General features: G+C 65.1%; 109 protein-coding genes and 1 riboswitch (2 of these 110 running past the window's edge). Of the genes, 48 read left to right on the forward strand and 61 right to left on the reverse strand.

Annotated features, from left to right (window positions below):
• On the forward strand, positions 1-1,090 hold the 3' portion of the coding sequence (locus CH291_RS04185) for a glycerol-3-phosphate dehydrogenase/oxidase (RefSeq protein WP_094686798.1). Its footprint begins 593 nt before the window's first position; the window shows 1,090 of its 1,683 coding nt (coding positions 594-1,683); its start codon lies beyond the left edge, outside the window; the stop codon is at positions 1,088-1,090.
• A gap of 149 nt (positions 1,091-1,239) precedes the next feature.
• Here the strand turns inward: CH291_RS04185 and CH291_RS04190 are convergent, their stop codons facing one another.
• The 3 genes from CH291_RS04190 to CH291_RS04200 all read right to left on the reverse strand — a co-directional run bounded on the left by CH291_RS04190 (position 1,240) and on the right by CH291_RS04200 (position 4,034).
• A complete protein-coding gene (locus CH291_RS04190; protein WP_094686867.1) occupies positions 1,240-1,941 on the reverse strand; it encodes a DUF2334 domain-containing protein in 702 nt (233 codons plus the stop codon).
• Positions 1,942-1,996: 55 nt separating this feature from the next.
• Positions 1,997-2,506, reverse strand: a complete 510-nt coding sequence (locus tag CH291_RS04195) for a glutathione peroxidase (protein WP_068283301.1) — start codon at positions 2,504-2,506, stop codon at positions 1,997-1,999.
• A 130-nt stretch (positions 2,507-2,636) separates the two neighbouring features.
• Positions 2,637-4,034 (reverse strand): cation:dicarboxylate symporter family transporter, encoded by a 1,398-nt coding sequence (locus CH291_RS04200; RefSeq protein ID WP_094686799.1) that lies wholly within the window; start codon positions 4,032-4,034, stop codon positions 2,637-2,639.
• Between the two features lie 174 nt (positions 4,035-4,208).
• On the opposite strand from CH291_RS04200, the gene CH291_RS04205 reads away from it, so the two are divergent.
• Together CH291_RS04205 and CH291_RS04210 are read left to right on the forward strand one after the other, a co-directional pair.
• Positions 4,209-5,762, forward strand: a complete 1,554-nt coding sequence (locus tag CH291_RS04205; protein WP_256980723.1) for a sensor histidine kinase — start codon at positions 4,209-4,211, stop codon at positions 5,760-5,762.
• Entirely contained in the window at positions 5,759-6,433 is a 675-nt protein-coding gene (locus tag CH291_RS04210) for a response regulator (RefSeq protein ID WP_068049855.1), read from the forward strand. The genes CH291_RS04205 and CH291_RS04210 overlap by 4 nt, the downstream gene beginning before the upstream one ends.
• A gap of 49 nt (positions 6,434-6,482) precedes the next feature.
• Here CH291_RS04210 and CH291_RS04215 read toward each other — a convergent pair whose 3' ends face one another.
• Together CH291_RS04215 and CH291_RS04220 are read right to left on the reverse strand one after the other, a co-directional pair.
• Complete coding sequence (locus CH291_RS04215; RefSeq protein ID WP_094686800.1) at positions 6,483-8,609, reverse strand: S9 family peptidase; 2,127 nt, start codon at positions 8,607-8,609, stop codon at positions 6,483-6,485.
• Positions 8,606-9,490: a phosphoribosylaminoimidazolesuccinocarboxamide synthase gene (locus CH291_RS04220; protein WP_094686801.1), complete on the reverse strand. Its 885-nt coding sequence runs from the start codon at positions 9,488-9,490 to the stop codon at positions 8,606-8,608. The genes CH291_RS04215 and CH291_RS04220 overlap by 4 nt, the downstream gene beginning before the upstream one ends.
• Positions 9,491-9,552: 62 nt before the next feature.
• Between CH291_RS04220 and CH291_RS04225 the strand changes: the two genes are divergently transcribed.
• Complete coding sequence (locus CH291_RS04225) at positions 9,553-10,965, forward strand: MDR family MFS transporter (protein WP_068049860.1); 1,413 nt, start codon at positions 9,553-9,555, stop codon at positions 10,963-10,965.
• Between the two features lie 3 nt (positions 10,966-10,968).
• Here CH291_RS04225 and CH291_RS04230 read toward each other — a convergent pair whose 3' ends face one another.
• Genes CH291_RS04230 through CH291_RS04240 form a run of 3 tightly spaced genes read right to left on the reverse strand, consistent with a single transcriptional unit; the run spans position 10,969 to position 14,637 of the window.
• Complete coding sequence (locus tag CH291_RS04230; RefSeq protein WP_094670983.1) at positions 10,969-12,024, reverse strand: ABC transporter ATP-binding protein; 1,056 nt, start codon at positions 12,022-12,024, stop codon at positions 10,969-10,971.
• Complete coding sequence (locus CH291_RS04235) at positions 12,021-13,589, reverse strand: ABC transporter permease (protein WP_256980725.1); 1,569 nt, start codon at positions 13,587-13,589, stop codon at positions 12,021-12,023. The genes CH291_RS04230 and CH291_RS04235 overlap by 4 nt, the downstream gene beginning before the upstream one ends.
• Before the next feature lie 4 nt (positions 13,590-13,593).
• On the reverse strand, positions 13,594-14,637 hold the full coding sequence (locus CH291_RS04240) for an iron ABC transporter substrate-binding protein (protein ID WP_094686803.1): 1,044 nt from the start codon (positions 14,635-14,637) through the stop codon (positions 13,594-13,596).
• Positions 14,638-14,754: 117 nt separating this feature from the next.
• Between CH291_RS04240 and CH291_RS04245 the strand changes: the two genes are divergently transcribed.
• Positions 14,755-15,954, forward strand: a complete 1,200-nt coding sequence (locus CH291_RS04245) for an FAD-dependent monooxygenase (protein WP_094686804.1) — start codon at positions 14,755-14,757, stop codon at positions 15,952-15,954.
• Here CH291_RS04245 and CH291_RS04250 read toward each other — a convergent pair.
• The 5 genes from CH291_RS04250 to CH291_RS04270 form a co-directional block, all read right to left on the reverse strand.
• On the reverse strand, positions 15,951-16,844 hold the full coding sequence (locus CH291_RS04250; protein ID WP_094686805.1) for a siderophore-interacting protein: 894 nt from the start codon (positions 16,842-16,844) through the stop codon (positions 15,951-15,953). The two genes, CH291_RS04245 and CH291_RS04250, sit on opposite strands and share 4 nt — an antisense overlap.
• A gap of 82 nt (positions 16,845-16,926) precedes the next feature.
• Positions 16,927-17,733, reverse strand: coding sequence for an ABC transporter ATP-binding protein (locus CH291_RS04255; RefSeq protein WP_094670977.1), 807 nt, complete (start codon positions 17,731-17,733; stop codon positions 16,927-16,929).
• Positions 17,730-18,797, reverse strand: coding sequence for a FecCD family ABC transporter permease (locus CH291_RS04260; RefSeq protein ID WP_094686806.1), 1,068 nt, complete (start codon positions 18,795-18,797; stop codon positions 17,730-17,732). The genes CH291_RS04255 and CH291_RS04260 overlap by 4 nt, the downstream gene beginning before the upstream one ends.
• Positions 18,794-19,858 carry a FecCD family ABC transporter permease gene (locus CH291_RS04265; protein WP_094686870.1) on the reverse strand — a complete coding sequence of 355 codons (1,065 nt, stop codon included), beginning with the start codon at positions 19,856-19,858 and terminating at the stop codon, positions 18,794-18,796. Before CH291_RS04265 ends, CH291_RS04260 begins: the two co-directional genes overlap by 4 nt.
• A 5-nt stretch (positions 19,859-19,863) precedes the next feature.
• On the reverse strand, positions 19,864-21,150 hold the full coding sequence (locus CH291_RS04270; protein ID WP_094686807.1) for a lysine N(6)-hydroxylase/L-ornithine N(5)-oxygenase family protein: 1,287 nt from the start codon (positions 21,148-21,150) through the stop codon (positions 19,864-19,866).
• Positions 21,151-21,497: 347 nt separating this feature from the next.
• Here CH291_RS04270 and CH291_RS04275 point away from each other — a divergent pair, with 347 nt between their 5' ends.
• Positions 21,498-22,604, forward strand: a complete 1,107-nt coding sequence (locus tag CH291_RS04275) for an ABC transporter substrate-binding protein (protein ID WP_143545875.1) — start codon at positions 21,498-21,500, stop codon at positions 22,602-22,604.
• A gap of 72 nt (positions 22,605-22,676) precedes the next feature.
• Here CH291_RS04275 and CH291_RS04280 read toward each other — a convergent pair whose 3' ends face one another.
• Complete coding sequence (locus CH291_RS04280) at positions 22,677-23,093, reverse strand: HIT family protein (RefSeq protein WP_094668663.1); 417 nt, start codon at positions 23,091-23,093, stop codon at positions 22,677-22,679.
• A gap of 68 nt (positions 23,094-23,161) precedes the next feature.
• On the opposite strand from CH291_RS04280, the gene CH291_RS04285 reads away from it, so the two are divergent.
• Complete coding sequence (locus tag CH291_RS04285) at positions 23,162-23,953, forward strand: HAD-IIA family hydrolase (RefSeq protein ID WP_094639272.1); 792 nt, start codon at positions 23,162-23,164, stop codon at positions 23,951-23,953.
• On the opposite strand, the gene purB is transcribed toward CH291_RS04285, so the two are convergent.
• Entirely contained in the window at positions 23,954-25,372 is a 1,419-nt protein-coding gene (gene purB / locus CH291_RS04290; RefSeq protein WP_094686809.1) for an adenylosuccinate lyase, read from the reverse strand.
• A gap of 159 nt (positions 25,373-25,531) precedes the next feature.
• Here purB and CH291_RS04295 point away from each other — a divergent pair, with 159 nt between their 5' ends.
• A complete protein-coding gene (locus CH291_RS04295; protein ID WP_094686810.1) occupies positions 25,532-26,182 on the forward strand; it encodes a DsbA family oxidoreductase in 651 nt (216 codons plus the stop codon).
• A 107-nt stretch (positions 26,183-26,289) separates the two neighbouring features.
• On the opposite strand, the gene CH291_RS04300 is transcribed toward CH291_RS04295, so the two are convergent.
• Positions 26,290-26,928, reverse strand: a complete 639-nt coding sequence (locus CH291_RS04300) for a TetR/AcrR family transcriptional regulator (RefSeq protein WP_045196709.1) — start codon at positions 26,926-26,928, stop codon at positions 26,290-26,292.
• Between the two features lie 67 nt (positions 26,929-26,995).
• On the opposite strand from CH291_RS04300, the gene CH291_RS04305 reads away from it, so the two are divergent.
• Positions 26,996-28,009 (forward strand): GntG family PLP-dependent aldolase, encoded by a 1,014-nt coding sequence (locus CH291_RS04305; protein WP_256980726.1) that lies wholly within the window; start codon positions 26,996-26,998, stop codon positions 28,007-28,009.
• A gap of 32 nt (positions 28,010-28,041) precedes the next feature.
• Here the strand turns inward: CH291_RS04305 and CH291_RS04310 are convergent, their stop codons facing one another.
• The 4 genes from CH291_RS04310 to CH291_RS04325 all read right to left on the reverse strand — a co-directional run bounded on the left by CH291_RS04310 (position 28,042) and on the right by CH291_RS04325 (position 33,977).
• A complete protein-coding gene (locus CH291_RS04310) occupies positions 28,042-29,190 on the reverse strand; it encodes a pyridoxal phosphate-dependent aminotransferase (protein WP_094686812.1) in 1,149 nt (382 codons plus the stop codon).
• A gap of 174 nt (positions 29,191-29,364) precedes the next feature.
• Positions 29,365-30,615, reverse strand: coding sequence for a phosphoribosylamine--glycine ligase (gene purD, locus CH291_RS04315; protein WP_094686813.1), 1,251 nt, complete (start codon positions 30,613-30,615; stop codon positions 29,365-29,367).
• Positions 30,616-30,693: 78 nt separating this feature from the next.
• Positions 30,694-32,724 (reverse strand): glycosyltransferase family 39 protein, encoded by a 2,031-nt coding sequence (locus CH291_RS04320; RefSeq protein WP_256980727.1) that lies wholly within the window; start codon positions 32,722-32,724, stop codon positions 30,694-30,696.
• On the reverse strand, positions 32,721-33,977 hold the full coding sequence (locus CH291_RS04325) for a bifunctional glycosyltransferase family 2/GtrA family protein (protein WP_094686814.1): 1,257 nt from the start codon (positions 33,975-33,977) through the stop codon (positions 32,721-32,723). Before CH291_RS04325 ends, CH291_RS04320 begins: the two co-directional genes overlap by 4 nt.
• A gap of 114 nt (positions 33,978-34,091) precedes the next feature.
• On the opposite strand from CH291_RS04325, the gene CH291_RS04330 reads away from it, so the two are divergent.
• Entirely contained in the window at positions 34,092-34,517 is a 426-nt protein-coding gene (locus tag CH291_RS04330) for an HIT family protein (RefSeq protein WP_094639267.1), read from the forward strand.
• Positions 34,518-34,527: 10 nt separating this feature from the next.
• Here CH291_RS04330 and CH291_RS04335 read toward each other — a convergent pair whose 3' ends face one another.
• Positions 34,528-35,052, reverse strand: coding sequence for a winged helix-turn-helix transcriptional regulator (locus CH291_RS04335; protein WP_094639266.1), 525 nt, complete (start codon positions 35,050-35,052; stop codon positions 34,528-34,530).
• Between the two features lie 74 nt (positions 35,053-35,126).
• On the opposite strand from CH291_RS04335, the gene CH291_RS04340 reads away from it, so the two are divergent.
• Positions 35,127-36,542 (forward strand): MFS transporter, encoded by a 1,416-nt coding sequence (locus tag CH291_RS04340; RefSeq protein ID WP_094686815.1) that lies wholly within the window; start codon positions 35,127-35,129, stop codon positions 36,540-36,542.
• Here CH291_RS04340 and CH291_RS04345 read toward each other — a convergent pair.
• Together CH291_RS04345 and CH291_RS04350 are read right to left on the reverse strand one after the other, a co-directional pair.
• Entirely contained in the window at positions 36,525-37,181 is a 657-nt protein-coding gene (locus tag CH291_RS04345) for a response regulator (RefSeq protein WP_068055835.1), read from the reverse strand. The genes CH291_RS04340 and CH291_RS04345 overlap by 18 nt on opposite strands.
• The gene (locus CH291_RS04350) at positions 37,178-38,842 is read right to left on the reverse strand and encodes a sensor histidine kinase (protein ID WP_068055832.1); all 1,665 of its coding nucleotides are present in this window, start codon (positions 38,840-38,842) and stop codon (positions 37,178-37,180) included. The genes CH291_RS04345 and CH291_RS04350 overlap by 4 nt, the downstream gene beginning before the upstream one ends.
• A 168-nt stretch (positions 38,843-39,010) precedes the next feature.
• Here CH291_RS04350 and CH291_RS04355 point away from each other — a divergent pair, with 168 nt between their 5' ends.
• Genes CH291_RS04355 through CH291_RS04365 form a run of 3 tightly spaced genes read left to right on the forward strand, consistent with a single transcriptional unit; the run spans position 39,011 to position 41,958 of the window.
• Entirely contained in the window at positions 39,011-40,396 is a 1,386-nt protein-coding gene (locus tag CH291_RS04355; RefSeq protein WP_068055829.1) for a CitMHS family transporter, read from the forward strand.
• Between the two features lie 33 nt (positions 40,397-40,429).
• Positions 40,430-40,840 (forward strand): universal stress protein, encoded by a 411-nt coding sequence (locus CH291_RS04360; protein WP_094686816.1) that lies wholly within the window; start codon positions 40,430-40,432, stop codon positions 40,838-40,840.
• Positions 40,841-40,854: 14 nt separating this feature from the next.
• On the forward strand, positions 40,855-41,958 hold the full coding sequence (locus CH291_RS04365) for an AbrB family transcriptional regulator (protein ID WP_179272156.1): 1,104 nt from the start codon (positions 40,855-40,857) through the stop codon (positions 41,956-41,958).
• Here the strand turns inward: CH291_RS04365 and CH291_RS04370 are convergent.
• Entirely contained in the window at positions 41,938-43,353 is a 1,416-nt protein-coding gene (locus CH291_RS04370) for a sensor histidine kinase (RefSeq protein WP_256980728.1), read from the reverse strand. The two genes, CH291_RS04365 and CH291_RS04370, sit on opposite strands and share 21 nt — an antisense overlap.
• Entirely contained in the window at positions 43,350-44,057 is a 708-nt protein-coding gene (locus CH291_RS04375) for a response regulator transcription factor (protein ID WP_068055814.1), read from the reverse strand. The genes CH291_RS04370 and CH291_RS04375 overlap by 4 nt, the downstream gene beginning before the upstream one ends.
• Positions 44,058-44,204: 147 nt before the next feature.
• Between CH291_RS04375 and CH291_RS04380 the strand changes: the two genes are divergently transcribed.
• The 8 genes from CH291_RS04380 to CH291_RS04415 all read left to right on the forward strand — a co-directional run bounded on the left by CH291_RS04380 (position 44,205) and on the right by CH291_RS04415 (position 52,518).
• Positions 44,205-45,209 carry a permease gene (locus CH291_RS04380; RefSeq protein WP_094686873.1) on the forward strand — a complete coding sequence of 335 codons (1,005 nt, stop codon included), beginning with the start codon at positions 44,205-44,207 and terminating at the stop codon, positions 45,207-45,209.
• Positions 45,206-45,943, forward strand: coding sequence for a TIGR03943 family putative permease subunit (locus CH291_RS04385; protein WP_094686817.1), 738 nt, complete (start codon positions 45,206-45,208; stop codon positions 45,941-45,943). Before CH291_RS04380 ends, CH291_RS04385 begins: the two co-directional genes overlap by 4 nt.
• 45 nt (positions 45,944-45,988) lie before the next feature.
• Positions 45,989-46,051, forward strand: a riboswitch (guanidine-III (ykkC-III) riboswitch).
• Between the two features lie 11 nt (positions 46,052-46,062).
• Positions 46,063-46,377, forward strand: coding sequence for a DMT family transporter (locus CH291_RS04390; protein ID WP_068055819.1), 315 nt, complete (start codon positions 46,063-46,065; stop codon positions 46,375-46,377).
• 32 nt (positions 46,378-46,409) lie between these two features.
• A complete protein-coding gene (locus CH291_RS04395) occupies positions 46,410-47,213 on the forward strand; it encodes a hypothetical protein (protein ID WP_037194493.1) in 804 nt (267 codons plus the stop codon).
• Between the two features lie 210 nt (positions 47,214-47,423).
• A complete protein-coding gene (gene chvE / locus CH291_RS04400) occupies positions 47,424-48,560 on the forward strand; it encodes a multiple monosaccharide ABC transporter substrate-binding protein (RefSeq protein ID WP_068055809.1) in 1,137 nt (378 codons plus the stop codon).
• A gap of 8 nt (positions 48,561-48,568) precedes the next feature.
• Positions 48,569-50,107, forward strand: a complete 1,539-nt coding sequence (gene mmsA / locus CH291_RS04405; RefSeq protein ID WP_094686874.1) for a multiple monosaccharide ABC transporter ATP-binding protein — start codon at positions 48,569-48,571, stop codon at positions 50,105-50,107.
• A complete protein-coding gene (gene mmsB, locus CH291_RS04410) occupies positions 50,104-51,435 on the forward strand; it encodes a multiple monosaccharide ABC transporter permease (protein WP_068055806.1) in 1,332 nt (443 codons plus the stop codon). The genes mmsA and mmsB overlap by 4 nt, the downstream gene beginning before the upstream one ends.
• 72 nt (positions 51,436-51,507) lie before the next feature.
• A complete protein-coding gene (locus CH291_RS04415; RefSeq protein ID WP_068055803.1) occupies positions 51,508-52,518 on the forward strand; it encodes a LacI family DNA-binding transcriptional regulator in 1,011 nt (336 codons plus the stop codon).
• A 14-nt stretch (positions 52,519-52,532) separates the two neighbouring features.
• On the opposite strand, the gene CH291_RS04420 is transcribed toward CH291_RS04415, so the two are convergent.
• On the reverse strand, positions 52,533-54,170 hold the full coding sequence (locus CH291_RS04420) for a PucR family transcriptional regulator (RefSeq protein ID WP_256980731.1): 1,638 nt from the start codon (positions 54,168-54,170) through the stop codon (positions 52,533-52,535).
• A gap of 99 nt (positions 54,171-54,269) precedes the next feature.
• Here CH291_RS04420 and pruA point away from each other — a divergent pair, with 99 nt between their 5' ends.
• The 3 genes from pruA to CH291_RS04435 all read left to right on the forward strand — a co-directional run bounded on the left by pruA (position 54,270) and on the right by CH291_RS04435 (position 57,245).
• Positions 54,270-55,919: an L-glutamate gamma-semialdehyde dehydrogenase gene (gene pruA / locus CH291_RS04425; RefSeq protein WP_094639261.1), complete on the forward strand. Its 1,650-nt coding sequence runs from the start codon at positions 54,270-54,272 to the stop codon at positions 55,917-55,919.
• A complete protein-coding gene (locus tag CH291_RS04430) occupies positions 55,916-56,860 on the forward strand; it encodes a proline dehydrogenase family protein (protein ID WP_094670385.1) in 945 nt (314 codons plus the stop codon). Before pruA ends, CH291_RS04430 begins: the two co-directional genes overlap by 4 nt.
• Before the next feature lie 196 nt (positions 56,861-57,056).
• Positions 57,057-57,245 (forward strand): hypothetical protein, encoded by a 189-nt coding sequence (locus CH291_RS04435; protein WP_094686875.1) that lies wholly within the window; start codon positions 57,057-57,059, stop codon positions 57,243-57,245.
• Positions 57,246-57,422: 177 nt separating this feature from the next.
• On the opposite strand, the gene CH291_RS04440 is transcribed toward CH291_RS04435, so the two are convergent.
• On the reverse strand, positions 57,423-57,761 hold the full coding sequence (locus CH291_RS04440) for an STAS domain-containing protein (RefSeq protein ID WP_231893846.1): 339 nt from the start codon (positions 57,759-57,761) through the stop codon (positions 57,423-57,425).
• Positions 57,762-58,040: 279 nt separating this feature from the next.
• The gene (locus CH291_RS04445; RefSeq protein ID WP_068055782.1) at positions 58,041-58,520 is read right to left on the reverse strand and encodes a MarR family winged helix-turn-helix transcriptional regulator; all 480 of its coding nucleotides are present in this window, start codon (positions 58,518-58,520) and stop codon (positions 58,041-58,043) included.
• Positions 58,521-58,727: 207 nt separating this feature from the next.
• On the opposite strand from CH291_RS04445, the gene CH291_RS04450 reads away from it, so the two are divergent.
• Entirely contained in the window at positions 58,728-60,728 is a 2,001-nt protein-coding gene (locus CH291_RS04450) for an MMPL family transporter (protein WP_179276443.1), read from the forward strand.
• Entirely contained in the window at positions 60,725-61,354 is a 630-nt protein-coding gene (locus tag CH291_RS04455; protein WP_094686818.1) for a lipocalin family protein, read from the forward strand. The genes CH291_RS04450 and CH291_RS04455 overlap by 4 nt, the downstream gene beginning before the upstream one ends.
• A 90-nt stretch (positions 61,355-61,444) precedes the next feature.
• Here CH291_RS04455 and CH291_RS04460 read toward each other — a convergent pair whose 3' ends face one another.
• Together CH291_RS04460 and CH291_RS04465 are read right to left on the reverse strand one after the other, a co-directional pair.
• Positions 61,445-62,029, reverse strand: a complete 585-nt coding sequence (locus CH291_RS04460; RefSeq protein ID WP_094686877.1) for an FKBP-type peptidyl-prolyl cis-trans isomerase — start codon at positions 62,027-62,029, stop codon at positions 61,445-61,447.
• Positions 62,030-62,088: 59 nt separating this feature from the next.
• Positions 62,089-62,943 (reverse strand): SDR family oxidoreductase, encoded by an 855-nt coding sequence (locus tag CH291_RS04465; protein WP_094686819.1) that lies wholly within the window; start codon positions 62,941-62,943, stop codon positions 62,089-62,091.
• Between the two features lie 113 nt (positions 62,944-63,056).
• On the opposite strand from CH291_RS04465, the gene CH291_RS04470 reads away from it, so the two are divergent.
• Positions 63,057-63,431 (forward strand): winged helix-turn-helix transcriptional regulator, encoded by a 375-nt coding sequence (locus CH291_RS04470; protein WP_068055773.1) that lies wholly within the window; start codon positions 63,057-63,059, stop codon positions 63,429-63,431.
• Between the two features lie 10 nt (positions 63,432-63,441).
• On the opposite strand, the gene CH291_RS04475 is transcribed toward CH291_RS04470, so the two are convergent.
• Entirely contained in the window at positions 63,442-63,792 is a 351-nt protein-coding gene (locus CH291_RS04475) for a VOC family protein (RefSeq protein ID WP_068055771.1), read from the reverse strand.
• Between the two features lie 208 nt (positions 63,793-64,000).
• Here CH291_RS04475 and CH291_RS04480 point away from each other — a divergent pair, with 208 nt between their 5' ends.
• On the forward strand, positions 64,001-64,480 hold the full coding sequence (locus CH291_RS04480) for a DUF6764 family protein (protein WP_068055767.1): 480 nt from the start codon (positions 64,001-64,003) through the stop codon (positions 64,478-64,480).
• A 325-nt stretch (positions 64,481-64,805) separates the two neighbouring features.
• Here the strand turns inward: CH291_RS04480 and CH291_RS04485 are convergent, their stop codons facing one another.
• From CH291_RS04485 to CH291_RS04495, 3 genes are all read right to left on the reverse strand, one after another.
• Positions 64,806-65,825: a hemolysin family protein gene (locus CH291_RS04485; RefSeq protein ID WP_068055764.1), complete on the reverse strand. Its 1,020-nt coding sequence runs from the start codon at positions 65,823-65,825 to the stop codon at positions 64,806-64,808.
• Positions 65,822-67,225, reverse strand: coding sequence for a hemolysin family protein (locus CH291_RS04490; protein WP_094686820.1), 1,404 nt, complete (start codon positions 67,223-67,225; stop codon positions 65,822-65,824). The genes CH291_RS04485 and CH291_RS04490 overlap by 4 nt, the downstream gene beginning before the upstream one ends.
• 137 nt (positions 67,226-67,362) lie before the next feature.
• Complete coding sequence (locus tag CH291_RS04495) at positions 67,363-67,755, reverse strand: universal stress protein (RefSeq protein WP_231893845.1); 393 nt, start codon at positions 67,753-67,755, stop codon at positions 67,363-67,365.
• Positions 67,756-67,877: 122 nt separating this feature from the next.
• Here CH291_RS04495 and CH291_RS04500 point away from each other — a divergent pair, with 122 nt between their 5' ends.
• Genes CH291_RS04500 through CH291_RS04510 form a run of 3 tightly spaced genes read left to right on the forward strand, consistent with a single transcriptional unit; the run spans position 67,878 to position 70,922 of the window.
• On the forward strand, positions 67,878-68,867 hold the full coding sequence (locus tag CH291_RS04500; protein ID WP_068055755.1) for a Bug family tripartite tricarboxylate transporter substrate binding protein: 990 nt from the start codon (positions 67,878-67,880) through the stop codon (positions 68,865-68,867).
• Complete coding sequence (locus CH291_RS04505; RefSeq protein WP_068055752.1) at positions 68,864-69,400, forward strand: tripartite tricarboxylate transporter TctB family protein; 537 nt, start codon at positions 68,864-68,866, stop codon at positions 69,398-69,400. The genes CH291_RS04500 and CH291_RS04505 overlap by 4 nt, the downstream gene beginning before the upstream one ends.
• A 16-nt stretch (positions 69,401-69,416) precedes the next feature.
• The gene (locus tag CH291_RS04510; protein WP_094686821.1) at positions 69,417-70,922 is read left to right on the forward strand and encodes a tripartite tricarboxylate transporter permease; all 1,506 of its coding nucleotides are present in this window, start codon (positions 69,417-69,419) and stop codon (positions 70,920-70,922) included.
• A gap of 104 nt (positions 70,923-71,026) precedes the next feature.
• On the opposite strand, the gene CH291_RS04515 is transcribed toward CH291_RS04510, so the two are convergent.
• The gene (locus tag CH291_RS04515) at positions 71,027-72,100 is read right to left on the reverse strand and encodes an alkene reductase (protein ID WP_094686822.1); all 1,074 of its coding nucleotides are present in this window, start codon (positions 72,098-72,100) and stop codon (positions 71,027-71,029) included.
• A gap of 198 nt (positions 72,101-72,298) precedes the next feature.
• A complete protein-coding gene (locus tag CH291_RS04520) occupies positions 72,299-74,479 on the reverse strand; it encodes a glutamine synthetase III family protein (protein ID WP_094686823.1) in 2,181 nt (726 codons plus the stop codon).
• A gap of 207 nt (positions 74,480-74,686) precedes the next feature.
• Here CH291_RS04520 and CH291_RS04525 point away from each other — a divergent pair, with 207 nt between their 5' ends.
• Both CH291_RS04525 and CH291_RS04530 read left to right on the forward strand, forming a co-directional pair.
• Positions 74,687-75,154: an SRPBCC domain-containing protein gene (locus tag CH291_RS04525; RefSeq protein WP_068055740.1), complete on the forward strand. Its 468-nt coding sequence runs from the start codon at positions 74,687-74,689 to the stop codon at positions 75,152-75,154.
• A gap of 24 nt (positions 75,155-75,178) precedes the next feature.
• On the forward strand, positions 75,179-75,619 hold the full coding sequence (locus tag CH291_RS04530; protein WP_094686824.1) for an SRPBCC family protein: 441 nt from the start codon (positions 75,179-75,181) through the stop codon (positions 75,617-75,619).
• Positions 75,620-75,623: 4 nt separating this feature from the next.
• On the opposite strand, the gene CH291_RS04535 is transcribed toward CH291_RS04530, so the two are convergent.
• Positions 75,624-76,445, reverse strand: a complete 822-nt coding sequence (locus CH291_RS04535; RefSeq protein ID WP_094686878.1) for a class I SAM-dependent methyltransferase — start codon at positions 76,443-76,445, stop codon at positions 75,624-75,626.
• Positions 76,446-76,648: 203 nt separating this feature from the next.
• On the opposite strand from CH291_RS04535, the gene CH291_RS04540 reads away from it, so the two are divergent.
• The gene (locus CH291_RS04540; RefSeq protein ID WP_094639250.1) at positions 76,649-78,001 is read left to right on the forward strand and encodes an MFS transporter; all 1,353 of its coding nucleotides are present in this window, start codon (positions 76,649-76,651) and stop codon (positions 77,999-78,001) included.
• Between the two features lie 73 nt (positions 78,002-78,074).
• Here CH291_RS04540 and CH291_RS04545 read toward each other — a convergent pair whose 3' ends face one another.
• The 4 genes from CH291_RS04545 to CH291_RS04560 all read right to left on the reverse strand — a co-directional run bounded on the left by CH291_RS04545 (position 78,075) and on the right by CH291_RS04560 (position 83,179).
• Positions 78,075-79,517 (reverse strand): fatty acid desaturase family protein, encoded by a 1,443-nt coding sequence (locus CH291_RS04545; RefSeq protein WP_094686825.1) that lies wholly within the window; start codon positions 79,515-79,517, stop codon positions 78,075-78,077.
• A 24-nt stretch (positions 79,518-79,541) separates the two neighbouring features.
• A complete protein-coding gene (locus CH291_RS04550; protein ID WP_176460324.1) occupies positions 79,542-80,639 on the reverse strand; it encodes a ferredoxin reductase in 1,098 nt (365 codons plus the stop codon).
• A gap of 99 nt (positions 80,640-80,738) precedes the next feature.
• Positions 80,739-82,235: an FAD-dependent oxidoreductase gene (locus tag CH291_RS04555; RefSeq protein ID WP_094686826.1), complete on the reverse strand. Its 1,497-nt coding sequence runs from the start codon at positions 82,233-82,235 to the stop codon at positions 80,739-80,741.
• Between the two features lie 38 nt (positions 82,236-82,273).
• Entirely contained in the window at positions 82,274-83,179 is a 906-nt protein-coding gene (locus tag CH291_RS04560; protein WP_082898813.1) for an AurF N-oxygenase family protein, read from the reverse strand.
• 152 nt (positions 83,180-83,331) lie between these two features.
• Between CH291_RS04560 and CH291_RS04565 the strand changes: the two genes are divergently transcribed.
• The 8 genes from CH291_RS04565 (at position 83,332) to CH291_RS04600 (ending at position 91,536) form a co-directional block, all read left to right on the forward strand.
• Positions 83,332-84,837, forward strand: a complete 1,506-nt coding sequence (locus tag CH291_RS04565; protein ID WP_094686827.1) for an adenylate/guanylate cyclase domain-containing protein — start codon at positions 83,332-83,334, stop codon at positions 84,835-84,837.
• Between the two features lie 134 nt (positions 84,838-84,971).
• A complete protein-coding gene (locus tag CH291_RS04570) occupies positions 84,972-85,637 on the forward strand; it encodes an HAD-IA family hydrolase (RefSeq protein ID WP_094686828.1) in 666 nt (221 codons plus the stop codon).
• A gap of 60 nt (positions 85,638-85,697) precedes the next feature.
• Positions 85,698-86,909 (forward strand): sedoheptulose 7-phosphate cyclase, encoded by a 1,212-nt coding sequence (locus CH291_RS04575; RefSeq protein ID WP_094639246.1) that lies wholly within the window; start codon positions 85,698-85,700, stop codon positions 86,907-86,909.
• Entirely contained in the window at positions 86,906-87,706 is an 801-nt protein-coding gene (locus tag CH291_RS04580; RefSeq protein WP_094670372.1) for an O-methyltransferase, read from the forward strand. The genes CH291_RS04575 and CH291_RS04580 overlap by 4 nt, the downstream gene beginning before the upstream one ends.
• On the forward strand, positions 87,703-88,989 hold the full coding sequence (locus CH291_RS04585) for an ATP-grasp enzyme (RefSeq protein WP_094686829.1): 1,287 nt from the start codon (positions 87,703-87,705) through the stop codon (positions 88,987-88,989). The genes CH291_RS04580 and CH291_RS04585 overlap by 4 nt, the downstream gene beginning before the upstream one ends.
• Positions 88,989-90,011 carry a D-alanine--D-alanine ligase gene (locus tag CH291_RS04590; RefSeq protein ID WP_094686830.1) on the forward strand — a complete coding sequence of 341 codons (1,023 nt, stop codon included), beginning with the start codon at positions 88,989-88,991 and terminating at the stop codon, positions 90,009-90,011. Before CH291_RS04585 ends, CH291_RS04590 begins: the two co-directional genes overlap by 1 nt.
• Positions 90,008-90,760, forward strand: coding sequence for a TauD/TfdA dioxygenase family protein (locus tag CH291_RS04595; RefSeq protein ID WP_094686831.1), 753 nt, complete (start codon positions 90,008-90,010; stop codon positions 90,758-90,760). The genes CH291_RS04590 and CH291_RS04595 overlap by 4 nt, the downstream gene beginning before the upstream one ends.
• Before the next feature lie 50 nt (positions 90,761-90,810).
• Entirely contained in the window at positions 90,811-91,536 is a 726-nt protein-coding gene (locus CH291_RS04600; RefSeq protein ID WP_068055698.1) for a YoaK family protein, read from the forward strand.
• A 15-nt stretch (positions 91,537-91,551) separates the two neighbouring features.
• Here the strand turns inward: CH291_RS04600 and CH291_RS27025 are convergent, their stop codons facing one another.
• On the reverse strand, positions 91,552-92,166 hold the full coding sequence (locus CH291_RS27025; RefSeq protein ID WP_068055695.1) for a TetR/AcrR family transcriptional regulator: 615 nt from the start codon (positions 92,164-92,166) through the stop codon (positions 91,552-91,554).
• A gap of 80 nt (positions 92,167-92,246) precedes the next feature.
• Between CH291_RS27025 and CH291_RS04610 the strand changes: the two genes are divergently transcribed.
• Positions 92,247-93,179 (forward strand): DAPG hydrolase family protein, encoded by a 933-nt coding sequence (locus tag CH291_RS04610; protein ID WP_255183077.1) that lies wholly within the window; start codon positions 92,247-92,249, stop codon positions 93,177-93,179.
• On the opposite strand, the gene CH291_RS04615 is transcribed toward CH291_RS04610, so the two are convergent.
• The 3 genes from CH291_RS04615 to CH291_RS04625 form a co-directional block, all read right to left on the reverse strand.
• Entirely contained in the window at positions 93,176-93,751 is a 576-nt protein-coding gene (locus CH291_RS04615) for a hypothetical protein (protein WP_094686832.1), read from the reverse strand. The genes CH291_RS04610 and CH291_RS04615 overlap by 4 nt on opposite strands.
• A 28-nt stretch (positions 93,752-93,779) precedes the next feature.
• Positions 93,780-94,715, reverse strand: a complete 936-nt coding sequence (locus CH291_RS04620) for a pirin family protein (protein ID WP_094686833.1) — start codon at positions 94,713-94,715, stop codon at positions 93,780-93,782.
• A gap of 81 nt (positions 94,716-94,796) precedes the next feature.
• The gene (locus tag CH291_RS04625; protein ID WP_094686834.1) at positions 94,797-95,138 is read right to left on the reverse strand and encodes a GNAT family N-acetyltransferase; all 342 of its coding nucleotides are present in this window, start codon (positions 95,136-95,138) and stop codon (positions 94,797-94,799) included.
• Positions 95,139-95,320: 182 nt separating this feature from the next.
• On the opposite strand from CH291_RS04625, the gene CH291_RS04630 reads away from it, so the two are divergent.
• Together CH291_RS04630 and CH291_RS04635 are read left to right on the forward strand one after the other, a co-directional pair.
• On the forward strand, positions 95,321-96,562 hold the full coding sequence (locus tag CH291_RS04630; RefSeq protein ID WP_094639239.1) for an ATP-grasp domain-containing protein: 1,242 nt from the start codon (positions 95,321-95,323) through the stop codon (positions 96,560-96,562).
• A gap of 41 nt (positions 96,563-96,603) precedes the next feature.
• The gene (locus CH291_RS04635; protein ID WP_094686879.1) at positions 96,604-98,610 is read left to right on the forward strand and encodes a hypothetical protein; all 2,007 of its coding nucleotides are present in this window, start codon (positions 96,604-96,606) and stop codon (positions 98,608-98,610) included.
• A 57-nt stretch (positions 98,611-98,667) separates the two neighbouring features.
• On the opposite strand, the gene CH291_RS04640 is transcribed toward CH291_RS04635, so the two are convergent.
• The 12 genes from CH291_RS04640 to CH291_RS04695 all read right to left on the reverse strand — a co-directional run bounded on the left by CH291_RS04640 (position 98,668) and on the right by CH291_RS04695 (position 109,844).
• Complete coding sequence (locus CH291_RS04640; RefSeq protein WP_068055681.1) at positions 98,668-98,883, reverse strand: DUF2945 domain-containing protein; 216 nt, start codon at positions 98,881-98,883, stop codon at positions 98,668-98,670.
• Positions 98,884-98,941: 58 nt separating this feature from the next.
• Positions 98,942-99,946: an alpha/beta hydrolase gene (locus tag CH291_RS04645; protein ID WP_256980732.1), complete on the reverse strand. Its 1,005-nt coding sequence runs from the start codon at positions 99,944-99,946 to the stop codon at positions 98,942-98,944.
• Between the two features lie 102 nt (positions 99,947-100,048).
• Complete coding sequence (locus tag CH291_RS04650) at positions 100,049-101,185, reverse strand: RNA polymerase sigma factor (RefSeq protein ID WP_094686835.1); 1,137 nt, start codon at positions 101,183-101,185, stop codon at positions 100,049-100,051.
• An 8-nt stretch (positions 101,186-101,193) separates the two neighbouring features.
• Complete coding sequence (locus tag CH291_RS04655; RefSeq protein ID WP_094686836.1) at positions 101,194-101,601, reverse strand: YciI family protein; 408 nt, start codon at positions 101,599-101,601, stop codon at positions 101,194-101,196.
• Between the two features lie 95 nt (positions 101,602-101,696).
• Positions 101,697-102,719 (reverse strand): class II fructose-bisphosphate aldolase, encoded by a 1,023-nt coding sequence (gene fbaA / locus CH291_RS04660; RefSeq protein WP_094686837.1) that lies wholly within the window; start codon positions 102,717-102,719, stop codon positions 101,697-101,699.
• A gap of 32 nt (positions 102,720-102,751) precedes the next feature.
• Positions 102,752-103,741: a LacI family DNA-binding transcriptional regulator gene (locus CH291_RS04665; protein ID WP_256980733.1), complete on the reverse strand. Its 990-nt coding sequence runs from the start codon at positions 103,739-103,741 to the stop codon at positions 102,752-102,754.
• Positions 103,742-103,795: 54 nt separating this feature from the next.
• Positions 103,796-104,446, reverse strand: a complete 651-nt coding sequence (locus CH291_RS04670) for a nucleoside/nucleotide kinase family protein (RefSeq protein WP_094686839.1) — start codon at positions 104,444-104,446, stop codon at positions 103,796-103,798.
• The gene (locus CH291_RS04675) at positions 104,443-105,375 is read right to left on the reverse strand and encodes a PfkB family carbohydrate kinase (RefSeq protein ID WP_094686840.1); all 933 of its coding nucleotides are present in this window, start codon (positions 105,373-105,375) and stop codon (positions 104,443-104,445) included. The genes CH291_RS04670 and CH291_RS04675 overlap by 4 nt, the downstream gene beginning before the upstream one ends.
• A complete protein-coding gene (locus CH291_RS04680; RefSeq protein WP_068055667.1) occupies positions 105,356-106,138 on the reverse strand; it encodes an ATP-binding cassette domain-containing protein in 783 nt (260 codons plus the stop codon). Before CH291_RS04680 ends, CH291_RS04675 begins: the two co-directional genes overlap by 20 nt.
• Positions 106,135-107,124, reverse strand: a complete 990-nt coding sequence (locus tag CH291_RS04685) for an ABC transporter permease (RefSeq protein ID WP_094670362.1) — start codon at positions 107,122-107,124, stop codon at positions 106,135-106,137. Before CH291_RS04685 ends, CH291_RS04680 begins: the two co-directional genes overlap by 4 nt.
• A gap of 42 nt (positions 107,125-107,166) precedes the next feature.
• Positions 107,167-108,165, reverse strand: coding sequence for a substrate-binding domain-containing protein (locus CH291_RS04690; protein WP_094639232.1), 999 nt, complete (start codon positions 108,163-108,165; stop codon positions 107,167-107,169).
• Positions 108,166-108,854: 689 nt separating this feature from the next.
• On the reverse strand, positions 108,855-109,844 hold the full coding sequence (locus CH291_RS04695) for a YihY/virulence factor BrkB family protein (RefSeq protein ID WP_373455106.1): 990 nt from the start codon (positions 109,842-109,844) through the stop codon (positions 108,855-108,857).
• 140 nt (positions 109,845-109,984) lie between these two features.
• On the opposite strand from CH291_RS04695, the gene CH291_RS04700 reads away from it, so the two are divergent.
• Together CH291_RS04700 and CH291_RS04705 are read left to right on the forward strand one after the other, a co-directional pair.
• Positions 109,985-110,155 carry a CsbD family protein gene (locus CH291_RS04700; protein ID WP_027495724.1) on the forward strand — a complete coding sequence of 57 codons (171 nt, stop codon included), beginning with the start codon at positions 109,985-109,987 and terminating at the stop codon, positions 110,153-110,155.
• 194 nt (positions 110,156-110,349) lie between these two features.
• Positions 110,350-111,069 carry a GAF and ANTAR domain-containing protein gene (locus tag CH291_RS04705; protein WP_068056101.1) on the forward strand — a complete coding sequence of 240 codons (720 nt, stop codon included), beginning with the start codon at positions 110,350-110,352 and terminating at the stop codon, positions 111,067-111,069.
• Positions 111,070-111,185: 116 nt separating this feature from the next.
• Here CH291_RS04705 and CH291_RS04710 read toward each other — a convergent pair whose 3' ends face one another.
• The 4 genes from CH291_RS04710 to phnC form a co-directional block, all read right to left on the reverse strand.
• Positions 111,186-111,983: a DNA-formamidopyrimidine glycosylase family protein gene (locus CH291_RS04710; protein WP_094686841.1), complete on the reverse strand. Its 798-nt coding sequence runs from the start codon at positions 111,981-111,983 to the stop codon at positions 111,186-111,188.
• A gap of 82 nt (positions 111,984-112,065) precedes the next feature.
• A complete protein-coding gene (locus CH291_RS04715) occupies positions 112,066-113,148 on the reverse strand; it encodes a zinc-binding dehydrogenase (RefSeq protein WP_094686842.1) in 1,083 nt (360 codons plus the stop codon).
• Entirely contained in the window at positions 113,124-114,716 is a 1,593-nt protein-coding gene (gene phnE, locus CH291_RS04720; protein ID WP_094670474.1) for a phosphonate ABC transporter, permease protein PhnE, read from the reverse strand. The genes CH291_RS04715 and phnE overlap by 25 nt, the downstream gene beginning before the upstream one ends.
• A protein-coding gene (phnC, locus tag CH291_RS04725) for a phosphonate ABC transporter ATP-binding protein (protein ID WP_179272164.1) crosses the window boundary here: on the reverse strand, positions 114,713-114,993 show its 3' portion. The gene runs 526 nt beyond the window's last position; the window shows 281 of its 807 coding nt (coding positions 527-807); its start codon lies off the right edge, out of view; the stop codon is at positions 114,713-114,715. The genes phnE and phnC overlap by 4 nt, the downstream gene beginning before the upstream one ends.

Genomic DNA, 114,993 nt, shown 5'->3' on the forward strand with positions numbered 1-114,993 from the left:
GGGATCCACGGTCACCGGCGTCGAGCTCCTCGACGTCACGACCGGACGATCGGCCGCGGTTCGGGCCACGGTCATCGTCAACGCAGCCGGTCCGTGGGTCGATGACATCCTGGTCGGCTCCGCACCCTCGATGCCGCGATTGATCGGCGGTACCAAGGGAACTCACGCCGTCGTCGGGCCGTTTCCCGGCGCTCCGACGTGCGCGGTGTACTACGAGGCCCGGTCGGACAACCGCGCCGTGCTCGTCATTCCGTGGCGCGGGCACTTCCTCATCGGAACCACCGACGACCGCTTCGACGGCGACCTTGACACCGTGGCGGCAACGCAGGACGAGATCGACTACATCCTGGCCGAGACCAACGAGCTGATCCCCGGTGCCGGATTGACGCGCGAGTCGGTGGTGATGACGTACGCGGGTGTTCGGCCCCTCCCCTTCCAAGCCGATGGGGACACTCGGGCCATCTCCCGCAGCCACGACATCGTCGATCACGACGAGCTGGAGGGGCTGATCTCGGTCGTCGGCGGCAAGCTGACGCCGCACCTATCGCTGGCCGAGGAGACGCTGACGATGGTCTACCGGAAGATGAAGCGCCCGAAGCCGACGTTCTGTGCTCGCACCACGCCACTGCCCGGTGCAGGCCCTGATCCTGCTCGCGGATTACGCTCGGCTGCAGACGATCTGGGTCTATCCGAACATCTCGTGGACCGATTGGTGGCCGTGTACGGCAGCCGCGTGGACGAACTGCTCGAGTTGACGCGCACCGAACCGGAACTGGCAGAGGTGGTCGGACACGGTCGCGGCGCGTTCCTGGCCGCCGAAGTGATGCTGGCAATCCGAGAGGAATACGCAGTCACCCTGGCCGACATCCTGCATCGGCGCATCATGATCGGCATCGAACCCGGCGCGCAGGACGGTGCCGCCGAGGCCGTGGGGCGAATCCTCGAACAGCACGCGGGATGGTCCACCGACCACGTCGCGCGGGATCTTCGAGAAAATCGGGAATACGTCAAACGCTTGACCTCCTGCACGCGCCACACCGTTGCGTCGGAACTCGAAGCCCAGGCGTCGTACTCGACGACCAGCAGCTGACCAACCCTCCCGTACCCCCCCTTCGGGATCAATGCGACTTTGTTGCAGTCCAAGCGACTGAAACCCACATTGATCCCGAAAAGGAGGCTCCAGAAGGATGCGTCGCAACGGAGTGACGCGGGGTGGGGTGGAGGGCAGCGAACGGCTTGCTAGGCCACGCGAGAGTTGCTGCGCGGCAGCCATTCGTACACGCCGGCCTCGGCTCCGTGGTGCAGGGAGAGGTCGATGGCGTCGAGGATTGCCTGTCGCGGTCCCGGGCGTCCGAGTTGCTTGGCACTGATGGCCAGGCGCACCACTCCGTCACGTCGCGCGGTGCGGCCTGCGCCGATTACCAGTGCCTTGAACCACCACGGTTCGGCTTTGAATCCTTCGCCGATTCCCCATACTCGGGCACGCACCACGCCGTCGCGGTCGAGATCGTGAATACCGTTCAGCGCGGCCAACATTCGGAAGCCCGCGTCGGGGAGGGCTTCGACGGCTCCGGGTGAGGCGATCCAGCGCGGAGCGGCGAAGATTCGGGTGCGCAGGCCCGTCTGTTCCATGACGCGGTCGGCGGCCATCAGACGCAGTCGTGCTTCGTGACGCGGCAGCGAGGAGAACTCGGATCGTCGACGCTTCGTCGCGGCCTGGTCGTAGCCGTGCAGAACGATCGCGTCGCCGCCGTCGCGTCGCGCCCGCAACCATTCCTGGGTGGGCACGTCGGCTGCGAGGCGGTACTTGTCCTTCAACCGAGGTGCGACGAGCAGCGACAGCGGAACGCCGCGACCGTCGAGGATCCGCGCGAACTCGGCGGCGTGCTCGTAGGTGTCGTTCTTGATTCCGCTCACCGACACGATCAGGCGTCCAGACATGACTCGAGCCTCGCACACCAGCGTGAACGAGGCTCGACGTCGATGCAGACAGAAGCTAAACGGCCATCGTGTCCTTCGGCAGGATCTTGTCGATCGCTGCGAGCACCTCGGGTGCGTCCGGCTCGGTGCGCGGACGGAAACGATCGGTCACGACGCCGTCGGGCGAGATCAGGAACTTCTCGAAGTTCCACTGGACGTCTCCGGCCTTGCCGTCGGCGTCTTCGGTCTTGGTCAGTTCGGCGTACAACGGGTGCTGGTTGTCACCGTTGACGTCGACCTTCTCGGTCATCGCGAACGTGATGCCGTACGTGGTGGAGCAAAAGGTCTCGATCTCTTCTGCGGTGCCCGGTTCCTGGCCACCGAACTGATTGCAGGGCACTCCGACGACCGACAGGCCTCGCGCCGAGTATTCGTTGGCGAGCTTCTCGAGCTTTTCGTACTGCGGGGTCAGTCCGCACTTGGAGGCGACATTGACCACGAGTACGGCTCTTCCGGCGTACTCGTCTAGCGAGGTGGGCGCACCACCCAGCGTGTTGATGCCGATGTTCTGAACTTCAGTCATCATCCGAACTTACCTGTGAGTACCGACAGAATGGAACCGACGTACGAAAAACAAGAACGACCCCGCTGGTGGCGGGGTCGTTCTTGGTTCTTCCGAACCGGGCGACGGGGGGATGCGCGGCGCCCGGCAGGTATTACGCCTTGGCGGCGTGCTTTTCGATGATGACCTGCTTGTCGGCAGGTCGGTCGTCCTCGGGGAGGTGGTCGTCGACCATGGTCTCCTCGTCGAACGGCAGTCCGCCGTCGAGGACGGTGTTGACTCGTTCCTTGTCCAGAGTCTTGGTCCAGGTACCGACCAAGAGGGTGGCGACGGCGTTACCCGAGAAGTTGGTCACGGCGCGGGCCTCGGACATGAAGCGGTCGATTCCGACGATGATCGGGACGCCGTCCAGCAGCTGAGGGGCGTGACTTTCCAGGCCGCCGGCCAGCGTGGCCAGACCGGCTCCGGAGACTCCGGCCGCGCCCTTCGAGGCGATGATCATGAACAGCAACAGCGAGAACTGCTCGGGGATCGAGAGCGGCAGGTTCATGGCGTCGGCGATGAAGATCGAGGCCATCGTCAGGTAGATCGCGGTGCCGTCGAGGTTGAACGAGTAACCGGTGGGGACGACGATGCCGACGGTGGTGCGCTCGACTCCGACGTGCTCCATCTTCGCGATCAGACGCGGCAGAGCCGACTCGGAGGACGACGTGGCGACGATCAGCAGGTACTCGCGGGCCAGGTACTTGACCAGCTTGAAGATCGAGAAGCCGGAGACGAACTTGAGGATCAGCCCGAGGAAGAAGAAGACGAAGATGAAGCAGGTGATGTAGAACGCCAGCATCAAGGTGCCGAGCTGGATGACCGCGTCGAAACCGGTCTTGCCGACGACACCGGCGATGGCGCCGAAAGCGCCGATCGGCGCGAGCCACAGGATCATGGTCAGGATGCGGAACACGAGCTTCTGCACCGAACCGATGCCCTTGAGGATGCCCTCGCCGCTCTTGCCCATGGCCTGCAGTGCGAACCCGACCAGGATGGCGACGAACAGCGTCTGCAGCACCGAACCGGCGGTGAGCGATGACAGCAACGACGTGGGGATGATGCCGGCGATGAAGTCCATGGTGCCGCCTGCCGCCTCGGCGTCGGCCGCGTACTCCGCACCTGCACCCGCCGTGGGGATGTTCAGGCCGTCACCGGGCTGGATCAGGTTGCCGACGACCATGCCGATGCCGAGGGCGATGGTCGACATGGTCAGGAAGTAGGCCAGGGCAAGGCCACCGACGCGGCCGACACTGGCTGCGGCGCGGACCGATCCGATACCGAGGACGATGGTGCAGAAGATGACCGGGCTGATCATCATCTTGATCAGGCTGACGAAGAGCGTACCGAGCACCGCGAGCTCGACGGCGAAGTCCTTTGCCGTCAATCCGACGATCACACCGGCGATCACCGCGATGATCACGGCAATGTAGAGCCAGTGAGTCTTGTCGCGCTTTTTCTTGGGCTCGGCTGGCGGATTGTCGAACCGCTCGGCATCGATGGTTGTCATGAGTCTTCCTTCTGGTTCAAATGAAGCGCGAGTCGAACTGCGGACTTCGTGACTACTGGGAGTGGAGTGAGGTGCATCACCCCTGCTGAGAGATGATGTTGCTCGACGCCGTGACAGGAGTCACCTATACGTTCATTTCGTTCACACCGACTGTTCTTGCGCGAAAGGAATCCGTTGTCCGCCAAACGTCCGCTGAGCGTCGCCGGCCAGGTGTTGGTGTTGCAGCTCGTCGTCATCGGGGTCGTCGTGTTCGCCGGCGGCATCCTGACGGTGCTCAACGAACGGTCCAACAGCGACGACGCGACCCGACGCGAAGTCACGGCGATCGCGGTCAGCATCGCCAACGAACCGTCGACGCCCATTGCGATCGCATCCGAAAACCCGACGTCACGTCTGCAGCCGGAAACCGAGAAGATCCGTCAGGTCACGGGTGTCGATTTCATCGTCGTCATGGCCCCGGATCGCACCCGTTTCACGCACACCACCGTCGACCTGATCGGTAAACCGTTCAGCGGCAACATCGATCGCGCGCTACAAGGTGAGACGTTCACCGAGACCTACGTCGGGTCTCTCGGGCCGTCGATCCGTTCGGTCACCCCGGTCACAAATACAGAAGGTGAGATCGTCGGCCTCGTCTCGGCAGGAGTCACTCGCCAGAAGATCAGTGATCAGTTCTTCCAGGGCCTCCCGCTGATCATCGGAGTCGTGCTCGCTGCGTTCGTCGTCGCCGCAGCGGGATCGACGCTGCTCAGTCGCCGGCTTCGGCGTCAGACACTGGGGATGGCACCGGCGGAACTGCGCACGATGTACGAGCATCACGATGCCGTCCTGCACTCGATCGGTGAAGGCTTGTTGGTGTTCGGCCGCAGCGACGAGGCGGAGTTGGTCAACGACGAGGCCCGACGCCTGCTCGATCTGCCGGAGGGCCCGGTCTCGCTCGCGTCGCTGCCGGAGTCGATGCAGCAGATGGACACCGGCATCGTGCGCGGTGAGTTGCATCTGACGAAGGATCGGGTGCTCGTCGTCAATCAGGATCCGGTGATGTGGGAGGGCCGACGCCTGGGCAATGTGCTGACGATTCGCGATCAGACCGAATTGCGTTCGTTGATGGGTGAATTGGACTCGGTGCGCAGTTTTGCGGAGTCGCTGCGTTCACAGGCGCACGAGTCGGCGAACAGGCTGCACACCGTCATCACCATGGTCGAGCTCGGCCGGCCGCAGGAGGCCGTCGAGTTCGCCACCGCCGATCTCGAACTCTCGCAGACGCTGATCGACCGCCTGATGAACTCCGTCGGCGAGCCTGCACTCGCGGCGCTGCTGCTGGGCAAGGTCAGTCAAGCTGCCGAGCAGGGTGTGGAGCTCACCATCACCGACGACACGGCGATGGAGGACGAAGGAGTGCTGACGGCCCGCGAATTGGTCACGCTGGTAGGCAATCTGATAGACAATGCCATCGATGCCTCGAAAGAATCCGATCAGCCGTGGGTCGAAGTGACCGTCCGTGACGCCGACGCCGAACTCGTCGTACGCGTTGCCGACAGTGGTCCCGGAATGCCGCCCGAGACGCTGAAAGCTGCTCTGCGGCGCGGCTACTCGACCAAGTCCGGCTCACGCGGTCTGGGGCTGGCGCTGGTGGCCCAGGTCATCAACCGCCATCGGGGCACTCTGACGTCGGAAGTGACGTACGGATCTGTCATGGTTGCCACCATCCCGGGCTCGACATCGTGATCCGGGTACTGATCGTCGACGACGAACCCTTGATCGCCGAGGCCCACAAGACGTACGTCGAGCGCACCCCGGGCTTCGAGGTGGCCGGGGTGGTGCACACCGGCGCTTCGGCCATGCGCTTCGCCAGTACCGAGGCCGTCGATCTGGTGTTGCTCGACATCGGGCTGCCCGATGCGAGCGGCATCGACGTCGCGGCCGCGCTCGGTGGTCTGCGGCCGAGTCCCGACGTCATCGCCATCACCTCCGAGCGGGATCTGTCGGTGGTGCGTTCGGCGGTGGCACACGGCATCGTGCTGTATCTGCTCAAGCCGTTCACGTTCGCCGCGTTCCGCGACAAGCTCGAGCGCTATCGCGAATTCCATGCCGCGTTGCCTGCCGGCGAGAACGCGTCGAGTCAACGCGACATCGACCGCGCCATGGCACATCTACGAACAGCCGACGAACGCGTGTCGACGCCCAAAGGCATTGCTCCACAAACCATGGACGGCATCACCGCCAGCGTCAGAGAAGCCGCTGACGGACTCAACGCATCCGAGGCCGCCAAGGTCGTCGGAGTTTCCCGCGTGACCGCGTGGCGGTACCTCGAGCGCCTCGCCGACGACGGCCTGGTCACCCGGCACACCGAATACGGCAGAGCCGGGCGACCGCAGGTCCGTTACGTGTGGCGTTAGAGCGGCTGGCGCCGCATGTGAGCGGAAACTCGTAGCAGGCTACGAGTTTCTATGCACGTGCGCCGGAGGTGCTCACGATCCACGCGTACTCGAAGGCCGCTTCTTTCCATTTCTCGTATCGACCGCTGACTCCGCCGTGTCCGGCGCTCATTTCGGTCTTGAGCAGCAGGTCGGAGTCACCCGTCTTCGTTGCTCGCAGGGCGGCAACCCATTTCGCGGGCTCGACGTACAGAACGCGGGTGTCGTTGATGGACGTGATGGCCAGGATCGACGGGTAGTCCTTGGCCTCGACGTTCTCGTAGGGGCTGTACGACTTCATGTAGTCGTACACCTCCTTGCTGGCCAACGGGTTTCCCCATTCGTCCCATTCGATGACTGTCAGCGGCAGCGACGGATCGAGGATGGAGGTGAGCGGATCGACGAACGGAACGTTGGCGAGAATGCCGTTGAACAGCTCCGGCGCGAGGTTGGCCACCGCCCCCATCAGCAATCCGCCCGCGCTGCCGCCGTCGGCGACGAGATGCTTCGGCGAGGTGCGTCCGGTGTCGATGAGATGCTGTGCCGCAGCGATGAAGTCGGTGAAGGTGTTCTTCTTCTTCAGCGTCTTGCCGTTGTCGTACCAGTGCCTGCCCATCTCACCGCCGCCGCGTACGTGGGCGACGACGAAGACGATGCCGCGGTCGAGCAGCGAGAGCCGGGCGACGGAGAACGACGGATCCATCGAGGCCTCGTACGATCCGTAGCCGTAGAGCAGCGTCGGCGCGGGGCCGTCGGGCACATCCTTGCGTGCGATGACCGACAGCGGAATCTGCGTGCCGTCCGGCGCAGTGGCCCATTCGCGGTGCTGAACGTAGTCACCGGCATCGAACTTGCCCAGAACCGGCTGCGATTTACGAAGCAGCAGTTCACCACTCGCGATGTCGAGGTCGTAGACCTGGCCGGGGGTGATGAACGAGGTGTAGACCATCCGAAGCAACGGCTGATCCCATTCCGGGTTGGAGCCGGCTCCGACGGAGTACAGCTCCTCGTCGAATTCGAGCTCGCGGTACTCGCCGTATCCCTGATCGGTCAGCGGCCAGATCGCCATGCGGGTCAAGGCTTCTCGCCGGTAGGTGAAGATCAGGTGGCCGGCGAACGCGTCGATGTCCTCGACGCGGACGTCGTCGCGATGCGGAACGAGGATGCGCTGATCGAGTGGGTCCGAGACCGGAGCCTCGGCGAGCAGGAAGTTCTCGGCCTTCTCCCCCTCGGTGCCCCAACCGTTGACCGAGCCGTTGTGGGTGATGAGGAATCGATCCTCACCGGCCACGACGGCATGTTCGATGCTGTATTCGACGCCGTCCGTGCGGGGCAGTACGACGCGGAACTCGCCCTCGGGATCGGTGGACTCCAGCACGAGGCATTCGGAGGTGATCTTCGAGCCGACCCAGATCATCAGGTACTTCTCGCTGCGGGTGGAACCGAAGCCCACCCAGTAGCTTTCGTCGGGTTCGTGGAAGACCTTGACGTCCCCGGACTTGCCGAGGGTGTGTCGCCAGACGGTGTCGGGACGCCAGGATTCGTCGACCGTCAGGTAGAACACGTGCGTGGCGTCGGCAGTCCAGGTGGCCCCGGGCGCGACGTTCTCGATGGTGTCGGCGAGCAGCTCGCCGGTCTCCAGGTTCTTGAAGCGCAGCGTGTAACGCTCGTCGCCCTCGGTATCGGTCGAGTATGCCAGCAGCGTGCCGTCGAGGCTGATCGAGAACGCGCCGAGGGAGAAGAAGTCGTGACCCTCCGCTTCGACATTCGCGTCGAGCAGGACCTGCTCACCGGGAACGTCCACGTCGAACGACAGCGTGGGCGGGGTCCAGTCGTCGGGAGAGTCGACGGGGCAACGGCATTGGAGACCGTACGACTTCCCCTCGACGGTGCGCGAGTAGTACCACCACTGCCCCATGCGCGTCGGCACGGACAGATCGGTCTCCTGGGTCCGCGACTTGATCTCGTCGAAGATCTTGCCCCGCAACGATTCCAGGCCGGCGGTCTGCTGCTCGGTGTAGGCGTTCTCGGCTTCGAGGTAGGCGATCACCTCGGGATCTTCCTTGGCGCGCAACCATTCGTAGTTGTCGATGAAGGTGTCGCCGTGATGGGTGCGCTCGAGTGGCACCTTCTTGGCAATGGGTGGGGTGATCGTCATGGCGTGACCCAATCGTCGAAGTTCAGGCCCGAGATGCGCTCGTAGGCCTCGATGTAGCGGCTGCGGGTTGCGGCGACGATGTCGTCCGGCAACGGAGGTGGCGGGGTGTCGGATGAGCGGTCCCAGCCGGATTCGCCCGTCAACCAGTCGCGGACGAACTGCTTGTCGAAGCTGGGCTGGACGCGACCTTCCTCGTACGAATCGGCAGGCCAGTAACGCGACGAATCGGGAGTGAGAACTTCGTCGGCCAGGACGAGGTTGCCGTCGGCGTCGGTGCCGAACTCGAACTTGGTGTCCGCGAGAATGATTCCGCGTTCCAGAGCGAAGTTGGCTGCCCGCGTGTAGATCTCGATGGTGTCCTCGCGCAACTTGAACGCCAGCTCGGCTCCGACCAGGTCGACGACCTGCTCGAAGGTGATGTTCTCGTCGTGGTCACCGATCTCGGCCTTGGACGCGGGAGTGAAGATCGCTTGGTCGAGTTTGCTGGATTCGATCAATCCCGGCGGTAGCTGCACACCGCACACCGCTCCGGTCGCGTTGTAGTCCGCCAACCCGGATCCGGTGAGATAGCCGCGGGCCACACACTCGACCGGCACCATGCTCAGCTTCTTCACCACCAGGGCACGGCCGAGCAGTTCGGCGGGGATGCGTTCGTCGAGCGGGTCACCGGCCAGGTGATTGACGCCGCCGAGTTCCTCGAAGAAGAACACGCTCATCGCCGTCAACACGCGTCCCTTGTCCGGAATCGGGGTGTCGAGGATGTGGTCGTAGGCCGAGATTCGGTCGCTCGCGACGAGCAACAGATGCGCGTCGTCGATCGTGTACAGATCGCGGACCTTGCCGCCGGCCAGATGCTCGTAGCTACTCAGTGATGGTCGCACGATGTTCAACACTATCTGGGCCGGTGGCCGCGGGGGTGCCGGCAGGCATCAGACTGGTAGCCGTGGCAACGAACAACTCGACATCGGAAGTCGGATTCCGCTCCGAACGCGGGCCGATACTGATTGCGTTGATGCTCAGCACGTCGCTGGTAGCCCTGGACGCGACCATCATCGCCACGGCGGTGCTGTCCATCGTCGACGACCTGGGCGGCTTCACGCAGTTTCCGTGGCTGTTCTCCATCTATCTTCTGGCACAGGCAGTATCGGTGCCGCTGTACGGAAAACTGGCCGACCTGTTCGGCCGCAAGAAGATCATGCTGTTCGGCATCGCGGTGTTTCTGCTCGGCTCGATACTCTGCGGCCTGGCCTGGAGCATGCCCGCCCTGATCGCCTTCCGAGCAGTTCAGGGTCTCGGCGCGGGTGCCGTGCAGCCCATGGGCATCACCATCGCCGGCGATATCTACACGCTGGCCGAGCGCGCCAAGGTGCAGGGCTACCTGGCCAGCGTATGGGCGATGTCCTCGGTGCTCGGGCCCGCGCTCGGCGGAATTTTCTCCGAATACCTGTCGTGGCGCTGGATCTTCTTCGTCAACATTCCGTTGTGCGCGCTGGCCGCGGGGATGCTGTGGCGCAAGTTCGACGAGGGAGCCGTGGAACGCACCAGGCCCAAGATCGACTACCTCGGTGCCGTGCTGCTGACGGTGGGCGCAGCCCTGGTGCTGCTGGGACTGCTCGAGGGCGGACAGTCCTGGGCATGGAACTCCCCCGTCAGCATCGCCATCTTCGCCGCCGGAGTCTCCTTGCTCGCCGCTTTCGCAGTGGTTCAGACCAGGGTCGAGGAGCCGATCCTGCCGCTATGGGTGTTCACCCGTCGTGTCCTGGTGGTCAGCAGTTTCATCTCGCTGCTCGTCGGTGCGTTGATCCTCGGCCTGACGTCCTACGTTCCGACGTTCGTGCAGGGCGTGCTCGGCACCGGCGCGATCGTCGCCGGCTTCGCGCTGTCGACCCTCACGCTCGGCTGGCCCATCGCGGCATCACTCTCCGGGCGGGTGTACCTCCGGTTCGGTTTCCGCACCACAGCACTGATCGGTGCCTCCATCGCGGTCGTCGGAGCGGCATTCGCCACCGGCCTCGGTGCCGGTTCACAGGTGTGGCAGGTGGGTGCGGTGTGCTTCGTCATAGGCCTCGGTATGGGCCTGATCGCCAGCCCCACCCTCATCGCCGCCCAGTCGAGCGTCGAATGGTCCGAGCGCGGCGTCGCCACCTCGACCAACATGTTCGCCCGCTCCATCGGCAGTGCAGTCGGGGTCGCGGTGTTCGGTGCCATCGTCAACTCACGCATCTCCGACGATCCGAGCCCCGAACAACTGTCCGACGCCATCCATCCGGTCTTTCTGGGTGTCCTGGCGGCGGCAGCGGTGATGGCCGTCGCGGCACTGTTCATGCCCAAACGTGCGAAGGAACCGACCCGATAGCTCTCAACTCACCTGACGCGGAAACCAGTGCACCGGAGACGTCACGGACACCTCGACGGCGGTACCGGGGGCAAATCGGTCGGCGGTTCGGGCGATGGCCCGAAGCCGCAGCCCGGTGTCGTAGTGCCGCAGAGTGACCGAGGATTCGGGGCCGGTGAAGAACTCGTGTTCGACGAAAAATGCGCCGTCCTTGCGTTCCGAGACCACCAATTGCTCGGGCCTGAGCAACGCCTGCCCGTTTCCCGTTGCTCGGGTGGTGGACTCGAGACGGCCGAGGACGGTGTCGACGTGGCCACCCCGCGCTACGGCGTCGACGAAGTAGGCGTCGCCCACGAACCGCGCGACGGCGGGTGTGGCGGGCCGCTCGTAGACCTCCCGCGGTGTGTCGATCTGGGCGCAGCGACCACCCAGCAGCACGGCCACCCGATCGGCTGTTCCGAGTGCCTCGGCCCGGTCGTGGGTGACGAGGATCGACGCGGTCTTGCTGGACTGCAACAACTCTCGAACGTCCTGTCGAATGGAGGTACGCAGCCCCGCGTCGAGCGCGGCGAACGGCTCGTCCATCAACACCACCGACGGAGCCGGTGCCAGCGCACGCGCCAACGCGATGCGCTGCTGCTGACCGCCCGAGAGTTCGCTGGGCTTCACCCCACCGGAATCGGGTAGTCCGACGAGTTCGAGCATCTCGTCGACGCGTCGTGCGCGCTCGTCGCGACCGGACAGGTAGGGCCGCAGAAACCCTGCACGCAAACCGAATTCGATGTTCCTTCGTACCGTCAGGTGTGGAAACAGTCCACCTTCCTGTGGCATCAGGCCTATGCCCCGCTTCTCCGGTGGCACCTGAATCTGCCCCGCCACCGAGATGTCCCGTCCGTCGGAGGTGATCCGGCCCGCGTCGATGCGGTGCAGTCCCGCGATCGATCGCAACAGGGTCGTCTTGCCGCAGCCGGAAGGGCCGAGGACGGCAAGCATTTCGCCGTCACCGAGGTCGAGATCGATACCGTGCAGCACCGCCGTACTGCCGTACGAGGCGACGAGACCGGAAATCACCATGCTCATGGCAGTGCTACTCGCTTCCGCGTCGTGCGTCCCAACGCTCGTGTCAGAACGACCGTCGGGACCACCGAGATCAGGATCAGGGCCAGGGCGTAGGGAGCAGCCTCGCCGTATCGGAACGCCTCGGTGGTGGACCACAGCGTGGTCGCGAGCGTGTCTACTCCCCGCGGCCGCAGCATCAACGTCGCAGGCAGTTCCTTGGCGACGGTCAGAAAGACCAGAGCGGCCCCGGCGGCGATGCCGGGCGCGGCGATAGGGATCGTCACGCGAAGATCGGTACGCAGCCGGCCCGCGCCGAGGGTTCGTGAAACATCCTCGAGGACAACGGGAGTGGCGTCGACGACAGCTCTGGTGCTACCTACGGCCAACGGCAGGAACAGCACCACGTAGGCCAGTACCAGCAGAACGGCCGTCTGATAGAACGACGGCAGGAACCGGATTCCGAGAAAGACCGTTGCGAGTCCGACGGTGATTCCCGGCAGCCCGTGCGCGATGTAGGTGGACAGCTCGGCACCGCGAGCGGCGCTCGACGTGGATCGGGCCGCGAACAGCGCGACCGGCAACGCGAGCACGGCCACCACCACCGCGGCGGTCGCGGAGTACTGGACGGTCTTGGCGGTGACGGCCAGCACGTCCACCCAGTCGACGGTGAAGCGCAGCGATCGACTCAGCCACCGCGCCAGGGCCAGAATCGGTACCAGCACCGAAACACCGAGGGCAGCAACGACTACGGCCAGAGCAGGCACGCGCCACCGGCCCAGAACGACAGGCTCGGCCATCCGGTCGGTTCCCGATCCCACCCTCGCCGTGGCACCGCGTCGGGCACGCCGTTCGAGGAGCGTGAGCACCAACGCACCCACCACGAGGACCAGCCCGAGAACAGCGGCCGCGGTGCGATCGAGTCCCCCGCGGTACGCACTGTAGATACCGAGTGTGAACGCGTCGTATCGCATCAGAGCCACCGCTCCGAAATCACTGATGGTGTACAGCGCGACCAGCAGTGCGCCCGCTGCCGCGGCCGGAACGACGCGACGGCACTCGACGGTCAGCGCCGTGCGCACTGCGCCTCGACCGAGGGTTCGCGAGACCTCGGCCAACGAGGGGTCCGCGGTGGCGAACGCCGCGGACACCGGCAGCATCACCAGCGGGAAGCAGGACAACGTGAGCACGAGAGCTGCACCGGAAAAGCCTGCCAACGAGGGGAATTCGGCGATCCACAGGTACCCCGAGACGTAGGACGGGATGGCGAGTGGAGCTGCGAGGACCATGGCGAAGAAGCGTCGCCCCGGCAGATCGGTACGGACGGTCAGCCACGCCAGCAGCGTCCCGACCACGACCGACGCGAGGAGCACGGTGATCGTCAGTGTTGCCGTACGAATGGCGAGGTCGAGTGTGCGCTGCCGCAGGAGCAGTCGCAGCACCTTCTCGGTTCCGCCGTCGAACGCTCGAACGAACAGGTAGACCAGGGGTGTCAGCGTCAGCGCTCCCACGCACAACGCGGCCGTCCCGAGAACGGGACGACCGCCGAAGTGGTGCCGCCGAAGCGGCTGAAGTGCAGACGCGAGCACCCGACTAGATGATTCCGACGTCGGTGAGGAGGGTCTGCGTGGCCTCGAGCGACGAGAGCTGACCGAGATCGAGATCGGTCGAGCCCAGCTCGGACAGCGGCGGCAGGTCGTAGTCCGAGGTGACTCCGTCGATGACGGGGTATTCGGCGGTCTCGTTCGCGAAGTACGTCTGCGATTCGGTCGAGAGCAACTCGCGCACGAAATCGAATGCGGCTTCCTGGTTGTCCGAGGCGGCCAGCACACCGGCACCGGCGACGTTGATCAGCGCGCCGGGGTCACCGGGCTCGAAGTAGTGCAGCTCGACCGGGGCGTCGTCGCCGTTCTCTTCCTTGAAGGGGTACCAGTAGTAGTGGTTGAGCAGGCCGGTGGCCACCTGTCCGTCGTTGACGGCGGTCAGCAGCGGGCCGTTGCCCTCGAAGGCGACGGGCTCGTTGGCGACGAATCCTTCGAGCCAGGTCCGAGCACCGTCCTCGCCGCGCTGCACGCGCAGGGCGGTGACGAAGGCCTGGAACGACGCGTTGGTCGGTGCGTAGCCGATCTGTCCGCGCCAGCGCGGGTCGAGCAGTCCGTCGATACCGGTGGGCAGGTCTGCGGCCTGCACCGAATCGGAGTTGTAGGCCAGCACGCGGGCTCGCGCCGAGGTGGCGACCCAGGTGCCGTCGGCACCGCGGTACTGCTCGGGAACGAGGGAGAGGATGTCCTCGGGCAGCGGCGCGAGAGCACCGGCCTCGTCGAGGGCACCGAGTGCGCCTGCGTCCTGACCGTAGAAGACGTCGGCCGGGGTGGCGTCGCCTTCCTCGAGGATCTTGGCGGCCTGGGCGTTGGTGTTGCCCGAGTAGTCGACCTCGATACCGCCACCGATGCGCTCGATCAGTGGGTCGACGAGCTCTTCACCGCGGCCGGAGTACACCACGAGTGAGGACTCTGCGGTGGCGGACTCGGAGGTGGACGTGCCTTCGTCGGAGGAGCCTTCCGAGCTGCATGCGACGAGACCGAGGGCGAGGGTTGCGCTGAACGAGAGCAGCGCCAGACGGCGAACGGTGAACACGGTTCTCCTGACGAAAACGGGTCATTCGGACAATTCGATGAAAGTACACCACAAAGGTGAGGCTCAGCTACTTTCCCTCCGGGATTGAACGGCCACAGGCCCGGGCACTCCCACTCCATGACCTCTCGTGTACTCGTCACCGGCGCCAGCATCGCCGGCCCCACCGCGGCGTTCTGGCTGGACCGAGCCGGCTTCGAGGTCACCGTCCTCGAACGCTCGCCGCACCTGCGACTGGGCGGCCAGAACATCGACGTCCGCGGCTCCGGCCGCGAGGTGCTGCGACGCATGGGTCTGGACGCGACCCTCCTCGCGAACGGCACCACCGAGAAGGGCACCCGATTCGTCGACGACGCCGACGCCACCATCGCGGCCTTCCCGGCCGGCGACGGATCCCACGACGGCCCGACGGCGGAGTTGGAAATTCTGCGCGGCGAGTTCGCGCGGATTCTGGTCGAGTCCGCCGGTTCACGCACCGAGTATCGCTACGGCGATCGCGTCGTCGGGGTGACTCAGAATGCTGCCGGCGTCGATGTCACCTTCGCAACGGGCACAGCGGAGAGGTTCGACCTCGTTCTCTTCGCCGATGGAATACGTTCCAGCAGCAGAGAACTGGTGTTCGCCGGCGAGGCCGAGACCACCCCGGTCGGCTTGTACACCGCATACGGCGTACTGCCGAAGGGACCGAGCGACGACGGCTGGTGGCGATGGTACAACGCCCCCGGATCCCGAGTGGCCAATCTACGACCGGACAACCTCGGCACGACGCGATTCAGCCTGTCCTGGGTGTCCGACGACAGCGGCTACGAGGGCGCGTCCACCGAACGTGTGATCACCGCTCTGCGTTCGACGTTCGCCGACGTCGGTTGGGAAGTGCCCCGAATCCTGGACTCGCTGGGACCGGACTCGGAGCTGTACGTCGACTATCTGGCGCAGGTGAAGGCCCCGCGCTGGTCCGACGGCAGAATCGGCATGCTCGGCGATGCCGCATGGTGCGCAACGCCGTTGAGCGGCATGGGCACCACGTTGTCAGTCACCGGCGCGTACGTTCTCGCCGGCGAGCTCGCGCGGGCGAGCGATCATCGCGCCGGGTTCGAGGCCTTCGAGACGCGCATGCGTCCGTTCGTCGCTCAGGCTCAGAAACTCCCACCCGGCGTGCCTCGCGTCGCGCATCCGAAGACCTCGGTGGGAGTCGCCGCATTCCGCACCGCACTGCGGCTGGCCGGATCGAAGCCGGTACAGGCCGTGAGCAGCAAGTTCCTCGGTCCCGACGCGGCGACACTCGAGCTGCCGGACTACGAGTTCGACAACGCAGGTTAGAGCCCCACCCGCTCGAGCAGCGCATCGAATGCCTCGCTGGCTTCCTGCTCGGAGCGGCCGGACTCGATGACGCCGTTGTACACCGCGAGCGCCTCCTCCTGGTATTGCTTGTATTTCTCGAGCCACTTCTCGGAGTCGGCGCGCCAGTACCCGATGATGTCGAAGTACGCGATGTCGTAGCCCAATTCCTTGCGGAAGTACTTGCGCACCCGACGCGAGGACGACGCCTCGCCGGCGAACCACACGTAACCGCGCCCCTCGGGCAGGGGGTACGCCAATGCCGCGTCGTCGAGAACGCTTGCGCTGTCGCCGTTTCCGGATCCGATGCGCCAGTCGAACGTGACGTCGGCCTTGGTCTCGAAGGATTGGATGTCGCCGCGTTCGAGAACCTCGACGATCGCGTGCGCACGCATTTCGGCGGGCAACTGCTCGACGAGTCGGCCGAGTGCGGGCAGCCCGGTCATGTCCGCGACCAACAGCAGCCATTCGACGTCGGGGGGCGGTGAATACCAGGATCGCGGCCGGGTGAACAGCACCGTCTGCCCCGGGACGGCCTGCTGCGCCCAGGTGGATGCGACACCGCCCTCGTGGGCGAAGAAGTCGATGGTCAGCTCACCGCGCTCCGGATCGAGACGGCGGATGGTGTAGTTGCGCCCTTCGGGAGCGTCGTCGAGACCGTGGAACCACCAGAACCCGTCGACCTCGGTCATCGGCGGCGGGATCGCCTCGCCTGCCCTGGGGAAATAGACTCCGACGCATTCGTCGGGCACACCGAGCGTGCGGTAGCCGGCAACGTGCTCGCCGCCGAACGTCACGCGCACCATGTGCACCGTGAGACGTTCCACTGCAACGACGTCGGCGTAGTAGTAACCACGCGGTTGTTCGTTCATCTTCGCCCTCGATACATATCTCGACGTGGCTCTCGAGAGAACCCGCAGGCCGACTCGGCAGCCATTCCTCCTCGATTCTAAACTAAGCCTTGCCTAGCCTGCGACCGCCCGCCTTGGGAATCACCAACGGTGTGTGCGATTCCGGGTCGTCGATGATGCGGCACGGCAGCCCGAAGACCGCCTCCACCAGCTCGGCGGTGACGACGTCGGCGGGCGCACCCTCGGTGACCACTGCGCCGTCCTTCATCGCGATGATGTGGTCGGCGTACCGGCAGGCGTGATTGAGGTCGTGCAGCACTGCGACCAGAGTGCGACCGTTCTCGCAGTTCAGAGTGGCCAACAGGTCGAGAAGCTCGATCTGGTGGGCGATGTCGAGAAAGGTCGTCGGCTCGTCCAACAACAGCAGCGGCGTCTGCTGCGCGAGAACCATTGCCACCCAGACGCGTTGCTGCTGACCGCCGGACAGTTCGTCCACCGGACGAGCGGACAGTGACGTCACTCCGGTCGAGTTCATGGCCTCGATCACCGCGGCCTCGTCTTCGGTCGACCACTGTCGGATCAGCTTCTGATGCGGATAGCGGCCCCGCGCAACCAGATCGGCCACCGAAATGCCGTCGGGTGCGATGGAGGTCTGCGGAAGCAGGCCGAGGCGTCGGGCAACTTCTTTCGCCGGATACGACGAAATCGCCTTCCCGTCCAGCAGAACGGTTCCACGAGAGGGCTTCAGCAGCCGCGAGAGTGCCCGCAGCAGAGTCGATTTACCGCAGGCGTTCGGTCCGACGATGACGGTGAACTTGCCGTCGGGAATCTCGACGGTCAGGTTCTCGCTGACGACGCTCTTGTCGTATCCGACCGTGATGTCGTCGGTGTGCAACCGAGGCTTCGTCACTGCTTCCTGCCTTCCCGCGCCAGCAACCACACGAAGTATGCGCCGCCGACCGATACGGTCACCACACCCACCGGGAGCTGCGTGGGAGCGAAGACGCGCTGTGCAACAACGTCGCTGACGACCAGCAGCAGCGCTCCCATGCACGCGGCAGGCACCATCGCCACTGACGAGGTGCCGGTGAGGCGGCGCGCCAACTGCGGAGCGGCGAGCGCGATGAACGAGATGGGCCCCGCGGCCGCGGTGACCATCGCGATCAGCGCAACTCCGAGGAACACCAGCATCAGACGGGTCGGCTCGGCGCGCACACCGAGCGCCCTCGCCGCATCGTCCCCCATCTCCAACATCGGCAGCCGACGCGAGAGCACCGCCAGGCACGACGCGATGACGATCGACACTGCCAGTACCGGTCCCACCTGAGACCACCCCAGCCCGTTGAGGGTGCCCGCACCCCAGACTGCGGCCGCGATCGCGTCGTCCAGGTCAGCTCTGATCACGAGCCAGGTGTTGACCGAGGCCAGAACGGCGCTGACGGCGATCCCGACGATGATCAGCCGAAAGCCCTGCACCCCGCGCCGGTACGCGAGTAGGTAGACCACCGCCGCCGTCGCGAGTCCGCCGACGAGCGCGCCCGCTCCGGTCCGGTAATAGCCACCACCGAGAGCGAGGATGACGACGAGCGCGCCGGTGTAGGAACCGGTGGCGAATCCGATGATGTCCGGGCTGCCCAACGGATTTCGCGTCAAGGATTGAAAGACCGCACCCGATACGCCGAGGGCGGACCCGAACAGGAAAGCCAGCGCCACTCGGGGAAACCGCCACTCCATCACCACGATCTCGGTGAGGCGTGGCGCGTCGCCGAACACCGCGGCGAGCACCTCGTTCGGCGGAATGTAGAAGTCGCCGGTACCGACCGCGACGACGGAGACCACCACCGTCACGAGCAGCAAGGCCGCGCAGACGCCGACCGTTCGAATGTCGATGCGGCCGTCCACTCGATCCCGCACTCGCACGACCCGCAGCGTTCGGCCGAAATCGATGTCGCCGCCGCGTTGTTCACGGGTCACAGTCCGCTCGCCTTCTTCCGGCGAACCAGCAGGATCAGCACCGGTGCGCCGACGAACGCGGTCACGATGCCGACCTGCAATTCCCCCGGCCTGAGCACGACGCGTCCGACCACATCCGAAAGCAACAGCAAACCCGGTGCCGCGACCACCGTGTAGACCAGAATCCATCGTTGGTCCGGTCCGACGAACCACCGCACCATGTGCGGAATCATCAGTCCCACGAATCCGATGGGCCCGGCCGCGGCCGTCGCGGCACCGGCGAGCAGGGTGACTGCGACGACGCCGATGATTCGCGTACGAATCACGTTCGCCCCCAAGGACTGTGCCAGATCGTCGCCGAGCGCGATCGCATTGAGAGGACGAGCGATCAGGGCGGACAGGAACACTCCGAGCGCGATGAACGGGGCGATTTCGGACGCGATGTCCATACCTCGACCGGCCAACGACCCGGCTCCCCAGAACCTCATCCTGTCGAACGCATCGGGATCGAGCAGCAGCATGCCCGAGGTGATGCCGCCCAGGACAGCTCCGAGCGCAATTCCGGACAGCGTCAACCGAATCGGAGTGGCTCCCGCTCGCCCCAGCGCCCCCAGCGCGTACACCGCGATCGTGGCGACCACCGCGCCGGCGAACGCGAACCAGATGTAGGACCCGATGCCGGTGACCCCCAGCACGCCGACGGCGATCGCAACGAAGAACGCCGCCCCGGCGTTGACACCGAGAATTCCCGGGTCGGCCAGCGGATTTCGCGTCATAGCCTGAATCAGCGCACCAGCCACCCCGAGAGCGACTCCCACGAGCAACCCCAGAACGGTACGCGGAAGCCGCAGTTCACGAACGATCACCGATTCGGTGGATCCGTCGGCGAAGAACAGACCGTGCCACACCTCGCCGATCGGGATGTACTCGGTTCCCACCGAGATGCTCACCAGGCACAGCGCCGCCAGCACACCGGTGACGAAGAACAACCCCGCGGCCCGACGGGCATCGGTGCGAGCGAGACCACCGACTTCGGCCGGAACGCCTCGCTGTTCCGGCTCGTCGCCCACGCTCGCCCTCACCCGATTCACACCACCGATCGCACCCTCGCGCCCACAGCGGACTTCACGATCTCACCGCTGCGAACAGCGATGTTGGACAGCAACGACGAGGTCAGACCATGCGTGTGCTCGGTGCCGCCCTGCAGATAGATCGAACCCGCACTCGGTTCACGCGTCACGAGTCGGTAGTCACGCGTCACGCGAGGCCCACGGGAGTCGTATTCGACGTCGTCGAACAGCGGACCGAGGATCTCGGGTAGGTCGAGGGACGTGAAGCCTGTGGCATAGACGACAGCGTCGCACAGTATGTCCTCGGCCAGCCCCGTCGGGCCGTGCTCGACGGACACACGAACGCCCGACGGCTCCTCGGTGGCTCCGATCAACCGGGACGCTCCGTGCACGAACAACCGGCGCTTCCCGCTGACTCGCTCGGAGTACTCGCGTGCGTACAACTCCTCGATCAACGGCAGGTCGACGGCGGAGTAGTTGGTTCCGCGGTGATAGTGCAGTAGTTGCTCGCGCAGTGTGTGCGACGACGAATAGAAGTCGTCGACGGCCGTCGGATCGAAGATGCGATTGGCGTAGGGGCTGTCGTCGGCCGGGCTGTATCCGTACTTGCGCAACACCGCGTGCACCGACGCGTCGCTGTACGTCGAGTGCAGGTAGTCCACCACCTCGGCGGCACTCTGCCCGGCACCGACGACGACGAAGGTGTGCTGCGTCCGCGACGGCAACCGATCGAGCTCGCCGAGAAGATCGTGGTTGTGGAACTGTCGCGCCGACGCCGTGACCCCGTCGGGCAGGGTGGCGGTCAGTCCTCCGGCGAGCACGATGTTACGTCCTCGCACGGTCCCGGTTCGCCGGCCCTCGGTGCGGACGCCGTAGCCGTCACCGGTGTCGACGACGTCCAGCGCCCGGGTGCCGTAGTGCACGGTCGCGTCGACTTTGCTTGCGGCCCAAGTTAGGTAGTCGTGGAACTCGAGCCGACTCGGGAAGAACGTCTGCAGATTGATGAAGTGATTGAGCCGACCCTGTTCCGACAGATACGCCAGAAAGCTGTATTCACTGCTGGCATTGCGTTGGGTCGCCAGGTCTTTGAGGAACGAGATCTGCATGGACGTCCCTGGCAACAGCATGCCGGGGTGCCAGGCGAACTCGTCCTTGGATTCGACGAAGCAGGCCGTCAATCGCTCTGCCGGCGAGCACATTCGATTGTGCTCCTCGATCGCGATGGCCAGGCCCAGATTCGAGGGCCCGAAGCCGACCCCGACGATGTCGTAGGTGCCGTCGGAAAAATCGTTGTGCGAGGTCATCGACGGCTCGCCCCCGCGGTTCGATCGGCGGGGCCGGCGAGGTGCAGATCGGCATGAACGAGGCCTACACGGTGGATCGCTCCACCGAGCTCGGTGCGGTGCATAGGGCGTCTCCTTCTACTTGCGGACGAGATTCGGGGTGACGCCGGCGAGGGTCCGTCGATGGCCGTCTCGGCAGTGCCCAGCGTCCTGGCTCGATGTCATGAGCAGCGCTACTTGCCTACCGTAGGCTAACCTAACATTTCCTGGTCTACAACGGCTCCGTCGTGCGCCGAGTGCGCCCGGACACGTGTGTGGCCCTCGATCTCGTCGGTTCACCGTCCATCATCGAACGCGAAAGTGAGCGCATGTCTTCGACAAGAATCCGCACCATGGGGCGATACACAACCGGCCCTCGCGCCCTCACTGGAGGTATCGCGGTGCTCGTGCTTCTCGTCGCTGCAGCGTGCAGCGGCGGCACCACCGACACCGAGGTCGTCGACCTGAACGCGAACCCCGCCGCGTGCGGCGAGAACGACCTCGTCGATGCAGTCGACCGAGCATCGGGACCGTTCACGTACACCGACGGTCGCGGACGCACGATTTCGCTCGATGCTCAGCCGACGAGAATCATCGCCGACGAGGAATCGGCAGCAGCGCTGATGTCTTACGGCATCAGACCCATCGCCATCTGGTCGACCACTCCGATGTCCACCAGCCCGATTCTGAGCTGCTCCGATCTCACGGGCATCCAATCGGTCGGCGAGAGCTGGGGGACATTCGATGTCGAGAAAGCCGCCAGCCTCGAACCGGATCTCGTCATCGGCGAGTACAACCCTCGATTCGGCCAGTTCGGCAAACTGACCACCACAGCCGACTCGTCCAAGGCCGACACGATCGATCAGCTCGCCCCCACTCTGGGGGTCACCTTGGATACGACCTCGACGGCACAGACCATCGAGAACTACGCCGGACTCGCATCCTCGCTCGGCGTCGACCTCGACACGCCACAACTGGCCGACATCAAGGCCGAATTCGACGCCGCTGTCGCGAACTTCGAGAAGGTTGCCTCCGAGAGTCAGGACCTCACCAGCGTCGGCGTCTGGCCACTCGACGTCGCTTACGTCCTCGATCCGTCGGCAGACCCGGACTTCAGCGACTACCAACGGTGGGGCCTGAAGATGTACACCCCCGACGGCACCGATGACGGGTACTGGAAGAAGGTGTCGTGGGAGAACGTGTCGACCGTCGACGCCGACGTCGCGTTCGTTTATCACGACGTCGCCAACGCCGCCGACGTGAAGCTCGCCGATATTCCGAGCCGCTACCCGGCCTTCGACACCATCGCTGCCGTCGACAAGCAGCAGATGGTGTTGTGGGACTACGGTGCCAACAAGAGCTACAGCCGCTACACGAACACAATCGACATCTATGCCGACGCGCTGTCCAAGGCGAAGAAGGTCACGCCCGAGTAATTCGGCGGACCATGAGCCACGGGGTCAACGGAAGGCATCTGCCGGTGGCCCCGAACTTCGTCGAGGCGGCCATCACAGCGCGGCTGCGATCTCTCCGGCCTGCCGGTCCAGTTCCGATCGTTGCGGCGACGACGGCCGAGCCCGCAGGCCGAAGCCGTCCCCGATCATGCGTGGGATGACGTGCAGATGCACGTGGAAGATTTCCTGACCGGCGACCGTGCCGTCGGCGAGAAAGAAGTTGACGCCGGCGACACGCGAATTGCTGGCACGCACAGCGGCGGCCACCTTCTGCCCCACCACGAACAGGTGCGCGCCGATCTCCGGCGGCAACTCCGCCAGCGTCCGATACTGCTCCTTGGGCACCACCAACACATGTCCGCTGGTGAGCGGCCTGATGTCCATGAACGCAATCGCTGTCTCGTCCTCGTGGACGCGAGAAGCCTCGGCCGTCCCGGCAATGATCTCGGCGAAAATCGTGTAGGGGTTCACACCTTCCGAGCGTAGGCGCTCGGGGCTCTGAAGCTGCGCGGCCCCGGCCCGGAGACTACTGTTTGCCGATGAGCATCGGCGGGGTTCTCTTCGACATCGACGGCGTTCTCGTCACGTCGTGGCAGGCGGTGCCAGGGGCAGCAGAGACTCTGAAGTACCTGGACAGCAAGGACATTGCTCGCGCCTTCCTGACGAATACGACGTCCAAAACCCGTGGACAGATCGCTACGGCGCTGCGCGAGGTGGGACTCGACGTGCATTCGGACGAGATCGTCACGGCCGCGTCGCTCACCGCGGATCATCTGCGTGAGAACTATCCGGACGCGCGGGTGGTGCTGATCAACAACGGTGAGATCGCAGGCGACATGCCGGGAATCGAATTCGTCGACGAGACGTCCGAGGATCCCGATGTCGTCGTCGTCGGCGGGGCAGGCCCGGAGTTCACCCACGAGCGGCTCAGCCGCGTCTACGACTGGCTGTGCCGGGGCATTCCCGTCGTCGCGATGCACCGTTCGTTGATGTGGAGCACCGGAGCCGGACTGCGCATCGACACCGGCATGTACCTCGGCGGTATGGAACAGGCGTCGGGACACACCGCGAAGGCCATCGGCAAGCCCGCTCCGCTGGGATTCCGGACGGCGTCCGAGCGGATGGGGGTCGACCCCGAAGACGTCGTCATGGTCGGCGACGACCTCGACAACGACGTCCTCGCCGCCCAGGTCGTCGGGATGACCGGCGTGCTCGTTCGCACCGGAAAGTTCCGTCAGGACGTGCTCGACCGACGCATCACCGACGAATTCGCGATGGAACCCGACCACGTGATCGACTCCGTGGCCGACCTCCCCGGTGTCCTCTCCTGACTACAGAATCGGCGACGGGCTGTACGACGCCCCGGCGGGGAACTTCGCGATCAGACGCTCCACTGCCGAGACGACCGCACTGACCTGCGCGTCGGCGGCACCGACGAATGCCGTCTTGTCGGCCAGTGCCGCATCGAGGGCAACGCGGTCGAGTGGCAGCCGATCGTCGGCGGCCAACCGGTCGAGCAGGTCCGGTTCCAGTCCCTGCTCACGCATCGCCAGCGCAACCGCGACGGCGTGCTCCTTGATCGCCTCGTGCGCCGTCTCGCGTCCGACGCCTGCGCGCACGGCGGCCATGAGCACCTTGGTCGTCGCGAGGAACGGCAGGTAGCGGTCGAGTTCCTTGGCGATGACGGCCGGGTACGCACCGAATTCGTCGAGCACCGTCAGGAAGGTCTCGATGAGACCGTCGATGGCGAAGAAGGCGTCGGGCAGCGCGACGCGGCGCACCACGGAACAGAAGACGTCGCCCTCGTTCCACTGTGCACCGGCGAGCTCGGCGGCCATCGAGCCGTAGCCGCGCAGCACCACCTGCAGGCCGTTGACGCGCTCGCACGAGCGAGTGTTCATCTTGTGCGGCATTGCCGACGAGCCCACCTGGCCTGCCTGGAAGCCCTCGGTGACGAGTTCGTGGCCTGCCATCAGGCGCACGGTGTGCGCGAACGAGGACGGACCGGCACCCACCTGGACCAGTGCGGAGACGACCTCGTGGTCGAGTGAACGGGGATAGACCTGGCCGACGCTCGTCATCGTGTGCCGGAAACCGAGGTGATCGGCGACGATGCGCTCGAGCGCGACGATCTTGGCGGAGTCGCCGCCGAACAGGTCGAGCATGTCCTGCGAGGTACCCATCGGACCCTTGATGCCGCGCAGCGGGTAGCGCGCGATCAGCTCCTGCACCCGGGACAGGGCCAACAGCAGCTCGTCGGCGGCAGACGCGAAACGCTTGCCCAGAGTGGTCGCCTGAGCTGCGACATTGTGACTGCGACCGGCCATGACCAGCGAGGAGTACTCGGCAGCACGCTCGGCCAGCCTCTTCGCGACGGCGACGCCGTGCGCGTGGACGTGCTCGAGTGAGCGCAGAATCTGCAGCTGCTCGACGTTCTCGGTGAGGTCGCGACTGGTGAGCCCCTTGTGGATGTGCTCGTGGCCGGCGAGGGCGTTGAACTCCTCGATGCGGGCCTTGACGTCGTGCCGGGTGACGCGCTCACGCTCGGCGATCGACGCGAGATCCACCTGATCGACGACGGCTTCGTAGTCCGCGATGGCCGCGTTGGGGACGTCGACTCCGAGCGAGGACTGCGCGCGCAACACGGCGATCCACAGTTGGCGTTCGAGGGCGATCTTGTGCTCCGGCGACCACAGCTCCACCAGTTCGGGACTCGCGTAACGGGTGGCCAGGACATTCGGGATGCTCACGAGCGTCCAGCTTACGTGGCGCAGTGGTCGGTCTCGGAAGACGACTGCACTGTTTCGGAAAAGGACTCCAGTACCGGCCTCCCGCGATCCCTCTTCCTGGTGCCGGCGGCTTCGCCGCCGTGTGGAATAACCGACGCGCGCTCCGATGTTGGAGCCGTCGTGAGCCGAACAGTGAAGGTCGACATCTGGTCCGATATCGCGTGCCCGTGGTGCTTCGTCGGCAAGCGCCGTTTCGAGGCAGGCGCTGCGGAGTTCACCGCAGGGGGCGGAACGCTCGAGGTGGAGTTCCACTCGTTCGAGCTGGCACCCGACACACCGGTCGACTTCGGTGGTAGCGAGGTCGATTTTCTCGTCTCTCACAAAGGTATGCCGGCCGCCCAGGTCACGCAGATGTTGGCGCAGATGACCGAGCTGGCCGCAGGCGAGGGGCTCGCGTACGACTTCGACGCCGTGCAGCACACCAACACCGTCAAGGCGCACGAGCTCCTGCACTTCGCCAAGTCGAAGGGCAAGCAGGTGGAGATGAAGGAACGACTCCTGGCGGCCTATTTCGAGGAGGGCCGCCACGTCGGCCGCACCGAGGACCTCGCCGAACTGGCCGCGGAGGTCGGCCTCGACCGTGACGAGGCGGCCCGGGCACTGAAGTCCGAGGAGTTCCTGCCGGCAGTGCGCGCGGACAAGGAACAGGCCATCGCCTACGGGATCAGCGGTGTGCCGTTCTTCGTGATCGACGGACGGCTCGGTGTGTCCGGCGCGCAGGAACCGTCGGTGTTCGCCGACGTGCTGCAGAAGGCTGCTGCCGGCTCATGAGCGGTCCATTGGAGATGGTCGGCGACGACCACGGCCCCGTCTGCGAGGACGGTGTGTGCGAGGCGCCGCCGATCCGAGACGCAGAGTCCGGCGAGAACTACTAGCAGTCAGTCGGCCGGCACCTGTTCCGCCGGTGCCACTATGTCGATGACGGCCAAGAGCATGCTTCGGGCCATGTGGCGCGGGTCGGGGTCCACTTCGCTGAGCGCACCCACGACGGCCCCGTCTACCACTGCCACGAGTCGTCGTAGCTGCTCTTCCTGCACGGTTCGGCCCGATCTGCGCAGCACGTCGGTGAGCAGGTCGTCGATCTGGGCGCGCAGCCGCAGCTGCACTTCTCGTAGTTCGGGATGCCGGGCCGAGGCGATGAAGCGTTCGTATCGCGCGATCAGCTGCTCGTGGCCGTCCTGCGGCCCGATCAGCAGGTCGACGATGAGGTCGACCGTCGACTCCATCTCGTTCGAGCACTTGCCCTCGTCCTCGATGCGGCCGCGCATGACGTCGATCTCACGGGTTCCGACGACGTCGACCGCCGCGGCCACCAGGTCCCCGAGAGACTCGAAATAGTAGGTGGTCGACGCAAGAGGAAGCCCGGCTCGCGCGGCCACCGATCGGTGTCGCACCGCGTCGAAGCCGCCCTCGACGAGAAGGTCCGCGGCCGCAGACGCCAGTGCCTGCCGGCGGCGCACTCCCTTCGGAGTCGCACCCGACACCTTGTGCTGCGACTCGGTCGGACCTGCGGACATTCAAGTTATCGTGCCAGCTCGAGGCCGTTCGTCGGACTGCTTTCGCGCTATGGAATTGTCGTTGCTCGTGGCACATCGAACGATCGACCTTCGCTCCGACACCATCACCCGACCCGATTCGGTCATGCGAAAAGCCATGGCCGACGCCGAAGTGGGCGACGACGTCCTCGATCACGATCCGACGATGGCAGCGCTGGAAGAAGCGGTGGCAGGTCTGCTCGGGTTCGAGTCGGCACTGTGGGTGCCGTCGGGTTCGATGGGCAACATCATCGCGCTGATGCTGCATCTACAACGCGGCGATCGCTTTCTGGCCCCCGAGCATGCGCACGTGCTGGGGTCCGAGCTCGGTACTGCCGCATGGCTGGCAGGCGGGATGCCCGACGCCCTCCCCCACGACGGTGGCCCCGGCCGCCCTCTCGCGTCGACGGTGCGTGCGAAAGCGGGCGGTACAGGACCGTATTTCGCACTACGGACGACACTGCTTTCGCTCGAGAACACGCACAACTTCGCCGGCGGTACTGTGTTCGGCCCGGACGAATGGGCGGAACTCGTTGCCGCCGGCCGTGATTGCGGACTGAAGGTCCATCTGGACGGCGCGCGACTGTGGAATGCCGCTGTCGCCCTCGATGTTCCGATCGCGTCGCTCGCTGCCGGTGCCGACACGGTGCAGGTGTGCCTGAGCAAAGGCCTCGGCGCACCGGTCGGCTCGATGCTCGTCTCGGACTCCGCACGTATCCACGAGGCGCGACGCGTCCGAAAGATGTTGGGCGGCGGCGTCCGTCAGGGTGGAGTGTTGGCCGCCGCCGGGCTCGTCGCATTGGGTCGAATCGGTGATTTGGCCCAGGATCACGTCAACGCGGCGACACTCGCCCGCGGGCTTCGGGATCGGAACTGGGACGTCGCCGAGCCCGAGACCAACATCGTGCTCGCCACTGTTCCCGATCCCGTACAGACGGTCGCAGAGCTGGCCGAGCTGGGGATCGCTGCGGTGACCGTCGCCGGCAAGGTGCGCTTCGTGACCCACCGCGACGTCGCCGCCGCCGACATCTCCGAGGTACTGGAGCGGCTGCGCCGCACGTGAGCAGAACTTCGTAGTGGGGGTCGAAGTTTCGCTCACATGCGACGAAGTCGCTCCAACGCCTCTTCGACATCGGCGGTCGTCCCGGCGAACGAGAATCGCACCGTGTGATTGCCACGCACGGTGTCGAAGTCGACCCCGGGTGCCAACGCGACACCGATCTCGGCCAGCACTCGGGCGCACCAACTCCGCGAATTCTCGGTCAGGTGCGCAATGTCGGCGTACACGTAGAAGGCACCGTCGGCCGGTGCGAGATCGGTGATGCCCAGGGCCGGCAAACCGTCGAGCAGTATTCGGCGATTGACGGCGTAGCGTTCGACGTGTGAATCCAGCTCGACGCGCGACTCCTCGGTGAACGCCGCGATGGCCGCCACCTGAGAGATCGCCGGTGGGCACACCGTCATGTTCGACGCCAATCGTTCGACGGCCCTGCGCAATCGGGTCGGCAGCAGCATCCAACCGAGTCGCCACCCGGTCATCGAGAAGTACTTCGACACCGATCCGATGGCGACCGATTCTTTCGATGTCTCCCATGCGCTCGACGTATGCGCATTGCCGTAGGAAATGCCGTGGTAGATCTCGTCCGAGATCAGCAGGGTTCCGTGCTCGTCGCACCAGCGCGCGATGGCGGCGAGTTCGTCCGCGTCGATGATCGTGCCGGTGGGGTTGGCGGGGCTCGCGATGATCAGACCCGCGGGCGGCTCGGGCAGCTCCTCGAGCATCGCGACGGTCGGCTGGAATCGCGTGCTTTCCAGGCAATCGAGCTCGACGACGCGGCAGCCCAACGCCGCCAACGTGTTTCGATACGCCGGGTAGCCGGGCCTCGCCATCACGACGGTATCCCCCGCGTCGAACGCTGCGAGGAACAGCAACGTGAACGCGCCCGACGAGCCGGTGGTGATCACCACGTCCGCGGCGTCGACGGTGATGCCGTACCGCGCGCTGTGGTGCTCGGCGATAGCGCGACGCAGCGGCAGAATCCCCAGCGTCTCGGTGTACCCCAGCAGATGCGAATCCAGAGCCTCGCGGGTAGCGCGCAACACCGGCTCGGGCGCTCGGGTGGAGGGCTGACCTGCAGCAAGAGAGAGCACGTCGCCGTGAGTGCGCGCCCGCTCGGCCGCCGCGGCGAACACATCCATCACATGGAACGGCTCGACCTTCGATCGCTGCGATTCGTTGTGCATTGTTTCGACCCTACTGATCCCGACTCGCTCGGTACCTCCGACCTTTGCAAACGCGCGCGCGTTCGCCAAGTGCGCGCAAGATCGACTGGCAACGTCCGGCAATTCTGCGCGCGTCTCACGAACGCGCGCGCGTTTGCTGGAACACGCCGGCCGACGCCGGCCCACTCACCGCACCTACAGCGTGATTCGACCCTCCACCGCAGCCAGGCCGATGTCCGTACGAAAGTGGCTGCCCGGCAGTCGGATTCCCGCAATGCGTGAGTAGGCGTCGTCTCGGGCGGCGGTGAGGTCGAATCCGGTGCCGACCACGCTGAGCACGCGTCCACCCGCGGAGACGACCGCGCCGTCCTTCACCGCGGTGCCGGCATGCAGCACGCCTTCGCCCTCGGAGCCGAGGATTTCGTCACCGGTGCGTGGTCGACCGGGGTAGTTCTCGGCGGCGATGACGACGGTGACGGCCGCGCCGTCCTTCCAGCGCAGCGGAGAAAGTGATGCAAGCGTGCCGGTCGCCGTCGCGTTCAACACTTCTCCGAGAGGTGAGTCGAGCAGCGCGAGCACCGCCTGGGTCTCGGGATCGCCGAAGCGGCAGTTGAATTCGACGACCGCCGGGCCGTCGGCACCCATGGCAAGACCCGCGTACAGCAGACCGGAGAACGGCACACCGCGCTCGACCATCTCGGCGGCAACGGGTTTCACCACATCCCGGACGATTTCCTCGACGGCACCCTCGGGCAGCCACGGCAGCGGGGTGTACGCACCCATGCCGCCGGTGTTGGGTCCTGTGTCTCCGTCGCCGACGCGTTTGTGGTCCTGCGCGGGCAGCAGCGGCACCACGGTCTCGCCGTCGACGAGGCAGAAGAGGGAGACCTCGGGTCCGTCGAGGAACGATTCGAGCAGTACCGGGTGACCGTTCTCGAGGAGCTCCGCTGCGTGATCGCGAGCGATGAGGCGATCGGTGGTGACGACGACACCCTTGCCTGCGGCCAAGCCGTCGTCCTTGACCACCCAATGGGGGCCGAAACGGTCGAGGGCTGCGTCGAGCAGGGCGGGCGAGTCGACGATTTCGCTGTGCGCGGTCCGCACACCGGCCGCTGCCATCACGTCCTTGGCGAAGGCCTTGGACCCTTCGATGCGCGCAGCCTCCGCGGAGGGGCCGAACGCAGCGATGCCGGCCTGACGGAGGGCGTCGGCCACGCCGAGGACCAGCGGAACCTCCGGTCCGATGACGACCAGATCGGCTTCGACCTTCTTCGCCAGCGCAGTCACCGCCTCACCGGAGGCGACGTCGACCGCGTGTTGCTCGGCGAGCTTCGCGGTGCCTGCGTTGCCGGGAGCCACGAAGAGCTTCTCGACCGACGGATCGGCCTTCAACGCAAGGAGGAGGGCGTGCTCACGAGCACCGGAACCTATGACTAGTACGCGCACAGTGCATCAGACTATCTGCTCGACGCGAAAGCGCCCCGCACCTGTCACGGCGCGGGGCTCTTTCGTGGTGGTTCGGTGTTACTGCGTGAGGTCGTAGAACGTCACGTTGTCGACCGTGGTCGCGGTGAAGTTCTCGGTGACCCAGGCAGAGATTTCTGCCGAGGTCCCCGACTCCATGCCCGGCATGCCGCCGCTCCCGATGAAGTAGTGGATCTCTCCGTCGGCGACGTACTGCTGGAATTGCGCGAGGGTCGGCGAGGGATCGGTGCCGTTGAATCCACCGACCGGCATGACGGGATCCTCGGTGGCCAGTTGGTAACCCGCAGCGGTGTTGGCTCCGATGGCCGCTGCCACCCAGGTGTACGAGTCGGCGTCCTGCTCGAGCATCTCGGTGATGGCCGCAGTCGGTGCACTGCCTTCGAGCAGACCACCCATACCGCCGCCCATACCCCGACCCGTCCCGCCCATCTCGGCCCCGCCGGCAGCCCCGGCCTGACCCGGGAAACCCGCAGGCGGTTGCATTCCGGCAGGTATCTGGACCCCGGCCGGCAACTGCATCCCGCCCGGACCGCCTCGGCCTTCGCCCATACCGCCGAATCCGCGCATGCCGGTGTTGGGACCGGCCGAGACGATGGCTCCGGTATGCGGGGTGCCGATGGTGTCGACCGCATAGGCGGTCGGTCCGGCGAGTCCGGCGAACATCACCGCCAGGATCGACGCCGCAGCCAGCCTGCCGCGAGTCAGTGCCGGGATCAGCAGCGCGACGATCGCCACGATTCCGACGACGAGAATCGCCCACTTCAGCCACGGCACGAAACTCTCACTGCGACCGAGCAACACCCACGCCATCACGACGGTCGACGCCACCGCGACGGCCATCGCGATCCGTACCCAGTACGTCTCGCGTCGACGCCACAGCACCACACTGCCGATGCCGACGAGAGCAGCGACGGCGGGCGAGAGCGCAACGGTGTAGTACGAGTGGAAGATTCCGGCCATGAAGCTGAACGTCAGACCGGTGACCAGCAACCACGATCCCCAGACGATCAGCGAAGCTCGTTGCACGTCTGCCCGAGGGGCTTTGCCGCGCAACACGAGTCCGACGACGAACAGGATCAACGCAGCCGGGATCAGCCAGGCGATCTGGCCACCCTGGGAGGAGTCGAACATGCGAAGGATGCCGGTCTCGCCCCAGATGCCACCGGGCATCCCACCCGCCATGCCCCCGGCCGCGTCGCCGCCTATACCGCCGCGGCCGGGGGTGACACTTCCGGTCTCGTCGCCACTGAGGCGACCGAATCCGTTGTACCCGAGCGTGAGTTCGAGGATCGAGTTGTTCTGCGAGCCACCGACCCACGGCCGTGAGGACGCCGGCCAGAATTCCACGATCAGAATCCACCATCCGGCCGAGACGATCATCGCGCCCAGCGCGCCGAACAGCTGCCACAGCCGGGTGAGGAACTTCGGCGGCCCGGCGATCAGATAGGTCAGAGCCAGCGGCGGTACGACGAGCATGACCTGGAGTTGCTTGGTGAGGAAGCCGAATCCGACGAACATACCGGTGATCAACAGCCACTTGGTCTTTCCGGTCTCGACGCCTCGCAGCAGCGCCCACACCGAGGCGATCATCAGCAGCACCAGCAACGCGTCGGGATTGTTGAACCGGAACATCAGTGCGGCAACCGGAGTCACGGCAAGTACCAGGCCTGCGAGCAGACCGGCCGCGCCACCGAATCGACGCTTGACGGTGGCGCGCAGCAGTGCCACGGAGGCGACGCCGAGAAGAGCCTGGGGTACGAGCATCGCCCAGGTGTTGAGTCCGAAGATGCGTACCGACAACGACATCAGCCACAGCGACATCGGGGGCTTGTCGACGGTGATCGAGTTGGCGGCGTCGGAGGATCCGAAGAAGAAGGCCTTCCACGACACCGAACCTGCCTGTATCGCGGCGGAATAGAAGGAGTTGGCCCAGCCCGACGCGCCGAGTCCCCAGATGTAGGCAACGCCGGTTCCGAAGAGCAGAGCCACCAGCCCGATCAATTCCCAGCGCGGGGAGGTCGCCGGTGCAGAATCGGCAGCCGCGGAGGGCCGCTCCATCGTCGTCGTCACAGGCTCTTCTCCGAATTCGCGGACTCCGAGCCTGCGTCCAGTGAGCTACGAAAGACCCACCGCAGGGCGACGAATCGGCACACCGTGGCAACGAGATTGGCGACGATGAGGACGGCGAGTTCGACGTGCCGGGACACATCGGGAACCCAGGCGTGCAGCACGGCGAGCGATCCACTGGTGACGAGAAGAGCGAAGCCGAAGATCGCCAGCCCCTGCAGTTGGTGTTTGCCTGCACCGTCGGGCCCCCGGACGCCGAAGGTGAAGGCACGGTTGGCCGCGGTGTTGAGCACAGCGGTGATCAACAGCCCGAAGAAGTTCGCGGCCTGCGCGCCGATGAGAGAATGCAGCATCAGGTACAGCAGTGCGTAGGCGATGGTGCTGGCGATGCCGATGATGCCGAATCGCACCATCTGACTGATCATTCCGTGCGGTACTCCGGGCACGAGCGGCTCCCGTCCCAGGCTTCGGCGAAGTTCGGCGACCGGCAGTACACCGGTGGCGAGGGCACGCCCGACGCGCCAGCAGCCCTGCAGGTCCTTGACGGCGGTGTCGACGATGTTGACGCTGCTGTTCGGGTCGTCGACCCAGTCCACGGGCACCTCGTGGATACGCAGGCCGACTTTCTCTGCGATGACGAGCAATTCGGTGTCGAAGAACCACCCGGTGTCTTCGACGAGCGGCAACAGCTGTCGGGCGACGTCGGTACGCATGGCCTTGAAACCGCACTGCGCATCGGAGAAGCGGGCGCGCAGCGAGGTACGCAGAATGAAATTGTAACTGCGCGAGATGAATTCACGTTTCGCACCGCGGACCACTCGGGACGATCGGTTGAGCCGCGAGCCGATGGCGAGGTCCGAGTGACCGGACATCAACGGTGCGATCAGCGGCATCAGCGCATTGAGATCGGTGGACAGATCGACGTCCATGTAGGCCACCACATCGGCGTCCGACCCCAGCCACACTGCTTTGAGTGCCCGGCCCCGCCCTTTCTCGTCCAGATGGTGAACCTGGACTCCGTCGATCTCGTCGGCGAGTCGACGTGCGACAGCGAGTGTTCCGTCGGTACTGGCATTGTCGGCGATCGTGATCGAGGACCGGAACGGGATTCGGTCCTCCAGATGCTCGTGAAGACGACGAATGCACTGTTCGAGATCGGCCTCTTCGTTGTATACCGGAATGACCACCTCTAGCGTGGCCGTGGCGTTCGAGCCGGGCCGCGGGCCTGCTGCTCGTGCGAGGGAATTCGTTGTCATGACGACAACGATCGGGCCCGGACCTTGAATCGCCCTGCGACCGACCTGGCAATTACCTGGGAGCCACGACCACTGGTACGGCCCCGGTCGAGTCGGGTAGGGCATCCTGTTCCCATGGCTTCCATTTTCAGCAAGATCATCGCCGGTGAGATTCCGGGGCGTTTCGTGTGGCAGGACGACGACGTGGTTGCGTTTCTGACGATCGCGCCGCTCACGCAGGGCCACACGTTGGTGGTTCCGCGCGAGGAGATCGACCAGTGGCAGGACGTCGACGGTGCCGCGTTCGCCAAGATCACTGCCGTCGCGCAGATCATCGGTCAGGCCGTACGGACCGCGTTCGATGCTCCCCGCGCCGGTCTGCTGATCGCAGGACTCGAAGTACCGCACCTGCACCTGCACGTGTTTCCGGCCTACGACATGGGCAACTTCGACATCTCCGGTGCCGACCCGAATCCGTCGGCGGAGTCGCAGGACGAGGCCGCAGCCAAGCTCCGAGCAGCGCTACGCCAGCTCGGCCACGAGGCTCACGTCCCGAACTGACGCATCTCGCTCAACGCAGCGGCGTCAGCAGCCGTCGACGCGTCCGAAGCTGCATCGAGACCTCGTCCGATCGAGTGTCGGGGTCGTAGCCCGGGCCGATGTCGGTGTCGATGTCGTGCGGTCCCGGCGCGAGCCCGCATTCGGGGCACATTCCCAGTGGCCCGAGGTCGGTTCCGCAGTCCGCGTGGAGGAATCGTCGACGCTTCCCCGCGGGTTTCGCGGTCTGTTCCTCACCCCAATAGCTCAGGGCGAACACCGCGGGCCACAGCCCTTCGAGGGCGGCGGTCGGGATGTAGTTCTCGCGCCCGCCCGCCGATGAGCGAGCGTGTCGTTCGAGTAGCCCGGCGTCGACCAGCGCGCCGAGTCGTTGCGCGAGGACGGCTTTGGAGATGTCGAGGTGGGCCTGGAAATCACCGAAGCGTCGGACGCCGAAGAAGCAGTCGCGCACGATGAGCAAGGTCCATCGCTCACCGACGAGTTCGAGGGCACGGGCCAGGGAGCAGTCCTGGCGGGCGTAGTCGATTCCGAGTGCCATGGGGCTATAGTACAGTCTGTTGACCGAACCAAGTTGGGCGTTTACAGTTCGATCACCAGACCACAAGGACGACGATGACCGATACTGCACCCTCGCCCACCGGCACCTCCAACAGCGCCCGTGCGCTCGCAATCGCAGCGCTCGGCACCCTGCTGACCCTGATGGCGTTCACCGCACCGCTCGCGACCATCAACAGCACCGCAGCCGATCTGATGTCCGACGCCGCAGGACGCACCTGGATTCTCAGCTCCATGAGCATCGGCCTCGCCGCGGCGTTGCTCACCACCGGTACGGTCGCCGACGACTTCGGACGTCGCCGCACGTTCGCACTCGGCGCTGTGGTCCTGGCCGTCGGCGCAATCGTCTGCGCGCTCGCCCCCAACACGCTGATCTTCGTTCTCGCCCGCATTCTGCAGGGCCTCGGCGGCGCAGCCGTCGTCGCGTCGAGCCTGGGCATCATCGCCCACACCCACGCGGCCGGTCCGGTGCGCGCGAAGGCCAGCGGGGTCTGGGGTGCGAGCGTGGGCGCAGGCATCGCTCTCGGCCCTCTGCTCGCCGCCGTACTGGATCGCTCGGCGAGTTGGCGTACGGCCTACGTGGTGCTCGCGATCGCCACGCTCGCACTCGCCGTCGCCGCGCATGTGCTCGTCGAAGAATCCAGGTCCGACGCCCCCCGCGGCCTCGATCCGGTCGGCGCGTTGCTGTTGGCGACGGGCATCGCCGCGTTGCTGGCCGCCTTGGTCGAGGGCAGGCAGGGCTGGACAGCCATGGCCCCGATCATCTTGTTCGTGCTGGCCGCCCTGTTGCTGGGCGCGTTCATGGTCCTCGAATTGCGCAGTGCCGCTGCGATGCTCGATCTCACCCTCTTCCGACACCCACCGTTTCTGGCCGCCACCGTCGCCGCGCTGGCCACCGGCGGCGGCATCATCGCCCTGATGTCGTACATGCCCGGATTCCTCGGAACCGTACTGGGAATCGACGCGCTCGGTGCCGCCCTGCTGCTGTTCGGTTGGTCGGCCACGTCCGTGGTCACCGCCTTACTGGCCCGCAGGCTGCCTGCGTCGCTGAGCGGTCGAACGCAACTCGCCGTCGGGCTGGTGGGCGTCGCGATCGGCATGCTGATGCTGACGGGGTTGTCCGAGAACGCATCCTGGCCACGGTTGCTTCCCGGCCTGCTCGTGGCCGGAGTCGCCAGCGGCGTACTCAACGCTGCGCTCGGCCGCGAGGCGGTGGCCAGCGTTCCCGCCGGACGAGGCGGCATGGGCAGCGGCGCCAACAACACTGCGCGCTACGTCGGGTCCGCTATCGGGGTCACCGTCGTTGCGGTGGTTGCCGTTCCGGCAGGGAGTGGAGCCGGCGGAATGACCCAAGCGATCAGCCAGAACGACGCCGGCGGACTGGTGCAGGGCTGGAACACCGCAGCTTTGGTCACCGCTGCGATATCGGTTCTCGGGGCCGTGGTGGTGTCGTTCTCACGCACCCGGCGGTAGCGAGTATTCCTGCTCCGGCCTCCCGGTCGATCCGTATCGCAGCTGCATGCGCAACCGGCCCTTGGACACCAAGGTTGCCAGATAACGCTGCGCTGTCGCGCGTGAAATGCCGATGGCTGCAGCAACTTCGCCCGCCGACATCGGGTCGGCCGTCGTGCGCACCGCATCGAGCACCAGGTCACGGGTCACGGACTGCGAGGACGGCAGCGGCGCGGCCGCGCGCGGGCGCAGCGCGTCGAGTCCGCCGTCGATGTCGGCCTGGGTCAGCTCCTCCGAACGGTCCAGAGCAGTCCGGTACGTCAGATACCCGGTAAGGCGGTCGATCAACGCCGATCGCGGAAACGGCTTGATCAGATATGTCCAGGCACCCGCGGTCATGGCCGCGCGCACCGTCTGTTGATCGGCTGCTGCCGAGAGCACCACTGCGTCGCAGGCGAGTTCGCGCACCAGGTCGATTCCCGATCCGTCGGGCAGATAGACGTCGACCAGCGCCAGATCGAACGACTGCGACGACGCCAACTCCCGAGCCTGAGCGACACTCGTCGCGACTGCGGCGACCTCGTAGTTGTCGAGTGAATTCACCAGTGCCGCATGCAGATCCGCAACCCGGAAATCGTCGTCCACGACCAGCACTCTCATTGCGAGACCTCATCTGCCTGTAGCGCATCCGGTATCGACGCGATGAACACCGCGCCTCCTCGTTCGTTCTCCTCGGTGATCTGCCCACCGGCATCGGCCAGCGTCACGTCGCCACCGCGGGTGCGCGCGATCTGCCGACTCAGCGCCAGGCCCACTCCCCGACCGCCCGGCGATTCTTCGGTCGACTTGGTCGAGACCCCCTCGACGAACACCTGCTCGGGTGCCAGGTCCACCCCGTCACCGGAATCGAGAACCACGATGTGCAACGTCGAACCGTCCTGTACCAGTTCCACTTCCACCTCGGCCGGCCGCCTCACTCCCAGCCTGGCAGCATCGATCGCATTGTCGACGAGATTGCCCAGCACCGTGGTCACGTCGACGGGGACGGCCACTTCGCCGCCGACCCAGGTGTTCTCCCCCAACACCAACCGCACTCCGCTCTCCCGCGCATGCGCGGCCTTCGCCGTCAGAAACGACCGCAGATAGGCGTCGGACACGGCGTCGATACCCTCGATGGATTCCGATCTCGGTCCGACACCGAGGATCTCGTCGATGTACTGCGACGCCCGATCCGGATGACCCTCGTGCAGCAGTCCACTGACCAGATGCATCCGATTCGCGAACTCGTGACGCTGCGCGCGCAGCACAGCGGACATCGACTGCACCGCGTCGAGCTGACGCGTCAGCGTCTCCACGTCGGTTCGGTCGCGCACGGTCAGCACCGTACCCAGATCACGATTGTCGCGCAGCACTTTTCGGGCGGCCGCAATGACCACGACCTCGTTCACGGCCGCGAGAACCGGCTCGGACGTCGGCGATTCGATGACCTCGAGCAGCCTCGGGGTCAGACCGATGTCCTCGATGCGCATCCCCGGTCTACCGTCGATCGAGAGCAGGGTGCGCGCCTCGTCGTTGACGACCGTGACGACTCCGTCGGGGTCGATGGCGACGACACCCTCACCGATTCCGTGCAACACCGCTTCTTGTTCCCGCACCAGCTCGGCGAGCTCCTCCGGCTCGAGCCCCAGAGTCAGCCGTTTCCATCTGCGCGCCAACAGAGTCGAGCCGATCAGCCCGAGCAGCAGTACGGCACCGGTCACCAACGCGCCGTTGATCAGATCTTTCACCAACTCGGTGCGCACGGCCGTCGTGGAGATGCCCACGCTCACTTCACCGATCACCACGTCGGTCGAACCGAGCGCCAGTACAGGCACTTTCGCGCGTACGGAGTCGCCGAGGGTGCCGCGCTCCTGCTCGACCACCTCGTTGCCCGCCAGCGCCCCCGAGGGATCGGTACTCACCCGCTGACCCAGAACTGTCGGATCGGGATGCGCCAACCGCAGACCCCGATCGTCGGTGATGACGACGAACAGTGCGTCGGTGCGCATTCGGGCACCCTCGGCCGCACGCTGCAGCGCTCCGCCTGCCAACACTCCCGCAGGCGCGGCGTCGGTGCCTGCGGTGTCCACGGCAGAGAACTGCTCGACGAGCGAACGCACCTCCGGGTCCGACGCCACCGTCCGCGCAACGGCCAGCGCACGTTCGCCGTATTCCTCGCTCGCCTGGCTGCCACTGCTGATGGCGAAGACCCCGAACGCCACCGCCAGAGCTACCGCCACCAGCGCTGCCTGCAACAACAGCACCTGAGTCCTCAATCGCACCCACCCAGGCTATGCGCCGAGCGGGCTCGAGCACAATGCGCAAAAGGCTCTTTTCGTTGCTTGCGCGGGTAGTGCGCACAACAGCGAACATGTGATGCCGGTTACGTAACTTCAGTCACACAACCGGTCCGACCGGACCCACCTCACACATTCGAGAAGGAGTGCACGATGTTGGTGATACTCGGCTTCCTCATGGTAGCCGCCTTCATGTTCTTGATCCTGACCAAGAGAGCCACGCCCGTCGTCGCACTCACCCTCGTACCCGTCATCTTCGGTCTGCTGGCCGGCGCCGGACTCGGCATCGGTGACATGATCACCGACGGCATCAAGTCCCTGGCCCCCACTGCAGCCCTGCTGTTCTTCGCCATCATCTTCTTCGGAATCATGATCGACGTCGGACTGTTCGACCCGCTGGTGCGCGGCATCCTGCGCCTCGTGCGAAACGACCCGATGAAACTCGTTGTCGGAACAGCCATTCTGGCCATGGTCGTCTCGCTCGACGGTGACGGCTCCACCACGTTCATCATCGTCACGTCCGCGCTGCTGCCGCTGTACCTCAAACTCGGTGTCAGCCCGGTCATTCTGACCGTCGTCGCCGGTCTCGCCAACGGCACGATGAACATCATCCCGTGGGGCGGCCCGACGGTGCGCGCCGCATCCGCTCTCGGCATCTCCCCGTCCGACGTCTTCGTTCCGATGGTCCCTTCGATGATCGTCGGCCTGATCATCGTGCTGCTCTTCGCCGTGCATCTGGGCATCATGGAGCGTCGCCGCATCGGCAAGTTGATCTACGAACCCGAACTGGTGGCCTCCGGTGGCGGCGGCAGTATCCGTAAGGGCGGCAAGGGAACCGGCGGATCAGGCACCGGCGGATCGGACGACTCCGGTGAATCGGGTCAGTTCTTCGACGGCCTGGACCCCAATCGCGACACGCTGCGCCCGAAGTTGCTGTGGTTCAACGCTGCTCTGACGGTCATCCTGCTTGTCATCCTCGTCATGGACATCCTGCCCATCCCGGTGCTGTTCATGATCGCTGCCTCGATCGCTCTGACGGTCAACTTCCCCAAGGTCAAGGAACAGGGCGACGCGATCGCACGGCACTCGTCCTCCATCGTCTCCGTGGTCGCCATGGTGCTCGCCGCAGCAATTCTCACCGGCGTCTTCCAGGGCACCGGCATGGTCGAGGCCATGGCCGAGTGGCTGCTCAACGTCATCCCGGCGGGCATGGGCCCGTACCTGGCCGTCATCACCGGCATCCTGAGCATCCCGCTGACGTTCTTCATGACCAACGACGCCTTCTACTTCGGCATCCTCCCGGTGTTGACCGAGACTGCGAGCAAGTACGGCATCGACCCCGTCGAGATGGCCCGTGCGTCGATCACCGGTCAGCCCGTCCACCTGCAGAGCCCGCTGGTTCCGGCCATCCTGCTGCTGGTCACCCTCGCCGGAGTGTCGCTGGCCGATCACCACAAGAAGGTGCTGTGGCGAGCTGTGGTCGTCTCCCTCGCGATGCTGGCCGTCGGCATCCTCCTCGGCCAGATCCCGTTCGGCTGATCCCCCACCCCACTCGTCGTAGGAGAAACTGTCATGACCGTTGGCGTACTGCACAACAATTCACCCGAGGGCCGCGCAGCACTGGCGGCCGCAGTGCGAGAAGCCCGCATTCGAGAGACGGACCTCGTCGTCCTGCACGCACTCTCCGGATCGGCCGAGCCCTCCGCCGAGGCGGCCGAGACGCAGGCAGTGTCCGCGTCGGTGGAGACCGCTCTGGCCGATATCGATCACGCCGACGCCGTCTCCTGGACCGTGGCGGTGGGCCGGCCCGATCCCGATGCCGTCAACACCCTGCTGACCTTGGTCGAAGAGCAGAAGTCCGAGATCCTGGTGGTCGGCTCCCGACACCGCTCGGCGGTCGGAAAGTTTCTGATGGGACAGACCATTCAGCGTCTGCTCCTCGAGATTCCGGTCCCGGTTCTTCTGGTCAAGTCCGGAGCGTGAGTGCTCCGAAACGGATGAGACGAATACTGGGGAACAGCCTCCGATGGATCGGCCTCGCGGCCGTATCCGTCGGGGGCTGGGCCCTTTTCGCGGCCCTGGGCCTGACGGCACCGTCGTTGTTCGCGGCCCTCGTCGTCGCCGTGGTGTTCGCTCTGACCGGCCTCGGCCCGGCTGCGGTACCGCGCCCGGCGTCGATGGCAGCGCAGGGCACGCTGGCCGTCACCATCGGCCTCATGCTCGACACCGACACTCTCGGCGCGTTGGGCGAGAACTGGATTCCCGCCGTTCTCGTCGGTGCCGGGACGCTGGTCGTCAGCGCCGGTTGCGGCGCACTGCTCGCCCTGCATCGCGATGTCGACCCCGTCACCGGAGCACTGTCCCTGATCGCCGGTGGCGCAACGGGTCTGGTGTCCATCGCCCGAGAACTCGGCGGGGACGAGCGAATCGTGGCCGTGGTGCAATACCTGCGCGTCGCGCTCGTGGTGGTCACCATGCCGCTGATCGTCACCTTCGCCTTCCACACCGACACCGGCGGCGGAGCAGGCGCGGACGATACGGCGACGACGCCCTGGTACATCGGCACGGCCTTTCTGATCGCCGCCGTCATCGCCGGAATCGTTCTGGCGCGGCTCATCCGACTGCCCGCGCCGGCGACACTCGGACCGCTGATCGTCGCCGGTGCCTGCGAACTGCTCGGATGGCCCGTCGACATCTCGGTGCCCACGGTGCTGCTGCCGGTGGCGTTCATCGTCATCGGATGGCAAGCGGGGCTCGCCTTCACCGTGTCGAGCCTGCGGGCCATCGGTCGTATCTTCCCGTGGGCCGCGCTGCTGGTGCTCTCGATCGGGTTGGTGTGCGCGCTGTTCGGCTGGGCGCTGTCTGCGATCACCGGGGTCAGCATGCTCACCGGGTACCTCGCGACCACACCCGGCGGCCTGGCCGCCGTGCTCGCCGTGTCTGCGACCACGGGGTCGGATGTCACCTTCGTCGCGTGTGTTCAGGTGATCCGACTGGTGTCGATGCTCGTGGCCGCGCCACTCGCCGCAGCCGCGTACACGAAACTGGCCGAGCGCAAGAAAGCCAGGACGGCGAGCGAATCAACCGTCGGCGCGGGGTAATTCGACCCGGAAGGTCGCACCCTGACCGGGGGCACTCTGCACCCGAACGGTGCCGTTGTGCGCCGCCACCAAGGCCGCGACGATCGAGAGCCCGAGCCCGCTGCCGCCGCTCTCGCGCGTCCGGGAGGAGTCGGCTCGATAGAAGCGCTCGAACACGTGCGCCGCCTCTTCCTCGCCCAGCCCGGGGCCGGTGTCCTGGACTTCGAGCAGTACCGAGGACTGGGTGGTCCCGACGCAGACGGTGATCGACGCCGATTCGGGTGTGTGCCGCACCGCGTTTCCGACGAGGTTCGCCAGTACCTGGCGCAACCGAGCGTCGTCGCCGCTGACCTCGGGTATTCCCGGCCCTGCCAACACTTTCAGCGAGATGTCCCGCACGGGTGAGACCGCCTTGGCGTCGTGCACGGCATCGGCGGCGATGGTCAGTAGGTCGACGCGACGCATGTCGAGCGGGCGTTGCGCGTCGAGTCGCGCGAGCATCAGCAGGTCTTCGACGAGCAGGCCCATCCGCGCCGATTCGCCCTCGATACGCGTCATCAGCAACGAGATGTCGCTCATCGCGCCCTGCCGATACAACTCGGCGAATCCGCGGATCGTCGTCAGCGGGGTACGCAGTTCGTGGCTGGCGTCGGCGACGAAGCGGCGCATCCGATCCTCGGACGCACGAGCCGCCTCCTCCGAGGCCGCAGTTGCCGCGAATGCCCGCTGAATCTGCGAAAGCATTCCGTTGAGGGCCAACGACAATCGGCCCACCTCGGTCTTCTCACTCCACTCGGGAACCCGTCGATGCAGATCTCCGGCAGCGATGGCCGCGGCCGTCGTCTCCACTTCACGCAACGGTCGCAGACTGCGTCGCACCACGAAGTAGGCGATCACGGCCAGGGCCAGCAACACGGCGGCGCCGATGTAGAACTGCAGCACCACGAGCCGGCTGACGGTCTGTTGGTTGGCGCTGAGCGACATGCCCACGGTGGTGGAACCCTCGCTGTTGGTCACCGTGATCACCCGCCACTCCTTCGACGGGTCGCCCTCGGAACCGACGGTCTTCGGAGTTGCCGACGGCGCACCGGACAGGTCCGGAACACTCTCGGCCACATCGTTGATCGGGCCCCGGACGGTACCGTCGTTGGCCACGGACCGAACGAAGAAGTTCGTCGGCGGGCGGTTCGGGTTGGGTTCGTCGATCGGAAAGGGCGGGCGTTCGCCACCCGGTTTCGCCCATCCCTGGGACGCTTCGACCAGTTGACTGTCCAGGCGACGCATCAGGGACGACTCGAGCGAGGACGTCACCGCCACCCCGGACGCCAGCAGGCCCAGCCCGACCAGGAGCAGCAACGCCGCGACCAAGGTGAAACGCAGCGGCAGGCTCCGAATCCGACCTCGAACGGCCGTCACCGTGGCTGGCGCATGACGTAGCCGACGCCTCGCAGTGTGTGAATCAAGCGAGTGTCTCCGGTATCGACCTTGCGACGTAGATACGACACATACGACTCCACCACTCCCACTTCACCACCGAAGTCGTAGTGCCACACGTGATCGAGGATTCGCGGCTTGCTCAGCACGGTTCCCGCGTTCACCATGAAGTACCGCAGCAGCGTGAACTCGGTGGGCGAGAGCGAGATCGGCTCACCTGCCTTCCACACCTCGTGGGTGTCGTCGTCGAGTTCGATGTCCGCGAACGCAACTCGCGACGGCTGCGCGTCCTCGCTCTTGCCGGACCGGCGCAGGATCACTCGGAGTCGGGCCACCACTTCCTCGAGCGAGAACGGCTTGGTGACGTAGTCGTCCGCACCGAGGGTCAGCCCGGTCACCTTGTCTTCCACCGAGTCACGCGCGGTCAGGAACAGGGCAGGCGCATCGATTCCGTCGGCCCGCAGTCGACGCAGCAGACCGAACCCGTCCATGCCGGGCATCATCACGTCGAGAATGAGAGCCTCGGGCCTGAAGTTGCGCGCCTTGTCGAGAGCCTCGGGACCGGACGACGCAGTCGCCACCTCGAATCCCTGGTACCTCAGGCTGACCGACAGCAGTTCGACGATGGTCGGTTCGTCGTCGACGATCAGGACTCTGGCCTCGGGTGTCTCGCTCACGGTGTCCATCTTCGCGCGAGATGCTGCTCGTTCGCTGGACTCTCGCTGTGAGGTTGCTGTGAGCCACCCACAACGAAGTTGCCGCGAGCCACCGACAACGAGGTTGCCGCGAGCCACCGACGACACAGCCCAGCCACAGGGGGCATGATGGCAGCGATGCTCGACGCGAAGACCGACGGCCGAATCAGGACTCGGTCTCCCGTGTCATCCATGCACGTATTCGCAACTCTGCTCGTATTGGGCATCGTCTTCGGTGCCGATATCGCGCGATGGGTCGACTCGTCCCCTGCGCTGAAGACCGGCGCGACGGTGTTCACCGGGATCTTCGTGCAGGCGACGCCGTTCCTGGTGCTCGGAGTACTCGTCAGTGGAAGTATCGCCGCGTTCGTCTCGCCGTCGGTGCTGCGACGAGTGGTCCCGAAGAACCAAACGGCTGCCGTCGGAGTGACGGGACTGGCCGGAATGGCGCTGCCCGGTTGTGAGTGCGGTGCCGTTCCCGTCTCGCGTCGGCTGATGGATCAGGGTGTTCCGGCATCGGCCGCCCTCGCGTTCCTGCTGTCGGCGCCGGCGATCAACCCGGTCGTCCTGGTCTCGACCGCGGTGGCTTTTCCCGGCGAACCCGGCATGGTTCTCGCGCGGTTCCTCGGCTCGCTCGCCACTGCACTGGTGATGGGTTGGCTGTGGACTCGATTCGGCAAGGCGGAGTGGATCACCGCGCGGCTGGCCGCTCGCGGACACGATCACGACCGCTCGAAGTGGGAGACGTTCCGCGAGTCGGCGCGTGCTGACCTGCTTCAGGCCGGGGCATTTCTCGTGTTCGGTGCCGCGGCCGCCGCCCTGCTGCATCTGGTGATTCCGGACTGGGTGTTCGCCCATCTCGCCGGGCAGTTGCTGCTGTCGATCCTGGTGATGGCCGTACTCGCGGTGATTCTGGCGCTGTGTTCGGAGGCCGATGCGTTCGTTGCCGCCAGCATGTCGATGCTGCCGCTGCTTCCGCGGTTGGTCTTCCTGGTGGTCGGACCTGCCGTCGACGTGAAGCTGATGGCGATGCAGGCGGGCAGTTTCGGACGCGGGTTCGTCGCACGTTTCGCCCCGCTGACGTTCGTCGTCGCGATCGTGTGTGCCTCGGTGTGCGGCTACCTCGTTCTGGGAGCGCGATGAAGCGCGAGGTGCAGAACCTTCTGCTGTTTCTCCTCGGCGGAGCCATGGTCAAGATCTCGTTGGACGGCAGCTTTGTGCGATACGTCAAACCGTCGCTGCATCCGTATCTGCTGACTGCCGGCGTGTTGATCGTGCTCCTGGCGGCCGCGTCGATCGTGGCCGACATCCGCCGCGGTGGGCCGGCCGACGACGGGCACGATCATGATTCGCGTCCGTACTGGCTGCTGTTGGTCCCGCTCGCGGTCATCCTGTTCGTCGCACCGCCCGCGCTGGGTGTCTCCGCGGTCGGCGATCGATCCGTCACCTCGGCGGCCGATCGTCAGCGGACAGCGTTTCCACCCCTCCCGGACGAGCGTGCGCCCGAGGTTCCGTTGCTCGATGTCGTACAACGCGCGGTCAGGGACACCGAAGGCAGCCTCGACGGACGGGAGATTCGCGTCACCGGATTCGCCGTCGGCACCTCGAACGGAGGCTCGCCGCGCGCCGACGGCACGACGGACGGCATCGATCTCGCTCGCATTCTGATCATCTGCTGCGCGGCCGACGCCAGGTCCGTTCGCATCCACCTCGACGCAGGTAGCGCGTCTCTCGACGACATTTCGGACGGCACCTGGCTGCGGTTATCGGGGACCGTCGACGCGGCCACAGCGACGGAGGACACCGCGTTCACACCCACGATGACCGTCTCGACGGTCGAGCGAATCGACGCGCCCGCGAACACGTACGCGTACTGACCACCCGAAAGCCATGGCCACTATCGACCAGAATTGGTACGATCGTACAAGTCACTTCCGACAATCGGACGAGCGCACCGTACCCGAACAGCGACAAGACGGTGCAAGGAGTGATTTTCGTGGCTTGGCTCATTCTCGTCGTCTCCGGCGTTCTCGAAGCGATCTGGGCGACCGCGCTCGGTAAGTCCGAGGGCTTCACCAAACTCGGACCGTCCGTCGTCTTCGGAGTCGCAGTGGTTCTCAGCATGATCGGTCTCGCGGTCGCGATGCGGTCGTTGCCCACCGGTACCGCCTACGCCGTCTGGGTGGGAATCGGTGCCACCCTCACCGTCGCGTACGCCATGATCACCGGCGAAGAAGCTGCGTCACTGCTCAAGGTGGCGCTTCTGGTCGGCATCGTCGGATGCGTCGTGGGACTGAAGGTTCTTCACTGATTTTCCGAGCTACGAGCAGTTACAGTAAAACGATGAATTGGGTGTCAGCGATCACACTGCCCGCGCGCGCCGGAATTGCCATCGCCGAGCAGGCGATCGGCGTCGCGGAGGTCGCGTTGGCCACCACCAGGATGGCCTTGGCCACCGGTGCATCCGGCACCGCAGGTGTCGCCTCGCTCGCCAATCCACGCGGCGGCACCATGCAACTGCTCGCCCAGCTCGGCCAACTCACCTCCGACGACCGCGCCCTGGGCAACGCACTCAAGGAAGGCGGACCCTTGGACCGCCTTCTCGCCCAGGGCGGCGTCGTCGACCGCCTCACCTCCGAGGACGGCACCCTCGAGCGGTTGCTCTCCCCGGGTGGCCCGGTAGAGCGAATTCTCGCTCCGGGCGGACCCTTGGACCGGCTGCTCGCCGAGGACGGACCGCTCGAACGACTGCTCGCCGAAGGCGGTCTGCTCGACCGCATCACCGCCACCAACGGACCGCTCGAACGACTGACGGCCAAGGACGGCCCGCTCGAGGTGCTCACGCGTCAGGACGGCCTGATCGAGCGTGCCATCGCCGAGGAGGGCATCCTCGAAACTCTGCTCGCCGAGGACGGTGCCATCGAGCGACTGACAGCCAAGGGCGGACCGCTCGATCAGCTGGTCAAGCTGTCGGAGACACTGACGTCGGTGGCCCCGAACATCGAGCGGATGAGCATCTCGATCGACATCCTGCAGGATTCCGTGGAGATCCTCTCGGCTGCGGTCCACCCACTGGGCGAGCTGGTCGGCCGACTCCCGAGTCGCTGGCTCAAGAGCGGGAAACAGTCGGTTCACGAGTTGCACTGACGCCCCGGCCCCTCCGGCGAAGATTCTCGACTCTCGGGGCTGCGGCGTCGACTCGTTGTTAGCGCTCACACTGGTGAGCGGGGGTACGGAAAATAAACTTTGACAATGCCGATGTTATCGCTCACACTTTCGTCTTGATGTGATGTGCGGCACAGACGAGGCCGCTCTCCACCAACTTCGAGATCTGATTTCACCGAGCAGGGAGAAACGATGAAGTTTCGACATCTACCCATGGCCGCGGCCGCGGTGGCACTGGCCATCACGGTCACCGCATGCGGATCGAGCACCAAGACGGCGGACGTCCAGCCGGCCGACGGCGGAAGCACGGCGGGCGCGCTGATCGGCGTGACGATGCCGACCAAGTCCTCGGCTCGATGGATCGCCGACGGCGACAATCTCAAGAGCGCGCTCGAAGGACAGGGCTACAAGGTCGATCTGCAGTACGCGGAGAACGATATTCCCACCCAGGTGAATCAGATCGAGAACCAGATCACCCAGGGCGCAAAGCTTCTCATCGTGGCTTCGGTGGACGGCACCGCGATCACCACCCAGTTGCAGGAAGCCAAGGACAACGGCATCGGCGTCATCGCGTACGACCGCCTCATCCGCAACTCTCCCAACGTCGACTACTACGCGACGTTCGACAACTACAAGGTCGGCGTCGACCAGGCCACGTCTCTGCTCGTCGGCCTCGGATTGAAGAACGAGGACGGCACCGACAAGGCCGACGCCCCAGCGGGTCCGTTGAACATCGAGGTCTTCGCCGGTTCTCCCGACGACAACAACGCCACGTTCTTCTTCGACGGCGCGATGGAGACTCTGCAGCCGTACTTGGACGACGGAACACTGAAGATCGGCAGCGGCGAATCCGACTTCGAGACGGCCGCAACACTGCGCTGGGATCCGGCGACCGCGCAGAAGCGCATGGAGGATCTGCTCACCAAGACGTACTCCTCGGGCCAGAAGGTTCAAGGCGTGCTCTCGCCGTACGACGGACTGTCGATCGGAATCCTCTCCGCGCTCAAGAGCAACGGCTACGGCACAGCAGGGCAGCCCTACCCGATCGTCACCGGTCAGGATGCCGAGGTGCCGTCGGTGAAGTCGATCATCGCCGACGAGCAGTACTCCACGATCTACAAGGACACCCGGCAACTGGCCGAGGTCACGATCGCGATGGCTCAATCCATGCTCGACGGTCAGACGCCCGAGACGAACAACACGACGGACTACGACAACGGCGAGAAGGTCGTTCCGGCGTACCTGCTGCAGCCCGAGATCGTCAACAAGGGCAACTACGAGCAGCTGCTGGTCGAAGGCGGCTACTACACCGAGGATCAGTTGAAGTGAGTTCGGAGATGACGAGCCCGATCTTGGAGATGCGCGGCATCACCAAGACGTTTCCCGGCGTGAAGGCGCTGCAGGATGTCACTCTCTCGGTCAATCGCGGCGAGATCCACGCGATCTGCGGTGAGAACGGCGCCGGAAAGTCGACGCTCATGAAGGTGCTGTCGGGTGTGTATCCACACGACACATTCGACGGCGAGATCGTGTTCGACGGTCGCGCCTGCGAGTTCTCCGACATCCGGAGCAGCGAGGCCGAGGGCATCGTCATCATCCATCAGGAACTCGCGCTGAGTCCGTACCTGTCCATCGCCGAGAACATCTTTCTCGGCAACGAGCGGTCCAGGCGCGGGTTCATCGACTGGAACCGAACCAATTCCGAGGCCGCAGCCCTACTGAATCGGGTAGGGCTGCGGGAGAACCCGGTCACCGTGGTCAACGATCTCGGGGTCGGCAAGCAGCAACTCGTCGAGATCGCCAAGGCGTTGTCCAAGGACGTCACGCTGCTGATTCTCGACGAACCGACTGCAGCACTGAACGATTCGGACTCGGCTCACCTGCTCGACCTGCTTCGCGGTCTGCGAGACGAGGGAATCACGTGCGTGATCATCTCGCACAAGCTCAACGAGATCGCGGCCGTCGCCGACCGCACCACGATCATTCGTGACGGCCGAACCATCGAGACGTTGGACATGCGCAGCCCCGAGGTCACCGAGGATCGCATCATCTCGCTGATGGTCGGCCGCGATCTCGAGCACCGGTTCCCACCACACGAATCCACTGTGGGAGAGGAAGTTCTGCGTATCGAGGACTGGACCGTGCACAGCCCGACCCAGCACGGCCGAACCGTCGTCGACGGAGCGAATCTGACGCTGCGCCGGGGTGAGATCGTCGGCCTGGCCGGGCTGATGGGTGCCGGACGCACCGAATTGGCCATGAGTGTCTTCGGACGCAGTTACGGCATCGACATCTCGGGGCGACTGTACAAGTACGGCAAGGAAATACACGTCAAATCCGTCAGCGACGCCATCCATCACGGAATCGCCTACGCCACCGAGGACCGAAAGCGCTACGGCCTCAACCTGATCGACGACATCAAACGCAACATCTCCACTGCGGCACTCGACAAACTGGTGACCGGTGGCTTCGTCGACGACAACCAGGAATACAAGGTGGCCGAGGGCTTCCGGAAGAGCATGAACATCAAGGCACCGAACGTCTCTGCCGTCGTCGGCAAGCTCTCCGGCGGCAATCAGCAGAAAGTCGTGCTGAGCAAGTGGATCTTCAGCGATCCCGACGTGCTCATCCTCGACGAACCGACGCGAGGAATCGACGTCGGCGCGAAGTTCGAAATCTATTCGATCATCAACGATCTCGCCGACGCAGGCAAGGCAATTCTGGTGATCTCCTCCGAGCTACCGGAACTGCTCGGACTGTGCGACCGGATCTACGCGCTGTCCGCAGGCCGGATCACCGGTGAGGTGACTCGCGAGGACGCGACACAGGAATCCCTCATGCACCTCATGACCCGTGGAACAGGAGTACTTCGATGAACCAGCTGTCGACCGTACGGGGGCTGCTCACGCGAAACCTCCGCCAGAGCGGGATCTTCATCGCGTTCGCGTTGATCATCCTGCTGTTCACCGTTCTCACCGGCGGCCAACTGCTGGTCCCGCAGAACATCAGCAACATGGTGGTCCAGAACTCGTACATCCTCATCCTGGCCATCGGCATGGTCGTGATCATCATCGCGGGCCACATCGACCTGTCCGTCGGATCGGTTGTCGCGGCGACCGGAGCGATCTCGGGTGTGCTGATGGTTCAGCAGAACGTGCCGTGGCCTCTTGCGGTGCTCATCACGCTGATCATCGGCGGTCTGATCGGAGCCTGGCAGGGCTATTGGGTTGCGTACTTCGGCATTCCGGCATTCATCGTGACCCTGGCCGGCATGCTCATCTTCCGCGCGGTCACCCTCATCGTTCTCGGTAACCAGGGCATCGGACCGTTCCCCGGACCCGTACGTACTCTCTCCAACGGCTTCCTCCCCGGCTTCCTGGGCAACGTGGGACTCGGGCCGCTCGGGGGTGCGGACATCTTCACCCTGCTCGTCGCGATCCTCGCTGTTGCCGGAATCGTGTTCACGCAGTGGCGTTCTCGGACTGGTCGGCAGAAGTACGGGCAGGCCGTTGACGCGATGCCCCTGTTCCTGCTCAAGATGGTTCTGGCCGGCGGTCTGGTTCTCGCCGTCGCCGTCCAGCTGGCGCGCTTCAAGAACCTGCCGTACGTGCTGATCCTTCTCGCCGTACTGGTGATGGGCTATTCGACGCTGGCAGGCCGGACGGTGTTCGGTCGGCACGTGTACGCCATCGGCGGAAACATCCACGCCGCATCGCTGTCCGGCATCAAGGTCAAGCCGGTCACCTTCTGGATCTTCGTGAACATGGGCGTACTGTCCGCCCTCGCCGGAATCATCTTCGCCGGCCGCCTCAATCAGGCGGGCCCCACCGCAGGCAACGGCTTCGAGCTCGACGCGATCGCGGCGGCATTCATCGGCGGTGCAGCAGTGCAGGGCGGCGTCGGCCGCATCGTCGGCGCGCTCACCGGTGGACTCATCATCGCCGTGATCAACAGCGGAATGTCGCTCATCGGTTCGCCCAGCGAACGCGTTCAGCTGGTCAAGGGCCTGGTACTCCTCGCCGCAGTGGCATTCGACATCTGGACCAAGCGCCGAGCAGCGAGCGGTAAGGGCAACAAGGGCGACAAAGCTGCGCCTCCGAGCAGCTATCTGGGAGTGCCTGTGCCGGCCGAGATGTTCTCCGGTGCCGAGCCAGGCAAGCCTGCGCCCACCACGACCGGTTCCGCGGTGACAACACCCACGTAATCCACACAGTCGCGGGCACCACCGGCCCGGGCATGCTGTGATTGTCTTCGATCACGAAGGGAGGCTCGGAAGATGACACCCACTCGCGGACCCGCCATGACCGATGTCGCCCGTCTCGCAGGCGTGTCCCATCAGACCGTCTCCCGCGTCATCAACGGTCATCCCAACGTGACCGAAGCGACGAGAACCAAAGTGCATCAGGCGATCTCGGAACTCGGCTATCGACCGAACACTGCTGCTCGCGCTCTGGTCACCGGCCGCAGCAAGACCATCGGAATCGTGGGGACCGGAAACGCTCTCTACGGTCCGGTGTCGACGCTGTACAGCGTCGAGTACGCAGCCCGTCACGCCGGCTACTCCGTGGTGGTCGGCGTCCCCACCTCGTTCGACGAGGCAGCCATCATCACCTGTGTGCGCCGGTTGCAGAAGCAGGGTGTCGACGGCGTCGTCGTCATCGCGCCTCTGCGCACCGACGGTGGAGATATCGCCGATCTGGCCGGGGAACTCCCACTCGTCGCCGTGGAGGGTTCGCCTGCCGGTGATCTGGCCGTCGTCTCGGTGGACCAGATCGCCGGAGCCAGGGCCGCAACCAGTCACCTGCTCTCGCTCGGACACAGCGCCGTGTGGCACGTTGCCGGACCGCTGGGCTGGTACGAGGCCGGCGACCGCGTCACCGGATGGCGGATGGCCCACGAGGAAGCAGGCATCGAACCGCCGCCCACCCTCAGCGGCGATTGGACTGCGAAATCAGGGTTCCGGGCCGGCAGCGAACTGGCCGTCGACGCCGACGTCACCGCAGTGTTCGCAGGCAACGACTCCATGGCACTCGGGGTGCTCCGCGCGCTGAACGTCCACGGAAAGCGAGTACCGCAGGACGTCAGCGTCGTCGGCTTCGACGATGTTCCCGACGCCGAATTCTTCTCACCGCCCCTGACCACCATCCGCCAAGAATTCACCGACGTCGGCGTACGAAGCGTCGAAATTCTGCTCGACCAGATCGACACCGGAAACCGAAGCACCAGGCGTTCGAGCATCGAACCGACCCTGGTGATCCGATCCAGCACCGGCACCCCACGTGCATGAAAACTCGTAGCCTGCTACGAGTTTTCGCTCACTTGGGTCGTTCCGCGGGCTCCACTCCTGCTCACGTGCGGCGGAGCCGCTCCAATGCGCAGTTGGATCTCGACGAGTAGACGTGCGTCGGAATCGGTGAGATCGAGGTCCAGGATCTGCTCGACGCGGCGAATGCGGTAGCGCAGGGTGTTCGGGTGAATGTGCAATCGCTCGGCGGCAGCCCGAACGTCGCCGAAGCACGCAAGGTACGTCTCTAGACTCTCGCGCATTCTGGAGTCATTGGTGGCGTCGTATCGGTCGAGGGCGGCGAGGCGCGGGTCTCGCAGCTGTTCGTGATTGGTGATCAGTTCCAGGATTTCGCCCAGCAACACCGAGGTTCTCGACTCCTCCAGCGTCGTGACCCGCACCTCGCCGGTGGTGCCGTCGAGAACTCGGTCGACCTCGAACCTGGCCACGGCCACGCCCTCGAGATCGGCGATCGGGGCTGCGACCGCAGCGCGCAACGCCATCGAGGTACGCGTCTCGATCCGTCCGACGGCGTCGGCGGTCCACGCCGCAATCCCCGTGCCCGACGCCACCCCGGGAAACAGCGCGTAGATTCTCTCACCGATGGTGGTGACCAACGAGTCTCGTCGAAAAGCGCTGGCGTGCAGTCGAACAGACGGTGCCAGGGCGCTGATCTCGAAGTCTCCGCAGGCCGCGAATCCGACGACCGCCGCGGAACCCGAGGTGGGTATCGACAGCGCAGACGCCAGCGACGGGATATCGACACCGCCACCCCTTGCCCCGAGCAGGCGCTGAATCTGCAGGGCCTCGTTGGTCGGGGCGTTAGCGATGCGGGTGATCAGTCGGGCCGCGACAGCGGAGGCACCGCGCAGTACCGCGTCGGCGTCCGAGGCGAGCGGGAGGGAACCCTGCTGCACCCAGATCGTCCCGAGAGTCGTCGGGCTGCCGGTCATGCGACGAATCCCGACTGCGAGGCGTCGACGAATCTCCAGTTCGGTATCGGCCGGCACGTCGATCACGTCGTCGGTACGGCGGAGTCGATCGAACACGCCACGCTCGTGCAGCCTGCGCAGATAGTCGGCCGGTCCTTCGCGTCCGAGAATCGACAGGGTTCGCAGTTCGTCGGCCGCGTCGTCGGATGCCGAGTAGGCCAACACGTGTGAGCGCTCGTCCTCGATGCTCACCATGCCCTTCGTCAGCGACGCCACCGTCTGCGCGAGTTCGTAGAGGTCGGTGTCGGCTCCGAACAGTCCGTCGTCGGGGCTCTGGGCCCGGGCCTGATCGAGAACTCCGCGCATCATCGACAGCAACAGCTCCCACCGTGTCTGCTGGTGCACTGCGACCAATGCGATACCGGTCTCCCTGGCACCGTGGGACAGCGCGGTCGAGGCGGCGACTTTGGTCAGCACCGCGAGTGGTCGGTCTGCGACCGGACGCAACGCGAGATCGTCGAACCACCGGATCACATCGGCCTCGGTCACGCCCACCAGCAGCGTCAGATCGGAGGATGCTCCCGGAGGTAGCCGCAGGTCGTCGGCATCGAGCAGCGCGACGGACTCGACGGCCATGTCCGTTCCGGCGGGCGCGAGGACGAGTTCGACGACGGCGCTGTGCAGCGAGGTCAGCATCGAACGCAGCGACACCGTATTGGCCATGCGGACAAGTAGAACATGAATTCTTTGGCCGATGAGCTGATTGAACGCGGTGCGGATCGGACTTCAATGAGCAGCACACACCGAAGCCGAGGAGCAGCCATGGACGCCGTCACATCCGTCCCCACCCCCACCAACGAGCCGGTCAACACCTACGCCCCGGGTAGCCCGGAACGCACCCGCTTGCGCAGCCGCCTGACCGAACTGCGTTCCTCCCCCGTCGAGATCCATCAGGTCATCGGCGGAGTTCACCGACAGGCCGACGGCCCACGCGAGAACGTCGTCGAACCGCACAAGCACTCGTCGATCATCGGCAGTTTCGCCGGTGCCGGCCACCAGGATGTGCGCGACGCCATCGACGCCGCCACGGCAGCCGCGCCGATGTGGCGCGATCTTCCCTTCGACGAGCGCGCCGCGGTGTTCCTGCGGGCCGCCGATCTGCTGTCCGGCCCGTGGCGCGAAAGAATCGCTGCTGCAACGATGCTCGGTCAGTCCAAGTCGGCCTACCAGGCGGAGATCGACGCACCCTGCGAGCTCATCGACTTCTGGCGGTTCAACGTCACGTTCGCCCGGCAGATTCTCGCCGAGCAGCCGATATCGGCACCGGGAGTGTGGAATCGCGTCGAATACCGTCCGCTCGAGGGCTTCGTCTACGCCATCACTCCGTTCAACTTCACCGCCATCGCAGGCAACCTGCCCACCGCGCCCGCGTTGATGGGCAACACCGTGCTGTGGAAGCCCTCGCCCACCCAGGCCGTGGCCGCATATCTCACGCTGCAGCTCTTAGAAGCCGCCGGTCTGCCGCCGGGGGTGATCAACCTCGTTCTCGGCGACGGTCCGATGGTGTCCGAAGTCGCCCTTGCCGATCCGCGGCTGGCCGGCATCCACTTCACCGGATCCACCGCGACGTTCCAGACGCTGTGGCGTCAGGTGGGCAACAACATCTCGAACTACCACTCGTATCCCCGGCTCGTCGGCGAGACCGGCGGCAAGGACTTCATCGTCGCGCACAGCTCGGCCGATCCGGATGTGTTGACCACAGCCATGATTCGCGGTGCGTTCGACTTCCAGGGGCAGAAGTGCTCGGCGGCGTCCCGGGCCTTCGTACCGAAATCGCTGTGGGCGTCGATGGGCGATTCGTTCGTCGAGCAGGTCTCGGCGCTGAAGTACGGTGACGTGACCGACCTCTCCAACTACGGCGGTGCCGTCATCGACCGAAAGGCGTTCGACCGCAACGCAGCTGCCCTCGACCGAGCGAAGTCCGTCCCCGGCCTGACCATTGCTGCAGGCGGAACCTGTGACGACTCGGAGGGCTACTTCGTCTCGCCCACGGTGCTTCTCGGCGACGATCCCACCGACGAGGCCTTCACCACCGAGTACTTCGGCCCCATCCTCGCCGTGCACGTCTACGACGACAGCAAGCCCGACGCCTACGCCGAGACCCTGCGCGCCGTGGACAGTGGCTCGAAGTACGCATTGACCGGAGCGGTCATCGCCACCGATCGCACCGCCGTCGAACACGCCCATGCGGCACTGCGATTCGCCGCAGGCAACTTCTACGTCAACGACAAACCGACCGGCGCAGTGGTGGGACAGCAACCGTTCGGCGGAGCCCGTGCATCGGGCACCAACGACAAGGCCGGCTCACCGCAGAACCTGCTGCGGTGGACCTCGGCCCGCACCGTGAAGGAAACGTTCGTTCCGCCCACCACCCACGGCTACCCACACCAGGAAGGCGAGGGAACGCGATGACCACTCTGCTGAGCAATCCGCTGCGGCCGGCGCTGCTGGCGGCGGCGCGTTCACCGAAACTGCAGGCGACGGTGACGCGGCTGCGCGCCACCCGATCACTCGTCGACCGATTCGTCGCGGGTGAATCCGAGCCCGCGGCCGTCGGCGCGGTCGATACCCTGCTGGCGTCGGGCCGGTTCGTCTCGGTGGACTACCTCGGTGAGGACACCACCGACCGAGTCCAGGCGAAAGCAACCGTGGACGCGTATCTGTCACTGATACAACGCTTTTCGACGCGAAGAGCCGATGCGACAGCGCTGGAGATCTCACTCAAGCTGTCCGCGCTCGGCCAGGGAATCGACCGAACCCTGGCGCTGGAGAACGCACGGACGATCTGCACTGCTGCCACGGCGGCCGGCGTGTGGGTGACGGTCGATGCCGAGGACCACACGACCACCGATTCGACCCTGTCGATCGTCCGCGAACTGCGCGTGGACTTTCCGGATCTGGGTACGGTGCTGCAGGCGTATCTGCGACGCACCGAGGCCGACTGCCGGGACCTGTCCGGACCGAGATCTCGGATCCGCCTGTGTAAGGGTGCGTACAACGAACCGTCGTCGGTGGCGTTTCAGAGTGCACGCGAGGTGTCCGACTCGTACCTGAGGTGCCTGCAGGTTTTGATGAACGGTCGCGGCTACCCGATGGTGGCCTCACACGATCCGGAGATGATCGACGCGGCGGAGCAGTTCGCGGCGTCCGCGGGCAGGTCGTCCGAGGAGTTCGAGTTCCAGATGCTGTACGGCATCCGCGATCCCGAGCAGCGCCGACTCGTCGATGCCGGGCGGCACGTTCGCGTGTACGTGCCCTACGGGTCGCAGTGGTACGGCTACTTCATGCGCAGACTGGCCGAGCGTCCGGCGAACCTGATGTTCTTCGCGCGATCGGTGCTCTCGCGTACATAGCGGGTGCACTCGACAACTCGCTCACCGCACAAGCGCGCGCGTTTGCCGGCTGCGCGCAGAATCGCGAGGTTTCCGAGGCGATTTCGCGCGCATTCGACGAATGCGCGCGCATTTGTCCACCACCGAAGTCGGCCGCCCTCTCGCCTCGGCGTTCCAGCGTGGATTAGGTCGTGCGACATCGGGGCATCCCGACGTCATGGCAAATTACAGAGTTATCGATCCGCAGGGAACCGTCGTCGAGACCAAGGAAATCTCCAGTTCGGAGGACGCACACGCCTGGTTCAAGGACAGCAAGTCGGACAACGAGGAATTGGGATGGCGACTCGAGGTCGAGCACGACGGCGAGTGGGCCTTCTTCAGCGCCTCGGAGGGAACCGAGGACTAGTTCTCCTGGCCTGCAACAACTTCGGACGACCCTGTACACCGGCTACGCCATACTGCAGGGTCGTTCGTTCGTTCGGGGACAGACAACTCGGGGGACCGACGACTCGAGAACGACGAACAGTGGGCAGCCCCGTACTGGAGCTGCCCACCTCTTGTCGCGGCGATGATCGCCGGAGTATTACCGGTCGTTCGAGGGACGAGCCGTCGGAATCGTGGACTCGAGGTCGGCGACCTGGATCAGACGTGAGACCGAGCGTCCTGCGACGATCGACCATGATGCGCCGATGCCGGCCGTGTAGTCACGGACTGCATCGAAAACTGTGAGACCTGCGATGCCGAAGAATTCGACATTGGACAGATCGAGGGTGACATGCCTTTTGCTGGACACGCGGCTGCAGACGAAATCGGAGAACATCGGCGCGCTGCGCATGTCGATGTCGCCGTGGACGGCGACGACGAGTGAGCCGTCGGGGCCGTCGTGCGCGGTGAAGATTGCTCCGGTTGCTGCGACGGACACGGACTTCTCCGCGACAGTCACCGGGGTGGTTCGAACTTTGTTGCCTGAAGATTCAACACTCATGGCAGATCCCATCGATCGGTCGAACTGAGGGGGAAACCGATTGACGCAGCGGGAGCAGAATTTTAGCCTGACCCGGACGCCGACTTCGCTGCGTTTCCCCGTGACCGGCTGTTAGCTCAACCGTGGCCAACCCTACGGCACTGGCACGCTCGGAGTCCAGCATCGGCCCGAACAGGCCACCCACCAGCGGTTCGAACATCGCGCCGGGCGCGGCCCCTACGCGCGACGACTGTTTCCCAGGTCCGCGTGATGTTCTCGCATAGCGCCGATCAGCGCTTCGAACACCCGATGCGCGGCGGCGAGATCGCCATCGGGGAGATCCGCCAATGCGGCGCTCGTCCGCTTACCGAGGGGGCCGAAGAACCCGCGAGCGACCTCCATCCCGTGCTCGTCGTACCGCAGAATGACCTTGCGTCGATCGGACGCGTCGGATTCGCGGCGGATGTGCCCGGAGGTGATCATGCGCTCTACGAGGTAGGTCATCGCCGCCGAGGACAGACCGAGCATCGTGCCCAGTTCCCCCGCCGTCAGCGGCGCACCCTCGACATCGGCGACCATGACGTGCAACAGAGCCCGAAAGTCATTGGGCCGCAGGCTGTGTAGAGCGCCGAACACTTGGCCGATCTGTTCGGAGACCGACGACAGCGCTCGTAGATCCGCGGAAATCGCGGATTCGAGGTGGTTTCGGTCGGCCATGTCGGTGGCAACTCCTTCGCTGCGGTCACCGTCAGACTACTGCCCGCAAGAGATTCAGTTGCTTAATATCTAAGTAAATGAGATTGTTTCTTCGTGGACAGCACTCGAACCGAGAACAAGACCGTCTGGGACCGCGTCGCGGTCGCGGCCACCGGGCGTAGATCCGGGGCGCTGGCGGCAGCGATCTTCATCCTCGCCGTGGCCGTGATGGGGTTGGTCGGCAGCAACGATTCCGCCGACCAGTCGCCGAATTCGTTGCCGACGTCGGCCGAGTCCTACCAGGTCGACGAACTTCTCGCCGAATTCCCGGATTCCGACTCCGCACCGGTGATCCTGGTTCTGAGCCGGGCCGACGGCGGCGACCTGACAGCCGCCGACATCGAGGGCGCAGCTGCCGCACAGAGCAGGCTGCTCGCCGTCGATCGCTCGGTGCCGGACGAGCCCGGCCCGCCCCCGATCGTCGCACCCGACGGCAAAGCTGCGATCGCGCTGGTCCAGGTCGATTCCGAGTTGTCGGGCTTCACGCTCAACGAACTGATCACCGAGCTGCGATCCGCGGCCGGCGACGGCCTCTCTCCCGATCTGATCGCCCAGGTCACCGGCGGACCCGCTTTCGGTGCCGACATAGCGAACTCGTTCTCCGGAGCCAACTTCACGCTTCTGGCCGTCACCGCGCTCGTGGTGGCCGTCCTCCTCATCGTCACCTACCGATCACCCATCCTGTGGTTGGTGCCGTTGGCCGTCATCGGTTTCGCCGACCGATTCGCCACCACCGTCGGTACCGCGCTGGCCCAGGCCACCGGGCTCTCCTTCGACGGTTCGACCTCGGGAATCACCAGTGTGCTGGTGTTCGGCGCAGGCACGAACTACGCACTGCTGCTCATCTCTCGATACCGCGAGGAACTGCGTCGCGAGTCCGATCATCGCCTCGCCCTGCACCGCGCCGTTCGCCAGGCCGGGCCCGCCATCCTCGCCAGCAACGCAACCGTCGTACTGGCCCTGCTGACCTTGCTCCTCGCGATGCTGCCGAGCACCCGCAGCCTCGGGGCGCTGGCCGCGGCCGGTCTCGTCGTCGCAGCAGTGTTCGTCCTGTTCGTACTGCCGCCTCTACTGAAACTGTGCGGCCCGAAGCTGTTCTGGCCCTTCGTTCCCAAGGAGTCGGACCGTGACACCACCACGGAGGGCGTCTGGCATTCGATCGCCGCGGGAGTTGCCCGACGCCCCGTGGCCACCGCCTCGATCACGATCGTCGCACTGCTGGCCTGCTGCGCCGCACTGTTCGGGACTCAGATCGGACTCTCGCAAACCGAGCAGTTCCGTGTCACCGCCGAGTCCGTCGAAGGCTTCGACACCCTCTCCCAGCACTTCCCGGCCGGATCGGCCGATCCGATGACGGTCCTCGCTCCCACCGCCGACATCGATGCAGTCATCAGCACCGCCGAGGGCATCGACGGAGTCGTCTCGGTCGATCGCGTCGCAGATTCCGACACCGGACTCACCCGCCTGTCGGTCGTCACCGACGCGGCCCCCGCATCCGACGAGTCGTTCGCCGTCGTCGAGGACCTCCGCGCCGCACTCACCGGTGTGGACCGCGCACTGGTAGGCGGCAGCGACGCCAAGGCACTCGACACCACCGACGCAGCGGCCCGCGATCGCCTCGTGGTCATTCCCGCTATTCTCGCGGTCGTGCTCGCCGTGCTCCTTGTTCTGTTGCGCGCCCTGGTCGCGCCCCTGATCCTGGTCGCGACAACGGTATTGAGCGCAGTGGCCGCGATCGGGATCGGCAGCTGGGTGAGCCTGCACGTCTTCGGATTCCCCGCCCTCGACGACAACACTCCGCTGTTCGCGTTCCTGTTCCTGGTCGCGCTCGGCGTGGACTACACCATCTTCCTCGTCACTCGTACCCGGGAGGAGACGCCCCAGCACGGCACCAGATCTGCCATCGTGCGGGCGGTCTCGGCCACCGGAGGTGTCATCACGAGCGCGGGAATCGTTCTGGCAGCCGTGTTCTGCGTGCTCGGCGTGCTACCGCTGATCACCCTGACCCAACTCGGAATCATCGTCGGACTCGGTATTCTGCTCGATACCTTCGTGGTACGCACAGTCGTGATTCCCGCCCTGTTCACCCTCATCGGCCCGGGGATCTGGTGGCCGAACAGGATCGACTCGAACAAGAACACATCCGCAACCCAAGGAGCGAACATATGAAGATCCGCAACGCATTCGGCCGCACCGCACTCGTCGGTGCCCTGGCCGCAGGCGCACTGCTGACCGCGGCCCCCGCTCAGGCGCAGCCGGTCGGACCACTGGGATCGGTCGGACTCGAGCCGCTGGCTCCGATCCCGTCACTCGATGTCGAGCGCTACCTGGGCACCTGGAACCAGGTGGCCGCGGTGCCGCAGCCGTTCAACCTGATCTGCGCCCGCGACACCCAGGCGAACTATCAGTTGATCGACGAAGCCAACATTCGCGTCGAGAACACCTGCACCACCTGGACGGGCCAGGAAAACCGCATCGTCGGTAACGCACGAGTCAACGACACTGTCACCAATGCCCAACTGCACGTGAGCTTTCCGGGCGTTCCCACGCAGGAGAGCCAGGAAGGACCGACCAACTACATCGTCGCCTACATCGCCGACGACTACTCGTGGGCGTTCGTCGGAAGCCCAACCCGCACGTCCGGATTCGTGCTCAAGCGCACGCCCGACGTCAGCGTCGAGCAGTTCCGCGAGATCCGCGGCGTCGTCGAATCGCTGGGTTACGACTCGAACTTCATCACCACGACACCCACCCCGGGCGGCGCGACGACCATTCAGCAGCTCTCGACGGTGTAATGCCTGCGGCAGTGGTGCGGCTCCGTTTCCGGGTCGTTTCGCGGGCTCCACTCCCGCGTGCCCCAGGGGCACTCGACCGCACCACTGCGGCTACGCCGCGCTGAGGATCGAGATCGCGAAGATCAAGCTGTCGCCCGGCTCGATTCCGGCCGCCGGATTGCCGCTCGCGTATCCGTCGGCCGAGGTGACCGCAACGGCGACGGTCGAGCCGACGGTCTGTCCGGCGATGGCCTTCTGGAAGCCTGCGACAACTCCGTCCAGCGGGAATTCGACCGGCGCGCCCCGCTCGAAGCTGCTGTCGAACGTTTCCCCGGTGCGTCCGTTGACGCCCATGTAGCAGACGGACACCTCGGCGTCGGCTGCAACGACCGGTCCGTCCCCCGCCATCAGCGTTTCGACCTGTGTCTCGCCGACGGCGAACGGTGTGTCGACGGTGACCGCGGGCGCGGCCGTGTCGGTGGATCCGACGACGGCCATGCTGCCGGAGTCCCCGTCCAGCGTCCATTCCGGAATGGCTGCCGCGTCGGGTGCCGCCGTGGGGCAGGTGCTCGAGGTGGCCGGGGCACCGGCGTCCGACGACGCGGAGGACGTGGAGGGTGCCGGGGACGAGGTGTCCTCGTCCGAGCTGCATGCGCCCGTCAGCAGGACGAGCGAGACGGAGGCGGCCAGGAACATGGTGCGGGTGTAGGAGTTTTTCACCGCGCCCACGCTACAAGTACCGCCCCCGATGTCCGTCACACTGCGGCGCGGAGTACTTCTGCGACCGGGGTGGACGCTCGACCGATCAGGGCCTGCAGGTCTCCGGAATCGGTGTCGAGCTCGCCGCGGGCGATCCCGGCATCCGCGCTGGCCAGCATGGTTGCCACGAAGTCGGGCAGTCCTGCGCCCTGGAGAATCGCGGCGTACTCGGACTCGGAGACGTCCTTGTAGGCGATCGGCTTGCCGGAGAGTTCGCCGATGACGGCCGCGAGCTCGGCGTAGGTGAGGCGTTCGTCGCCGCCGAGCTCGTAGATCTTTCCGCCTTGATCGTCGAGTGTCAGCACGGCAGCGGCCGCGGCGGCGAAGTCGACGCGAGACGCGGCGGCGAGCTTGCCGTTGCCTGCCGCGCCGAGGAGCACTCCGCTCTCGACGGTCTGGGCGAGCGAACCGAGGTAGTTCTCCCAGTACCAGCCGTTGCGCAGGAATACCGCGGGGATGCCGGACGCGGCGAGGCGTTCCTCGGTCGCCTTGTGCTCGGGCGCGAGGCTCACTCCCGAAGTGTCTGCGGCCAGCAGGCTGGTGTAGGCGATCAGGCCCACTCCGGCAGCCTCCGCTGCCTCGATCACGTTGGTGTGCTGCGCAATTCGCTGACCCACCTCCGAGCCCGAGACGAGCAGAAGCTTGTCGACGCCGGCGAGAGCCGCCGTCATCGCGGCGGAATCGGAGTAATTGGCGACCCGAACCACGACGCCGCGTTCGGCCAGCGGAGAGGCCTTGTCCGCGTTTCGGACGACCGCCACGATGTCGGCGGGTGCGACACCACGCTCGATGAGTGCGTCGACGACGAGTCCGCCGAGATTGCCCGTTGCTCCTGTTACCGCTGTGGTCATGATCGAACTCCTGAAGTCGAGGTGTCGAGTACACCCTCACTATGCACTTACTTTTCGTGCAGTGCAAGCTTTCCAGTCATTACTGACTCTTTGATATGCGCTAGCATGGCGATATGTCCGAGCCCGCAGAATCTCTCGAAGCGTCCGTCTTCGCGCGTGACTGTGCGTCGAGGCAGACATTGCAGAACGCCACCAGCAGGTGGGGCGTGCTCGCCCTCGCCGCACTCACCGAGGGCGACTATCGATTCAACGCGTTGCGTCGACGCGTCGACGGCGTCAGCGAACGCATGCTCTCGCAGACCCTCCAGACCCTCGAGCGGGACGGCCTCGTGGTCCGCACCGTCCTCGAGACCATTCCGCCGAAGGTGGAGTACAGCCTCACCCCGCTGGGACGCGACGTCGGTACCCGATTGAGCGATCTCATCGAACTGATCGAAGGCAACATGCCTGCCGTCCTCGAGTCACGCGCCGAACACGACGCCCGCTGATCGGCTGGGTTCAGGCGGGCGGCGTCACCAGGCACCACTCGTTGCCCTCGGGATCGAGCAGCACCTGGAAGGTTCCCGCCGCGTCGGAGTGTCGGTCGCCGAGCACCCTCGCACCCAGGGCGACGGCCGACCCGACGGCACGGTCGATATCCGGTACGGCGACGTCGAGGTGCAGCCGGTTCTTACCCGCTTTGCCCTCCGGGACTCGCTGAAACGCCAGCCGAGTGAACCCGGGGACGTCAACGAAGTGCCATGCGGCGTCACGCACCATCGGCTCTCCGCCGAGTATCGCGGCCCAGAATTGCGCCAGCGATGCCGGGTCCGTGCAGTCGAAAACGACCTCGTCGATGCGTCCGATCACGGTCCGATCCTAGAGGCCACGCATACCCACCAGCGCGTTATTTCAGCGTGATACTACCGAGACGTTTCCGTGATGATGCCGAACCCGTGCCGCGTTCGGACCCGTCGAGACTCGACTCCAGGGCGTGCGGGCCCTGCGCACCATCGGCCCGACGACCGACACGCTCGGCACACCGGTGCCGACGCACTGATCTGGGGAGGCATTCACCATGTTCCACACCAAGAGGATTGTCGGCGGGGCGGCAGCATTCGGATTCGCGTGTGCATTCGCGGCACTGGTACCCGGGACTGCATCCGCAGCACCGGTCGCCTGCACCACCGCACCCGGAGGGGCCGATGTCGCTGCGCTCGTCGGAGGATCGCAGTGCGACAGCTCCGCAGACGTCGCGAGTGCGGCGGCCGGTCTCGGCCTCGAAGGCTGGGGTTCGGCCGAGGCGATGAACAACGCAGCCGCCCTTGCACTCGGACTGAACGGTGGAACTGCAGTGAGCAACGGCAGTTTCGGTGGCGCGCCTGCAGCGATCGCCTTCGGCCCCGGTGCTGTCGCACAGAACACGGCAGCCGGTCTCGGGCTCTCCATCGCGGTGGCAGCACCGGGCTCCACTATCACCCTCACCCCGAACGGCGCGGTGTGCAACGGTGCCGGAATCGCGGGCAGCTTCACCACCCTGCAGGGCTGCATCGGCTGACGTGCGCCACGGGGGGGTGCGAGTGGGCGATATGGATGTCACCGAAGGCTGTGTGATCTACAGTCTCAGTGACCGGCAGTCTCGGTCACCCACAATCTCGGAACGCGAGTCGGAAACGGCACGCTGAACAAGGAGTTCGACGGCAATGATGTCCTACCTGCTCTACGACGTTCTGCTCCCCCAACTCGGCCACGACGTCGCGTCGTACTGGGCACACCTGCTGGTTGTCGCCCCGATCTGAGTTCTTTCTACCTTCCACGACGAAGACATCCCCGCTCGGCCGTCTCGGCCGGGCGGGGATGTCTCGTTCGAAACCGGAATCGAATCAGACCGGCTGGGGCAACAGTCGGGTCAACACATCAGACAGGGTCACGACGCCGACGCTGCGAGCCGGATCGTCCGCCGCCGCCGAACCGTCGACCACCAGTGCCAGGTGATGCCGGGTCTCGCGCATCGACTGCAGGGCAACGTACACCGGCGTCGTCGCCTCGAGCGTGTATGCCGGACGCGTGATCTCGGCGAGGGTCTGCGGAGCGGTCAACGTGTCGCGCACGTGCACCACGCCCTTGACCACGTCCGCGTCGCTGACCAGGATCCGCAGATGTCCCGAGCGACGTGAGGCCTCGCGCACGTCGTCGATCGTCGCTGTGGACGGTACCGACGTGGGCTTGCCGAACTGACGCACCAGGTCACCGACGGTCAATTCCTGCAGTTCCAGCGCACTCGAGATCTGCGCCTGATAGCTGGCATCGAGGGCACCGACGTTCACCGAATGCTCCACCAGCTGCCGAAGGTCGTCCGCGTTCTGGCCCGTACCCACGGTGTCGGCCGGTTCGACGCCGACCCGCCGCAGGCACCAGTTCGCCATGTTGTTCAGTGCCGTCAGCACCGGACGGGTGAGAAACATGAACGCGCGCATAGGGATTGCGAGCATCGTCGCGGACTTCTCCGGATGGGCGATGGCCCAGGACTTCGGAGCCATCTCACCGACCACCAGGTGCAGGAAGGTGACGATGATCAGCGCGAGCACGAAACCGAGGACGTCGGCGAACCAGTACGGCAGGCCGCCGCTCTCGAACAGGGGCGTGAGCCAGTAGTGCACGGCCGGCTTCGTCGTCGCACCGAGACCGAGGGTGCAGACGGTGATGCCGAGCTGGGAGCCGGCGAGCAGAACCGTCAGCTCGGACGAGCTGCGCAGCGCCGCACGAGCGGAGCGTGAATTGGGTGCCGCGTCTTCGAGCCGATGCCGCTTGGCGGCCAACAGCGCGAACTCGACGGCCACGAAGAAGGCACTGGCAGCGATGAGTCCGATCGTGACGGCCAGGAAAATCCAGATGTTGCTCATCGGTGCACACTTTCCTTCGACTCGGCCGACTCGTCGTCGTGTTCGGGGTCACGCTCGCCGAGCGTCAGAGTCAGCAGGGACGGGACGTGGCTGTCGATCTCCTCGATCTCGAGGATGACGAAACGAACGGGACTCTCCTCGTCGTTCGCCAGATCGGCGTTGTCCGGTGGTAGGTCCACTTCGATCCGTTCCCCGACATCGGGGAGAGATCCGTTGTGCGCGATGGCGAAACCGGCAATGGTCTCGTAGTCGCCCTCGGGCAGATCGATGCCGATGGCGCGTTCGACCTCGTCGACGTGCACCTCACCGGCCATGGTCCAGCTGCCGTCGTCGGCACTGACCGGGCTCGGATCGGACAGGTCATCGTCGTGCTCGTCGGCGATCTCGCCGACCAGCTCCTCGGCCAGGTCCTCGATCGTGATGACGCCGGTCAGACCACCGTATTCGTCGATCACACAAGCCAATTGGTTCTTGGTCGAGCGCAACTCGCGCATCGCGTCGGGCAGGGTCTGGATCTCCGGGAGAATCAGCGCGTCACGCGTGAGCTCGGAGATCGGTGTGGAACCCGGCACTGTTGCGGACAGGACGTCCGTGAGATGGACGACGCCGACGATACCGTCGTCCTCGTCGAGCACCGGATACCTCGAGTGCTCCTGCCCCATCAGGGCAGCGACCTCGCTGAGGGTGTCGGTGTCTCGGACCGTCGCCGATCGCGAGCGCGGGATCATCGCGTGTTCGACTGTGCGAGTGGGGAAGTCGAGGATTCGATCGAGCAGCGTCGACAATTCGTCGGGCAGATCGCCGGTTTCGCGGGAATCCGAGACGATGTGCTCGAGGTCGCGCAGGCTCGCCGAGTGCTCCACGTCGTGGACCGGCTCGATCTTGAGAGCCTTGAGCAACAGGTTCGACGACTGGTCGAAGATGGTGATCAACCACCCGAAGAGCTTGAGGTAGATGGTCGTCGACAGCGAGAGCCATCGAGCCACCGGCTCGGGGCGGGCGATGGCGAAGTTCTTCGGGAACAGTTCACCGAAGAGCATCTGCACGAACGTCGCGAACGTGATGGCCAGAACGGCACCGAGGCCGACACCGACGGCCGTCGGAACTCCGACGCCGCCCAGTATCGCGCCGAAGGACTGACCGATCAGCGGTTCGGCGACGTAGCCGACCAGCAGGCCGGTGACCGTGATGCCCAGCTGCGCACCGGACAGCATGAACGACGTGCGCTTGGTGACGGTCAGGGTACGAGCGGCGACGGCGTCACCGGCCTCGGCACGCGCCTTGAGCCGGGACCGGTCGACGGTCATGTACGCGAATTCCTGGGCTACGAAGTAGCCGGTCGCGACGGTGATGAGGAAAACGACGAGCAGGCCGAGCAGAAGAGTGAGCAGAACGCTCATTCGCCGGACACCGCCTCGCACGTAGTAGCTGTGGTGCGGGGGGCCGTGTCCGGCCCGGGTTTATCGCTGTCCATGATTCCTCAGGGTCGTAATGGGTGAAGTTTGTCCGATACTACCGGGTCGAAGTCGGTGTCGGGTCACGGCGCCTTCACGACCAGGACGGGAACCGGGCAGTCCAGCAGCACTCGCTGCACGGTGCTGCCCATCAGGAACTTGCCCACCGCGGAGCGACGCTTGGAGCCGATGACGACCATGCCCGCACCGACGTCTGCGACGAGATCGACCAGCGCGCCGGCCGGGTCGCCCCCGTCGGGCTCGACGCGCACGGTGGTGGCAGTTCCGGGAAGGGTTTTCTCCACCTCGGCCTGCGCTGCCGCGCGGTCCTCTGCCGAGACGGAATCGCGGTCCACCACGGACAACACGATCAGCTCGGCCTGACGCAGCTCGGCCTCGGCGGCACCGCGGCGCAACGCTTCCTGCCCCTCCGGTGTGTTGCTCATCGCTACTGCCACTGCGCTCGCTACCGACACGTTCTCTCCCGTTGCTCGTTGCTCGTCTTCACCGAGGATCACCCTCGGGGATTTGTGAACTGGACTAATCAGACAAACTGTATCTAACCTGACGCTGTGACACCCCACACGAAAGGTCTCTGATGGCGATATCGCCCACACTGCTACGAACGGCCGGAGCCTTGGTGGTGGTGGGAGCAGTCACCGTTGCCGGAATCGACGCCGCTCGCAGTGCCAGCGGCTCCGACGCCCGAGCCAAATTGACACTGATCGCACCGGCCGCCGCGGGCGGAGGCTGGGATCTGGTCGCCCGCGAATCGCAACAGGCGCTACGTAGCGACGGCATCGTCAACAACGCTCAGGTCGTCAATGTCCCCGGTGCCGGCGGCACAATCGGCCTGAGCCAACTCGACAACCTCAGCGGTCAGCCCACCACCGTCATGATCACCGGAACCGTCATGCTCGGCGGCATCGCGATCAACAACTCCGAGACCACCCTGGCCGACACCGTCCCGATCGCCAAGCTCGCCGAGGACTTCGAGGTCTTCGTGGTGCCCAAGGATTCACCCATCCAGAATCTCGAGGACATGATCGAGGCATGGCGGGCCAATCCCGGTGGACTACCGATCGGCGGCGGCTCCCTCGGCGGAATCGACCACATCGTCGCGGGTCAGTTGGCGCAGGAAGCCGACATCGACCCGGCCGCAATCAATTACATCGCCTACTCCGGAGGTGGCGAGGTCCTGACGTCGCTGCTGTCGAACACCGTCGGCGTCGCGGTCAGTGGCTTCAACGACTTCCGCGACCAGATCGAGGCAGGCAACGTACGCGCACTCGCCGTCGCCTCGCCCGAGCCGCTCGAGGGATTCGACGTGGACACGTTCATCGAACAGGGCTACAACGTCGACCTCGTGAACTGGCGTGGAATCGTTGCGCCCCCGGGGATCTCGGACGAGGACCGGCAAACTCTCGTCGACATCGTCACCGAGATGGTCGAAACCGAGCAGTGGGCCACGGCCGTCGAACGCAACCGCTGGAAGGAATCCGTCCTGACCGGAGACGAATTCGGCGAATTCCTCGAGGTCGAGCAGACACGGATCACCGGAATTCTCGAGGAACTGGGGCTGGTATGACAACGACGACCACAGACACCGACACGGGTACGTCCCGGTCGTTCTGGACCGGCCGCAGCGGCCTGATCGTCCCGGCACTTCTCGTTGCACTGGGAGTGTTCCTGGTCTACGGAACCGTCACGATGGATGTTCCGTCCACCGCCACCTCGCCTGGCCCACAGGTCTTTCCGGCCATCGTCGCCGGCGGCTGCTTCGTCGTCGCCCTGTTGGTCACCATTCAGTTGATGGTCAAGCCCGACGTGATCGACCGCGGGGTCGACGCCGACGGAAAGCCGCACACCGGCACCGTCAGCAACTGGCGAACCCTGTCGATCACCGTCGGATCGGTGGCATTGTTCATCGCCCTGCTCGACCCGCTCGGCTGGGTCCTGGCCGGCGCGCTGCTGTTCTGGGGCGTGTCGGTCGGATTGGGCGGTCGCCGTTACGTGTTCGACGCGGCAGTAGCACTGCTGGTCTCGAGCACGATTCAGATCGCATTCTCCGCCGGCCTCGGGCTGACCCTGCCCGGCGGCGTCCTCGCCCACATCTTCTGACGGAGCTGAACTTCTGATGGATTCATTGAGCAATCTCATCGACGGATTCGGCACCGCGCTGACTCCGATGAACCTCGTCTGGGTGTTCGTCGGCGCGCTGCTCGGAACCGCCGTGGGCGTCCTGCCCGGTCTCGGCTCCGCCATGGCCGTGGCCCTGCTGCTGCCCGTCACCTTCACCCTCGACCCGACCGCCGCGCTGATCATGTTCGCCGGAGTGTATTTCGGCGGCCTGTTCGGCGATTCCATCTCGGGCATTCTGATGAACACCCCAGGCAACAGCACTGCTATCGCAGGCACGTTCGAGGGCCATCGGATGGCCAAGAACGGCCGCGCCCCACAGGCTTTGGCCACCTCGGCGATCGGCGCGTTCATCGGCGGTATCGTCGCGACGACCCTGGTGGTGTTCTTCGCCCCGACGCTCGCCGCCTTGGCGACCAACTTCGGTCCCGCCGAATATCTCGCCCTCGCGGTGTTCGCGTTCATCGCCACCTCGGCGGTGGTCTCGGATTCCGCGCTCAAGGGCCTGACCGCACTGCTGATCGGTCTCACCCTCGCCGTCATCGGTATCGACGGCCCCTCGGGCGCTTCACGATTCACGTTCGAGGTTCCTGCCCTGTTCGACGGCATCCACATCGTCGTCATCACCGTCGCGATGCTCGCCCTCGGTGAGGTCATCCACATCGCGTCGAAGATCGGTCGACCCGAGGACCGTTCGCTGATCAAGTCGCAGGGACGACCGTGGCTGAGCAAGGCAGAGTTCCGCGATGCGTTGCCGGCATGGATGCGCGGTACGGCATTCGGCGTACCGTTCGGTGTGATCCCCGCAGGTGGTGCCGAAGTGCCGAGCTTCCTGGCCTACGGCACCGAGCGCAGGCTCGATCGCAAGCGCGAGAAGCCGATGTTCGGCAAGGGTGCCATTCGCGGCGTCGCGGGTCCCGAGGCGGCCGGAAACTCCACGGCCGGAACGGCGATGGGCGCGCTGTTGGCTCTGGGTCTGCCCACGTCGGCGACGGCGGCGATCATGTTGGCGGCCTTCCAGCAGTACGGCATGCAACCCGGGCCCCTGCTCTTCGAGCGCAGCGGCGACATCGTCTGGGCCCTGCTGGCCAGCCTGTTCGTGGCCATGATCGTGCTGTTGATCCTCAACCTGCCGTTCGCACCGCTGTGGGCGCAGCTGCTGAAGATCCCGAAGAACTACCTCTACGCCGGTATTTCGGTGTTCGCAGCTCTCGGCGTCTACGCGTCGAGTGCGTCGATCGTGGACCTGATCTTCATGCTCGGGCTCGGCATAGTCGGATTCATGATGCGGCGCTACGAAATTCCACTCGCACCGGTGCTCATCGCGGTGATCCTCGGCCCGCTCGCCGAGGAATCACTCCGACGTGCACTGGCCGTCAGCGAAGGCGATCCGTCGATTCTGATCAGCAGCGGCATCACCATCGTGCTCTACGCACTGATGGTCATCGCTGTGGTGTTCTCCATCGTCAGCAAAGTTCGCGCCCGCAAGACCGCGGACTTCTGAGTGCGCTCCGCGCAGTGGTGTGTTTGAGTCCCCTACGGGGCACTCGAACACACCACTGCGCATCGGGTCGTTCCGCAGGCTCCACTCCTGCCGCTAGGCACTCGTCAGTGCTGCAAGGCCGGGTAATCCGTGTAGCCCTCGGCACCATCGGTGTAGAAGGTGCTCGGGTCGGGCTCGTTCAACGGCAGATCCTCGCGCCAGCGGTAGGCGAGGTCGGGGTTGGCGATTGCCGGACGGCCGACGACAACTGCGTCGCCGATGCCGTTGTCGAGAAGTGAGAGCGCCTCGTCGCGGGTGGTGATCTCACCGAAGCCACTGTTGACGAGCACCGGTCCGCCGAAGGCCTGTCGCAGATCCTGGACGAGCTCACCCGACGGGTCCTTGTGCAGCACACTGAGGTACGCCAGTCCCAGGGGGGCGATTCGATCGACCAATGCGCGGTAGGTGGCGCGCACGTCGTCGGCGTCCGTCTCGAGCGCGTCCTGGATGTTGTGCTCGGGTGAAATGCGAATTCCGACCTTTCCCGCTCCGAGAGCGGCGACCACTGCCTCGACGACCTCGGCCACGAATCGCGCCCGATTCTCCGGCGAGCCGCCGTACGAGTCGTCGCGCTGGTTCGAGGCGGGCGAAAGGAATTCGTGCAACAGATATCCGTTGGCACCGTGGATCTCGACGCCGTCCATTCCGGCGGCGATCGCGTTCTTCGACGCCTGCACGAAGTCGGCGATCACCGAGGGCAGCTCGTCCTCACGCAGCGCACGCGGGGTGGGGTACGCCTTCTTGCCCTCGTAGGTGTGGGTCTCGCCCTCGATGGCAATGGCACTGGGCCCGACGACCTCGCGGCCACCCGTCGTCGCCTCGTGGGTCACGCGACCGGCGTGCATCACCTGCGCGAAGATTCGTCCGCCGTCGGAGTGCACTGCATCGGCGACGTTGCGCCAGCCCTCGATCTGCTCGTCGGTCACCAGACCGGGCTGACCGGGGAAGCCCTGGCCTGCATGGCTGGGGTACGTGCCTTCACTGACGATCAGACCCAGGGATGCGCGCTGCTTGTAGTGCTCGACCACCAGCGGGCCCGGTACACCGTCCTGGCCGGAGCGCGTCCGCGTGAGCGGGGCCATCACCAGCCGGTTGTCGAGCTTCAGGTCGCCGAGCGCCAACGGGGAAAACAACTTCATGGATCTCTCTCCTCACGAGTGCGTGCACAGTACTTGCCACTGCTCACTCCGAACTCGAAAGATCCACCGAGCTATTCCGTCTCGAGACATTGCTCACGCCGAACGCAGCAGTGGTGCGGACAAGTGCCCTCCAAGGGACTTATCCACACCACTGTTTTATCTGGTCGTTTCGCAGGCTCCACTCCTGCGCGGAGCGCACTACAGGATGTAGAGCATCTCCTGATACGTCGGCAGCGGCCACAGATCGTCGGCCACCATGGCTTCCAGAGTGTCCGCCGCAGATCGAACGGCGGCCATCGCGGGCAGCAGTTCGTCCTTGGCGTGCGTCGCCTCGGCGAGGGCCTCGCCGCCGGGGTCGGCTTCGAGCGCGGCCTTCAACGTCGCCAACGCTGCCCGCAGCTCGGCGAGCGGTGCCGAGACCGCCTGCAGCGCAGTCATGTCGACGTCGTCGACGCCCGCCCCCTTGAGTGCACTGACGTTCTGCGCCAGCTCGGTCTGATAGCGCACAACTGCGGGCAGAATGGACGTCTGGCCCATCTCCAGTGTCAGACGCGCCTCGACGAACACCGTCAATGCGTACTGTTCGAGCCCGATCTCGTAGCGCGAGTGCATCTCTCGGTGGTTGAACACCTTGTACTTCTCGAACAGTTCCATCGCCGAGTCCGAGATGAGTTCGGGCAACGCGTCGAGCGTCGTACGCAGGTTCGGCAGGCCGCGTGACTCGGCCTCGATCTGCCAGTTGTCGGAGTAGCCGTCGCCGTTGAACACCACCGCGCCGTGCTCGGTGATGATCTCGGTCAACAGGTTCTGCACGGCGGTGTCGAAATCGGTGCCCTCGGCGACGGCCGCTTCGAGGTTGGTCGCCATGTAGTCGAGAGCCTCGGCCATGATCGTGTTGATCGTGACCATCGGACCGTTGACGGTCTGCATCGAACCGGGTGCGCGGAACTCGAACCTGTTGCCGGTGAACGCGAACGGACTGGTTCGGTTACGGTCGCCGGGATCGGTCGGCAGCACGGGCAGAGTGTCGGCACCGATCATCATGGTGCCCTTGCCCTTCGACGACGTGGCCGCGCCCTTGGCGATCTGGTCGAACACGTCGGCGAGCTGATCGCCGAGGAAGATCGAGATGATCGCGGGCGGAGCCTCGTTCGCGCCGAGGCGATGATCGTTGGTCGCCGACGCCACCGAGGCGCGCAGCAGACCGCCGTACTTGTGCACCGCACGGATGACGGCAGCACAGAAGACGAGGAACTGTGCGTTGTCGTGGGGATTGTCGCCGGGAACCAGCAGCGATCCCAGATCGGAGTTACCGAGCGAGAAGTTGACGTGCTTGCCGGAGCCGTTGACGCCTTCGAAGGGCTTCTCGTGGAACAGGCATTCCATGCCGTGCTTCTTGGCGATGGTCTTGAACGTGGTCATCAACAGTTGCTGGTGATCGGCTGCGATGTTGCCGCGCTCGAACATGGGCGCGATCTCGAACTGCCCGGGTGCGACCTCGTTGTGCCGGGTCTTGGCCGGAATGCCGAGCTTGAACAGCTCGCGCTCGGTGTCCATCATGAAGCCGAGCACACGCTCGGGAATGGCCCCGAAGTAGTGATCGTCGAACTCCTGGCCCTTGGGCGGCTTCGAGCCGAACAGGGTGCGGCCGGCATTGAGCAGGTCGGGCCGGGCCAGGAAGAAGTGTCGGTCGACCAGGAAGTACTCCTGCTCCGGACCACAGAACGAGACGATGTTCTCGATGTTCTCGTGCCCGAACAGCTTCAGGATCCGCTCGGCATGCCCACCCATGGCCTGCTGCGAACGCAGCAACGGCGTCTTGTGGTCGAGGGCCTCACCGGTCATCGAGACGAACACCGTCGGGATGCACAGGGTGTTGCCGTTCGGATTCTCCAGTACGTACGCCGGGCTGGTGACGTCCCAACCGGTGTACCCACGAGCCTCGAACGTGTTGCGCAGGCCGCCGTTGGGGAAGCTCGACGCGTCGGGCTCGCCCTGGATCAGCGTCTTGCCCGCGAATTCCGCGAGCGCGCTGCCGTCACCGACCGGGTCGAAGAAGCTGTCGTGCTTCTCGGCCGTCAAGCCGGTGAGGGGATAGAAGACGTGCGCATAATGCGTCGCGCCCTTCTCCAGTGCCCAGTCCTTCATCGCCGACGCCACCGCGTCGGCGACCAGGGGGTCGAGCTTCTTGCCTTTGTCGATGGTCGCCATCACCGACTTGAACACGGATTTGGGCAGTCGCTTCTGCATGACGACCTTGCTGAAGACGTTCTCTCCGAAGATCTCGCCCGGCTTCTCGTCTCCGACGAAGCTGACCGCAGGCGGCACATACGCCTCGACGTCTTTGATCGCCTGCAGGCGTACGGTATTTCCACTCATGGCTACCCCTTGACAAGGTGCTGCTCCACAGCTGGATTTTGTGGAGTCCGACCCGGCGACTGTACGAATGCGACGTGGCGGTCGTGTTTCGTCGCTGTGTCCACTGCGATGCAAAACAAACCGGGAGGCAAAAACGGCGACCGGAGTTTCCTTCCACGCAGACGGGGGTAACTCCGTAGCCAGCGTAAACAACCGAAAGCGAGCCCCATGAGCGACCAGCTGACCGTCCGCAGAGTGATCGACGCTCCCCCGGCGTCGGTGTTCACCGCACTGGCCAACCCCGAGGTTCAGGCCGCGGTCGACGGCTCGGAGATGTTGCGTGGTGCGATCGACCCCACGCCGCTCGGCACCGTGGGCGACACCTTCGCGATGGACATGTATCAGCCGGAATTGGGCGAGTACGTCATGGAGAACACCGTGTTCGTGTTCGAGCAGGACCGACGTATCGGTTGGATTCCCAATCGCCAGGGCATGGAACCTCGTGGCACGCGGTGGTCCTGGGAACTCGAGGAGGTCGCCGACGACCGGACAGCCCTGACACAGGTGTACGACTGGTCTCGAGTCACCGACCCGGAATTCCGGAAGATGGCCGGCTTCCCACGGGTGACCGAGGAACAGATCGTCGGCACCATGCGCCGGCTCGCCGAGCACCTCGGCGTCCCGCTCGAAGACTGATCCCCGACGACAGGAAGAACTCTCATGGTCGACGTCACCCGCACCTTCACCGCCGCTGTTCCGATCGAGAAGGCGGCCGCCTTTCTACGCGACTTCTCCCATGCGCCGTCGTGGGATCCTGGAACCCAGACTTGCACACAGATTTCCGACGGTCCGGTCGCCGTCGGAACGCAGTGGCACAACGTGTCCAAGCTGTTCGGTATCACCACGGAGTTGACCTACACCTTGGTCACCGACGAGCCTGATCACATCGTGCTCGAGGGCGAGAACAAGACGGCCACCAGCGTCGACGACATCACGTTGACTGCCGAAGGATCGCACTCCACCCGAATCGACTACCACGCGAAGGTCGAATTCAACGGTGCAGCCAAGGTAGCCGGCCCGTTCCTGAAGGCGGGATTCGAGGCGAAAGTCGCGCCGGACACCGTGGAGAAGATGACCGAGGCGCTCGAGCGACTGGGCTGACGCCCTACTTGCGTGCGAAAACGGTGAAGTTGTCCGCTGAGCTCGTCAGAACGTCGGGTGCCACGATCGAACCGTCGTCGGCGAAGATCTCGGAGATGGTGAACCCGGCATCGGTCACCAGTCGGCGCACGTCTGCCACGGTGGTGAAGTGCATGAACGGAGCGAAATCGTGCGCAGCGAGCGGCGCTACGGCCCACGTTCCGCGATCGACGACTCGGGAGCGCGCAGACCACCAATTGGCAACGCTACGAACGACTCCGGCGGGATCGAGCAGTCGCCTACCGATGGCCGTCACGCCACGCTCGAGTGAGAACGTGAACCGCTGGGTCGGTCTGCTCAACTGAAACGGCTTCTCCCCGAACGACGGTCCGTTGCGGTTGAGAGTGGAGAACACCAGAATTCCGGACTCGCCGAGAACTCGGTGAAATTCTGCGAGTACCCGGACTCGTTCGTCGTGGTTCACGGTGTCGATTCCGTTGTTGCTGAACACGATCAGGCCGAATTCGCCGTCCGAGAAGTCCACCAGGTTGCGCGCGTCGGCCACGTGCGCCTGCAGGTCGGGAAAGTTTCGCCGAAAGGCGTCGACCATGGTGGGTGCGTAGTCGATCGCAACGTAGCGGTCGCTGATCAGCCGAAGCAGCGCCGTGGTTCGGCCGCTGCCGACTCCCACGTCCAGTATCGGCGTTCCGCGCGCAACCGAGGCCGCAGCCACCAGCGCCGCCGCCTCCCCGCGGTCGAGAAAGCCGTCGGTGGGTCCCGCGTGCTCCACGTACGCCGCAGCCACCCGCTCACTGTCGAACACGTCTCGATTGTGGTCTGTGGACACCAGATCACCTTCGCTTCCCACCCTGCGGACACAAGCGTCGCTCCCCTGCGGTCAGACGGTACCGGCGAACCCTGAGGTGCGCCTGAGGTCTCGTGCGTCCACCACACCCCCATCCGGGGGTATTCATCAAGTGACTCGGATCACTACCGTTCGTCGCACTCGGTATCGCGCATTCACCCGATACCCGACAAAACGGAGGAACCATGACCACTGTCTCACCCGACGACCCGGGTGTGTCCGCATCGACGCCACCTACGGTGCAGACCAAGACCAGTGTCCGCCGGGTCGCTGTCGCCAGTGGCATCGGCACGACGATCGAGTTCTACGACTTCTTCATCTACGGCACCGCGGCCGCCCTGGTCTTCCCGACGATCTTCTTCCCGGCCCTCGGCTCCACCGCAGGCACCGTGGCCTCGTTCGCGACGTTCGCGGTCGCGTTCATCGCCAGGCCCGTCGGCGCAGTGCTGTTCGGGCACTTCGGTGACCGCATCGGTCGCAAGAAAACCCTGATCTCGACGCTGTTGCTGATGGGGGTGTCCACGTTCGCCATCGGCCTGCTCCCCGGCGCGGAGACGATCGGCGTGGCTGCTCCGATTATCCTGGTGCTGCTCAGGTTCGGCCAGGGGTTCGCAGTGGGTGGTGAATGGGCAGGCGCGACACTGCTGACGGCCGAGTACGCGCCTCCTGGCAAACGCGGCTTCTACGCGATGTTCCCTCAGCTGGGACCGTCCGCCGCGTTCATCTTCTCCAGCGCGACATTCCTCGCGACCGGACTGCTGCTCGGCGACACCAACGAGACGTTCCTCAACTACGGTTGGCGAATCCCGTTCCTGCTCAGCGCCGTTCTGGTACTCATCGGCCTGTACATGCGCCTCGCCATCGAGGAGACCCCCGTCTTTCGCGCCAACAAGCTCGCCGAGGAGCAGGCACCGGCGAACGCAGCACCGACGAAACTGCCGATCTTCGACGCCTGGCGCATCCAGAAGCGCGAGATCATCACTGCTGCAGGCGCATTGGCATCTCTGTTCGCCTTCTTCTACATGGGTACCGCGTACCTGACCAGCTACGGCACCAAGACACTCGGGTTCGACCGGCCGTTCGTGTTGATCACCGGAATCGGTGCCGCGGTGATCTTCGGAGTTGCCATCGCGGTCTCGGCGACCTACTCCGATCGCGTCGGCCGACGGCGAGTGATCATGGGAGCGTGCATCATTGCGATTCCCTGGTCGATCGCACTGTTCCCCGTTCTCGACACCGGGTCACCCGCTGCATTCGTGATCGGCATGTGCGTCACGCTCGCCATCTTCGGAGTTGCCTACGGACCGACCGGAGCCCTGCTCCCCGAGCTGTTCCAGACCCGTTTCCGTTACACCGGAGCAGGTTTGGGCTACAACCTCGCCGGAGTTCTCGGTGGCGCGATTCCGCCGATGCTGGCCGCACCGCTCACCGCCGCGTTCGGCAGCATCTCGATCGGAGTCATGCTGGCCCTGCTGTCGGTACTCAGTCTGGTGTGCACCAAGCGGTTGATCGAGACCAAGGATGTCGACATGACCTGACACCCGCAACGCAGAACCGCGGCCACCCGGCAATCGGGTGGCCGCGGTTTCGTCAGCTCTTCACGGGACGAACTCAGTCGTCGCCACGGGGCGGCGGCTGAACATCGACGCCGCCGGAGTTGTGCTCCGGTCCGGCCGCCGGATGCCCTGCCGGCACGCGGCCGCGCGTCTTCGCGGCCTCGCTGTCCTTGGTGGCACCTTCGGCGAACTTACGACGCCAGCTCTCCTCGGGACGGTAGGGGCCCGGCTTCGGCCGAGTCTTGCCGCCCGGGAACGCCAGCCGTGCGATGGTGCGCTGGACCATGCCCCACTGCTGAAAGAACGGTCCGGTGTTGTAGGGCAGTTCGTAGCGCTCGCAGATGTCCTTGATCTTCGGCGCAACGTCCGCGTACCGGGTGCTGGGCATGTCCGGGTACAGGTGGTGCTCCACCTGGTAGCTCAGGTTGCCGCTCATCAAGTGGAACAACGGGCCACCGTCGATGTTGGCGGCTCCGACGAGCTGACGGACGTACCACCCACCGCGGGTCTCGTTCTCCACCTCTTCCTGGCTGAAGGTGTAGGCCTGGTCCGGGAAGTGTCCGCAGAAGATGATCGCGTTCGACCAGACGTTTCGAATGATGTTCGCGGTGAAGTTCGCGGCCACCGTCGACAGGAACGTGCTCTCGACGCCACTGAACCGGCTGTCCAGCAGAGCCGCGGTCCGACGGTTCTTACCGAATCGGGCAGACCCACGCAGCTTGGACGCGAGCCTGGAGCGCTTGCTCTCGGGCAGACGTCCACCCGATGCGACCTGCGCCAGCGCGAACGCACCGGCGGAGATCAGCGGCCAACCCACGTAGTCCTTGACGAACTGCTTGCGTGCCTTGACGCCGATGCCCTTGAGATCCTCGACGAGATCCTTGACCGGCTTCTCACCGCGACGAATGGCCTCGATGTCGAGATCGTGCAGCGCGACACCCCACTCGAAGAACGCCATCAGCAGCACGTTGTAGAACGGCTGCGCCAGGTAGGCCGGGTGCCACTTCTGCCGCGGGTCGATACGCATGATCTCGTAGCCGAGATCCTTGTCCTTGCCGCGGATGTTGGTGTACGTGTGGTGCACGTAGTTGTGCGAGTGCTTCCACGAGCTCGCGGTCGACGCGGTATCCCAATCCCACACGGAGGAATGGATTTCCGGGTCGTTCATCCAGTCCCACTGGCCGTGCATGACGTTGTGGCCGATCTCCATGTTCTCGAGAATCTTTGCGATTCCGAGGCACGCTGTACCTGCCAGCCATGCCGGCTTGCTGGTCGATCCGAGCAGCAACACTCGACCCGCGACCAGCAGCTGTCGCTGGGCTGCGATCACCGAGGTGATGTACTTCCGGTCCTTGTCACCGAGGCTGGCGTACACCTCGTCGTGGATGGCGTCGAACTCCTTGGCGAGTTCGGCGATCGTGTCGTCACTCAGATGCGCCAGCGGGTTCACCGGCTCGTCGGAGCCCGTGACACGCCTGGTGGTTTCGTCGATAGACATTCATTCCCCTGTTCGATTTGAAGATCAGAGTTCGATTTCGATGTCGCCCTCAGCAGTGTTGACACAGATCCGAACCGCTTGCCCCGTAGGTTCGGAGATATCCCCGTTACGTAGATCACGTAAACGCCCCTTCTTCAGGGTACCTACGCAGGTGTGGCAGATGCCGATCCGGCAGCCGTACGTCAAATCCAGGCCGGCTTCCTCACCGGCGGCGAGAATCGTTGTGCCGCCGTCGCATTCGACGTCCTTCTTGCTGTTGAGAAACTTGACGGTGCCGCCCTCGCCTACATCGTCGCCACCACCGATGACCGGCTGAAAACTCTCGTGATGGAACCGGTCGTAGTCACCCTGGTCTTTCCAGTACGAGCGCAGATCGTCCAGATGTTCACCCGGACCGGAGCAGAATGCTTCGCGCTCACGCCAATCCGGGACCAGCTCGTCCAATTCGGACGCCTTCATCCGACCCTCGTCGCTGGTGATCCGCAGCTTCACCGTCAGCCCGTCGTGCTTGGCTTCGAGTTCGTCGAGGGTATCGGCGAACATCAACTGGTCGCGATTGTGCACGGAATGCACCACCACGACGTCGCGTACCTGATCGTGGTGATCGAGGGCGCGCAACATGCTGATGATCGGCGTGATGCCACTGCCTGCACTGATGAACACCATCTTGTCCGGAATCGGATTCGGCAGAGTGAACTCGCCCTCGACCTCACTGAGCCGGACGATGTCGCCGGTCCTGATGGTTCCCACCAAGTACGGCGAGACCGTCCCCGACGGCACCAGCTTGGGACTGACGCTGACCAATCCGTCCACCGGGTCCGGATCGGAGGTGAGCGAATACGCCCGCCAGTGGTACCGACCGTCGATCAGTACTCCGAGTCGGACGTACTGCCCGGGTGTGTGGCCCTGCCACTCGAAACCCGGCCGGATGTACACCGAGACGGCCTCCGATCCCTCCGGTGTCACCCGCTCGACCTTCCCCCGAAGCTCGCGGGTGGTCCACAGCGGATTGATCATCGACAGGTAGTCGTCGGGCCGGAGCGGATTGAACAACGATCGGACTGCGCGCAGCATCGTCCGTCTTACAAAAGAAACCTGGGGCTTGGCCCCCCGTTCAGCCATACTCAACGGTAACCCTGTGCGCCGTGCTACACATCCGAATCGCTCAGACTCGAATGAGACTGCTACACAAGGTGAACAGAACCGGGCTGTTCCGACCGGTCAGCGCGCTCTGGAAACGCGGTCGCCCAGGGCGGCACTCACTTTTCCGTACCAACCGACCGGACGGGCAAGCCCACGCGTGGGCACATCGGCCAGCAACGCCTCGGCCGTTTCCTCCGCATCGATCTTGTTGTCGCCGATGCCACCCGTGGCACCTCGCTTGGCCCACCCGACGACGTAGCAACCCGGAACCGGAGTGCCGTCGGCAGCGGTGATGCGACCGCCGACATTACGGATGGTGCCGCTGATGTCGTCGAACGGGATTCCCGGTGACGGGGTTCCGCGATAGCCGATCGCGAGCAGAACCAACTCGGTCGGCAGCTCGACGGCGTGCTCACCGACGCCGACTTCGATGGACTGCACCGAGTCGCTGCCGTGGAGAGCAGCCGGAGCTCGGCCGAACGCGAAGACGGTGCGGCGGGCGTGTGCCTGCGAGCCCAGTTCGACTTGCGTCGCCCCAGCCAGAGCCGACGCAGGAGCGGACAACGGCAGGCGATCGATGGCGTCGACGATTCCGTCCGGTCCTGCCACGACGACGTCGACGCCGGCGCGATCGACGAGCGCCTTGCATTCGGACCGGGTGAACGCCGCGAATTCAGGACCACGACGGGCGAGGACGACGACCTCGCGGACGCGATGGCGACGCAGCTCGGCCAGAGCATGAGGAGCGATCTCGGTTCCGTCGAGCCGGTCCGGATCGGCCGTGAGGATACGAGCAGCGTCGAGTGCGACGTTGCCGTTTCCGATGATGGTGACGCGATCGACGCCGGTGAGATCGATCGCGTCGGCAGCAACGTCGGGGTGGCCGGTGTACCAGCCGACCAGGGTGCGTGCGCTGACCGATCCGTCGAGGTCGATACCGGGAATCTCGAGGGCTCGGTCTTTGTCGGCACCGACGGCATAGACCACCGAGTCGAACTTCCGAGCCAGTTCGACGTGGTCGACATCCTTGCCGACCTCGACACCGAGCTTCATCGTCACCCGTGGATGGACGAAGATCCCACGGAAGTGCTCACTGATGCGTCGGGTACCGAGGTGATCGGGAGCGACGCCGTAGCGGGCGAGACCGCCCGCGGTGGGCAGCCGGTCGTAGAAGGTGACGTTGGTGCCGGGCACGCGCAACAGCGCCTGGGCGGTGTAGCAGGCTGCCGGTCCGGTCCCGACGATGGCGATGTCGATCGGCGGCAGTTCGTTGACCGTCGCCACCGGGAATCGAGGCGCGCCCCACTCCGCCACGGCGGGCTTGTCCTTGTAGTAGTCGGCGTTGATGTCGGCGTAGATCTGCTGGTCCGGTGTCAGACGCGAGACGCGCGTGATCGCGTCCACCGGGCACGCGTCCGCGCAGGCACCGCAGTCGATGCACGAGCGCGGATCGATGTAGAGCAGCTCGGTCTTACCGAAATCCGGCTCGTCGGGCGTCGGATGAATGCAGTTGACCGGGCACACCGACAGGCAGGATGCGTCGTTGCAACAGTTCTGCGTGATCGCGAACGGCATGGTTTATCTGATGTCCTTCACGGCCTCGAAAAGAGTGGTCAGAGCATATGCAAACGACGGTAGATCATCTCGGCCGGCTTGGTGATCAAACCGCAATCGAGAAGAAATGCCATCAGGTGCTCGCTCGAGGTGCGCATCATCGTGTGGTGATGGGCGTTGTTCTTCGCTTCCTTCACCGCGCGGTCGACGTCGAGGCCAGCTGCTGCGTAGACCTCCTTGTTGACCATGTTGGACACGATCAGGCGGGCGGCGATCGCGACGACGAGCGCGCTGGCCTTGCGGCGAGCCGGGCTCTTGCCTGCAATGTCTTCACGCATCTGTGCACGCGCGAAGGTCATGTGCCGCGACTCTTCCACGACGTGGATCTTGCTGGTGGTGCGCACGAGTGGCAGCACGTTCTCGCCGCGCATCCAGTCGCGCTGCATGACGTCGAGTACCTCTTCGGCGACGAGGATGCCACCGTAGGCGACCTCGGCGGACGCGAGAGCCTTGAAGCCACGGCCGAGTTCGATGCTCGATCGACGCGGCAGGTAGGCCTTGATGCCCATCTTCTGGCAGGCGCGGGCGAACATGATCGAGTGACGGCACTCGTCGGCGATCTCGGTGAGAGCGAACTGGAAGTCCGAGTTCGACGAGTCCTTGCAGTACTGATCGCGCAGGACCATCTGCTGCAGGATCATCTCGAACCAGATGCCGGTGCTCATGATCGAGCAGACCTCGTGGCGGGTGAGCGTGATGCGCTGCTCTTCGCTCATCTCGTCCCACAGCTTCGTGCCGTAGAGGGTGCTCCACTCCGGGTTGAGTCCGTAGAGGGAGGGATCGAGATCGGCTTCCCAGTCGACCTCCTCGGAGGGGTCGTACGACAGCTGGGCGGCGGAATCGAGCAAACGAGCGGAGACATCCTCGGGCTCGAGAACGTCGTTCCTGGAGAGTGTGCTGGTCATCGCCGTGGTTCCTTCCATCGTCGAAACGCTGTATGTAACTGTTACGGAGATTACCAGGTACTCGGGGACACAGGTAGTCACTCGAGAAGAAATCTCGTCGAATCTTTTTCGGACCCCTACAGTTCGAGCGAACAGAGAACGGAGATTCATCGGTGATCGCAGCTCTACGGTCCGCCCTCACCCGCACCCCGATGCGCCTCTACGCGGCGGGTATGGTCTCGGCCAACGCCATCGGAGCAGTCATCGTCTTCGTGTTGGCCCGCTTCATCCTGCCGTTGCCGGTCGGCTCGGAGGAGATCCTGTCGGACCGAAATTACGTCGCCTTCTTCGTGTATCTACCGGTCGCGATCGCCATCGGGATCGTGCTCGGCCTCCGCGTTGCGAAGCCCCTCGTGCTGTGGCTGCACACCGGCGGCACGCCCTCGGACGCCACCGCGATCGCCATCGTGCGGCTGCCCCTTCGTCAGCTCGGCGTCCACGTGCTGCTGTGGGCACTCGGCGTCGCGGTGTTCGTCGGGGTCAATGCGTCGGCAGGCGCGGCGCTGTCGATCATCGTCGCGATTGCCGTCAGCTTCGGCGGCCTGGCGACCTGCTCGCTGGGCTATCTGGTTGCCGAGAGAACGCTTCGGCCGATCACCGCAGCGGTGATGGAAGTCAGTGCGGTCACCGATTCCGCCGCACTCGGCGTGAAGCTGCGCGTCGTTCTCATCTGGGTCCTGAGCACGGCCATTCCCATCCTGGGGCTCGGCCTCATCGGACTCGGTAGACTGATCGACACCGTCATCCCACCCGACGTCGACCTGTCCCCCGCGATGGTGTCGCTGTCCGCGATCGCCCTGGTCGTCGGATTCGGCGGCATGTTCCTGGTCGGACGGTCCGTATCGGATCCGCTGCAGCAGGTCAGCACGGCCATGCAACGCGTCGAAGCCGGAGCGACCGACACCCGCGTCGACGTCTACGACGCCTCCGAGATCGGCCGGTTGCAGAACGGGTTCAACAAGATGGTCGTCGGTCTCGACGAGCGCGAACGACTGCGGTCGCTCTTCGGCCGCCACGTGGGCCACGACGTGGCGCAGCGCGCGCTGGCAAGCGCGCCTCGTCTGGGCGGCGAGAACCGAACGGTCGCCGTGCTGTTCATCGACCTCGTCGGTTCGACGGCGATGGCCGAGCGAGAATCCGCGGAAGCGGTGGTCGATCTGCTCAACCGCTTCTTCGCAGTGGTGGTCGAGCACGGCGAACGACACGGCGGCTTCGTCAACAAGTTCGAGGGTGATGCCGCACTGCTGATCTTCGGCGCTCCGGTCGACCACCCAGATCCCGCGACGGCGGCACTGCGCACCGCACGCACCCTGGCCGTCGCCCTCGCCTCCGACGGCGGCTTCGAGATCGGCATCGGCGTCACGTACGGCCCGGTCATCGCCGGAAACATCGGAGCCGAATCCCGATTCGAGTACACCGTCATCGGCGACACCGTCAATCAGGCGGCTCGGCTCACCGATCTCGCGAAGGACGACCCGAACACCGACGTGCTCACGTCGTCGATCGTGCTCGATCACGCCTCCGTCGACGAACGCGCGCAGTGGACGACGGGCGAGGCGGTCACCCTGCGCGGCCGGTCGACACCGACGACTCTGGCCGCGCCCGTCCGGCACCGCTGACGTCCGACCGTTCTGCCGAAAAATTCGAAGGTTTCCCGTTCGGTGCCGATGGGGCATACCCCCCGAACCAACTCACCCATCGCGCATGCGCGAGACATTGACCAGTACAACGTCTCTCGCTCCGAAAGGCATCCATGTCCGCAATTCTGTTCGGCTCGATCAGCACTCTCGTCGACACGTCCGAACTGCAACGTCGCTCGTTCAACGAGGCGTTCGCAGCACACGATCTGAACTGGAACTGGTCTCGCGAGGATTACCGGGCCATGCTCGGATCGAACGGTGGTGCCGACCGAATCAGCGAATACGCGTCCGACACGGGTACCGAGGTGGACGCCGCTGCCGTGCACGCGACGAAGTCCGAGATCTTCCAGCGTCTGATCGGCGAATCCGACGTGAAGACACGACCGGGTGTGGCCGACACGATCGACTCGGCCAAGGCGAACGGCATGAAGGTGGGCTTCGTGACCACGACGTCGCGAGAGAACATCGACGCATTGTTGGCGGCTGTGAGCCCCGAGCTGACAGCCGACTCGTTCGACGTCATCGTCGACGCGTCCTCGGTCGATGCCGGCAAGCCCGACCCCGCGTCGTACGAATTCGCATTGAAGTCGTTGGGCGAGAACGCATCGGACAGCGTCGCCATCGAGGACAATGCCGGCGGTGTCCAGGCGGCGGTTGCCGCGGGCATCACCTGCGTCGCATTCCCCAACGAGAACACTGCAGGCACCGAGTTCGGCTCGGCCACCGACACCGTCGATGCACTCGATCCCGAGAGTGTCCGCGCTCTGATCTCCGCCTGAGCGAAGCCTGCGCAGCGAGCGTTCAGTCAGACCCTTCATCCAATCCTCCAGGAGTAACCAGTGAGCAATCTTCAGGCCCAGGTCGTTGCCGGGGACAGGTCGTTTCGCGTCGAAGGCTACGAACGCATCGAGTACGACCTGATCTACGTCGACGGTGTGTTCGCAATCGAGAACACCGAATTGGCCGATAGTTACCGGCCGTACGGTCGCGCGCTGATGGTCGTCGACGAATCGGTGCACGAGATCTACGGCGACCGGATCAGCGCGTACTTCGATCACTACGACATCGCCCTGACGGTGGTTCCGGTGCACATCGCCGAGACCGCGAAGTCGCTGGAGACGTTCGAGCGCATCGTGGGCGAGTTCGATGCGTTCGGTCTGGTCCGCACCGAGCCGGTGCTGGTGGTAGGCGGCGGATTGACCACGGACGTAGCGGGTTTCGCGTGCGCCAGCTACCGACGGAACACCCCGTACATTCGCATTCCCACCACACTGATCGGCCTGATCGACGCGAGCGTGTCCATCAAGGTGGCCGTCAACTACGGAAAGCACAAGAACCGCCTCGGTGCGTACCACGCGTCGCAGAAGGTGCTGCTGGACTTCTCGTTCCTCGGCACGTTGCCCGAGGATCAGGTGCGCAACGGCATGGCCGAGCTGATCAAGATCTCCGTCGTCGGCAATCTGGAGATCTTCGAGATGCTCGAACAGTACGGTCCGGAACTGCTCCGAACCCGATTCGGTCATCTCGACGGAACAGCGGAATTGCGTTCGGTTGCAGACCGACTGACCTACTCGGCGATCGCGACGATGCTCGAACTCGAGGCACCGAATCTGCACGAGATCGATCTCGATCGCGTCATCGCCTTCGGCCACACCTGGAGCCCGACGCTCGAGCTGACTCCGCCTGCCCCGTTCTTCCACGGCCACGCGATCAACATCGACATGGCGCTGTCGACGACCGTCGCCGAACAGCGTGGTCACCTGTCCACTGCCGATCGCGATCGAGTGCTCGGCGTCATGTCCAGCATCGGGCTGGCATTGGACAGCCCGTACCTGACACCCGAGTTGCTCTCGGAGGCAACGGCATCGATCCTCAAGACCCGCGACGGGATTCTGCGCGCGGCGGTGCCGGACCCGATCGGCACATGCCGCTTTCTCAACGATCTCGACGCAGCCGAGTTGGCCGATGTGCTGACTCTGCACAAGAAGATCTGCCTCGATTTCCCGCGCGCAGGCGAGGGTCTCGACATGTTCACTGCACCGACGCCGTGACCCAGACCCCGCGACCGGTCACCCCGACAACAATTCTGGCGCGCGAGCTCAGCGAGATAGCCGATCTGCTCGACGCCGGTGCCGGGGCGACCGACGAGCTGATCACCCGTGTTCATCGAGCCCGCGATCTCGCGGCGGGACTCGACCCGTATCTCGACACCTGCACCACCTCCCAATCCGCAGCGCTGGCGACACTGGCATCGCGGACCCGCACCGAGGACTGGAGATCACGTGACGTCGTCTCCGGCTCGGGGCCCCTGGAGATGGAAATGCTCTCCGGCCACGTGGAGGGACGCTTTCTTGCGTTTCTCGTGCACATGACCGGGGCGAAGCGGGTGCTCGAGATCGGTATGTTCACCGGCTACTCGGCACTGGCGATGGCCGAGGCTCTGCCCGCGGGCGGCGAGGTGGTCGCGTGCGAGGTGGATCCGTACGTGGCCGAGTTCGCGCGGTCCTGTTTTGCGGATTCGCCTGCGGGCTCGTCCATCACGGTGGAAGTGGGGCCTGCACTGGACACCCTCCGCCGGTTGGAGGGCACGTTCGATCTGGTCTTCGTCGACGCCGACAAGACCGGATACCGCGCGTACGTGGAGCACCTGCTCGGTAGCGAGCTGCTGGCCGACAACGCCGTGATCGCCGTCGACAACACCCTCCTGCAGGGGCAGCCGTACAGCGAACGCCCCACCGAGAACGGCCGGGCCGTCGCAGAATTCAACGAGTACGTGGCGAACGACCCCCGCGTGGAGCAGGTGCTGGTGCCGTTGCGCGACGGCGTCACCTTGATCCGGCGCACATGATCCGCACTGTCGCAGCACTTGTCGGACTCACTGCCACCCTCCCCGCCGACCTCGTGGCGGCGGGGGTGGCTGCCGTCCGCGGCGGCCGGCCCGCCACGCGCCGAACCGACTCCCCCAAGACGGTCATGATCAGCGGCGGGAAGATGACCAAGGCCCTGCAGCTCGCGCGGTCCTTCCATCTCGCCGGGCACCGAGTCGTCCTGGTGGAATCGGCCAAGTACCGTTTCACCGGCCATCGGTTCTCACGTGCGGTCGACCGATTTCACTGTGTACCCGACCCGACCGAATCCGGCTACGCCCGAGCACTTCTGGATGTGGTGCTCCGCGAAGGCGTCGACGTCTTCGTCCCCGTCGCGAGTCCGGCTGCGAGCATCCACGATGCCGACGCACGGGCACTGCTCGATTCGCACTGCGAGGTCCTGCACGGCGACGGCGCGACGGTGCGCATGCTCGACGACAAGTCCAGGTTCTCCGAACACGCTGTGGCGCTCGGCTTGCGCGTTCCCGATTGGCGACGCATCACCGACGTCGAGCAGATCGCGGAGTTCGACTTCCCACCGGGCCGTGAGTACATCCTCAAACGCATCTCGTACAACCCGGTCGGCCGCATGGATCTGACGCGATTGACCCGCGACACGCCTGCCGAAAACCTGCGATTCGCACGCAGTCTCGGGATCTCCGAGGACGATCCGTGGATCCTGCAGCAGTTCGTTGCCGGGCAGGAGTACTGCACCCACGGCACCGTCCGCGCCGGCCGGTTGCAGGTGTACGGCTGCTGTGAATCATCGGCGTTCCAGGTCAACTACGAGATGGTCGACAAGCCCGACATCCTGCGCTGGGTGGAAACGTTCGTCTCTTCGCTGGACGTCACCGGCCAGCTGTCGTTCGACTTCATCGAGTCCGCCGCCGACGGCCACATCTACGCCATCGAGTGCAACCCCCGCACCCACTCGGCCATCACGATGTTCTACGACCATCCCGACCTGGCTGCCGCGTACCTCGACGACGGCCATCCCGTGATCGTGCCGCGTACGACGGCTCGTCCGACCTACTGGATCTACCACGAGGTGTGGCGGCTGCTCACCGAGGGCAACCGAACAGCCCGCTTGCGCAGCATCTTCGAGGGAAAGGACGCCATCCTCGCCGGCTGGGATCCACTTCCCTATCTGTTGGTGCACCACCTCCAAATTCCGTCCCTGCTGGTGCGAAATCTGCTGGCCCGACGCGGATGGTCACGCATCGACTTCAACATCGGCAAGCTCGTGGAGAACGGAGGCGACTGATGACCCTGTCGGTCCTGGTACTGGTCGGATCGTCGGTGGACGAGTTCCACTGCGATCTGTCTCGGGTGTACGCGGGCGGATTCCTCGACGCACTCGGTGGAAATCCCGACTATCGGTTCGAGGTGGCGTTCGTTTCCCCCGGCGGGCTCTGGAGCTTTCCCGGCGGCATCGACGCCGCCAGTGTGGCGTCGGCGCACCAGATGTCGTTGGCGCAGGCGGTGGAGGTCATGTCGTCGTGGCATTTCGACGTCATGGTGCCGCAGATGTTCTGCCTGCCCGGCATGACGACATACCGCAGCCTGTTCGATCTGTTGGGCGTGCCGTACGTGGGCAACGGTCCGGACGTGATGGCGATGACGGCGGACAAAGCTCGCGCCCGAGCCGTCGTCGCAGCGGCCGGGGTAGCCGTTCCCGCCGGTGTCGTGGTGCGGTGCGGCGACGACGTCGACGTCGATCTGCCGGTGGTCGTCAAGCCAGTGGACTCGGACAACTCGATGGGCGTCACACTGGTTCGCGAATCCGACCGGCTGGCAACCGCAGTGAGCGAGGCTCTGACGTATTCGTCTGCGGCACTGGTGGAGTCGTACATCCCCCTCGGCCGCGAGGTCCGTTGCGGCATCATCGCACGAGGAGACGAGCTGATTTGCCTTCCTCTCGAGGAGTATGCCGTCGAGTCGATTCGTACCAGCGCCGACAAGTTGAATCGCACCTCGGACGGGGATCTGTACCTGGTCGCGAAGGAGCAGACCAGGGCCTGGATGGTGGACGTCTCCGATCCGATCACCGAGAAGGTCTGGGCGGCAGCACGATCGTGCTATCGATCTCTCGGCTGCCGGCACTACGGTCTGTTCGACTTCCGGATCGACCCCGACGGACAACCGTGGTTCCTCGAAGCCGGTCTGTACTGCTCGTACTCGCCGTCGAGCGTGCTCGCCGTGATGGCCTCGGCGGCAGGTATCGCCGTCGACGAACTGTTCGCACGAACGCTCGACGAACTGTCGGTGAAGGAGTTGTCCTCGTGACGTTGGGAATCGAGATCGACGAGCTGGACCTGAGCTCCACCGAGACCGAAGAACTGCGAACGCTGTTGGCCGAACACGGCGTGCTGATTCTACGCAGACAGCCCCTGGACGACGCGGGCTTCCTGGCATTTCTCCGGCGGTTCGGCGAGATGATGTTCACCGAGGGCGAGACGCCTGTGCCGGGCTTTCCCGATCTGAACGTCATCAGCAACGTCGGCCGCACCACACCGCCGAAATCGACGTTCCACGTGGACACCACGTATGTACCGAATCCGCCTGCCTACACCGCATTACGCGCGGTCGAGGTACCGGAGGCCGGGGGCAGCACGCTGTTCAGCGACCAGTACGCGGCCTACGACACCTTGCCGGCCGACCGCAAAGCGGACCTGGCCGGAAGAACGGTGACGCACCGAGTGACCGGGGTGGCGTCGGACACCGATTCCTGTGCCGAACATCCTTTGTTCGCAGTGCATCCCGTGACCGGGCGTACCGCACTGGCGTTGTCGGCGCCTGCGCGATGCGTCGCGATCAGCGGAATGTCCACCGAGGAGGCACAGGAGACCGTGCGATACCTGTTCGAGCATTCGACTCGCGAGACCAATGTGCTGCGACACGCGTGGGCACCGGAGGACGTCGTCATGTGGGACAACCGATGTGTGATGCACAGAGCCGATCACAGCGGGGTCGTGGGAAACAGGGTCATGCACCGGGGAATGGTCGCCAATGGTGAATCGCCGTCGGTTATGTGACCGACAACTCAAAGATTTGCCGGTTCGCCCGTAGTCCGGACAATCGAGTCATGACTTCCCCGTTGACGATCAGCCGCGAAACAGCCGTCGGTGCCGAAGCTCGTCTGTCCTGGATATTGTCGGGACTGGCAGGGATGGTGGGTGCAGTTGCCTTCCTCCATTCCGCCGGCTACTTCGTGACCTTCATGACCGGCAACACCGAGCGAGCAGTCGTCGGACACTTCGGGCATCCCGAGGGCAAGGAGGTCACCCCGGGGGCCTCACCGATCGCGGCACTGGCGCTCATGGGCTCTTTCCTGGCAGGCGTCGTGATCTCGTCGATCTGCCGTCGTCGCTACTGGTCGAATCACCCGCACGGAGCAACGGTGCTCACCACGATCGCACTCGCCGGAGCAGGCGCGATCGACATCGCCATCTCCGGATGGTCGTCGGCCAACGTGAACTTCTACCCGATTCTGTTGGTGGCCTTCGCACTCGGTGCTCTCAACACCGCGTTCACGAAGAAGGAAGAGACCTACATTCCCCTGAGCTACGTCACCGGGACCATGGTCAAACTCGGCCAGGGAATCGAGCGGCACATGTTCGGCGGCGGGACGCGCTACGACTGGCTCTGCTACACAGCCCTTCTCGGATCGTTCGCCTTGGGCGGCGCGATCGGAGCCTTCATCGGCGTCGTCATCACCGGCCCGCAGGTACTGCTTCTGACCGCACTGATCAGCTTCGGCGCGACGATCTTCACGTTCACCCACACCGAGCGTCGTTCGCTGCTGGGGTGAGGCCGCCGGCCCGGGTCAGTTCTCGACCAGCGGCGAGGCCACCACGATCTTGCGCAACATCTGCTCGATGAAACCCGGGGACAGGCGTGACCCGATCAGCACTTGCCGCTGCACCAGCCCCTCGATCATCACCACGAGGGTCTCGGCGTCGGACGGCGGATCCTCGGAGTCCAACGAGGCGACGATCCACTGGGTGTAGGTGACGAATGCTGCTCGTTGACTGTCGAACAACTCGCGAATTTCGTCGTCGTGCTGCGCCTCGCCGAGCATGATGTGGCGAGCGATGACCCGTTGGACGGCATCCCCGGTCGTCATGGCGTCGATGAAATCGATGATGCGCGACACCACGATATCGGCGGTGAGCGGCTTGACGTCGACGAGACTGCCGAAGGTCGCTCCGGCCACCTCGAAGTCGCGGACGAACAGCTGACCGAGAGCCAGGTGAAGCAGCCGACTCCGGGTGGGCGCGTGGTAGTTCACCGACCCGGGTCCCAGTCCCGCTGCGGCGTCCACCGCCCGGTGCGTCAAGCCGCGAAGACCTCGGGTGGCGAGCACCTCGATCGCGGCCGTGGCGATCTCGTCGCGCCGACGCACTCTCGACTCGTCGTCCCTGGGGTGTGCCGGACTCATACCGCGCAGTGTAGTGCCCGGCTGTTGACATACATCGATTCCACGACCTAGCCTCAACGAATGTTGAGAGGGGTGGTCGCATGACCCGGGGGCCGACACGACGCCAGATCATGATCGGAGCGGCCGCTGCGGCCACCGTCGCCGTCGTCGGCCCGGTAGCCAAGGCGGTGGCGGCCCCGGCAACCGGTTCGGCGGACGAGTGCGGTGAGCGCTACCAGGGCTACCGCGACGCCGATCGAGATCTGCCGTACGCCCGATACATGGCACAGCGAACGACGCCCGCACCGACCGCCGTCGCGGACGCCTGTGCGGGCCCGGCCCTCGCGCCGGATTCGATTCCTGGATTCGATTCCATCACAACCGATCTCGCGCCCACCGGCTACTCCACGATCGAGACCGGATACGGTCGACGCGCCGATGGAGTGACGTTCGTGGCGGTCCGCACGGTGATGCCGCGCGTGACGGCAGCGATGTGGGACTGGTGGTTCGGCTGGCATTCCACCGAGGCCGCACGCTACAAGCTGTGGCATCCCGACGCCCACCTCTACGCAGCCCTCGCCGAGGATCGAACGGCACTCGACATTCCCGACAAGGCCAAGTACGTCGGCAACACGACTTTCGTGGACGAGTACGTCGGGCCGAAGCTGCAACAGCTGGGCATCGCCTTTCGCGATCCGATTGCGCACGGCTTCGACGTTCCCGCGGATCAGACGATCGTCTTCGGCCGAGTGGGCAGCTCCATCGCGCCGGTGGACCTGGGCTGGCTGGCCCACCAGGTGCGTCCCGTCGACGGCGGTGCCGAGATGCGTAGCCGTTTCTTCCTGAACCTGCGCGGGCTGCACGTACCGGACATCGAGCAGGCCGTGTGCGCCGTCCGCCGCGGGGCGTCCGTCGATCCGACGGACCTCGATCTCGGGGTCGATCTCGCCCGAGATCTGTTGCTGCACTGCGGACAGGAGATGAATCACCTGGCCGGCTTCCTGCCGGAGTTGTACGCCGAGTTCGGGAGCTAGTGCCCCAGAAACACCTTGGCCAGGACTATGAGTGCTGCGATCGCAGCGGTGGCCAGACCACCCAGAATTGCGCGGAAGGTCAACGGGTTGCCGCGAATTCGTTCCGTGACCATCTGAATCGTCGCGATGCGTATCACGATGACTCCGCCGGCCAGCAGTTCCGACCACTGCCCCGGGAGCACCGACAACCAGCCGAGGGCCAGCATCACCGCAGGGACCGTGCCGGAGCTCAGGATCGGCACGGCGTCACGGAATTCCTCGACGGCCTCGAATGTGCGTTGCTCGTCGGTTGCATCGCCGTGCGCTTCGGGAATCTGACTGCTGGCGACGAAATCGGCGAACACATGCGCCAGAAACGTCGTCACCGCCGTGGCCAGAACCAGAACAACAGCCGTTCCGTTCTCGATCGAGCTCGGCGTCGATGCTGCGACCGCCGCCAGAACCAGGATGTTTCCGTAGACGTAGGCCGACAGCCTCTTGGCCGCCCGCGCGGGCTCGAGCGGGCCGTCCGCGCGGGTGACCAGACGGCGATACAGCCGTGTTCTGCGAATACGGGGTTCGGCGTCGCTCATGCAGGAGATCGTTGCACGGCCGAGACGATCATTCGACGGGAACGCCGAGCCGACCGGCCTGGTAGTCCTCGAACGCCTGCAGCACTTCGGACTTGGTGTTCATGACGAACGGGCCTGCCATCGCGACGGGTTCCCTGATCGGCTTGCCGCCGAGAACGAACACCTCCAGCGATTCCCCCGCCGCAGACGCGGACATCTCGATGGTGTCTCCCCGGCCGAACAGCGCCGTCTGCCCCATCCTGATCGGACGCTTCTCCGCGCCCACGGTGCCCTCGCCCGCGAGAACGTAGACCAGTGCGTTGAACTCCCTGTTCCACGGCAGCGTCAGCGCCGCACCCGGTGCGATGGTGCTGTGCGAGAGCGCAATCGGAGTGTACGTCGACCCCGGGCCCTGCATGCCTGCGATCTCGCCGGCAATCACGCGGACCAACGCACCACCGTCGGGACTCGACGCCAGTGCGACTCTGCTGCCGGTGATGTCCTGGTAGCGCGGGTGCGCCATCTTGTTCTCGCGCGGCAGATTGACCCACAGCTGAACACCGTGGAACAGCCCACCCGAGAGCACCAGATGCTCCGGCGGAGCCTCGATGTGCAGGATGCCCCCGCCCGCCGTCATCCATTGCGTGTCGCCACCGCCGATGACTCCGCCGCCGCCGTGAGAGTCCTTGTGCTCCATGATGCCGTCGATCATGTAGGTGACCGTCTCGAACCCGCGATGCGGATGCCACGGCGTCCCCTTCGGCTCGCCGGGCGCGTAGTTGACCTCGCCCATCTGATCCATGTGGATGAACGGGTCGAGCGACGCCATGTCCAGTCCCGCGAATGCGCGACGGACCGGAAAGCCCTCCCCCTCGAATCCCGTCGGTGCCGTCGTGACGGACCGGACCGGCCGGGGGACGGCGGTGGCGTCGGGTATAGGGATTCGGGGCAAGGCGAGGATGTTGTCGACCGTCACTGCAGGCATGGCGTCCCTTTCGGCAATGTAGTTGACTCTGCAACTACTCTGATCGTCTCAACCCGCCGAAGCCCGACGGTATTCCCGCGGTCAGCCCCGCCGGTCGGCCAGCCATTGCCGGATCTCGTCCGTCGGCTGCTCCACGACGTCGTCGAATTCCGAGTGCTTGCCCACGAAGGCCGCTACCAACTCGCAGATCGGCACGATCCGCTTGGCATCGTTGCGGGTGGCGTCGAGCGCCTGCTGCACGAGAATCGTCGCCAGACCACGTCCGCCGTACGCTGCGTCGACCTCGGTGTGGAAGAAGATACGTCTGCCGTGTTCGTCGTCGGCGAACTCGGTGAACCCGACCTGCGAGCCGTCGGCCGAAACCGTGAAACGATCTGCTTGCTGGGTGATTTCGACCTGCGCACCCGTTTTGTCGACCGTCATGTCGCACTCCTCGTTCCAGGAAGGCGCGCACCGCACCTCGTCGATCGTGAACGCTACCGAACACCTGGATCCGGCGCGTTTCCGATCCACAGTCGCATACAGGGGTGCCCGGTGACCGATACTGCCTCTGTACGGTGGAGCGAAGGACCTCGACCGATGAATCATCTAGGGGAAGGAACTTCATGGCTCAGCCAGACAGGCTGGAGAAAGACCCGAACAAGGGTTTCGTGGCCCTGCTGGGGTGGAGTTTGGCCGCGGTGGAAGCACTGGACAAGTTCGATCGGCGCTACGTCGTCGTCGCCCCCGAGTGGGCCGAGGCGTACTGCACCGAGCACGACATTCCATACCTCCCGTGGAACTTCGAGCGACTCAACGATCGCTCACTGGAAATTGCCGAGACCCTGCAGGACAAGGGTGTCGACGTCGCGATCCCGCTCTACGAGGAGACGGTGGAGTGGGCCGGTGCCATCAACTCGGTGCTGCTGGGCAACCCGCGACTGTTCGGTCAGGCGATGCTGCTGCGCGACAAGTCCTTGATGAAGCGTCGCGCCCAACTCGGTGGAATCCGCGTCGGCATCTTCGAAGAGGCCCACGACCGCGAGGACGTCATCCGATTCCTCAAGCGAGTCAACCAGACCTTGCTCAAGCTCGACGGCGATCCGAACGATCCCATCCATGTCAAGGCATTCGACAAGGCAGGCTGCCTCGGCCACCGTGTCATTCGCACCCCCGACGAGGTCGACTCCATTCCCGACGAGGAATTTCCGGCGCTGATGGAATCGCATCTCGACGGTTGGGAGTTCGCCGTCGAAGCATGGATTCACAACGGCAAGATCAAGTTCCTCAACATCTCCGAATACGTCACGCTCGGCTATTCGGTGTTCGTTCCGGCCACACCGGAACTGGAGAAGTACCGCGAGCAGATCACGGTGCAGATCGAGAAGTTGATCAAGACGTTCGACATCGAGTTCGGCTTCATTCATCCCGAGTACTTCGTCACCAGTGACGGCGAGATGTACTTCGGCGAAGTTGCTTACCGCCCACCGGGTTTCAAGGTGTTCGAGCTGCTCGAGCGGGCCTACGGCTTCAACGCCTACCAGGGCCTGGCGTTGGCGTTCGACCCGAAGACCACCGAGGAGGAGATCGACGCCTTCTTCCCGAAGGAGGTCGTCGACGCCACCGGTGTCGCCGGATGTTTCGGGGTGTACCCGCGACGCCGCGTCGTCAGCCAACTGCAGATTCCCGAGGAGACCAGCGGGCACGACTACTACGAGACCAACGATCTGTCGGCACCGGTGGAGGAAACCGTCACCAAGAGAACGGCATTCGGTACCCACTGGGGCCTGCTGTACTTCTTCGGTGAGGACACCTACGTCATGCGTGACTTGTTGAAGCATCAGGAAGAACTGGACTTCTACGTGTGAAGCAGCAACTCGGAGACGACCGCAACCCATCGTCACAGACCATGGACGAGCCGGCACCGACGAACGCGACCACCACCGTGGACAAAGCATTGGCATCACGGTTGGCGCAACTGGACCATGCCGTGCATGCCTTGGCCGATGCACCCGAGTTCAGCAAGAACACCAAGGTGCGAAGAGTTCTGGATGGTGTGCATCGAGTCCTGTTGCAGCCCGGCGGTTGCGGTGCAATTCGCGAACGCGCCGAGGTGCTCGAGAATGCGGGGCTGTTCGCGGGCACCGATTGGGCACAGCCGGACATTCTCGTTCCGGGGTTCGTAGGGCCCAGCTTGCGCAGCGGCAACGACGACACCTTCGTACTCGAGGCGACCAGCGAACTGCGGATGGTCGCGATCGTCGCGGGCGAGTACGAGCATGCTGCGGTGACCGCCGAAGATGCCCGCCGGTTCCTCTCTCAGGTTCTCGCGGTGAATCTCGACGTCCTGTTCACACCACCGTCCGAGTCGGAGCGAGTTCGCCTGGGGCGCACCGCGCATCTGATCCGTGATCTGTTCGGGTACGTGGCCGGGCAGATCGGCTACGACAGTGTGCTCGACGAGTTGGTCGAGGAGATCTGGCGGATTCTGCGGCAGCGTCCGATTCAGGTGGACACCATCAAGGACATGGTCACCCGCATCGCGATCTATCGTGACGATCCCACCGTCGATCTCGGCACGTCCGGTCAAGGTCTGGATCGGTTGATCACGGCATTGTTCGGCACAACCGATGCCTGCCGCGAGGATCCGGGCGTCGAGGTGTACCGATCGCGACTCGAGGCGATGGACGTCGAGGCGTTGCAGTTCGAGGCCCGCGGATTCGCGCGAGCCATGCACGACACCGGGCTCGTCTCCCCGTATCACGCGACGCTGACGCAGTATCTCGTCGACCATTACTCGTACGTTCTGCCCGAGGCCCTCGGCCTTTCCGATACCGGCCGGACCTGCCTGACGCGGTATCCGGAACTGGTGCATCGCCTCATCGAGGAGACGGTGTATCCCGAGACCGCGCAGTGCCTCTACGGATTGGCACTGCTTCTCGATCGCGGGATTCTGCATCAGCCGCCGATCGTGCCGTCCCTGTGGCGGCAGATCTCGCTGAAACTTGCTCCCGCGGTGCGGGAACGACTGATCACCACGTTCGGGCCGGTCCCCGCGCCGGAGTCACGCTTGCTCGGGGGCTTGCTCTCGATGCTGGGGCAGCCCCTCGGCGTGGGCCAGGGCGACAACCCGACGTGTCAGTCGGCGCGGGCATTGTCGATGTGGGCCTACAACGATCCGGACTACCTGCTGCAGATGGTGGTGTGGGCGGCGCGTGACGAGGAGATCGTCATGCACTTCGAGGGGCAGTCGATCTCGTCGACCGAGAGTGTCAGCGGCGTCGCCACGACCGATCCGGTGGACCTCGATCCCGCGTCGCTGTTGCTGGTTCCACACCTCGATCGCATCTATGCCGAGATGGTCCGGCGTTGCGCCGATCGTCCCGGCGACCCGCACCGCTGGGTCAATCCCGAGTTCCACGGGTGGTGGTCGGCACGCGAATTCCACATCGACGTCGATGTCGCGACCGGCAATCTCGTCGACCTGGACGCCTTTCTGCGGCAGTTCTACGCGGCGTACCACCCGGAGTACAACGGGCACCAACCCTTGATCCATCCGCAGCCGGCAGGTGTGGCCGTAACCGACAGCGCCGCACGGTATGTGGGGTGGCACGCCATCACGATCCTGCGCGTGAACACCGATCCCGACGGCACCATGCGGGTGTACTTCTTCAACCCGAACAACGACAGCGGGCAGGACTGGGGCGACGGCGTCGTGGTGGGCACGGCGGGCAACGGCGAACGCGCAGGCGAGGGTTCGCTGCCGTTCGACCAGTTCGCCTCACGGCTGTACATCTTCCACACCGATCCCCTCGAGCACGGCGAGCCGGAGAGAATCCCAGCCGAGGACATCGAGCGCATCCGCGGCTACATCGAACGGAGTTGGGGCGCAGAACGATCGGTGCCCGAGGCCTGAGATCCACTTGTGCGCCCCGAGTCGACAACTCGGGGCCGCACAGGTGATCTTGTGGCGTCAGTCCTTCTTGTCCAACGCTTCCGGCTTGTGCACCGCGTCCTTACCGGATTTGTCGCTCTCGACCCGGTACTGCGGCTCGTCTTTCGATGCCTTCACGGTGCGGCCTGCGGCTTCGGTCTCGGAGGTGATCTTCTCCACCACCGTTCCCTCGGTCGTGTTTCCGTGGGTCTGCCATTCGACCTTGTCGCCCTTGTGCAGTTCGTCCTTCGACATGTTCGCGTTGTCCTTTCGCCGGTGTGAACCCCGCTTACCCGCCGAAGTCTCGATGCAATCAGCTGGTTCCCAGAGCCGGTGCCAGCGTGGTGAACCAGGCCTCACGCAGCTGATCCTCGAACAGCGGCCAGGTGTGCGCGCCCTCCTCGCGCATGGACACCGTTGCCGGCACGTCGGCTCGGCGCAGGGCGTCGACGAAGATCGATGTGCAGTGGTTGACCATGGCCTCCACCGCCATTCCGCCGAACGGTGGGATCGCGCCCTCGGGAATGCGATCCACCGGCCCTGGTAGTCCGCGGGAGGAGCTGACGTAGACCGCGGTTCCGCGCAGCCGCTCGACGTTCAGTGACGGGTCGTGGTCGCGCCATCCCTGACTTCCCGGCAGCCCCCACATGTTGAAGGGGTTGTTGAGTCCGCCGGCGATCATCGCCGAAATACCGGCAGTGGCAAGCGGGTCGGAGGGTGCCGGGCATCCACTGAACGACGCGGCCGCGTCGAACACATCCGGAGCCTGGATCGCGAGATCGAGTGCGGGACCACCACTCATCGACAGCCCTGCCACGCCGCGTCTGCCGGTCGAGCCGTAGGCCGCGTCGACAGCGGCAGGCAATTCGCGGCTCAGGTAGGTCTGCCACTTGTTGCTGCCTAGCACGGGATCGGTTGTCTGCCAATCGGTGTAGAAACTGAAACGACCGCCGATGGGTGCGACGACCGTGACGTTCTTGTCGAGAAAGAACTGCTCGACGCCCGAGTTGTTGAGCCACCCGACTCCGTCCTCGTTGCCGAGTGCGCCGTTGAGCAGCACGAGAGTGGGCGCAGGGCCGCCTTCCGGCGAATGCAACACCTCGTTGGAAATGACCCGATTCATGGACGGGGAGAAGACGTTCAGCACCGCGCGGGTCGCCGACACCTGATGGATGCCGACAGCTCCCGCGGCCGCGTCGGCCGATCCGGAGTTACCCGGCAACGCCTGCGCCGGTGTTCCGGTCATCAGTATCGACGCCGCTGCCGCGGCCGTCGCGACCGCAGCGGATCGAGTTCGTTTCTTTCTCTTCTGCCCCATTGGCAACTTCAGCACCATACGAGGGTCGCACGGATTCCGCTTTCTACCGCTAACGATCGGATTACGAAACCGATCGGTCCGTTCGCTTGCCGCCTGCGGGGCTCAACCGGCTCTGATCCGCGCGGCCTGCAGCGTCAGATGGTGCCGCTCGGGAATCGACGACGCCTTCTCCGCCGCCTCCGCGTACAACTCGGCAGCACGCTGCAGATCACCGGCCTTCTCACACAGGTACGCGGTCGCCGCTGTGTGCCGCGGGACGGCCGGATCGACCTCGCCCAGCGCCTCGAGCCCCGCCTCCGGACCGTCGGCCTCCCCGATCGCCACCGCTCGATTGAGTCGGACCACGGAACTGTCCGTGAGAGCGAGCAACTCGTCGTACCACTCGACGATCTGCGGCCAATCGGTCTCCTCCATACACCGGGCGTCGGCGTGCAAGGCGGCGATGGCCGCCTGCGCCTGGAACTCACCCAACCGATCGCGGGCGAGCGCCGCCTGCAGGATGTGCACTCCCTCCGCCATCAGCGTTGTGTCCCAACGAGATCGATCCTGCCCAGCGAGATCGATGACGTGACCGTCGGGCCCGGTCCTGGCCGAACGCCGGGCGTGGTGCAACAGCATCAGCGCCAACAGTCCGGCCGTTTCCTCGTCGTCGGACAACCCGGCCAACTGCCGGGTCAACCGAATCGCCTCGGCCGCCAGATCGACGTCCCCGGTGTACCCCTCGTTGAAGACGAGATACAGCACCCGCCGCACCGTCCCCACATCACCGGGCGCATCGAAACGCACATCGCGCACCGTGCGTTTGGCGCGGCTGATGCGTTGCGCCATGGTCTTCTCCGGCACCAGGTACGCCCGCGCGATCTGCCGCGTCGTCAATCCCCCGACGGCACGCAGCGTCAGTGCCACCGCTGCCGCCGGACCGAGCGAGGGATGCGCGCACAGAAAGAACAACTGCAGCGTGTCGTCGACGCCGCTCACGGTGCCAGGATCCGGTTGTGCCGCGGCTCGATCCTCTCGTGCTCGTCGCGCCTTCTCGGATCGTTCTGCGTCGAGAAACTTGCGCCACGCGACGGTCACCAGCCAACCCTTCGGATCGGCAGGCGCGTCGGCGACCCACGTGGAGGTCGCCTCGAGCATCGCCTCCGCCGCGGCATCCTCGGCCGACGCGAAGTCGGCTCCGCGGTGGACGAGGACGCCGATCACCGCGGGTGTCAGTGCCCGCAGCACCTGGGGGTCCATGGCGGTCGTCAGTCGGCGATGGTGGGGGGAGCCTCCATGAACGGACGCAGTTCGAGCCATTCGTGAATCGGTTCGCCGCCTGCTCCCGGCGCGGCCGACAACTGCCCGGCGAGTTCGAGCGCCCGCTCGTAGCTCTCCACGTCGATGATCATCCAGCCTGCGATGAGATCCTTGGTCTCGGCGAACGGACCGTCGGTGACCGGCGGCTTGCCCTCACCGCCGGAGCTGACCCAGGTCCCCTCGGGGGCCAGGGCCTGGGCGTCGACGAACTCGCCGGTGGCTTCGAGTTCGGCGGCGAAATCCTGCATGAACTGGATGTGTGCGTGCACCTCCGCAGGCGTCCACCGGTCCATCGGGACGCTGTTGATCGGCTCCGGAGCGCCGCGGTAGTGCTTGAGCATGAGGTACTTGGCCATGGTGTCTCCTGACGTTCGATGCGGCCATTCTTGCCGCATTTGCCCCTGGGACGGAACCGGTCCGCAGATTTCGACACACTCGACGGAAAGGATTCTCAGCGCATCGTGCGCCCTGCCGAGCCCAGCATCTGTGTCGCCTCGACCACGCGAGCCGCCATCGCCGTCTCGGCCGGCTTGCCCCAGGATCGGGGGTCGTAGGCCTTCTTGTTTCCGTACTCGCCGTCGACCTTGAGAACCTGGTCGTACTTGCTCAGCATGTGACCGGCGATGGATCTGGTGAACGCGTACTGGGTGTCGGTGTCGATGTTCATCTTGATCACCCCGCTGGCCACGGCCGAGGCGATGTCCTCTGCGCTGGAACCCGATCCGCCGTGGAACACCAGATCGAAGGGCTTGTCCTTGCCCGTCTCGGCTCCGACGACGGACTGGATCTCGTCGAGGATCTCGGGTCGTAGATGTACCGAGTCGGGGTTGTAGACGCCGTGGACGTTGCCGAAGGTCAGAGCCGTCATGTAGCGACCGCGCTCCCCCGAACCGAGAGCAGCGATCGTGGCGCGCGCATCGTCGACCGTCGAGTACAGCTGTTCGTTGATCTCGTGTGACACCCCGTCCTCTTCGCCGCCGATCACTCCCACTTCGATCTCGAGAATGGTGTCGGCCTCCACCGACAGGTCGAGCAACTCGCGCGCGATCCGCAAATTCTCGTCCAACGGCACGGCCGATCCGTCCCACATGTGCGATTGGTACAGCGGCGGTAGTCCGCGGCCGCGTCGTTCGATCGCGTCGGCCAGCAGGGGGCGGACCCAGTCGTCCAGATTCTCGGCGGGGCAGTGATCGGTGTGCAGCGCCACCGAGATCGAATAGTGCTGCGCCACTTCGTGGGCGTACTGCGCGAGAGCCTTGGAACCGGCGAAGCGGTTCTGCACGGCGTTGCCGGACAGATAGAGCGCGGTGCCGACCGACACCTGAATGATGCCGTCACTCTCGGCTTCGGCGAATCCCTGCAGAGCTGCGTTGAGAGTCTGCGAACCGGTGACGTTGATCGACGGGTAGGCGAACCCACCCTCCTTGGCGCGATCCAGCATGGCGGCGTACTGCTCCGGACTGGCAATCGGCATGGCGGGTCCTATCTTTCGGGTGCGGCTGCGGTCTACGTGCATCCGCAGGAATTGCGATGGGTGAAGGTGGTGGGCACTCGAATGGACCGAGGTGTCTCTTCGCTGCCCTCGATTCGATTCAGCAACAGGTCGGCTGCGGTTCGGCCGATCGTCTGCACGTCCTGCGCCGCCGCGGTGAGCCTGGGCTCGAACAGATCCGACCACTCGAAGTCGTCGTAGCACACGAAGGCGAGGTCGGCCGGGATCGACAAGCCCAGGCCACGAACCGCTTTCAGCGATCCGATGGTCATCGAGTTGTTCATCGACACCAGGGCAGACGGCCGATCCGGACCCGACATCAACTCACGCACCCGGGACTCGGCCACCTCCACACTGGACCGGCCGTCGAGAACGAGTCGAGGATCGAGTTCGATTCCTCGATCCGCCAGTGCGCGGGAGTAGCCGTCGAATCGCTCTGTCGTGGAGGAGATTCCTTCGATGCCGCGGACGATCGCGATGCGTCGATGTCCGGCGTCGAGGAGGTGGGTCGTCAGCTCGTACGCCGACGCGTCGTTCTCCGGGCCCACCTGGTCACAGGAGACATCGAGCATCCGGTCGATCAGCACCAGAGGTGTTCCGCTACGGACGATCTCGGGAATCGTGGAGAATTCCGAGCCGGCTGCGGGCGCGAGAATCATGCCGTCGACCTGACGGTCGAGCAACGAGTCCGTCACCCTGCGCTCGGAGCGAGGCTCGTCGTGCGAGTCACCGAGGATCAACACGTAACCGGCCTCGGACAACCGCTCCTCGACGGCATGGACCAGGCTGCCGAAGTACGGGTTGGTCAATGCGGCGATGGACAGTCCCACGGTGTGCGTCCGACCCGCCGCGAGCGATCGAGCGACGACGTTGCGCCGATAGCCGATCTCGACGATCGCTGCATCGACGCGCTCCCGAGTAGCGGGATTGACGTTGCGGGTTCCGTTGAGCACGTGGGAGACAGTCGATACCGATACCCCGGCCAGGCGAGCAACGTCGTCCATCGTGGGCATGTCAGTACGCCCGAGGCTGTCGGGCCTCGCGGCTCGGCGGAACTGTCATGTCAGCCGCAGGATTCGATCGGCGCGGCATGCGGTCGACCCGATCAGTTCCGCGTTGCGCTCGTCCGAGCCCAGTGCCCAGAACTTCGCGTCCTCGTGCGACTTTCCGTAGGCCTCGTGCCTGGCCACCAGCCGCTCGTGCCGAACCGTCGTGTGCGGGGCCAGAAACCAAACTTCGTCGATCATTGCGCGCGCCGCAGGCCACGCGTCGGACTCCATCAGCAGGTAATTCCCCTCGGTGACGACGAGCGGGACAGTCGACGGGACCGGAATCGAGGACCCGATCGACTCCTCGATCTCGCGCCGAAATCTCGGCGCGTACACGATGGGGTCGCCGGGCTGCTGGTCGTGAATCGCCGCGATCAGCCGCGCATACCCGCCGTCGTCGAACGTGTCGTGGGCACCCTTGCGATCGAGCCGGCCCAGCTCGATCAACACCTCGTTGGCGAGGTGGAATCCGTCCATCGGAACCAGTACCGCGAGTTCCGGCCCGAGCGCATCGACGAGTTGCTGAGCCACAGTGGACTTTCCGGCACCCGGCGCACCGGTCAGGCCGAGTATGCGTCGCTGACCGGATACAGCCGACTTTCGCGCCAGCTCCACGAGTTGTTCGAGGGTGGCTTCCTGTACGTCCTGGTCAGTGCTCACCGTTGTCGCTTTCGAGTCCGTGGGTAGTGAAGTGTGTCGGCGGATAGTTCGTGTAACCACGCTCTGGGGCCGATCACCGAGCAGCGCAATGCGGCAACGTGAGCCGACCTGTCGATGCGCTCGGAAAGGGATCCTGGCTGCGTGGAGTAGTAGGCATACGCGCCGTGGAACGCATCCCCGGCACCCAGAGTATCGACCACTGCGACCGGCTCCACATCGACCGATCCCGATGATCCCTCGGACCACCATTCGACGGGATCGCCGCCGTGGGTCGTGACGACGGTGTGCACGCCGGATCCGACGAGCGCCGCGGCGGTGGAAGCGGTGTCCGAGGTGCCGGGGGCGCGAAAGTCCGCCGAGCACACCATGTCCGTGGCGTGCGGAATCAGCTCGCTCATCACCGGTTTCCAGCGACCGGCGTCCACGACCAACGTGGTAACCCGCGCCGCCGCATGTTCCGCGGCGGCGCAGGCGATCAGGGGGTGGTGCCCGTCGACGAGTACGACGTCGGCACCGGCCACGACGGCCTCGAGATCCTCCGGCGGCGAGGCGTCGGAGTTCACGGCGTCGGCCGAGACGACCGACCGATCACCGGTCGATTCGATCACCGTCACCGCAGAGACGGGCACAGCCCTGGTGGAGCCCTCGGCGGCGTCGAGCACCCGCACTCCGAATGCCGCCAGGTCGGCCTTGATCAGGGCTGCCACCGGGTCGTCTCCGAGCGCGGTGACGAGCACCGCCGTCCCGCCCAGCGCGGCGAAGGTCACCGCCGCGTTGGCAGCAGGTCCTCCCGCCGCGACGAACTGTGCGCTCGAGGTGATCTTCTGGTTGGGTGCCGGCGCTGCCGCCACTCGATGGACGACGTCGAGTGTCGCCAGCCCGACGAAAACACCGACCGGACTTGTCGATTCAGAGGCCTGCGCGTTCATCGTCGGTCGGCTCCTCCGCGCCGGTCATGAGCGCGACGACCTCGGACATGGTGCGGTTCTTCGGATTCACGACGCCTGCACGCTTGCCGAGGCGGTGGATGTGAATTCGATCGGCGACCTCGAACACGTGCGGCATGTCGTGGCTGATGAGCACCACCGGTATGCCTCGGTCGCGGATCGTGCGAATCAGGTCGATCACCATGCCCGACTCCCGCACGCCGAGTGCGGCCGTCGGCTCGTCCATGATGATCACTCCGCGTCCGAACGCTGCCGCCCGGGCAACTGCCACGCCCTGACGCTGACCGCCGGAGAGCGTCTCGACCGCCTGATTGACCGACTTGATGCCGATCTTGAGGTCCTGCAGGTGCTTCGACGATTCCTCGCGCATTCGTGGCATGTCGAGGCGACGAAACAGACTGCCGCTGATGCCTTTACGCTTGATCTCGCGTCCCAGGTAGACGTTCGACGCGATGTCGAGCGCGGGAATGACAGCCAGGTCCTGATAGACCGTCTCGATGCCCGCTGCTCGTGCGTCGCGCGTGTTCTTGAACGACACCGGCGAGCCGTTCATCAGGATCTCGCCCGAGTCGGGAATGACAGCGCCCGCCAAAGCTTTGATGAGACTGGACTTTCCGGCACCGTTGTCGCCGATCACCGCCAGTACCTCACCGGGCCGCAACTCGAAATCGGCACCGTTGATGGCCGTCACACTGCCGTAGGTCTTGACCAGGCCGCGCGCTTCCAGAGCGAGGGGGGCATTCACTGTGACCTCCTACGTGCAAATTGATCGACGGCCACCGCGACGATGACGAGAATGCCGGTCGCGACGTTCTGGTACAGGCTGTCGACGCCTGCTTGGGTGAGACCGTTGCGCAGCACACCGACGATCAGGGTTCCGATGAGAGTCCCGATGACGGTGCCGCGGCCACCGAAGAGGCTGGTTCCACCGATGACGACCGCGGTGATCGTTTCCAGGTTGGCGTTCTGATAGGCGTTCGGGTCGGCGTTGGGGATTCGTCCGAGCGCTGCCCACGCCGCGATCGCCGCGATGACTCCCGTGACGATGTACACCGAGAACAGCACGCGACCGGATTTGATGCCCGACCGATCCGACGCCTGCGGGCTACCACCGACCGCGTAAATGTGCCTGCCCCAGGATGTTTGGGACAACGCGTACCACATCACGGCGTAGACCAGCAGCATCACCACCACGCCGTACGTCGTGGAGAAACTGCCGATCTTGAACGAGGTACCGAGCAGCGTCAGCGGTCCGCTCGGCACCTGGTAGGTCTCGGAGCCGGCCAGCAACCTGGTGGCTGCCTGAATCGCAGTGAACGTGCCGAGCGTGACGATGAACGGTGGCAGTCGCAGCATCGTCACCAATCCGCCGTTGATCGCACCGAACGCCAGGCAGACGGCAAGCGTGGAACCCAGTGCGACCACCGGACCGTTCGCGCCTGCCGACTGCGCCATCACGATGGTGCCCATCACCGCCACCGCACCGATCGACAGATCGATACCGGAGGTCAGGATGATCAGCGTCTGGCCGACGGCGAGAATGCCGACGACCACCGACTGCTGCAGGATCAGAGAAACGTTCTGCGGGTTGAGAAACGAGCTCGAGATCGAGCTGAAGACGATGACGGCGATGAGGAGTGCGGCCATCGGCCCGAGCAGCGGTTCACGCAGAATGGTCCCTACGTTGAACCGGCTCGGAGCCTTGGGCTCGGCGGCGGTGTCAGTACTCACGGATCAGTCCTCGTGTTGGGGCGATGGTCCGGGAATCCGCGATCAGCCCCAGCAATTCTCTTCGCCCCACGCGGTGTCCTGCGACTCGATTCCGTCGACGGGCTGATCGGTGACCAACTGCGAGCCGGTGTCGTTGAAGCCGCTGGGCTTGGTGCCGTCCTCGGCGAACTTCACCACAGCGTCGACACCCTGCTCGGCCATCTTCGCCGGGAACTGCAACACCGTCGCGCCGATGATGCCGGCCTTGACGTTCTCGATGCCGGTGCAACTGCCGTCGATCGAGCCGATGGTGATCTGATCGGCGCGGCCGGCAGACTGAATCGCCTGGTACGCACCCGCTGCTGCGGGCTCGTTGATCGTGTACAGCGCATTGACGCCCGGTGCGCGCTGCAGCAGGTTCTCCATGGCGGTCTGCGCCTTGGTCTGATCGCCGTTGGTGTTCTCCTGGCCGACGATCTCCGGCGAACTGTCGGTCAGGCCCATGCCCTCGAGGAAGCCGTCGTGACGGAACGTGTCGACCGTGCCGCCCGCGGTGCCGTCGAGCATGATGACCTGGGGCGCAGTGGTTCCGAGAGTGCCCTTGACCCATTCGCCCTGGCTGACGCCTGCGGCCTTGTTGTCGGTGGCGAACGTGGCGTCGACCGCGTCCTCGGGGTCGGTTGCGGTGTCGAGGGCGATGACGACGACGCCGGCGTCACGTGCCTTCTTGATCGCGTCCAGGACTCCGGTGGACGAGTTCGGGGTGATCAGAATCCCCTTCACGCCCTGCCCGACCAGGTTCTCGATGGCCGCGACCTGTCCCTCGTTGTCACCGTCGAAAGCGCCGGCCAGAGCCACCAGCTCGGCTCCGCTGGAATCCGCCTGCGCCTGCGCTGCCTCGCGCAGCTTCACGAAGTACGGATTGGAGTCCGTCTTGGTGATGAGTCCGACCTTGACGCTGTCCGAATCCGAACTGCTGCAAGCGGTCAGACCGAACACGAGCGAACCGGCCATGAGCGCGGTGCCGATCGTCAGCGCGGACTTCCGACGGTGATTGAACATGTGGACTCCCTTGTCCCCTAGCCACGCGGTCGCGTCGCTCGATTGCAGTACCCTAGAACGCATACAAGCGCTTGCGCATGCGCTTTCGCGAAACAAACTCGGAGTCTTTTTTCGGCCGACCGGCTGACCGGTTCGTGACGGGGGTCACGTGGTTTGTGTCGACCCGGTTCGCGTCGCCCCTGTCCCCGCAAATGCGCGCGCGTTTGCCATCCGCGCGCGAACTCGTGCCCGATCACCTGGCTATTCCGTGAGCACCTGGCGAATGCGCGCGCATTTGCGATCGCCGATGCCACGCAACACCACCCATCACTTGTTCGGCGGCGAACCCTCCCCCGTCCGCCGAAACCGAGTCCCCAGCCGTCTCCCCGCCGCCCCCGGTTCCCGCAAATGCGCGCGCGTTTGCCGTCCGCGCGCGAACTCGCGCCCGATCACCTGGCTAATCCGTGAGCACCTGGCGAATGCGCGCGCATTTGCGATCGCCGCCGATCAGCCCCCTCCGGCGATCAGCCTCCGACGCCCGAGTACCCGCCTCCCCAGTTCGCGCCGCCCCAGTTCCCGCAAATGCGCGCGCGTTTGCCATCCGCGCGCGAACTCGCGCCCGATCACCTTGCTATTCCGTGAGCACCCAACGAATGCGCGCGCATTTGCCCCACCCAGATCACCCAGCAAATGCCACGCACCACCACCCATCACTTGTTCGGCGGCGCATCCTTCTCCGTCACTGCTTCCGGCTCGTCGTAGGTGACTGTGATGTCCTGAAATCCCTTGTTGCGCTGCGCTTCTGCTTGGCCGGTGTAGGAGTTCTTGTCACCCTCGGTGAGCTCGACGTTGTCGGTGAACGGCGTCAACAACGCTCGGGGATGCAGGTGGTCGACGCGTACGGCGTTGATTTCGATGCACAGCACGATCAGCACCGACGAGACGTAGAGGAAGCCGAGCAGGCCGAGGACGATCGCGAAGATCCCGTTGCTGGCGCTGGCGTTGCCGACGACATAGCGAATGTAGATGCCGCCGAACGATTGCAGTGCCTGCCAGACCACCGCGGCGATCGCGGCGCCGGGCAGAACCTCGCGCACACTCAGGGCGCGGGCGGTCCCGATGCGGAACGCGGCAATGAAGACCACGGCGTTGACCACGACTGCTCCGACGAGTGCCAGTGCGCCGCCGGCGAATCCGAACACGCCCGAGGACGCGACGCCGTTGAGAACGGTCAGTCCGATGATGGCGGTGCCGACGGTACTGAGCAGCACCAGCCCGCGCAGCCGACCCTTGATCGGATCCGGTTGTTCGTTTCGCGGGACCGACCACGCGGTGTTCATTGCGTACTGAGCGGCCAGTGACACTCCCAGTCCGCCGTACAGCGACCCCACCACGCCGATGACGATGGCGGTCGTTCCGCCGCTGAGGCGATCCGGCTGTCCGAGTTGATCACCGATGACCGGGATCTGGCTCATGGCCGAATCGATGATGCGGGTCTGCAGTTCGGGGTCCCCGGCCAGCACGATTCCCAGCACGGTGGTGAAGAGCAGCAGCAACGGGAACAACGACAGGAACGAGTAGTACGCGATGAGGGCCGCGAGGTAGCCGCCACGGTCGTCGAGAAATTTGTACAGCACTGCCAGCGGGAAACCCGCCGACGGATGCCTGCGCTGATAACTGTCCACCTTGGCGACCATCATCGGTCGAATGTAACCACCGCAGGCACCACGGAAACGTCGACGGTACGTGTGACCCAGATCTCAACATGCGAACGTGCGCTTTCGTCGACGGGCTCCGACTAAGTCTTCAGTACCAACCCGGCACGAGGAAAGGAACTCACATGAGCTTCATCGACAAGGCCAAGAACGCAGCAGAGGACGCCATCGGCAAGGCGAAGGAAGTTGTCGGCGACGCCACGAACAACAAGGACCTCGAGGCCGAGGGCAAGAAGGATCAGGGTTCGGCAGGCGTGAAGAAGGTCGGCGAGAACATCAAGGACACCTTCAAGTAAGTCGTATCTCGGTGAGGGCCGTCGATCAGGTGATCGGCGGCCCTCGCGCTGTGCGACGTACAACCGTTTCGGCGGAAGCGTATAAAGTGCACAGCGCTGGCTCTCGAGCCGGCACGGGCGTCCAGCAGAAGGCGCAAGATCGTGGATCTCTCCGGCGAAGAGCGGCAGGGGTCCTATGCGAGAGGACCGTGTGAATGTCGCAATCATCGCCCGATGTGCACCTTCCCGGATCGTCCCCTGCATCGTCACTCGCCGAGTTCGCGCGGTCGTTGCGTGATACCCGCCGTTCGATGCCCGAGACGATGGCAGAGATCTTGCGCACCTCCATTCGGCTCATACCGGGTGCAACCGTCGGCTGCGTCACCACGGTCAGCAAAGGCGTCCGCACCGTGGTGGCATCCACCGACCCCCTGGCCGAAAAGCTGTGTCGACTGCAGTACGAGCTCGACGAGGGCCCGATTCCCACCGAGGTTCGCCACTTCGATGTCGTCGTCTCGGACGACCTCACGTCCGAGCCACGATGGCCGGAGTTCGCGGTTCTGGCCGTGAACGAGGGATTCAAATCCTTGGCGGCGTTTCAGCTCTACAGCAACGCCGACGACCTCGGTGCGTTGATCTTCTACAGTGACGAGCCGCGTGCCTTCGACGTCGACGCGGTCGAGATCGGGGAAGCCCTCGCAGCGCATGCCGCCATTGCCTTGCTCAGCGCCCGCGACAACGAGCAGTTCCGGACGGGCCTGGCCAGTCGCGACATCATCGGCCAAGCCAAGGGAATGATCATGGAACGCTACGATCTCGACGCGGTGCAGGCGTTCGAGCTGCTGGCGAAGCTGTCGCAGCAGCAGAATCAGCCTTTGCACAAGGTGGCTCACGACTTGGTCGATACCGACCACCCGACCAATTCGACCTTCTGACGACCCCAGGTTTCGATCTTTCGGTCACGAGGAAAGCAATCGTTGGTATCGGCAGGCAACACGCGATACCCGCGGGCGGTTATGTCGTTGAGCCAACAGCGATCGACCGCTCGTCGCTAGCGCTCCGGTTGGCAGGTCGGACACCACCATGTTCGACGCTTGTTCGGGTCTCCTGGTGTCTCCGCGACCACCCGAATCGCCGTTCCACACCGCAGACACGGCTTTGCGGCCCGCCCTGCAACCCAGTGTGATCGGCCCCGGCGAGTGTCCCCGGTGGTCACCTGCATCGCACCCGGAACTGTCGCCGAATGACGCATCGCCCGCTCGAGCAACGCGACCAATCTCTGCGCGTCGACATCACTCGACGGCGTCCACGGCCACAGGCCGCGCAGAAAACACAGCTCGTTGGCCCACAGATTTCCGGGACCGGCGATGACCCGCTGATCCAACAACGTCGCAACGATCGGACGACTTCCCTGGGCCGCGATGTTGGCAACTCCGCGCTCGGCGTCGAACGTCGGGTGCAGCGGGTCCGGCCCGAGATGCGCGATCAGCGCGTTCATGTCCCTCGTGTATCCGTAGTCGACGACCGGCAGCAGAACTCCGTAGGCGGTCCGCCCGTCGACCACGGCAAGCCGGACGCGCACGTCGGGTCGGATGCGCTGCGGAATCGAACGACCGGCCCGCACCACCGTCCACGAACCGCTCATCCGCAGATGCGTGTGCAGCGTCGTGTCGTTTTCGAAATCGGTCAGCAGATGCTTGCCGTGTGTTCGATGCCCGACGACGGTTCGCCCGGCCAGATTCTCGACTGCGTGCGCCGGCACCTGCAGCCGTCCGGCCCGCAGCGTCGCGCCGTCCAATGCTCGACGCAACCTTGCGGCCAGTGCAAATACAGTGTCGCCTTCGGGCATGCTTCTGGGGTATCCCGCTCGGCACAACCGTAATCGCACGCTCGGCCCGCTCGTACGATGAGCGCCTCCGCCGACGCCGACATCACCGTGAAGCGACACCGGCCGGACGCGCCGGACAGTCGTTGGACCTCGTCGACAGACCGTGAGCCCAGGGCGCGACCGACGACCGGAGAATTCCCGACGGCGTCGGCCGCAATACGGATTCGAGTTCGGCCAATGGAACCGGTGCCTCGACGAGGGATTCCCACGGATACTTCTCGCCGGTATCACGGAGGAAGGCAACGGCCTGGTGGAGGTGCCGCGGCTCGTAGTTGTGGATTCCGGTGATGGTCAGCCAGTTTCGGACCACCGCTTCGGGGTCGACGGTGATCGGGGCACCGGGCGCGACGGAGCCGGCGAGGACGAGCCGCCCACCGACGTCGAGTCGCCCCGAGGCCGCCTGCACAGCCGAGGACGATCCGGAGAAGTCGATGGCCACATCGGTGCGTGCACCGTCGTCCTCCACGGCCCCGAATGCACGGGATTGTCTCTGCCGCTGCAGGTCTCGGTCGAGAACCGACACCGCTGCACCTCGCTCCCTGGCCGCCGCAGCGGCGGTCACCCCCAGCATCCCTGCCCCGACGATCAGCACTCGTCGACCGTCGAGCGCACCGGCGGCGTCGAGGGCGGCCATCACCGTCGCTGTCGCACACGCTGCGGGCGCGGCGACGGCGTCGGGCATGGTGTCGGGAACTCGGACCACTGCGGTTCCGCGTGGGAGCACGATGTGTCGAGCATAGGAGCCGCTGAGAGCCCATGCGCTCTCGGCAGACTCGTGACCCACCTTGCGCACGGCCGAACATTTGGCCGTGAACCCGCGGACACATCGGGCGCACCGGCCACAGCACACCGTGACAGACCAGACGATCCGATCCCCCACCTCGACAGCCGATACCGCATCGCCGACGGCAATCACGTGACCGACGGCCTCGTGCCCGAGCACCGACGGGCACGCACCGTGCCGTCGACCGGACACGGTGTGCAGGTCGCTCCCGCACACCGTGGCGAGATCGACGCGCACCAACACCTCACCCGATTCGAGAGCGGGAATCTCCATGTCCCGCAGTTCGATTCCACTCCCCGTCCAGACGGCGGCCTGTGTCAGACCAACAATGATCTGATCCATCCGGAGATCCTTTCCACGATGTACACGACGACGAAGATGACGAGAACGATCGCACCGGCGACGTCGAAGTTCAGAGTACGAATCGACTCGAAGAGCAGGAAGCCGATACCGCCTGCACCGACGATCCCCAGGATGGTCGAGGTGCGGATGTTCACGTCGAGCAGATACAGGCTCGAACCGACCATCGACGGAATGGCCTGAGGAACAACGGCACTCAGTGTCCGATTCCACCAACCGCCACCGACCGACGCCACCGCTTCGAGGGGACCGGGATCGATCTCCTCGATCGCGTCGGCGACGAGTTTGCCGAGAAATCCTACGGACCCGATGGCCAGTGCACAGGTTCCCGCCACCGGGCCCAGTCCGAGCGCCGCGACGAATACGACAGCGAGGATGAGTTCGGGGACCGCGCGGACCAGCAGGATCCAGGATCTCGCGACCCAGTACACCGCGGGATGCGGAGTTGCGTTGCGCGCGGCCAGAACTCCGACGGGTATCGACAGAACGATACCGATGGCGGTGGCCACGACTCCGATGGCAACGGTCTGTACGGCGGCGTCGAACAGGTCCGCTCCCAGCGCGGAGAAGTCCGGTGGGACCATACGCCCGAACACCTCGATCGACGGCCCGATCCACGTCAGAAGCGAGCGCGGATCCAATTCGAGCACCACGAACGACGCCACGACCGCGACGACGAGCACGGCCGACGCTCCGATGCGCATCAGTCGATCGCGCTGCGGGCCGGCCGCGGACGGCACCAGCAACATGCGGCGAAGAGCCATCGCCGCCAATTCCATCGCGGCGATGATCACCAGGATCACCAGTACGATGCCGAGAGCACGCGGGTAGATCAGGCCCCGCAGAGCGTCCTGCAGGGCGAACCCGATACCGCCTGCCCCGACGAAGCCGAGGACCACCGACATGCGCAGATTGATGTCGATTCGATAGACGAAGGCTCCGATCCACGCCGGAACGACCTGCGGAACAACGGCATTGATCATCTCCCGGTAGTAGCCGGCACCGGCGGCACGGATCGCCTCTCGCGGTCCCACGTCGGTCTCTTCGATGGCATCGGCGAACAGCTTGCCGAGCATGCCGATGGAATGCAGTGCGAGGGCGAGGATGCCGGGCAACACTCCGATCCCCAGCGCCCTGACGAACAGCACCGCGAACAGCAGATCCGGCATCGCCCGGCAGAACGTGATGACGGCGCGAGCAACGCTGTAGAGGACCGGATGCGGCGAGGTGTTGCGCGCCGCGAGAAACGCCAACGGCACCGAGACGATCGCTGCGAGCACGGTGCCCAGTACTGCCATGAGCAATGTGTCGAGTGCGAGGGAGACGATCCTGCCGGTGTCGTCCACGCGGGGCGGCAGCATCCGCTCGAGCAGGTTGCCGACGTCTTCGAGACCGTCGATCAGGGTCGTCGGCGCGAAGTCGATGTACCCCGCCGAGAGCACGGTCAGGACGAGCGCGGCGACGCCCAGCGCCGGGAACAGCCATCGACGTCGCCGCGGATCGTTCTGTGCAGCAGTGTTCGTGGGCTTCGGTTCGACCGTGACGGTCATGTCGGTGCCACCGCGGTCATGTTTCCGGGGTCGGGCGCGATCCGCTGATAGATCGGCATGATGTCCTCGCGTCGGAGACCGGCGGCCGGGCGATCGAGCACCACCCGACCGTCCCGCAGACCCACGAGCCGATGCGCCCAGCCGAGCGCAAGATCGACCTGATGCAGGGTGCACACCACGGTCAGCTTCTCCTCGCTGCACACCCGCTGCAGCAGATCCATCACCACGCCCGCGTTCTCGGGATCGAGCGAGGCGACGGGCTCGTCCGCGAGCACGA

This window comes from Rhodococcus sp. 14-1411-2a (assembly GCF_002259485.1).
In the GTDB taxonomy this organism is placed as follows: domain Bacteria; phylum Actinomycetota; class Actinomycetes; order Mycobacteriales; family Mycobacteriaceae; genus Rhodococcoides.

What these genes read in the sequence shown, in the direction of transcription:
- CH291_RS04190 (WP_094686867.1), bottom strand. Translation starts at nt 1,941, where the DNA reads ATGTCTGGACGCCTGATCGTGTCGGTGAGCGGAATCAAGAACGACACC.
- CH291_RS04195 (WP_068283301.1), bottom strand. Translation starts at nt 2,506, where the DNA reads ATGATGACTGAAGTTCAGAACATCGGCATCAACACGCTGGGTGGTGCG.
- CH291_RS04200 (WP_094686799.1), bottom strand. Translation starts at nt 4,034, where the DNA reads ATGACAACCATCGATGCCGAGCGGTTCGACAATCCGCCAGCCGAGCCC.
- CH291_RS04215 (WP_094686800.1), bottom strand. Translation starts at nt 8,609, where the DNA reads ATGACGATCACCCCACCCATTGCCAAGAAGGTGCCACTCGAGCGCACC.
- CH291_RS04230 (WP_094670983.1), bottom strand. Translation starts at nt 12,024, where the DNA reads ATGAGCATGGTGATTTCCGGTCTCGTCGCCTCGTACGGCAGTACGGCG.
- CH291_RS04245 (WP_094686804.1), top strand. Translation starts at nt 14,755, where the DNA reads ATGACCTCTCGTGTACTCGTCACCGGCGCCAGCATCGCCGGCCCCACC.
- CH291_RS04250 (WP_094686805.1), bottom strand. Translation starts at nt 16,844, where the DNA reads ATGAACGAACAACCGCGTGGTTACTACTACGCCGACGTCGTTGCAGTG.
- CH291_RS04270 (WP_094686807.1), bottom strand. Translation starts at nt 21,150, where the DNA reads ATGACCTCGCACAACGATTTTTCCGACGGCACCTACGACATCGTCGGG.
- CH291_RS04275 (WP_143545875.1), top strand. Translation starts at nt 21,498, where the DNA reads ATGTCTTCGACAAGAATCCGCACCATGGGGCGATACACAACCGGCCCT.
- CH291_RS04285 (WP_094639272.1), top strand. Translation starts at nt 23,162, where the DNA reads ATGAGCATCGGCGGGGTTCTCTTCGACATCGACGGCGTTCTCGTCACG.
- CH291_RS04300 (WP_045196709.1), bottom strand. Translation starts at nt 26,928, where the DNA reads ATGTCCGCAGGTCCGACCGAGTCGCAGCACAAGGTGTCGGGTGCGACT.
- CH291_RS04310 (WP_094686812.1), bottom strand. Translation starts at nt 29,190, where the DNA reads ATGCACAACGAATCGCAGCGATCGAAGGTCGAGCCGTTCCATGTGATG.
- CH291_RS04325 (WP_094686814.1), bottom strand. Translation starts at nt 33,977, where the DNA reads ATGACAACGAATTCCCTCGCACGAGCAGCAGGCCCGCGGCCCGGCTCG.
- CH291_RS04330 (WP_094639267.1), top strand. Translation starts at nt 34,092, where the DNA reads ATGGCTTCCATTTTCAGCAAGATCATCGCCGGTGAGATTCCGGGGCGT.
- CH291_RS04335 (WP_094639266.1), bottom strand. Translation starts at nt 35,052, where the DNA reads ATGGCACTCGGAATCGACTACGCCCGCCAGGACTGCTCCCTGGCCCGT.
- CH291_RS04340 (WP_094686815.1), top strand. Translation starts at nt 35,127, where the DNA reads ATGACCGATACTGCACCCTCGCCCACCGGCACCTCCAACAGCGCCCGT.
- CH291_RS04345 (WP_068055835.1), bottom strand. Translation starts at nt 37,181, where the DNA reads ATGAGAGTGCTGGTCGTGGACGACGATTTCCGGGTTGCGGATCTGCAT.
- CH291_RS04355 (WP_068055829.1), top strand. Translation starts at nt 39,011, where the DNA reads ATGTTGGTGATACTCGGCTTCCTCATGGTAGCCGCCTTCATGTTCTTG.
- CH291_RS04360 (WP_094686816.1), top strand. Translation starts at nt 40,430, where the DNA reads ATGACCGTTGGCGTACTGCACAACAATTCACCCGAGGGCCGCGCAGCA.
- CH291_RS04365 (WP_179272156.1), top strand. Translation starts at nt 40,855, where the DNA reads ATGAGACGAATACTGGGGAACAGCCTCCGATGGATCGGCCTCGCGGCC.
- CH291_RS04375 (WP_068055814.1), bottom strand. Translation starts at nt 44,057, where the DNA reads ATGGACACCGTGAGCGAGACACCCGAGGCCAGAGTCCTGATCGTCGAC.
- CH291_RS04380 (WP_094686873.1), top strand. Translation starts at nt 44,205, where the DNA reads ATGCTCGACGCGAAGACCGACGGCCGAATCAGGACTCGGTCTCCCGTG.
- CH291_RS04385 (WP_094686817.1), top strand. Translation starts at nt 45,206, where the DNA reads ATGAAGCGCGAGGTGCAGAACCTTCTGCTGTTTCTCCTCGGCGGAGCC.
- CH291_RS04395 (WP_037194493.1), top strand. Translation starts at nt 46,410, where the DNA reads ATGAATTGGGTGTCAGCGATCACACTGCCCGCGCGCGCCGGAATTGCC.
- chvE (WP_068055809.1), top strand. Translation starts at nt 47,424, where the DNA reads ATGAAGTTTCGACATCTACCCATGGCCGCGGCCGCGGTGGCACTGGCC.
- mmsA (WP_094686874.1), top strand. Translation starts at nt 48,569, where the DNA reads ATGACGAGCCCGATCTTGGAGATGCGCGGCATCACCAAGACGTTTCCC.
- mmsB (WP_068055806.1), top strand. Translation starts at nt 50,104, where the DNA reads ATGAACCAGCTGTCGACCGTACGGGGGCTGCTCACGCGAAACCTCCGC.
- CH291_RS04415 (WP_068055803.1), top strand. Translation starts at nt 51,508, where the DNA reads ATGACACCCACTCGCGGACCCGCCATGACCGATGTCGCCCGTCTCGCA.
- CH291_RS04420 (WP_256980731.1), bottom strand. Translation starts at nt 54,170, where the DNA reads ATGGCCAATACGGTGTCGCTGCGTTCGATGCTGACCTCGCTGCACAGC.
- pruA (WP_094639261.1), top strand. Translation starts at nt 54,270, where the DNA reads ATGGACGCCGTCACATCCGTCCCCACCCCCACCAACGAGCCGGTCAAC.
- CH291_RS04430 (WP_094670385.1), top strand. Translation starts at nt 55,916, where the DNA reads ATGACCACTCTGCTGAGCAATCCGCTGCGGCCGGCGCTGCTGGCGGCG.
- CH291_RS04435 (WP_094686875.1), top strand. Translation starts at nt 57,057, where the DNA reads ATGGCAAATTACAGAGTTATCGATCCGCAGGGAACCGTCGTCGAGACC.
- CH291_RS04445 (WP_068055782.1), bottom strand. Translation starts at nt 58,520, where the DNA reads ATGGCCGACCGAAACCACCTCGAATCCGCGATTTCCGCGGATCTACGA.
- CH291_RS04450 (WP_179276443.1), top strand. Translation starts at nt 58,728, where the DNA reads ATGGGGTTGGTCGGCAGCAACGATTCCGCCGACCAGTCGCCGAATTCG.
- CH291_RS04455 (WP_094686818.1), top strand. Translation starts at nt 60,725, where the DNA reads ATGAAGATCCGCAACGCATTCGGCCGCACCGCACTCGTCGGTGCCCTG.
- CH291_RS04460 (WP_094686877.1), bottom strand. Translation starts at nt 62,029, where the DNA reads ATGTTCCTGGCCGCCTCCGTCTCGCTCGTCCTGCTGACGGGCGCATGC.
- CH291_RS04465 (WP_094686819.1), bottom strand. Translation starts at nt 62,943, where the DNA reads ATGACCACAGCGGTAACAGGAGCAACGGGCAATCTCGGCGGACTCGTC.
- CH291_RS04470 (WP_068055773.1), top strand. Translation starts at nt 63,057, where the DNA reads ATGTCCGAGCCCGCAGAATCTCTCGAAGCGTCCGTCTTCGCGCGTGAC.
- CH291_RS04480 (WP_068055767.1), top strand. Translation starts at nt 64,001, where the DNA reads ATGTTCCACACCAAGAGGATTGTCGGCGGGGCGGCAGCATTCGGATTC.
- CH291_RS04485 (WP_068055764.1), bottom strand. Translation starts at nt 65,825, where the DNA reads ATGAGCAACATCTGGATTTTCCTGGCCGTCACGATCGGACTCATCGCT.
- CH291_RS04490 (WP_094686820.1), bottom strand. Translation starts at nt 67,225, where the DNA reads ATGAGCGTTCTGCTCACTCTTCTGCTCGGCCTGCTCGTCGTTTTCCTC.
- CH291_RS04500 (WP_068055755.1), top strand. Translation starts at nt 67,878, where the DNA reads ATGGCGATATCGCCCACACTGCTACGAACGGCCGGAGCCTTGGTGGTG.
- CH291_RS04505 (WP_068055752.1), top strand. Translation starts at nt 68,864, where the DNA reads ATGACAACGACGACCACAGACACCGACACGGGTACGTCCCGGTCGTTC.
- CH291_RS04510 (WP_094686821.1), top strand. Translation starts at nt 69,417, where the DNA reads ATGGATTCATTGAGCAATCTCATCGACGGATTCGGCACCGCGCTGACT.
- CH291_RS04515 (WP_094686822.1), bottom strand. Translation starts at nt 72,100, where the DNA reads ATGAAGTTGTTTTCCCCGTTGGCGCTCGGCGACCTGAAGCTCGACAAC.
- CH291_RS04520 (WP_094686823.1), bottom strand. Translation starts at nt 74,479, where the DNA reads ATGAGTGGAAATACCGTACGCCTGCAGGCGATCAAAGACGTCGAGGCG.
- CH291_RS04525 (WP_068055740.1), top strand. Translation starts at nt 74,687, where the DNA reads ATGAGCGACCAGCTGACCGTCCGCAGAGTGATCGACGCTCCCCCGGCG.
- CH291_RS04530 (WP_094686824.1), top strand. Translation starts at nt 75,179, where the DNA reads ATGGTCGACGTCACCCGCACCTTCACCGCCGCTGTTCCGATCGAGAAG.
- CH291_RS04540 (WP_094639250.1), top strand. Translation starts at nt 76,649, where the DNA reads ATGACCACTGTCTCACCCGACGACCCGGGTGTGTCCGCATCGACGCCA.
- CH291_RS04545 (WP_094686825.1), bottom strand. Translation starts at nt 79,517, where the DNA reads ATGTCTATCGACGAAACCACCAGGCGTGTCACGGGCTCCGACGAGCCG.
- CH291_RS04550 (WP_176460324.1), bottom strand. Translation starts at nt 80,639, where the DNA reads ATGGCTGAACGGGGGGCCAAGCCCCAGGTTTCTTTTGTAAGACGGACG.
- CH291_RS04555 (WP_094686826.1), bottom strand. Translation starts at nt 82,235, where the DNA reads ATGCCGTTCGCGATCACGCAGAACTGTTGCAACGACGCATCCTGCCTG.
- CH291_RS04560 (WP_082898813.1), bottom strand. Translation starts at nt 83,179, where the DNA reads ATGACCAGCACACTCTCCAGGAACGACGTTCTCGAGCCCGAGGATGTC.
- CH291_RS04570 (WP_094686828.1), top strand. Translation starts at nt 84,972, where the DNA reads ATGTCCGCAATTCTGTTCGGCTCGATCAGCACTCTCGTCGACACGTCC.
- CH291_RS04585 (WP_094686829.1), top strand. Translation starts at nt 87,703, where the DNA reads ATGATCCGCACTGTCGCAGCACTTGTCGGACTCACTGCCACCCTCCCC.
- CH291_RS04590 (WP_094686830.1), top strand. Translation starts at nt 88,989, where the DNA reads ATGACCCTGTCGGTCCTGGTACTGGTCGGATCGTCGGTGGACGAGTTC.
- CH291_RS04600 (WP_068055698.1), top strand. Translation starts at nt 90,811, where the DNA reads ATGACTTCCCCGTTGACGATCAGCCGCGAAACAGCCGTCGGTGCCGAA.
- CH291_RS27025 (WP_068055695.1), bottom strand. Translation starts at nt 92,166, where the DNA reads ATGAGTCCGGCACACCCCAGGGACGACGAGTCGAGAGTGCGTCGGCGC.
- CH291_RS04610 (WP_255183077.1), top strand. Translation starts at nt 92,247, where the DNA reads ATGACCCGGGGGCCGACACGACGCCAGATCATGATCGGAGCGGCCGCT.
- CH291_RS04615 (WP_094686832.1), bottom strand. Translation starts at nt 93,751, where the DNA reads ATGAGCGACGCCGAACCCCGTATTCGCAGAACACGGCTGTATCGCCGT.
- CH291_RS04620 (WP_094686833.1), bottom strand. Translation starts at nt 94,715, where the DNA reads ATGCCTGCAGTGACGGTCGACAACATCCTCGCCTTGCCCCGAATCCCT.
- CH291_RS04625 (WP_094686834.1), bottom strand. Translation starts at nt 95,138, where the DNA reads ATGACGGTCGACAAAACGGGTGCGCAGGTCGAAATCACCCAGCAAGCA.
- CH291_RS04630 (WP_094639239.1), top strand. Translation starts at nt 95,321, where the DNA reads ATGGCTCAGCCAGACAGGCTGGAGAAAGACCCGAACAAGGGTTTCGTG.
- CH291_RS04635 (WP_094686879.1), top strand. Translation starts at nt 96,604, where the DNA reads ATGGACGAGCCGGCACCGACGAACGCGACCACCACCGTGGACAAAGCA.
- CH291_RS04640 (WP_068055681.1), bottom strand. Translation starts at nt 98,883, where the DNA reads ATGTCGAAGGACGAACTGCACAAGGGCGACAAGGTCGAATGGCAGACC.
- CH291_RS04645 (WP_256980732.1), bottom strand. Translation starts at nt 99,946, where the DNA reads ATGGGGCAGAAGAGAAAGAAACGAACTCGATCCGCTGCGGTCGCGACG.
- CH291_RS04650 (WP_094686835.1), bottom strand. Translation starts at nt 101,185, where the DNA reads ATGGACCCCCAGGTGCTGCGGGCACTGACACCCGCGGTGATCGGCGTC.
- CH291_RS04655 (WP_094686836.1), bottom strand. Translation starts at nt 101,601, where the DNA reads ATGGCCAAGTACCTCATGCTCAAGCACTACCGCGGCGCTCCGGAGCCG.
- fbaA (WP_094686837.1), bottom strand. Translation starts at nt 102,719, where the DNA reads ATGCCGATTGCCAGTCCGGAGCAGTACGCCGCCATGCTGGATCGCGCC.
- CH291_RS04665 (WP_256980733.1), bottom strand. Translation starts at nt 103,741, where the DNA reads ATGGACGACGTTGCTCGCCTGGCCGGGGTATCGGTATCGACTGTCTCC.
- CH291_RS04675 (WP_094686840.1), bottom strand. Translation starts at nt 105,375, where the DNA reads ATGAACGCGCAGGCCTCTGAATCGACAAGTCCGGTCGGTGTTTTCGTC.
- CH291_RS04690 (WP_094639232.1), bottom strand. Translation starts at nt 108,165, where the DNA reads ATGTTCAATCACCGTCGGAAGTCCGCGCTGACGATCGGCACCGCGCTC.
- CH291_RS04695 (WP_373455106.1), bottom strand. Translation starts at nt 109,844, where the DNA reads ATGATGGTCGCCAAGGTGGACAGTTATCAGCGCAGGCATCCGTCGGCG.
- CH291_RS04700 (WP_027495724.1), top strand. Translation starts at nt 109,985, where the DNA reads ATGAGCTTCATCGACAAGGCCAAGAACGCAGCAGAGGACGCCATCGGC.
- CH291_RS04705 (WP_068056101.1), top strand. Translation starts at nt 110,350, where the DNA reads ATGTCGCAATCATCGCCCGATGTGCACCTTCCCGGATCGTCCCCTGCA.
- CH291_RS04710 (WP_094686841.1), bottom strand. Translation starts at nt 111,983, where the DNA reads ATGCCCGAAGGCGACACTGTATTTGCACTGGCCGCAAGGTTGCGTCGA.
- CH291_RS04715 (WP_094686842.1), bottom strand. Translation starts at nt 113,148, where the DNA reads ATGGATCAGATCATTGTTGGTCTGACACAGGCCGCCGTCTGGACGGGG.
- phnE (WP_094670474.1), bottom strand. Translation starts at nt 114,716, where the DNA reads ATGACCGTCACGGTCGAACCGAAGCCCACGAACACTGCTGCACAGAAC.